Here is a 109,028-nt window from a genome sequence, read left to right on the forward strand (position 1 = left end):
CGTCGGGGTGGTGACGGCGCTCACCATGGCGCCGATCGTGCAGCACCCGCGGCCGCCGGTCGACGAGATGCTGCTCCACGTCGACCGCACGTTCTCGTTCCCCTCGGGCCACGTGCTCGGCGCCTGCGACTTCCTGCTCATCACCGCCTTCCTCGTCGCGTCGCGCGAGCGCCGCACGTGGGTGCGCGTCGCGCTCCTCGTGCTCGCCGTCGCGGGCATCGTCACGCAGATCTACAGCCGCCTGTACCTCGGCTACCACTGGCTCACCGACGTGCTCGGCTCGCTCGGCATCTCGCTCGTGATCCTGGGCCTCGTGATCGCGGTCGACACGTGGCGCACCGCGCGCGTCTCCGGCGAGCCGGTCACGGGCGAGCTCTCCTCGGTGCAGCGCGACGGCACCTGATCCGGCGCTCGCGGCAGCGCTCCCAGGCCGCGCACCGGCGGGCCTGCGAGGATGCCGGGGTTCGGGGTTCCGAGATCCGCCCTGCGACCGCCGCGCGACCCGCGCGCACCACGCGGGCCGTGCACAGCACTGGAGGACGCGATGCACGCACACGGGGCCCTGGAGCCGGGCACGCTGCTCGCCGAGCGCTACCGGGTGGACGCCCTGGTCGGCGCGGGCGGCATGGCCGCCGTGTACCGCGCGACCGACGAGGTGCTCGGCAGGCCCGTCGCCGTCAAGGTGCTCGCCGGCGGCCACGCCGATCCCGCCGCCGCGCAGCGCGAGCGCGCCGAGCTGCAGCTGCTCGCCTCGCTCGACCACCGCGCGCTCGTCACGCTCTTCGACGCCGCCGAGGCGCACGTCGACGCCGCCCCGGTCACGTGCCTCGTCATGGAGCTCGTCGACGGCCCCTCGCTCGCGACCCGGCTCGCGGAGGGACCGATCGAGGCCGACGAGGTCGCGGCGATGGCGCTCGACCTCTCGCAGGCGCTCGCCGTCGTGCACGAGCACGGCGTCGTGCACCGCGACGTCAAGCCCGCCAACATCCTGCTCGGCCCCTCCCCCGGCCCCGGCCGCGCCTTCGCCGCCAAGCTCGCCGACTTCGGCATCGCGGCGCTCGTCGATTCCACCCGCATCACCGCCACCGGCACCGTGCTCGGCAGCGCCGGCTACCTGAGCCCGGAGCAGACGAGCGGCCAACGCGTGGGCCCGCCGGCCGACGTGTACTCGCTCGGCCTCGTCCTGCTCGAGTCGCTCACCGGGCGCCAGGAGTTCGAGGGGCCGCTGCTCGAGGCGGTCTCGGCCCGGCTCGTGCGCGACCCCGTCATCCCCGTCTCCCTCGGCGCCCCCTGGACGGCGCTGCTGGCCGCCATGACGGCGCGCGACCCCGAGGCGCGGCCGACCGCCGCGGAGGTGGCGGCCCGGCTCGACGCCGCTCCCGCCTCCGGGCCGGACGCCGCGCTGCCGATCGCCGTCGAGACCGCGGCGATCGCGACGCCGACCGAGGTCGCGGGCATCGTCGCGGCGTCGACGGCGCCGCTGCCCACGGCGGCACGGTCCGACGCGTCGGACGAGGGCGAGGCGGCGACCCGTGCCGTGCCGATCGGGGCCGGGCTGCCGGCGGCCGCGACGGGGGCCGACGTCACAGCCCCCGCCGCACCGCTGCGCAAGCGCAGGAAGGCCGCGTGGATCGTCGCCGCGGGCGCGGTCGTGGCCGTCGCCGCAGGCGGCGCCGCCGTGGCGATGACGAGCCAGCAGGCGCCCGCGGAGGGCGAGGCGACGACGAGCCAGACGCCCGAGCCACCGGCCGCCACCGCCTCCGCGCCGCCCGGCGCGCCGACCGAGGATGCGCCCGACGCGCCCGCGCCCGACGAGCCCGCCGCGCCGACGGACGAGGCGCCGTCGCCGACGCCGACCCCCACCCCGACGCCCGACGCGCCCGCGCCGACGGCGCCCGCAGAGCCGACGCCGACCGAGCCAGCTCCCGTCGAGCCCGCGCCGACCGAGCCCGCACCGGTCGATCCGGCTCCGGTCGATCCCGCGCCGACGGAGCCCGCGCCGGAGGAGCCGGCGCCGGGCGGCGACACCGGCACGGCGCCCAGCGAGCCCGCCGGCTGAGCGCGCCAGGGCCCACCGCTGAGGCGCGCGCCCGATCGCGGCGGTCCGCGTCAGGCCACGAGGGTGCCCGCGGCGCGGAGCCGCTCGCGCGCGCCGCGCCAGGGCTCGTCCCAGCGCATCGCGGCGGGCTCGAGTCGCTCACGGGGCGGCACGAGTGCCCGGGCACGCTGCTCGAGAGCCTCAGCGCCCGGCTCGCCACCCCGCCGGCCCAGCCCTGTCGGCTCAGCTCCGAGCGCGCGCCTCGAGCACCGCGAGGTCGCGCTCGGCGTAGCGGTGGTGCTCCCACTCCTCCTCGAGGATCGTGTGGAGGCAGGAGCGGACCGTCTCGGGGAACTCCGGCGCCCACGTGTTCCGGCGCGGCTCGTCGAGCAGCTCGGGCGTCGCATCGCGCAGCAGCGCGTCGACCATTGCGACGCGCTCGGCGCGCACCTCGAGCACCCGCGCCCAGCTCGGCGACGCCTCCGAGAACACCGCGGGGTCGTTGCCGTCGGCGGCGTACTCCTCGTTGGGCTGGCCGATCGGGTGGAACGGCGCATCGATGCCCAGGATCCCGCGGCGCAGCCACGCATCCGTCGCCATCACGAGATGCCGCAGCGTCTGCGAGAACGACCACTCCCCCGCGACGCGCTCGTCGACGGCACCGTCCGGCAGCGCCTCGGCGCGCGCGATCGACGCGTGCCACGTGCGCTGCACCGCGTCCCAGCTCTCGCGGAGCCCGGCGAGCTCCTCGGCGCGTCGCAGCCCCCGGCCGGGGTAGCGCACGTCGAGCGCGGTGTCGACGAGCGGCGCGACATCGACGCCGTTCACGAGCAGCGTGCTGTGGCCGTCGAGCAGCCAGGGCGCGTCGATGTCGGCGCCCGCGAGCTCGACGCCGCGCATCACCGCGCCGGAGAGGTCGGTGCGCACGAATCGCGCGCCGCGCAGCCGCACGCCGACGAGCTCGGCGCCCGAGAGGTCGTCGCCCTCGAATCGCGTCATGGCTCGAACGATGCCACGCGCCGCCGACGCGCGCACCCGACGCGCGGTGCGGCGGCCGTCAGCCGGCGCGGACGGGGCCGTCGGCGTGCTCCGGCGGCCACACGACGACGAAGCGCTCGAAGACGATCTCGTCGTCCTCCGACCACGTCGCCCCGCGCGCGGCAGCGGTGCGCCGCCAGTACCGCGCGTGGCCCTCGCGCCACGCCTCGAGCGAGCCGTCGTCCTCCGCCTCGTCGGCCGCGAAGGCGGCGTCGGCGCTCGCGAACGGGCCGATGCGCAGCTCGGTGCTGCGGATGACGATGCGCGGCACGCCCGCGCCGTCGCACGCGATCCAGTGCGAGCCGATCGCGGGCAGCGCGTCGCCGCGCGCGAGGAACTCCGAGACGAGCTCGGCCGTGGCGCGCTTGCGGCCCGAGAGGACGAGGCCCAGCAGCTCGTCGGCGAGCGCTGCCGAGTCGCCGAAGCCCTCCACGGTGTGCCCGGGGGCCGCGGCGACCGCCTCCGGGTGCGCGGCGGCGTACGCCGCCCACATCGCCGTCGCGGCGGTGAGGTCGGGATCGGCGGCGGGGCGAGGGGATGCATCGGTCACCCGCCGATCCTCGCACCTCCCGCGCCGCCGCGACCTCCGTTGCTACAGTCGGGCCATCGATCCGGGGGCACTGCCCCGCACTCCCCAGGCACCGGAGCCGCCGATGGACGCAGACCGCATCCCGCACCGCACGCTGCTGCTCGGCGGCGCGCTGCTCGCGATCGCCGGCAGCGTCGCGCTGCTCCACGCCTCCGCCCCCGCGCTCGACGCCCCGGTCTGGCTGCAGCCCGCGCTCGCCGGCGCCCTCGTGCCGGCGGTCGCCGCGCTGCTGCTCTTCGCGGGCATGGCGGTGCTCGGCATCGGCATCGGCGCCGAGCGCGGGATCGCGGGCCGACGGCTCCCGGCGATCGCGCTCGTCGTCGCCTCGGGCGCCGCGTGGCTCGTGCCGAACCTGCTGTCCGTGCTGCCCCCGGAGGGTCCGCTCCCGCTGCCGGTCGGCACGCTGGTGCCGCTCGTGCTCCTCGGGCTCGCGCTCGCGGCCGCCGTCGCGGTGCTCGCGGCCGGGCGCGTGCCGGGACCGGCGCGCTGGGCGCTCGTGCTCGTCGCCCTGTGCCAGGCGGTGGCGGCGCTCGCGTCGATCGGGCCCACGGAGGAGCTGGCGATGCTCGGCCTCCGGCTCGCGCCGCTCTGGCCCGCCTCCATCGCCGTCGCCGGAGTCATGCTGCTGGCCGCGGGACGCATCCGCATGCCCCAGCGGCGCGTGCCGGAGCGGCGCGCCGCGTGACCGACGCCGACGCCGCGGCGCTCGAGGGCGCCCGCGCCGCGCTGCGCGACGCGGCCTCCCGGCTCGCGGCGGCCGGGGCCCGCGAGGAGGCGCTCGCCGAGCTCGTGGAGCCGCGCCCAGTGCTCGGCATCGCCCGCGCGCCCAGGATGCGACGGATCGGCCGTGCGTGGCGGCTCGGGGCGCTGCTCCTCGACGCCGACGGCCAGCTTTGGAGCACCGGCCTCTCGACCCGCGTCGCCGAGCCGGGCCGGCCGCAGCACCTCTCGAGCTCGGCCGAGCAGCGGCGCGCGTTCCGCGCCGCTGCGCTGCGCGGCGGCTTCCGCATGGGCGAGACCGTCAACCACGGCATCGTGCCGATCCCCCTCGACGAGTCGCTCATCGGCGGCGACGGCCCGCTGCGCATCCGCGACGGCGAGGCGACCGTGCGCTGGGGCACCGACGCCCCGGTGCCGCTCGAGCGCTACCTCGCCGATCTCGGCGACCTGCTATCGCACCCGCCCGAGGGGGCCTGAGGACGGATCCGGGCGGATCTGTCGACCGGGATGTGTCGATCGGCGCGGTGCTCGATCGTCATCCACCCAGATGCGTCCCGCATCCCAGACGGAGGAGATCGACATGAGCGACACCACCACGACCGATGCCAGGATCGCCGCAGAGGCCACGACCGGAGCGATCGACCGCGAGGAGTCGACGATGCGCTGCACGCTGCTGCTGCACTACCCCGAGATGCTCGGCGAGCTCGACGAGGCGTCGATGGAGGCGGGCCGCGCGGCCTTCGCCGACTACGCCGCGACGCTCCACGCCGCGGGCGTGCTCGTGAGCGGCGAGGTGCTCCAGCCCTCGCACGCGACCACGACGCTGCGCGAGGTCGACGGCGCGCTGCGCGTGCAGGACGGCCCGTTCGCGGACTCGAAGGAGCAGCTCGGCGGCACCTTCGTCATCGAGGTCGCCGACCTCGACGCGGCGATCGAGTGGGCGAAGCGGGCGCCGAGCGTCGGCTGGGGCGCCGTCGAGGTGCGGCCGAGCGCCACCCACGTCGTCGACGGGCGCTGGGTCGGCGCCCTGTGACGGGCCAGGTGACGGGCGCGCCGTGACCGGCGCCGCGACGGATGCGGCCGCGGTCGCCGCGAGGGTCGCCCGCGAGTCGCGTGCGCGGCTCGTCTCGATCCTCGCGGCGCCCTCGCGGCGCCCACGCGCTCGCCGAGGACGCGCTGCAGGCGGCGCTCGAGGAGGCGCTGCGACGCTGGCCGGACGACGGCGTGCCGGAGCGGCCGGAGGCGTGGATCCTCACCGTCGCCCGCAACCGGCAGCGCGATGCGCTGCGGGCGCCCGCCGCGCGATGCCGGAGCGCCTCGACGCCGTGCTCGAGGCGATCTACGGCTGCGCCGCGCTCACCTGGCGCGACGACGCGCGGTCGATGGCGGGCGAGGCGCGCCACGCGGCGATGGCGCTCGCGGCGGCGCTCGGCGACGAGCGGGAGGCCTGGGGCCTCGCGGCGGTCGTCTCGCTGTCGCTCGCGCGGCGGACGGCGTCGTTCGTGCCCCTCGACGAACAGGATCCGGCGGCGTGGGATGCGGCGCTGCTGGCCGAGGGCCGAGCGGCGCTGCGACGCGCGCAGGGCGCCGGCGCGCCGGGGCGCTTCGAGCTCGAGGCGGCCATCCAGGCCGTGCACTGCGCGCGGCGCGAGACGGGCGCGACCGACTGGGCGGCGCTGCGCACGCTCTACGACGCGCTCCTGCTCCGCGCTCCGACTGCGGGCGCCGCGATCGCGCGCGCCGCGGTCGTCGGCCGGCTCGACGGGCCGGAGACGGGCCTCGCCGCGCTCGGCGACGAGCGGCCGATGCAGGCCTGGTGGTCGGTGCGCGCGGCGCTGCTCGCCGCCGCGGGTCGGGCCGACGACGCGCGAGCGGCCGCGGCCCGCGCAGCGGCGATGACGGCCGACGAGGCGGTGCGAGTGCACCTGCTCGAGGCGGCCGGCGGCGGCTGACCGGATCACCGCGCGCGTTGGCGGCACTCGGTGTGTCATCATGTGCGCATGAACGCAACTACGCAGACAGAGGGCTCGCTGCGGTCGGTGCTCGCGAACCCGACGTACCGCCGGCTGTTCTCCGCGCAGGTCGTCGCGCTGCTCGGCACCGGCCTCCTCACCGTGGCGCTCGGCCTGCTCGCGTTCGACATCGCGGGCGACGACGCCGGCCTCGTGCTCGGCCTCGCCCTGACCATCAAGATGGTCGCCTACGTCGGCGCCGGCCCCGTGCTCGCCGCCCTCACGTGGCGGGTGCCCCGCAAGGCGCTGCTCATCGGCGCCGACGTCGTGCGCGGCGCCGTCGCGCTCCTGCTCCCGCTCGTCACCGAGGTGTGGCAGGTCTACGTCCTCATCCTCGTGCTGCAGTCCGCGTCGGCGACGTTCACGCCCGCGTTCCAGGCGCTCGTCCCCGAGGTGCTCCCCGACGAGCGGCAGTACACGCGGGCGCTCTCGCTCTCGCGCCTCGCGTACGACCTCGAGGCGCTCGTGAGCCCGGCCCTCGCGGCGGCGCTCCTGACCCTCATCACGTTCCACGAGCTCTTCCTCGGCACGGTGCTCGGCTTCGCGCTCTCGGCCGTGCTCGTCGGGGCGGCCCGCCTGCCCGTCGTCGAGCCCGCGCGCGCCGCGCCCTTCCTCGACCGCCTCACGCGCGGCGCCCGCATCTTCTGGCGCACGCCCGAGCTCCGGGCGCTGCTCGCGCTCGACCTCGTGGTCGCCGCACCGACGGCGCTCGTCATCGTCGACACGGTCGTGCTCGTGCAGGCCGAGCTCGGCCGCCCGCAGCCCGACGTCGCGCTGCTCCTCGCCGCCTACGGCGCCGGCTCGATGCTCGTCGCGCTGCTCCTCCCCCGCATCCTCGACCGGATCGACGACCGCCGCGTCATGCTCGCCGCATCCGGGCTCACGGTGCTCGGGATGGCGGCGGCCGCCGCGGCGATCCTGCTCGGCGCGGGCTGGGTCGCGCTCCTCGCGGCGTGGGCGGTGCTCGGCGCTGCGAACGCGGGCATCCTCACGACCGCACCGCGCCTGCTGCGGCGCGCCGCCGACTCCGAGACCCGCCCGGCGGTCTTCGCCGCGCAGTTCTCGCTCTCGCACGCGTGCTTCCTCATCACCTACCCGCTCGCGGGCGTGCTCGGCACGGCGATCGGCGTCGGCGCGACCGCGGCGGTGCTCGGCGGCGTGGCGCTCGTCGCGGCCCTCGTCGCGACGGCCGCGTGGCGGCCCGCGGTCGTCGGCGCGCCGCGCGGATGATCCAGCCCCGTGCGGTCGCGGCCGCGAGGATGGTCGGGTGCCGTTCACCCTCTCGCACCCGGCCGCGGTGCTGCCGCTGCTCCGACGTCCCTGGAGCGCGCCCGCCCTCGTCGCTGGCGCGATGGCGCCCGACGCGCCGTACTTCCTCGGCCGGCTCGGCATCCCCGTCAGCGCGCAGTCCTGGTACGAGCCCCTCCTCAACGCGACCACGAGCCACGCGCCGCTCGGCGCGCTGACCGTCTCGCTGCCGCTCGCGCTCCTCGCGACGGCCCTCCTGCTCGCGACGGCCGCGCCCGTGCGGGCCGCGCTCCCCGCCTCGACCGCGGGCCTCGTCCCGCCGCGTCGTCCGGTGCCCACCGCCCTCGGCTGGATCCTGCTGTCGTGCGCGGTCGGCATCGCGACGCACCTGGCGTGGGACGCCGTCACGCACGGCGACGGCTGGGTCGTGCAGGCGGTCCCCGTGCTGCAGGCGCCCACGGGGATCGGCGACCTCAGCTGGGCACGCCTGCTCCAGCACGCGAGCACCGCGCTCGGCCTCGTCGCGATCGCGTGGTGGCTGCACGCGCGCCGCTCGCGGCTGCCGCTGCGCGCGCATCCGGACGAGGCGCGCCGCGCGGCCGTCGCGGTCGTCGCGCTCGTCGTCGTCGCCGCCGTCGGCGCGGGGCTCGGGGCGCTGCCCGTCGCCGCCGACGGCGGCGGCCGGCTCGAGCTGCTGCTCTCGAGCGCCGCGAAGGGCGCCGGGCTCGCCGTGCTCATCGCCGCCGTGACGGCGGTCGCAGCGTGGTGGGCCGCCCGGGCCGCGCTCGCGATGCGGCGCTCGCGGCGCTGAGCGCGGCCATGGGCGGCGCACGGCTCCCGCCCGGCCCACCGTCAGGCTCGCCTGCCAGCGTGCCCGCATGACCGACACCGACCCGATCGACATCGTCGCCGCCATCATGCGCGACACCCGCATCGCCTCCCTCGCCTACCGCTCCGCGGAGGGCGACCTCGTGTCGACCCCGATGGGCACGCAGGACTTCGAGCACCCGGGGACCGTCTGGTTCCTCACCGAGCGCGGCACCGACAAGGTGGCCGCGATCGAGGCCGACCCGCGCGTCAACGTGCACTACGCGTCGAAGGAGGGCTGGGTGTCGCTCGCCGGCACCGCGCGCTGGAGCGACGACCGCGCGAAGCTGCGCGAGCTGTGGGACGCCTCGGCGAGCGCCTGGATGCAGGGCGGGCCCGATGACCCGCAGAACGGGCTGCTCGAGGTCACCGCGACGAGCGCCGAGTACTGGGACTCCCCGGGCGCCGTCGCGGTCGCGGTCCAGGTGGTCAAGGGCCTCGTCACGAAGGAGCAGCCCGAGCTCGGCGACAACGACGTGGTGCAGCTCTAGCGATGCCGCATCCGCTCACGGTCCGCGCCAGGGGCGCCCGCCCCGCCCGCGAGTCGTGGGAGCGCTTCGTGCGCCCCGCGATCTGGCCGCGGTGGGCGCCGCAGATCACCGCGACCCGGTGCCGCGACGAGCGCGTCCGCCGGGGCTCGCACGGCCTCGTGCGGGCCGTCGGCGGGATCGTCGCGCGCTTCCGCGTCGACGCCGTCGACGACCTCCGGATGGAGTGGGCCTGGACGGTGCGCGCCGGCCGGCTGCTCGTGCGGATGGAGCACGGGGTCGAGCGCGTCGGCGACGGCAGCGCCGCGTGGGCGCGCATCCACGCGCCGCTGCCGCTCGCTGCGCTCTACGCGCCGGTCGCGGCGCTGGCCCTCCGCCGGCTCGTCGCCCGCTAGCGGCGCCCGTCGTCGTCGGCCGCCGTGCCGTCCGCCGCAGGACCGTCAGCCGCCGCGCCGTCCGCCGCCGCGGGGACGTTTGCCGCGGTCGGCCCGGGCTCGCCCGGGATGCGCGGCCGCGGCGCGAGCACGGGCGCGAGCCCCGTGACGCCCTCGCGCGCCTGCGCCGCCGCGAGGATCCGCGGGCGCGCCGCGAACCAGCCGACGACGAGCGCCGGCACGAGCACGATCAGCGAGAGCAGCACCCAGCGCCCGGTCTCCGAGAAGCCCATCGTCACGAGCACGAACACCAGGAACGCGAGCGTGAGGTAGCTCGTGAAGGGCGCGCCCCACAGGCGGAACGAGGGCCGCTCGATCCGGCCCTGCTTCGCCCAGCGCACGAGCTGGATGTGGCAGAGCATGATCGTCGCCCAGCCGCCGATGATGCCGAGCGCCGCGACCTCGAGCACGATCTCGAACGCGTCCTCCGGCACGAGCGCGTTGAGGCCGACGCCCGCGAGCGTCAGGACGCCCGTGAGCAGGATGCCGCCGTAGGGCACGCCGTGCGACGACATCCGGCTCGTGAACGCCGGCGCCGATCCGTTGACGGCCATCGACCGCAGGATGCGCCCGGTCGAGTAGAGGCCGGCGTTGAGGCTCGAGAGCGCCGCCGTGAGCACGACGAAGTTCATGATCGCGGCGCTCGTCGCGCCCGCCTCGGGGTTGCCGATGCTCGCGAAGAACGTCACGAAGGGGCTCACGCCCGCCTCGTAGGCGGTGTACGGCAGCAGCAGCGAGAGCAGCAGCACCGAGCCGACGTAGAAGACCGCGATGCGCACGATGACGGTGTTGACCGCCCTCGGCATGACCGCCTTCGGGTCGGCCGTCTCGCCCGCGGCGGTGCCGACGAGCTCGATGGCCGCGTACGCGAAGACGACGCCCGAGATCGCGAGCACGGGTGCGATCGCGCCACCCGGGAACCAGCCGCCGTTGTCGGCGATGACGCCGAGACCCGTCGCGCCGTACTCCGTCTGCCCGCCGAGCAGCAGGAACCCCACGCCGATGACGAGGAAGAGCACGAGCGCCGCGACCTTGATGATCGCGAACCAGAACTCCATCTCGCCGAACACCCGCACGGAGACGAGGTTGAGCGAGAGCACGAGCACCAGCGCGACGAGGGCCGCGAGCCACTGCGGGGTGTCCTGCATCCATTCGACCTGGAAGAGGTCGCCGAAGGTGCGGAAGTAGAGGGCAGCGGCCGTGACGTCGACGATCGCCGTGAACGCCCAGTTGAGGAAGTACATCCAGCCGGCCGCGAACGCCATCTTCTCGCCGAAGAACTCGCGCGCGTACGAGACGAACGAGCCCGAGGAGGGGCGGTGCAGCACGAGCTCGCCGAGGGCCCGCAGGATGAGGAAGGCGAAGAGCCCGCAGACGAGGTAGACGAGGACGAGCGCCGGGCCCGACAGCGCCAGGCGGCCGCCCGCGCCGAGGAACAGGCCCGTGCCGATCGCGCCGCCGATCGCGATCATCTGGATCTGCCGCGGCCGCAGCGTCTTGTGGTAGCCGGACTCCTCGTCGGCGAAGTCCTGCACCGCCGACAGCTCGTCGCCGAGGTGCTCCCGGTCGTTCTCCAGCTCGCTCGCGAGGTGCTCCTCGCGGGGCTTGCGCACTCGTGCCATCGTCCTGCTCCGATCGTGCACGCGCCGTCGTCGACGCCGCTGCCGTCGACGCCCGTCCGGCGCCGACCCATGCACGCTAGTCCTCCCCGGGCGCCGACGGGAGCATCGATCCGGCCGGCGCCGTTCGATCAGGGCCGGATCAGGGCCCGGCGCCGAGCGCCGCGCAGCGCTCGACGGCCCACGTGAGCAGGGCGTCGCGCTGCGCGTCGGCCGACGCCAGCAGGAGGTCGGAGCGCTCGCCGTCGAGCTCGGCGACGATGCGGAGGATCGTGCCCTGCTTGTCCTCGGCGATGGCGTGCAGGTCGCAGCGGCCCGGCTCGAGCGGCACCTCGACGACGGATGGCGCTGCGCCCGCGACGACGTCGACCCCGAGCGGGAGCGCGTCGAGCCGGCGCCCGTCGCCGTCGACCGGCACGAGCAGCGGCGTCGGCTGCACCGCCTCGAGGCGTCCGAGCACGTCGCCGTCACCGCCGCCGCGCGGTGCCACCTCGAGGCGCAGGACCGCCGGCCCCGCGCCGTCCGCCGGGATGCTCGGCGCCAGCCAGCGCACGGCGCCGGCGCGCGCCGCGAACGCCCGGAGCGCGCACGCTGCGTCGTCGAGCCCCTCGAGCTGCCCCAGCGGGTCGGCGGGCACCTGCTCGACGCGCGCGCCGCCGGCGAGCTCGAGCACCGCGACCTGCGCGATCGGTCCCGCGTCGCAGGTCGGCTCGGGCAGCTGCAGCCGCAGGTTCCGTCGTGCGCCCGCCGGGACCGTCGCGGGCTCGTCGTGCACCATGGGCGCGCTCCAGCGGCTCGAGCGGTACTCGGCGCGCTCGACCTCGAGCGGGAGCTCGCCCTCGTTCGTCACGCGCAGCTGGACGTGGCCGTCGGCGACGTCGCCGCGCAGCTGCAGCACCTCGAGCAGGACCGTCGGCGCAGCGGGAGGCGACGACGGCTCGGGTGCAGGCGTCGCGCAGCCGCAGAGCAGCGCCGTCGCCGCCGCCGCGGCGGCCGCAGCGACGGCCCCGCCGACACCGGTCCGAGCCACGCGACCATCGTCGCATCCGGGCGTCGTGCGCCCTACCCATCCGAAGCGGGCACCGCCATGGGGAGTTCTCCCCATCGACGTCACCATGCCTGCAGGATTACCGTGAACGTGCTGGACGAGCGGCGATGCGTACACGTCGCTCGGGACTTCGCCCCCGGCGCCCGGACCTCCCCTCCGCGGTGCCGGGGGCGTCCTCTGTCTAGGGCGGGATCCGCGCGGTGCCGAGGCGCCCGCGACGGCTCCGGCTAGCCCGCGAGCGAGGCCTGCACGGCGGCCTCGAGGTCCTCGAGGCGCTCGAGCTGCACCTGCTCGCCGTCGAGGAAGAACGTGGGCGTCGACTGCACGCCGAGCGCGACGCCGGCGTTCGCGTCGAGCGCGATGCGCTCGAGGGTCGCGTCGTCCGCGACCGCGGCGTCGTACGCGGCGAGGTCGAGCCCGAGCTCCTCGGCGTAGCCGCGGAACGTGGCGTCGGCGTCGGGCGCACCCGACCAGTCCTGCTGGCGCTCGAACAGGAGGTCGTGCATCGGCGCGAAGGCGTCCTGCTGCGCCGCCGCCTCGGCGGCGAGCGCTGCGGGCACCGCGTTCGGGTGGCTCGGCAGCGGGAAGTAGCGCACCGCGATCGTCAGCTGGTCGCCGTAGCGCTCCTCGAGGTCGTCGACGATCGGGTGGAACGCGCCGCACGCGGGGCACTCGAAGTCGAGGAACTCGACGAGCACCGGCGCGTCCGGACCGGCGTCGTTGAGGAGGTGCGTCGACTCGTCGACGAGCGCGGGCGGCGGGCCTGAGGGCTCCGCGCTCGCGGCGGGCAGCGCGGGCGCGGCCGACTCCCACGGGCGGACGACGAGCAGGGCGACGCCGATGATGAGGACCATGGCCCCGACGACGGCGAACACGGACGCGAGCGCGGAGCGGGGCATGCAGCCAGGCTATCGGCGCCGCGCAGGCCCGCGGCCGCCGGCACGGGCCGGCGGTAGGGTGCCGCTCGTGGAGCTCGAGTTCGCCGCCATCGCCGTCGAGTGGCGCGGCCCCGCGCCGTTCGTGTTCGTGCCGCTGCCGCCCGACGAGGCGGAGGTCGTCGCGGAGTCCGCGCGCGAGCTGACGTACGGCTGGGGCGTCATCCCCGTGCGCGCCCGCATCGGCGCCACCGACTTCACCACCTCGCTGTTCCCGCGCGACGGCGGCTACCTGCTGCCCGTCAAGGTCGCGGTGCAGCGGGCGGAGGGCGTCGGCGTGGGCGACGAGGTGCACGTCGTGCTGCGGCTCGGCTGACGCCCGGCGGGCCGTCGGCGGTCGCGGGTAGCATCGGCTCCCCCGAGCGGACGGAGGCCGAGCATGGGCATCGCCGGACTGATGGGCGGCGTCGCCGCAGCCACCACGAGGCGCGCCGAGCGCGCGCTGCATCGGATGGCGAGGCCCGCCGCGATCGCGCTCGCGCCGCTGCTGCTGCGGCAGGCGAAGGCGCTGCAGGCCGGCCTCCTGTGGCTGCCGGAGCCGAAGGGAGCGCGACGCGGCACGATCGATCCCGTCGGCGTCGCGGCGCACGCGGCGCCGCTGCGGCTCCTCGCGATCGGCGACTCGACCGCGACCGGGGTCGGCGTCGACCGGCTCGAGGACGGCCTCGTGCTGCAGACCGCCGCGCGCCTCGCCGACGCGCACCGGCGTCCGGTCGCGTGGCGCATCGAGGGGCTCGAGGGGTCGACCTCCGCCCAGGTGCTCGAGCGGCACCTGCCCGCGGTCGACGGCGAGTTCGACGCGATCCTGCTGCTCGTCGGCGCCAACGACGCCCTCCAGCTCGTGCCGCGCGCCCGCTTCGAGCGCACGGTGCGCGCGCTCGTGGCGGGCCTGCGGCCGCACCTCGCACCCGGCGGCGCGATCGGGGTCGCCGGCGCGCCGCAGATCGACACCTTCGAGTGGCTGCCGCAGCCGCTCCGCTCGCTCATGGGCGGCCATGCCCGCAGCCTCGACGACGCCCTGCAGCGCATCGCCGGCTCCGAGCCCGGCGTCCTCCACCTCCCCACGCCGGCGATCGTCGACCCCGAGCACCACGCGGCCGACGGCTTCCATCCCTCGGCGGCAGGTTGCTCGCTGTGGTCGTCGGTCGTCGCACCGCGCATGGCGCAGGCGCTCCGGCACGAGGCCGCCGCGGTGCGCCACGGCATCGTGCCGCCCTTCCTGCTCGAGCGCCTCGCCGCCGCCGCGAGCCCCGCCGCGCTCGTCGCCGAGCGCACGCTCGGGCTCGATCGCGGCGTGCGCGCCGAGCGCGTCCGCGGCGCGGCCGGGCGCGCACCCGCGGGCCTGCGCGCTCCCGAGGGCCTGCGCGCCCAGGCCGCGCCGGAGCGCGTGCCGCGCGAGGCGCCCGTTCCCGAGCGCGTCATCAGCGATGCGCGGGGCACGACGACGCTGCCCGGCGAGGTCGTGCGGCGCGAGGGCGACGGCCCCACGGGCGACGCCGCCGCCGACGAGGCGCACGACGGCCTCGGCGCGTCGTGGCGCATGCTCTTCGAGGCCTTCGGGCGCGACTCCCTCGACGGCGCGGGTCAGCCGCTGCTCGCGACCGTGCACTACGGCGAGCGCTACGACAACGCCTTCTGGGACGGCGAGCGGATGGTGTTCGGCGACGGCGACGGCGAGGTGTTCGCCGGCTTCACGCGCGCGATCGACGTGATCGGCCACGAGCTCGGCCACGGCGTCATCTCGTCGACGGCGAACCTCGTCTATCGCGACCAGCCGGGCGCCCTCAACGAGTCGATCGCCGATGTGCTCGGCGCCCTCGTGAAGCAGCACGCGCTCGGCCAGGAGGCCGACGAGGCCGACTGGCTCATCGGCGCCGGCGTCTTCACCGACGCGGTGCAGGGCCGGGCGCTCCGCTCGATGGCCGAGCCCGGCACGGCCTACGACGACCCGGTGCTCGGCCGCGACCCGCAGCCGGGCCACATGCGCGACCTCGTCGTGACGACCGACGACCTCGGCGGCGTGCACATCAACTCAGGCATCCCGAACCGCGCCTTCCACCTCGTCGCGACGGCGATCGGCGGGCGCGCGTGGGAGGCGCCGGGCCGCATCTGGATGGATGCGCTCACGGGCGGGCTCTCCCCCACCGCCGACTTCGCCGCGTTCGCCGAGGCCACGAACGCCGCGGCGGCCGCCAGGTTCGGCGACGCGTCGGACGAGGCGGCGGCGGTGCGCGCCGCCTGGGCTGCGGTGGGGGTGACGCAGGGCGGCGCGACCGATGCCGCGCGGGACGTCGAGGCCGAGGCCGTGCGCGTCGCCCGCACGGGCGGGATGCTCGGTCGCACGCGGGCCGCGGTGCTCGCACCGGCCGCGATCCCCGGCGACGACCGGGAGCACCTCGAGCGGCTCGTCGACTCGGGCGAGCTCGCGGGGCTCGACGCCGAGGCGCCGCCGCCCGACGCGCCGCTCTGGCGCGTCACCATCGAGACGCGCTGCGACGTGACCGTCGCCGAGCCGCTGCTGCCGGAGGAGGTGCTGGCGCTGTTCCGCCGGCTGCTCGAGCTCGGCGACGAGGCCTGAGCTCCGAGCGCCGCGCGCCGCCGCCGGCGGCGTCAGCGGGCGGCGGCCCGCATCGCGGCCTCCCGGATCTCGACGATGTACGGTGCGACGACCTCCCGCGAGATGCGGCAGTCGGCGACGAAGACGCCCTCGGCGCCGGTCGCGAGCCACGCCTCGAGCGGCGCGAGGTCGTCGATCGTCTCGATGACGGCGCCCTCCGCGCCGAGCGCGCGGCCGAGCGCGGCGAAGTCGGCCTGCTCGATGAGCATCGGCGCCTCTGCGACGCCGCGGACCGCGTACTGGTGCACCTCGGCGCCGTAGGCGGCGTCGTTGCAGACCACGACCACGCCGCGCCGGACGGTGCGGATGACGGTGTCGAGGTCGGCGAGGCCCATGAGCGCCCCGCCGTCGCCGGTCACGAGCACCGTGGTCGCCTCGGGCCGCGCCACGGCCGCGCCGACGGCGCTCGGCAGGCCGAGCCCGATGGTCTGGAAGGCGGTGCCGACCATGATGAGGCGCGAGGGGTCGGCGACCGAGAGGTAGGTGGGCGCCCAGCCGATGAAGTGCCCGCCGTCCTGCACGACCACGCGGTCGCGCGGCAGGATGCGCTCGAGCACCCGGAACAGGCGGCGCGGGTCGATGCGTCCGTCGACCGCGGCGTCGTCGCCGTCCGGGCGCTCGTCGTGGATGCCCGTGACGTCGGCGAGCCCCGCCTCGGCCCAGCCTGCGCCCGGTCGCTCGTCCCCCGCTCGGACTCCCGCGTCCTCGAGCGCCGCGAGCAGCGCCTCGGCGACCGCGCGCGCGTCGCCGCGAACGAGCTCGTCGACGCGCGGGTGGGTCGCCGCCTCGGCGACGTCGACCTGCACGACGCGCGCCCGGGTCGAGAAGGCGTCGCCGAAGCGCGTCTGGAACGCGTTGAGCCCCGCGCCGACCACGACCACGAGGTCGGCCTCCTCGATGGCGTGCGCCGCCCGCTCGGAGGCGAAGCCGCCGCAGATGCCGAGGTGCGCGGCCGCGTCGTCGAAGATGCCGCTGCCGAGCGCGCTCGAGGCGGTGCGGGCGCCCGTGCGTGCCGCGACGGCGCGGAGCGGCTCGGCAGCACCGGCGAGGTGCGCGCCCCGACCGGCGAGCAGCAGCGGCCGCTCCGCTCGGGCGAGGTCGTCGGCGAGGCGGGCGATCGCCTCGGCGTCGGGCGCGGGCACGGCGGCGCCGACGGCGCGGCGGCCCGTCATCGGCTCGGGCGGCGCCACGGCGTGCGCCACGTCGTACGGGATGGCGAGCACGACGGGCCCGCGCTCGACCCGCGCGCGCTCGGCGGCGCGGTGCGCGGACGCGGCGGGCGCCGCGGGATCGACGACCACCGTCGGCGCGCCGACGGCCAGGGCGACGGCCTCCTGGTCGATGTCGAACGGCCGGGCGCCGGTCGTCGGCCGATCGCCGACGACGACGACGAGCGGCACGCGCGCCATCGCGGCCTCCGCGAGCGGCGTCACCGCGTTCGCGAAGCCGGCGCCGTACGTGACGGAGGCGAGCGCCATGCGGCCGCTCGCCCGATGGTGGGCGTCGGCGGCGGCGATCGCGCCGGCCTCGTGGCGCACTGCCGTGAGCCCGATGGACCCGCGGCGCACGACGGCGTCGAGGAACCAGGCGTTGCCGTTGCCCATGAGGGCGAAGCAGTGGTCGGCGTGCTGCTCGAGCTCGGCGGCGACGGCGGCGGAGACGGTCGGCGGCGGAGCAGGATCGTGCACAGCAGGATCGGGCACTGAAGGATCGGGCACAGGGCTCTCCTCGGTCGAGGGGCCCGGCACGACGACGCGGGACCCCTGGGATGCGGGTCCGTGTGTGTCGCGCGCTGCGGTGCGCGTCGGCCCCATTTCTCGAGGCCCGGCGCCCTGCGCCTGACGAGGCGATGCTAGCGGACGTCCTCGCCGCCCTGGAACGTGCGCCGGGCGGCGGTCGGGAGGCCCAGCTGGGCGTCGTGGGGATGCGCGCGCAAGTGCTCGCGCATGCGCGGGATCGCGAAGTCGACGGCGCCGCGCTCGGGCACGACGACGACGCCCGCGTCGAGCAGGCGCGCCCGGTGCCGGCCGGCGAGGCCGGTCGTCGCGCCCATGCGCCGGGCGACGTCGGCGGTGGCCGCGGGCACGTCGTCCTCGGCCATCGCGGCGAGGTAGTCGCGGTCGCGCGCCGAGAGCCCGCGGAGCGCCGGCACGATGACGCTCTCCCCCATCGCCTCGTGCGCGATCGCGACGGCGCGCCGCACGGCCGCGACGTCGATCGCGGTGCGCTCGGGGCGGTGCTCCCAGGCGCGAGCGCCGATCGACTGCACGAGGTAGGGGTAGCCCTCGCTCGCGCGAGCGGCGAGCTCGAGCGCGTCGTCGTCGATCGTGCGCCCGCGCGCCCGCACGGGCTCGGCGATGGCCGCGCGCGCCTCGGCGAGCGTGAGGGTGTCGAGCCGCACCTGCTGCGCGCGCCGCACGAAGGTGAGGCCGTCGGCCTCGAGCGCCGCCGCGACCGCCGCGGGCACGCCGGCGGCGACGAACGCGATCCGCCGGTCCTCGCGCATGAGGTGCTGGACGGCGACGGCGATGCGGCGCAGCTCGTCGAGCGAGTCGCGCGCGACCTCGTCGAGCGAGACGAGCACGCCGGCGCCGTCGCCCTCGGCGAGCTCGACGAGCCTCGCGAGCATGCTCTCGAGGCGGGGCTCGCGCGGGTAGCGCTGCACGACCTGCGTCGTGCCGCCCCCGAGCTGCGGGAGCGTGAGGCCCGTGAGCTCTCGCGTCACGGCCTCGGGGTCGCGCTCCTGGAGCAGCGCCGGCAGCCGGTCGTGCTCGAGCGCGTCGACGAGCCCGTCGTGGAGCGTGCCGTGCACCACCGTCCAGCCGCGGGCGCGCGCCTCATCCTCGACGGCGTTGAGGAGCACCGTCTTGCCGACGCCGCGCATGCCCGTCACGAGCGCGGCGCGGAACGGCGACCACGCGCCGAGGCCGAGCACCTCGCGCCACTCGTCGAGCAGCGCGTCCCTGCCCGCCAGCAGCGGCGGCGAGATGCCGAATCCGGGTCGGAAGGGGTTGTCGTGCACGGCCCCACTGTGCCAGCGGTCGCCCACGCGCGCCCGCGGCCGCGCGGCGTCCCGCGGGGATCGGTGCCAGGATGGGGGCCATGCAGCCGACCGGAGCACCGACGGGAGCGCCCTCCACGCTCGCCGAAGGCCCCGCACCGGCGGTCGCGCGGGGCGTGCCGAGGCCGCTCCGGATCGCGCTCGTCGTCGTCGCCGCGGCCCTCGGGGCCAACCTGCTGTGCGCGACCCTGATCGCCCTCGGCGCCGGCGACACCGCCTGGCTCGAGGTCGCGCGCCGGCTCCTCATGTGGGCCATCGTGCCGCCGATCGCCATCGCGCTCGTCGCCATGGGCGCGATGCGGCACACCGTGGGGCGGTGGCACGTCGTGGCGGCGCTGCTGTGCACGCTCGGCGACGGCCTGGGGGCGGCGACCGGCCAGACCCTCGTCCTGCTCGGCGCGTTCATCGTCGGCCACCTCGGCTACGCGATCGCGCTGTGGCCGACGCGGCGGCGATCGCTCGCGTGGGGCCCGGGCGTCATCGCCTACGGCATCGTCGGGCTCGTCGCGGCCGGCATCCTCGCCGCGGGCGCCGGCCCGCTCGCGATCCCGGTCGTGCTGTACGCGCTCGTGCTCGCGGGCGTCGCGGCGCTCGCCGCGATCGACACCGCGGGCTTCCTCGGCGGCCTGCTGTTCCTCGCGAGCGACCTCGTGCTCGGGCTCGGCCTCTTCGTCATCGACATCCCGGATCCGCTGCGGTCGATCGTCGTGCTCGTCGCGTACGCGTCGGCGCAGGCGCTGCTCGCGCTGAGCCTGCAGCAGCGGCTCGGGCTCGGTCGGGAGGCGCCGACGGCGCCGGCGGCGGCCGCTGCCCGCACCACCTCTCGGTGACAGCTCGATAATCTCAGCCTATGTGGCGGCCTGGCAACACAGGCTGGACTGATGCCCCGAGCGACGGTTCCATGGAGGACATGGAGCAGCAGCGCAGCGCCGACGGCACGGTCGTCGGCATCCTCGGCGGCATGAGCTGGCACTCGACCGCGCACTACTACCGCGCCGTGAACGAGCGCGTCGCGGCCGTGCGGGGCGGCCACGCCTCCGCCCGCATCCTCCTCTCGAGCCTCGACTTCGCCGCGGTGCGCCAGCTGCAGCTGCGCGAGGACTGGGTGGGCGCCGGCGCGATGCTCGCCCGGGAGGCGCGCGCGCTCGAGCGCGCGGGCGCCGGCTGCGTCGCGATCGCGACGAACCTCATGCACAAGGTCGCGCCCGACGTCGAGCGGAGCGTGGGCATCCCGCTCGTGCACATCGCCGACGCCGTCGCCGCCGAGGCGCGCGGGCTCGGCGCCCGCACGCTCGGCATCGTCGGCACCCGCTGGGTGATGGCGGAGCCGTTCTACGCCGACCGCCTCGCGATGCACGGGATCGGGGCGCGCGTGCCCGAGGCGGCCGCGCAGGCCGAGCTCGACCGCATCGTGTTCGACGAGCTCACCCAGGGCGCGTTCGTGCCCGCCTCCCGCGCGGCGTACCGCGAGGCGTTCGCCGCGCTCGCCGCCGCGGGCGCCGAGGCGATCGTGCTCGCGTGCACCGAGATCATGCTGCTCGTCGACGCGGACGACAGCCCCGTGCCGCTCATCGACTCGTGCGCGGCGCACGCCGGCGCGCTCGCGCGCATCGCGCTCGGCGAGCGGTCAGCCGATGCGCTCGTCCCAGACGCGGCGCAGGGCCTCGAGCACGGTGCTGATGGCGGGCACGCGCTCGGCGCCGTGCCGGTGCCGCAGGGACACCGCGCGGCCTGAGCCGTCGGCGAGCGGCGCCACGACGACGTCCTCGCGCGCGTGCACGCGCAGCGCCATGGTCGGCAGCAGCGCCACCGACCCCGTCGCCGCGACGAACGACTGCACGGCCACGAAGTCGTCGGTCTCGAACTGGATGCTGGGCGCGAAGCCCGCGTCGGCCGCGAGCGACTCGAGGTGGCGGCGGCAGCGCTCGCAGCCGGCCACCCAGTCCTCGCCGGCGAGCGCCTCGAGCGCGATCGGCGCACCGGAGGCGAGCTCGTGCTGCAGCGGCAGCACGATGCTCGACGGGTCGCTGCCGAGCGGGATGCGCGCGAGCTGCACGTCGTCGTGCAGCTCGTCGTACTCGAACGCCACCGCGATGTCGGCGTCGCCCGAGAGCACCGCCTCGATCGCCTCCGGCGGCTCGAGCTCGATGACCCGGGCGGTGAGCCCCGGCACCGCGGCGCGCGCCGCGGCGATCGAGCGCGGCACGAAGTCGGCGAGCGCGGAGGGGAACGCCGCGATCGTCACGCGCCCCGCGCCCTCCTGCAGCGACGCGAGCTCCGCCTCGGCCGAGCCGATGAGGCCCGCGATGCCGTCGGCGTGGCGCAGCAGCCGCTCGCCCGCCTCGGTGAGCGTCACGCCGGTCGAGGAGCGCAGCAGCAGCGCCTGGCCCACCTCGTCCTCGAGCAGCCGGATGTGCTGGCTGACGGCCGGCTGCGTCCAGCCGAGCGCGCGGGCACCGCCCGACACCGACCCCTCGCGGGCGACGGTGCGGAAGATGAGGATGCGACGCGGGTCGAGCTGCATGCCTCCAGCATGCCGCACCCAGCAGCGCGGGGTACCGTGCGGCCATGAGCGAGCAGATCGAGATCGTCGACGCGCCCGAGGCGCGCCGCTTCGAGGCGCGGGTCGACGGGGCGCTGGCCGGCTTCGCCGACTACCGCGACGGCGACGGCGTGCGCGCCTTCCCGCACACGGAGGTCGATCCGTCGTTCGGCGGGCGCGGCATCGGCTCGCGGCTCGTCGACGAGGCGCTCCGCGCCACCATCGCGGCCGGGATGCGCATCCGCCCCCAGTGCTCGTTCGTCCGCGCCCGCGTCGAGGCGGACGAGTTCGCCGCCCACGTGGTCTAGGCGCTCAGGGGCTAGGCGCCCTCGCCGAACCCCTCGGCGGCGAGCGCCTCGATCGCGGCGATCGCCTCGGTCGCCTGCGGTCCGGTCGAGACGAACGACGCCGTCGCGCCCTGGTGCAGCCCGAGCCCGAGCACGCGCAGCATGCTCGTCGCGTCGACGCCGTTGACGGTCGTGCGCGCGTCGAAGGAGGCCGCCGTGCGGACGAGCTCGGCGGTAGGCCGCGCGTGCAGCCCGTGCGGGTTCGCGAGCTCGACGTCGAGCCGCGCCTCCCCCGCCTCGCCGGCGTCCCGCGTCCCCGACGGCCCGACCGGCGCTCCGGCCGCGGGCGCCTCCGCCGCTGCACCGCCGCGCGCCGTCCCCGCCGCCGCGACGACCTCGTCGAGCGTCGCGCCGTGCGCCGCGGCGACGGCGGCCGCGACGGCGCCCTCGGCGATCGGCGCGTCGGCGATGCGGATGCGCTCGGGCGCGTCGGCGACCTCGATCGCCGTCTCGGCCGTCATGACGGCCGAGCCGAGGTCGCAGAGCACGACGACGCCGTCGCCGCCGTCCGCCTCCGCGAGCCCGGCGACCACGAGGTCGAAGCTCGTGCCGATCCCGCCGTCGTCGGTGCCGCCCGCCGCGACGAGCGCGACGCCCGGCGCCATCTGCGCGGCGAGCTCCACGACGCCCTCCGCGAGCAGCCGAGAGTGCGACACGACGAGCAGGCCGACGGTCATGCGACCGCCGCGGCCGCGCGCAGCATGAGCGCCGTCGACTCGCTGCCCGGGTCGCGGTGCCCCTGCGCCCGCTCCCCCAGGTACGACGCGCGGCCCTTGTGCGCGATGAGCGGCTCGGTCGCCGCGGCGCCCGCCTCGGCCGCGCTCGCGGCGGCGTCGAGCACGGCCTCCACGTCGTCGCCCGCCGCGGCCGCCGCGTCGACCGCGGGCGTCCAGGCGTCGACCATCGTCTTGTCGCCCAGCTCGGCCTTGCCCCGAGCGACGATGCCGTCGCGCGCCGCCGTGAGCACCTCGACGAGCGCGGCGGCGTCGAGCGACTCGCGCTCGCCCGCCGCGACCGAGGCCTTGAGGAACGCCGTGCCGTACAGGGGGCCGGACGCGCCGCCGACCGTCGAGATGAGCGTCGTCGCGACGAGCTTCAGCACCGCGCCGGGCGTCGCGCCCTCCTCGAGCGACTCGAGCTTGCCGAGCACCGCCTGGAACCCGCGGTCGAGGTTCTCGCCGTGGTCGCCGTCGCCGATCGCGCGGTCGAGCGCCGTGAGCTCCGCCTTGCGGTCGGCGACGCCCTCCGCGATCGCCTCGGCCCAGCGGCGCGCCCACGCGCCGTCGAGCCCGCCGCCGAGTCCGCTCATCGGCCCCACCGCAGCGCGGCGGTCTCGACCGGCGCGTCGTACAGGCCCAGCAGCTCGTCGTCGACCTGCAGCAGCGTCAGCGAGACGCCCTGCATCTCGAGGCTCGTCACGTACGACCCCACGAGCGATCGCGCGAGCTCGATGCCTCGCTCCTGCAGCACCTCGGCGGCGCGGCGGAAGACGATGTAGAGCTCCGACAGCGGCGTGCCGCCCATGCCGTTCACGAGCAGGATGACGCGGTCGCCCTGCTGGAACGGGAGGTCCTCGAGGATGGGCTCGATGAGGCGGTCGACCATGCGGTCGGCGGGCTCGAGGGCGATGCGCTCGCGGCCCGGCTCGCCGTGGATGCCGATGCCGATCTCGACCTCGTCCTCGCCGAGCTCGAAGCTGGGCTCGCCCGCGTGCGGCACCGTGCACGGCGAGAGCGCCATGCCCATCGAGCGGACCCGGCTGTTCACGGTCCGAGCGACCTCGGCGACCTGGTCGAGGGAGTCCCCGCGCTGCGCCGCCGCGCCCGCGATCTTCTCGACGAGCAGGGTCCCCGCGACACCGCGGCGGCCCGCGGTGTAGAGGGAGTCCTTGACGGCGACGTCGTCGTCGGTGATGACGGTCTGCACCTCGATGCCCTCGGCGAGCGCGAGGTCGGCGGCGGTCTCGAAGTTGAGCACGTCGCCCGTGTAGTTCTTCACGATGTGCAGGACGCCCGCGCCGGCATCGACCTGCTTCGTCGCCTCCAGGATCGGGTCGGGCGTGGGCGAGGTGAACATCGCGCCCGGCACGGCCGCGTCGAGCATGCCGTAGCCGACGTAGCCGGCGTGGAGCGGCTCGTGGCCGGAGCCGCCGCCCGAGACGATGCCGACCTTGCCCTGCACGGGCGCGTCCTTGCGCACCACGACGAAGGGCGGGTCGACGACGACGCGCACGAGGTCGGGATGGGCGGCCGCGAAGCCGGCGACGCCTTCGTCGACGGTCTTGGCGGGGTCGTTGATGAGCTTCTTCACGGTGCGCCTCTCGATCGGGCCGTCCGGATCGGGCGATCCGGGTGCGGCGTGCCGGGGTCTCGGTGGTCCGATGCCCACACGCTACGCCCGCGCTCCTGTGCACGACCACGGATCGTCGGGCGATCCTGAGCGTTTCTCCCCCGCTCTTGGACGATCGTCGTTATCGTGTGCTCAGCCGCCCGAGCGGGCGGTACGGGCGACGGAGCCCGTGGACCAGAAGGCAGGCACCCGTGGATCAGGACCTCGGACTCGTTTTCCTCTCGGAGCTCGTCGGCACGGCCATGCTCGTGCTCCTCGGCTGCGGCGTCGTCGCGAACGTCGTGCTGAAGGGCAACAAGGGCTTCGGCGGCGGCTTCCTCATGATCAACTTCGGATGGGGCCTCGCGGTGTTCGCGGGCGTCATCGTGTCCGCCTACTCGGGCGCGCACCTCAACCCCGCGGTCACCTTCGGCCTCCTCTCGCGCGACCTCGCGACGGGCGCCGAGGTCAACTGGGCGGCGATCCCGCTGTACCTCCTCGGCCAGTTCATCGGCGCCTTCCTCGGCGCCGTGCTCTGCTGGCTGGCCTACAAGCAGCACTTCGACATCGAGGAGGACCCGGGCGCGAAGCTCGGCACGTTCTCGACCGGCCCCGGCATCCGCTCGGCGGGCTGGAACCTCGTCACCGAGATCATCGGCACCTTCGTGCTCGTCTTCGTGGTCATCGGCTTCGCCGCGCAGAACGGCGACACCCAGGCCGCGGTCCCCGCGGGTCTCGCCTCGCTCGGCGCCCTGCCCGTCGCGCTGCTCGTCGTCGGCATCGGCGCCTCGCTCGGCGGCCCGACCGGCTACGCCATCAACCCCGCCCGCGACCTCGGCCCCCGCATCGCGCACGCGGTGCTGCCCATCCGGGGCAAGGGCTCGAGCGACTGGGGCTACGCGTGGGTCCCGGTCGCGGGCCCGATCATCGGCGGCGTGCTCGCGGGCCTGCTCGGCCCGGTGCTCATCGCCGGCGTCTCGGGCTTCGCGGCCTGACCGACGAGGAGGGGGTCCGGATGGGCCCCCTCCTCGCTCGTCCGGGTCCGGTGCGCACGCGGCGCACAGGCTCGGGCGGCACACTCTCCCCCACCCCTCCCCAGACCGCAGCACACCGACACGAAGGAGTTCCGGTGACCGACTACGTCATCGCCATCGACCAGGGCACGACCTCCACGAGGGCCATCCTGTTCGACCACTCGGGCAGCATCGTCTCGACCGGCCAGCTCGAGCACGAGCAGATCTTCCCCCAGGCCGGATGGGTCGAGCACGACCCCAAGGAGATCTGGAACAACACGCGCGAGGTCATCGGCCAGGCGCTCTCGAAGGCGAACGTCACGCGCCACAACGTCAAGGCCATCGGCATCACGAACCAGCGCGAGACCGCGGTGGTCTGGAACAAGAGGACCGGCGAGCCCGTCTACAACGCGATCGTGTGGCAGGACACGCGCACGCAGAAGATCGTCGACCGCCTCGCGGACGGCGACGTCGAGCGCTACAAGGCCAAGGTCGGCCTGCCGCTCGCCACGTACTTCTCGGGCACGAAGATCGTCTGGATCCTCGAGAACGTCGAGGGGGCGCGCGAGGCCGCCGAGGCCGGCGACCTGCTCTTCGGCACGACCGACTGCTGGGTGCTCTGGAACCTCACGGGCGGCGTCAACGGCGGCGTGCACGCGACCGACGTCACGAACGCGTCGCGCACGCTCTTCATGGACCTCGAGTCGCTCGAGTGGGACGACGCGATCCTCGCCGACTTCGGGGTGCCGCGCTCGATGCTCCCCGAGATCAAGTCGTCGTCGGGCGAGTTCGGCGTCGCGTCGAGCGAGTCGCTGCTGCGAGAGACGCCCATCTGCGGCATCCTCGGCGACCAGCAGGCGGCCACGTTCGGCCAGGCGGCGTTCGACACCGGCGAGGCGAAGAACACGTACGGCACGGGCAACTTCCTCATCTTCAACACGGGCGAGGAGATCGTCCACTCGAAGAACGGCCTGCTCACGACCGTCGGCTACAAGATCGGCGACGAGCCGACCCACTACGCGCTCGAGGGATCGATCGCCGTGACGGGCTCGCTCATCCAGTGGCTGCGCGACAACCTCGGGCTCATCAACGATGCGCCCTCGGTCGAGCAGCTCGCCACGACGGTCGACGACAACGGCGGCGCGTACTTCGTACCGGCGTTCTCGGGGCTGTTCGCGCCGTACTGGCGCCCGGACGCGCGCGGCGCGCTCGTCGGCCTCACGCGCTATGTGAACAAGGGCCACATCGCCCGCGCCGCGCTCGAGGCGACCGCGTTCCAGACGGCGGAGGTCGTCGACGCGGTGAACGCCGACTCGGGCGTCGACCTCACGGAGCTCAAGGTCGACGGCGGCATGATCGCCAACGACCTGCTCATGCAGTTCCAGGCCGACATCCTCCAGGTGCCCGTCGTGCGCCCCGTCGTCGCCGAGACGACGGCGCTCGGCGCCGCCTACGCGGCCGGCCTCGCGGTCGGCTTCTGGGGCTCGCTCGACGAGCTGCGCCAGCAGTGGCAGGAGGACCGCCGCTGGGAGCCGCAGATGGAGCAGGAGAAGCGCGACCGGACCTACCGCAACTGGAAGAAGGCCGTCCAGAAGACGCTCGACTGGGTGGACGACGACGTCGACTGATCGGCGGCACGACAGGAGGGGGCGGCGCGAGCCGCCCCCTCCTCGCGTGCGGGCTACAGCGTGGCGCGGAACTCGCCGTTCTGCACCCAGATCAGCAGCGCCGTGAGGCCGAGCACGACGAGCGTGAGCCGCGCGGTCGAGATCGCGAGCACGATCGAGGCCCACCAGTCGTCGTCGTCCGAGATGCGGCCGCGCGCGACCGGCTGCTTCGCCGAGACGGCGAGCGCGATCGCGATGACGTCGAGGCCGACGAGCATCATGACCACCGCGTAGCGCAGGCGCTGCCGCTCCCCCGTGCGCGAGGCGTGGCCGGAGCTGTGCGGCTCGGCGACGTTCGCGATCGGCAGCAGGGCGCGCATCCAGCCGTCGAGCCACCAGGCGAGCAGCACCAGCACGACAGCGAGGAGCATGAGCGCCCACCGCACGACTGCCTCGTCGGTCGCGCTCGCCTGCTCGGCCCACACGTCGGGCGCGAGCCGCTCGCGGAGCGCCGGGAGGAAGCGCGAGAAGAACGCGGCGCCGGCCATCGCGTAGCCGACCACGACGATGAGGATCGTGAGCGGGTGCCGCATCCGCACGAGCAGCCACGCGACGACGAGGGCGCCGAAGCTCGCGAACTCGAGCGCGTCGAGCGCCCCGTAGGTGGTCGGGCCGAAGAGCGGCGTGGCGACGAGGATGACCATCGCGGTCGTCCCGACCGCGTGCAGCACGACGCAGTATGCGGCGGCGGCGCGGTAGCTGCGGGACGCCGGCGCGACGAAGGCCGCGAGCAGCAGCAGCGCGACGCCGATCGCGCGGAGCGTGATGCCGGGGCCGAGCGACGGCGGCCGGTGCAGCAGCAGGGGCAGCAGGTAGGAGCAGGCGGTGCCGCCGATCGCGAGCGCGGCGAGCAGCAGCGAGCGCGCGGTGCGGTCGGCCCAGCGCAGCGGCCACGAGTGCCAGACCTCGTCGCCGGACCAGGTGGTCTGCCGGTCGACGCGAGGGTGGTGCCCGGTCGAGAGGCTCATCCCGCCGCTGCGCGCCAGGCGTCGAGCGTGCGCATCGCCGCCCCGGAGTCGACGGCCTCCGCCGCCGTCTCGAGGCCCTCCGCGAGGCGCTCGACGAGCGAGCGGTCCTGCTGGCGGGGGTCGGCGTCGAGGCGCCAGGCGACGAGCGCCGCGGCGGCGTTCAGCAGCACGATGTCGCGCACCGCGCCGGCCTCGCCCTGCAGGGTGCGGCGCAGCACCTCGGCGTTGTGCTCGGCCGAGCCGCCGCGGAGGTCCTCGAGGCGAGCCCGCGGGATGCCGAGCTCGCGCGGGTCGATGTCGTGCTCGACGACGTCGCCGCGCACGACCTCCCACAGCTCCGAGTGGCCGGTCGTGGTGAGCTCGTCGAGGCCGTCCTCGCCGCGCACCACGACCGCGGTGCCGCCGCGCGTGGCGACGACGCCCACGAACTGCTCGACGACCGGCTTGTGCGCGACGCCCATGAGCGACACCTCGGGGCGCGCCGGGTTCACGAGCGGGCCGAGGTGGTTGAACACGGTGGGCACGCCGAGCTGCTGGCGCACGGGACCGGCGTGGCGGAAGCCGGGGTGGAAGCGGGTCGCCCAGGCGAACGAGATGCCCGCCTCGGCGAGGATGCGGCGCACCGTCGCGGGGTCGTCGTCCTCCGGCACCACGCCGAGCACCGAGAGCACGTCCGACGCGCCCGACGAGGACGAGACGGCGCGGTTGCCGTGCTTGAGCACCGGCACGCCCGTCGCCGCCACGACGATGCTCGCCGTCGTCGAGACGTTCACCGTGTGCTGGCGGTCGCCGCCCGTGCCGACGATGTCGAGCACCTGCGTGTCGCCCGGCAGCGGCACCGCCGCCTCGAGCACCGCGTCGCGGAAGCCGATGAGCTCCTCGACCGCGGTGCCCTTGGCGCGCAGCGCCATGAGGAAGCCGCCGATCTGCGCCTCCGTGGCGCGCCCGGCGACGATCTCGGCCATCGCCCAGTCGGCCTGTCGGATCGCGAGATCCCGCCCTTCCAGCAGCGTCTCGAGCACGACTGGCCAGGTCAGGAGGCGATCCATGGCTCCAGCCTATCTTTCGCCGCCACGCTGGCCCGTCGGGTCCTCCCGAGCCCTCCCATCGGGACTAGGATGGAAGGCGTGTCCACTACTGCGCTCTCCACGTCGCCATCGGCGCCGATGATCAGGCGGCCGAACACCGTCGCCGTCGGCACCATCGTCTGGCTCGGCAGCGAGGTGATGTTCTTCGCCGGCCTGTTCGCGATCTACTTCACGCTCCGCTCCATGTCGGGCGACCTGTTCGCGACGGAGGCCGAGCGGCTGAACGTGCTGTTCGCCACGGTGAACACGATCATCCTGCTCGCGTCGAGCTTCACGTGCCAGGCGGGCGCGAACGCGGCGGAGCACCACCAGGCCTTCCGGAGCGGCTCGCGCTGGCAGCTCTCGAAGTGGGGCATGGTCGAGTGGTTCTACCTGACCTACGCCATGGGCTCGGTCTTCATCATCCTGCAGGTGTTCGAGTACGTCGTGCTCGTGCAGGAGGGCGTGACGCTGTCGTCGAACTCGTACGGCTCCGCCTTCTACATCACGACCGGCTTCCACGGACTCCACGTCACCGGCGGCCTGTTCGCGTTCCTCTTCGTCATCGGCCGCGCGTACGCGGTGAAGCGGTTCGCCCACAAGGAGGCGACGAGCGCGCACGTCATCTCGTACTACTGGCACTTCGTCGACGTGGTCTGGATCGGCCTGTACCTCGTCATCTACTGGCTCAAGTAAGCGTTAGGGACTGAGAACCTTGGCAGCACGCAAGAAGACCGGTCGCAGGCACCCGCTCGCGAGCGCGGCCCTGCTCATCATCGGACTCGTCGCCGCCGGCGGCGCGTCCGTCGCGGTGGGCTCGGTGGCGAACGCCGAGCCGGCGCCCGCGGCGCACACGCAGGCCACCGCGGCCGAGGGCGAGGCGCTGTTCCGCGCCAACTGCGCCTCGTGCCACGGCATCGACGCCGAGGGCACGCCGAACGGCGTGAGCCTCATCGGCGTGGGCGCGGCCTCCGTCGACTTCCAGGTCATGACGGGCCGCATGCCGATGGCCTTCCAGGGCCCGCAGGCCCTCCAGCGCGACCCGCAGTTCACGCAGGAGCAGTCGGACGCCATGGGCGCCTACATCGCCTCGCTCGCCCCCGGGCCGGCCGTGCCGTCCGAGGAGCAGCTCGACACCTCCGTCGTCGACGAGGAGGGCGTCGCGAACGGCGCCGAGCTCTTCCGCATCAACTGCGCCATGTGCCACAACGTGGCCGGCGCCGGAGGCGCGCTCACCGAGGGCAAGTTCGCCCCGCACCTGCGCGACATCGACGCCGCGCACATCTACGAGGCCATGCTCACGGGCCCGCAGAACATGCCCGTGTTCAACGACCAGAACATCTCGCCGGACGAGAAGCGCGAGATCATCGCGTACCTCCACTACCTGGACGAGAACCCGTCGGTCGGCGGCTTCGACCTGGGCTCGCTCGGCCCGGTCTCCGAGGGCCTGTTCATCTGGATCTTCGGCCTCGGCGGCATCGTCGCGGTCACGGTCTGGCTCACCTCGAAGCCGAACTGAGCATGGCGCAGGACACAGAGAGGACCAGCATGTCGGCTGACCAGTCGGCTCACCAGGAGTCGCACGAGGTGGTCGTGCACGACCGCGGCGCTGCCATCGTGCAGTCGGACGCGTTCGAGAACCCGGGCCTGCCCCCGCACCGCCCGCGCCAGACCGACCTCCACCCGGAGAAGGCGGACCGCGCCGAGCGCACCGTCGTCTGGTGGTTCATCGCGTCGATGCTCGGCGCCGTCATCGCGATCGCGGCCTACATCATGGTCCCGATCGAGCAGGGCGACATGGCCTCGGTCAGGTTCAACAACCTGTTCCTCGGCCTCGGCATCGCGCTCTCGCTGCTCGGCATCGGCCTCGGCGGCATGCACTGGGCACGCCAGCTCATGAGCGACCACGAGCTCGTCGAGGAGCGCCACCTGACGCGCGGCTCGGAGCCGAACCGCACGCGCGCCGTCGAGATCTTCAAGCTCGGCGACGAGGAGTCCGGCTTCAGCCGCCGCTCGCTCATCCGCAACACGCTCATCGGCGCGGTCGCGCTCATGCCGCTCCCCGCCGTCGTGCTCTTCCGCGACCTCGCTCCCGCGGGCAACGCGGTCGACGTGCTCACGCACACCATGTGGAAGGCGGGATCGCGCCTCGCGCTCGACCCCTCCGGCACGCCCATCAAGGCCGACGACGTCACGATCGGCTCGGCCTTCCACGTCATCCCCGCGGAGCTGGCGGAGATGACGCACGACGAGGGCTACCTCGACCAGAAGGCGCTCGCATCCGTGCTCCTCGTGCGCCTGCCGCTCGACCGGCTCAACGAGCAGCCGGACCGCGCGGGATGGTCGTACGACGGCATCGTCGCGTACTCGAAGATCTGCACGCACGTCGGCTGCCCCGTGGCGCTGTACGAGCAGCAGACGCACCACCTCCTCTGCCCGTGCCACCAGTCGACGTTCGACGTGACGAACCACGCCAAGGTCGTCTTCGGTCCTGCCAAGCGCCCGCTGCCGCAGCTGCCGATCACGGTGGACGACGAGGGCTACCTGGTCGCCCAGCACGACTTCACCGAGCCCATCGGTCCGTCGTTCTTCGAGCGGCTGCACTACGTCGACGAGGAGAAGCACATCCCCCTCTCGTCGGCTGAGACGGAGACCCGCGCATGACCACCGCCACCCCGCAGCGCCCCACGCTGACGTCGAAGGCATCGAACTACCTCGACGAGCGCACCAGCATCTCGACCATGGTGTCGATGCTCGGTCGCAAGATCTTCCCCGACCACTGGTCGTTCATGCTCGGCGAGGTCGCGCTCTACTCGTTCGTCGTGATCCTGCTCTCGGGCACGTTCCTGACGTTCTTCTTCGAGCCGTCCATGGCCGAGGTCCACTACGAGGGCTCGTACGTGCCCCTCAAGGGCATCGAGATGTCGGCGGCGTACGCCTCGGCGCTCGACATCTCGTTCGACATCCGCGGCGGCCTCCTGATGCGCCAGATCCACCACTGGGCGGCCCTGCTGTTCGTGGCGGCCATCGGCCTGCACATGCTGCGCGTGTTCTTCACGGGCGCCTTCCGCAAGCCCCGCGAGCTCAACTGGGTGATCGGCTTCATCCTCTTCATCCTCGCGATGGCCGAGGGCTTCACGGGCTACTCGCTCCCCGACGACCTGCTCTCGGGCAACGGCCTCGCGATCATCAACGGCATGATCAAGGGCATCCCGATCGTCGGCACGTGGATCTCGTACCTGCTCTTCGGCGGGCACTTCCCGGGCCACGACATCGTGCCGAGGCTCTTCGTGCTGCACATCATGCTGCTCCCGGCGATCCTCATCGTCATGATCGGCCTGCACATGGTGCTCATGGTCGTGAACAAGCACACGCAGTTCGCCGGCCCCGGCCGCACGAACGACAACGTCGTGGGCGTCCCGGTCATGCCGATGTTCGCGGCGAAGGCGGGCTCGTTCTTCTTCATCGTCTTCGGCGTGATCGCGCTCATCTCGGCGACCTTCACGATCAACCCGATCTGGAACTACGGCCCCTACGACCCGTCACCGGTGTCGGCGGGCACGCAGCCCGACTGGTACATCGGCTTCGCCGACGGCGCCCTGCGCCTCGCACCGGGCCTCGAGTCCGAGATCCTCGGGCTGACGCTGTCGTGGAACATCCTGCTGCCGATGGCGGTGCTGGGCCTGTTCATCGTGCTCGTCATGTTCTACCCCTTCATCGAGGCGTGGATCACCGGCGACAAGCGAGAGCACCACATCGCCGAGCGTCCCCGCAACAACCCGACGCGCACCGCGATCGGCGCGGCCGGCGTCTGGTTCTACGCGATCATGTGGGCCGCCGCCTCGTCGGACCTCATCGCGACGCACTTCCACCTCAACGTGTTCCAGGTCACCTGGGCGCTGCAGGCGATGCTCGTGCTCGGCCCGTTCCTCGTGTTCTGGCTCACGAAGCGCATCGCGATCGGCCTGCAGAAGAAGGACCGCGAGATCCTGCTGCACGGCTACGAGTCGGGCAACATCCGCCGGCTCCCCGGCGGCGCGTACATCGAGGTGCACGAGCCGGTCGGCGAGTACGAGTCGTGGAGGCTCAAGTCGTTCGAGGCGTACGAGCCGGTCATGGTGCGCCCGAACGAGCAGGGCCGCATCACGGCGGGCGTCCGCGCCCGCGCCGCGCTGACGCGCTGGTTCTTCGAGGACCGCATCGCGCCGGTCACGCGGGGCGAGCTCGAGGCCGCCAAGCACGACGACCACTGACGTCAGTCGTCGAAGGGCCCGGGAGCGATCCCGGGCCCTTCCTCGTGCGCGCGGAATGCCCGCCGGTCGTGCACGGTTGGCCCAGGCGGAGAGGAGCCCCATGACCACGCAGCTCGAGGTCGGCGTCCACACGTTCGCATCGATCCCGGTCGTCGACGGCCGACCGGTCCCCCACGCGCAGGTGCTGCGCGACGTCGTCGCGGAGGGCGTCGCGTCCGACCGCGCGGGCCTGGCGTTCTTCGGCGTCGGCGAGCACCACCGCGAGGACTTCGCGGCGAGCGCGCCCGAGATCGTGCTGGGTGGCCTCGCGACCGCGACCGAGCGCATCCGGCTCGGCACGGCCGTCACGGTGCTCTCGTCGAACGACCCCGTGCGGGTGTTCGAGCAGTTCTCGACGCTCGACGGCATCTCGTCGGGCCGCGCCGAGATGATCGTCGGCCGCGGCTCGTTCGTGGAGTCGTTCCCGCTGTTCGGCTACCGCCTCGAGGACTACCAGGCGCTCTTCGACGAGCGGCTCGAGCTGCTCGCGGCGCTCGTGCGCGAGGAGCCCGTGACGTGGCAGGGGCGGCTGCGCACGCCGCTCCAGGACCAGGCCGTGCACCCGCGCTCGCACGCGGCGGAGCAGGGCGGGCGGATGCCCGTCTGGGTCGGCGTCGGCGGCACCCCGGAGTCGGTCATCCGCACGGCGCGGCACGGCTTCGACCTCATGCTCGCGATCATCGGCGGCAGCCCGGCGCAGTTCGCGCCGTTCTCGGGGCTCTACCGGCAGGCGATGCAGGAGCTGGGCCACGGCACGGGCCGCATCGGCATGCACGCGCCGGGCCTCATCGCCGAGACGGACGAGGAGGCGCGCCGCCTCCTGCAGCCGCAGTGGATGCGCTACCGCAACCGCATCGGGCGCGAGCGCGGCTGGGGCGATGCGACGCCGCGCGAGTTCGAGGCGGCGGCCGCCGAGCACGGCGCGCTGTTCGTCGGCAGCCCCGAAACGGTCGCGCAGAAGATGGCGTGGGCGGTCGAGACGCTCGGCGTCGAGCGCTTCGACCTGAAGTACGACTCCGGCACGACCCACGAGGACAACCTGCGCACGATCGAGCTGCTCGGCAGCGAGGTCGTGCCGCGGGTGCGGCAGCTGCTGGGTCAGCCGGCCGCGGCCGTCGCGCCGACGATCGGCGCCTAGGCGAGCACCGCGGCGGCGCGGTCGAGCAGCTGCTGCGCGACCGCGGCGCCGCGCTCGTCGCCGCGCCCGGCGTTGGCGAGCGCGTGGCCGAGCAGGTGGGTCGCGGCGATCGCCGCGGTGCGCTGGTCGCCCGCCCAGCCGAGCTGGAGCTCGTCGGCGAAGGCGGCGAGCGCCTCGGACGCGGCGGGCGAGCCGGTGCGCTCGACAGCCGAGACGACCACGTGGCCGAAGAGCGCGCCCGCGTCGTCGGCGGGGTCGCCGAGGCCCGCGGTGTCGATGTCGAGGATGCCGGTGATGCGCGAGGGGTCGGCGTGGTCGACGAAGACCTGGCCGAGGTGCAGGTCGCCGTGGATCGTCACGGGCGGCGGCACGGCGGTGGCGGCGTAGCGCCGGTGCACGAGCTCGGCGAGCTGCGAGGTCTGGCGCGCGAAGAGCGGCGAGGTCTCCTCCATGCGCTCGGCGTACCACTCCACCCGGCGCGCGAGCGACTCGCGCGCGCCGACCGCGACCGGCACGCGCGCGATGTGCTGCGCGAGCTCGTCGAGGCCGCGTGCGAAGCGCGCGCGGTCGATGCGGTCGAAGACGTCGATGGCGGGCAGGCCCGGCAGCTCCTCGAGCAGCACGAGGCCGGCCTCCGAGAAGCCCAGCGAACGCGGCACCGGCACCCCCGCGGCGCGGAAGCGCTCGTGGAGGTCGTGGATGGTGGCGGCGAGCGAGGGGTGCACGACCTTCGCGAACCAGCTCCGCTCCCCCGTGTCGACGCGCAGCACGGCGCGCTTGCCGGGGCGGTACGCCTCCATCCGCAGGCGCGCGCCCTCCGCCTCGATGCCGAACTTGCCGAGCACGACGCCGGCGGCCTCCGGGTACGACACGGCCGGCAGCGACGGCAGCGCCGGGTCCTGCGGGTAGGCCCACGCGGTGAGGCGCCGGCCGGAGGCGTCGACGAGCTCGACCGTGTGCTCGTCGACCGGGGCGCTCGGCGACGTGTTCACGTAGATCGTGACGCGCTCGATCTGATCGTCGCGCGTGCGCACGCTGCACGCGAAGCCGACGATGAAGCCCTCGTTCACGGGCTCGACGTCCTTCTGCGCGAAGTCGACCAGCTCGCGCCCGCTCGCCGCGACGAGTCGCATGAGCACTGCGGCTGCGTTGTCGAGCATGGTCACATCCTGCACGCTCGCGCCTGGGAGCGGGGACGGCGCGCACGGGCTCGCCGCACATCAGGTCGTCGCGCATAGGCTGGCGGCATGCGATGGCTGGGGCTGCTCCTCACCGAGCAGCAGGCGTCCTGGCTGCAGGTGCTGAAGACGAGCGTGGCGATCGTGGTCGCGTGGTTCGCCTCGCAGCTGCTGCTCGGCGTGCCGATGCCGATCTTCGCTGCGATCGCCGCGCTGCTCGTCGTGGCGCCGAGCGTGAACCAGTCGGTGGGCAAGGGCCTCGAGCGCTCGGCCGGGGTGCTGGGCGGCGTCGTGCTCGCGTGGCTGGCCGGGCTCGTGGAGGCGCCGCTCGGCCTCCAGGGCGGCGAGCTCGTCGTGCTCGTGGTGGTCGTCGCGGCCGTCGTGCTGGCTCGGCTCCTGCGGCTCGCGCCGATGGCGGCGAACCAGGTGCCGATCAGCGCCATGATCATGCTGGCGCTCGGCGCGGGCGCCGGCCCCGAGTACGGCCTCGAGCGGATCGTGGAGACGCTCATCGGCGCGCTCTGCGCGCTCGCCGTCAACGTGGCGATCGTGCCGCCCGTGCACCACGAGCCCGCCGAGCGGCGGCTGCGCGAGCTCGCGCACGCGATCGCCGACGCGTTCGACCGCGTCGCCGGCGCGCTCGCGGGCGAGACGGGCGACGCCGCGCGGCTGCTCGCCGACGCTCGAGCGCTGCGCGGTCGCATCGCGGCCACCCGCGCCGCGATGGACGCGCTCGAGGACTCCCTGCGCCTCAACCCCCGCCGCCGCGGCCTCGGCGAGCGCATCGAGCGCGACGAGCGGCTGCTGCTGGCGCTCACGATCCTCACGAACCGCGTCATCGGCATGTCGCGCACGATCGCCGACCGCGCGGGCGCGCTCACCGTCGACTCGCTCGCGGGCGAGCCGATCGTCGAGCGCATCGGCGAGGAGTCGCGCCGCATCGCCCACGAGGTGCGCGCGCTCGTGGATCGGCACGCGCACGCCGACGGCCGCACGACGACGATGCCGGCGCTCGACGGCCCGCTGCTCACGAGCCCGATCGTCGTGCCCGCCCCGCATCCCGAGCACTGGGTGCTCGTCGGAGCGCTCCTGGAGGACCTGCGTCAGGCGCGCGAGTCGCTCGAGGCCGGCGACGAGGGCGTGTAGGGCGCGAGCCACTGCAGCTGCCAGAACTCGTCGGCCGAGAGCTCGAACGAGTGCGTGTCGATCGAGACCGCGCGGCGCACGTCGTCCGGGTCGAGGTGCGGCCGCGCGAGGATCGACACCGCGCTCTGGCGCAGCAGCGCGGAGCGCCCGTAGTGGATCGCGACGATGTCGGCGGTCGCGGGCGTGTCGGAGACGACGTAGGCGCTCGAGAGCAGGCGGGAGCGGCCGAGCATCCGCCACGAGAAGTGGCGCCCCGCCCAGGTCGCCTCGGCGATCACCTCGCGGTCGCCCTTGTCGGGCCGGTGGTACTCGTACACCTCGCGCAGCTGCAGCGGCGACGGGCGGACGAGCTCGAACGTGACGCGCGGGTTCTTGCGGTCGGTGCTCATCCAGTACGGGAACGTCGTCGCGCGGATCGACCAGGTGCCTCGCAGGACGCGAGCGAGCTCGGCGGGATCGGCGACGCGTGACATGCGCCCAGGATAGCCACCGGCTACGCTCGCGTCATGGCGGACGACCACCTCGATCGCGCCGTCGAGCTCGCCGCGCGGGCCTACGACGGCCGCACCGACCGGCAGGGCGACCCCTACGTCGCCCACGCGATCCGCGTGATGCTGGCGATGCGCACCGACGACGAGCGGGCGGTCGCCATCCTCCACGACGTCTTCGAGTGGGGCCGCATCTCGCTGCGCGAGTTCGTGGCGGCGAAGCTGCCGAAGCGGATCGTCGACGCGGTCGACGCGATGACGAAGCGCGAGGGCGAGAGCCTCGCGGAGCACGTCGAGCGCATCCTCGCGAGCGAGCTCGCGGTCGCCGTGAAGCGCGCCGACCTCGTCGACAACGCCCTCGAGCACCGGCTCGAGCGGCTCCCGAAGCAGCAGCGCGAGCGGCTCGTGGCGATGTACCGCGAGACCGCGACGCTGCTCGGCGAGGACCTCGACGAGCTGTGCGGGCGGCCGGTGCGCTGAGCGGGCGCTGCGCCGCTACCAGATGCCCCACGGGCGACGGCGGACGCGGCGCTCGATGGGCAGCAGCAGCCGCAGGAAGATCGCGTAGCGGCGCTGATCGAGCACGAGGTCGTGGCTCGGCAGGTGGTCGACGATCGGGCCGAAGAGCCGCTTGAAGATGCCCGGGCCGTGCATGCGGTGGGTCTCGTCGTCGGCGCGCCACGAGGGCGGCGTCGCGTACGTGTCGTAGACCTCGCGGCCGTCGTGCTCCTTGAACCACTGCATCGCGGTCCAGCGGATGAGGTGGGCGCCGCCGCGGATGGCGCGGTCGGGCACGCTGCCGCCGTCCTTCGCGAGCGCGTAGCGGCCGAAGCCGATCATGAACGCCGAGGCCTGCGGCCCGTCGTGGGCGCCGTCGTAGCCGAACCAGAAGTGCCCCTGCCCGCGCTCGCACAGCTCCGACCACAGCTGGTGGTAGTACGCGTACGGCTTCATCGTGTCGACGCCCTTGCCGCCGGCGACGGTCTGCATGAGCGCGTACATCTGCTCGTAGGTGGCCTCGGAGTGCTCGACCTTCTCGACCCGGTAGCCGTGCTTCTCGGCGTTGCGGATGTGGTTGCGCAGCTTCTTGTGGAAGCCCGCGAAGATGTCCTCGACCGCCGGCGCGAGGTCGACGAGCACGGTGTGCACGTTCTGCTGGATGGTGTTCGCGGCGCGGAAGCCCGCCGCGGCGAGCGCGGCGCGGCGCTCCTCGGTGTCGAGCTCGTACGGCTCGACCTTCACGGCGTACACGCCGCGCGCGACGTCGCCGCGCGCGCCGCGGATCGCCTCGGCGATGCCGCCCAGGTCGTCGAAGGCGGCGCCGGGGCCGAGCGGCAGGTACCAGAAGCGGCCGGCGAGGCTGCGGTGCTCGAGCGCGAGCACGTAGACGCGCTCGACGGGCTCCCCCTCCTCCGGCTCCCCCTCGGGCGGCTCCTCGACGCCGCGCTCCAGCACGAGGAAGCGCGGGATGAGCCGCTCGGTGGCCTTGAGGCGGGCGTAGGCGACGCCCTGCGTCCACTGGCCGCCGTCGGGGTTGTGCTGGACGAGCTCGTCCCACTCCCCGAGCTCGTGCTGCGCGGCGCGGCGGAGGGTCCATGGACGGTCGGCGGTCGTCTGGTCGGTCATCGCTCCCCTATCGCAGCGCGTCGGTGCCGGGCTTCAGGCGCCACTCGATCCGTCGGACGGCGCGCTCCCACAGGACGTGGCGGAGCGGCCGGAGGACGACGTCGAACGACGGCAGGTAGCTCACCACCGGGCCGAACTTCTTCTTGAACTGGCCGACGCCGTGGTACCAGTGGGTCGTGTCGTCCATGAGCTCGGGCCGGGGCGTGCCGCACAGGTCGAAGGCGGCCTTGCCGTCGGCGGCGGCGTCCTGCATCGCGCGCCACAGCAGCAGCGCGGCGCCGCCGGCGATGCTGCGGGTCGGCCGCGAGCCGCCGTCCTTGTAGACGGCCGTGCGGCCGGCGAGCGTCACGAAGATCGCGGCCTGCGCCTCGCCCGAGTCGTCGTCGTAGCCGAAGTAGAAGCGGCCGTTGCGGGTCTTCGCGAACTCCGTCCAGAACAGCCGGTAGTAGGCGTACTCGCGCATCGCGGCGACGCCCTTGCCGCCGTTGATGGTCTTCAGCAGCTCGTAGAAGCGCTCCATGTCGGCCTCGGTGGCGTCGTGCGCCTCGATCCGCTCGATCCGGTAGCCCTTGGTCTCGGCCCCGCGGATCGACGAGCGGAGCTTCTTCTGGAAGTCCATGATGAGCTCGTCGCCGCGCGTGAGGTCGAGCACGACCGTGTGCGTGAGCAGCTGCATGTCGCGGCTGCGCACCGCGCCCGTCGCGGCCATCCGGGCGATGAGCTCGGGGGTGCGCAGCAGGTGCGGCTCGACCTTGATCGCGAGGAGCCCGCGCTGCTGCCGGCCGAACGCGCGGATCGCGGCGACCATCCCCTCGAGGTCGGCGCAGGTGGGGCCGAGCGGCACGTACCAGTAGCGGCCGAGCCACACGGTGCCCTCGTGGGCGAGCGCGTAGACCGTCTCGGCGCCCTCGACGACGAGGAAGCGCGGCTCGAGCCGGTCGTAGCGCTTGATCGCGGCCATGGCGCGCGCGCCGGTCATGATCCCGCCGTCGGGGTTCGTCTCGATGAGCGCGTCCCAGCGCTCGATCTCGTCGTCGGTGGCGAAGCGGACGGTCGTTGCGGTCATCGGAGCGTGTCCGGTCCCTTGCGGATGCGCCACTCGACGCGGCGGACGAGCCCCTCCCACACGCGGTGGCGCAGCGGCCGCAGCACGAGGTCGAACGAGGGCAGGAAGTCGGTGATCGGGCCGAAGCGCAGCTTGAACTGGGCGAGGCCGTGGAAGGGGTGCGTCTCGTCGTCGGCACGGTCGCTCGGCGGCGTGCCGGCGAGGTCGAAGGCGAGCTTGCCCTCGGCGATCGCGTCCTGCATCGCCGTCCACAGCAGCAGCGCCGAGCCGCCGTTGATGGTGCGGTCGGGGCGCGAGCCGCCGTCCTTGTAGACGACCGTGCGGCCGGCGGTGGTGACGAAGATGCCAGCCTGCGGGCGGCCCGTGTCGTCGTCGTAGCCGAAGTAGAAGCGGCCCGCGCCAGCGCGGGTGAAGGCGCCCCAGAACGCGTCGTAGTAGGCCCGCTCGCGCATGCCCGCCATGCCCTTGCCGCCGGCGACGGTGAGCATCATCGCGTGCATCGCGTCGAAGGTCTCCTGCGTGGGCTCGGGGCGCTCGACGCGGTAGCCCTTCTTCGTCGCGCCGCGCACCTGGCGGCGGATCATCTGCGAGAAGGACGCGAAGAGCGCCTCCTCGCCCTGCTCGAGGTCGAGCACCACCGTGTGCGTCATGACCTGCATGTCGCGGCTGCGCTCGAGCCCGAGCGCGACGAGCTCGTCGATCCGCTCGGGGGTCGACTCGAGGTGCGGCTCGACCTTGACGACCAGCACGTCGCCCTCCGCGGCCGCGAAGGCGCGGAGGCCCTCGATCACCGGCGCCATGTCGGTGGCCGTCGGCCCCATCGGCAGGTACCAGTAGCGGCCGAGCGAGACGCGGCCCTCGAGCACGAGGCAGTGGATGCGCTCGGCGCCGTCGGCCGTCGGGGCGTCGATGACGAGGAAGACCGGCTCGAGCCCGTCGAAGCGCTTCGTCTCGGCGAACGCGCGCGACTGGACCATGTGGCCGCCGTCGGGGTTCGCCTCGATGAGCGCGTCCCAGCGCTCGACCTCGTCGGGCGTGGCGCGGCGCACCTGTGCAGCGTGGGGCATGGTTCCTTCGAGCGGGAGGGGTCTGGAGGGCGCGACCAGCCTACGCGGCGCGCTCGGGGGCGGTCGTCGCCTCGCCGCGCAGGTCGCGCACGAGGAGCGTGGCGCCGACGATCGCGGCCGGCGTCGCGACGACGGCGAGCCCGGGCACGAGCAGCACGAGGTAGGCGGCGATGCCGAAGCCGAGGGAGCGCCAGGGGCGCGAGGCGAGCAGCGCGCGGCGCTCGGCGAGCGCGAGGCCGCGGGCCTCCCCCGCGAGGCCCGTGAGCTCGCGCGAGAGCGCGCGGCCGCCGAGGACGGCGCCGAGCACGAGGCCGAGCGCCGTGCCGATGAGCGGCACGAGCCCGGCGACGAGCACGACGAGCGCCGTGCCGGCGGCCATGAGCAGCAGCACGAGCGCGTCGCGGAGGCCGGAGCCGAGGCCCGCCCAGAAGCCGCGCTCGGGGCCCTCGGGGGCCGCGCCGAGCCGCTCGTCGACGCGCTGCCGGATGCGCTCGTAGAAGGGCTCGCCGACGGCGAGCGTGATGGCGGCGAAGCTCAGCACGCACAGCACGACCGTGCCGACGAGGATGCCGAGCGCGATCGCGAACCGCACGGCCCCCGACCACAGGTCGTCCCAGCCGGCGGCCCAGGGCGAGAGCGCGGCGGCCCAGCCCTCGACGTTGACGGCGACGACCACGACGAGCGCGAGCATGGCGGCGCCCACGATGAGCGCGGGCACCGCGCCGAGCGCCATGAGGCCGGGATCCCGAGCCCAGGTGCCGAAGCCCCGCAGGAGGAGGCGGGCGCCGGCGAGGAGGTCGGCGAGGCGTGCGCGCATGCGGCCATGCTGGCACCCGCCGCTGGACGGGCGCCGCTCGTCCGGGCCACGGCAGGCTTGCGCGACCGCGCACCCATGTGTCAAGGTCGCTTGACACGTCAAGCACGCTTGACACGAACGGCAGCGACGGAGGACGACATGGATGCAGCGACGACGGACCGGCGGACGCGATGGGGCCGGGTGCGGGGCACGGCCGGCACGCCCGCGATGGCGATCGCGATCCCCGCGGGGCTCCTGCTGGCCGCCGCGGCGGGCGCCGTCTCGGCCGCGATGATCGCGGCGCCCTCGCCGCTGCTCGTCGGCCTCGCGATCGGCGGCTCGACCGTCGCGCCCTTCGTCGCGCTCGTCTGGGCGCTGCTGGTCGACCGCGACAGCCTGCGCGGCGCCGTCGACCGGCCGGAGGACTCCGTCGAGGGCGCCTGGTACGACCGCGCGGCGCAGGGCGCCTTCTCGGACACGATCCTGGTGGTCGGCCTCGCGACCGCCGCGCTCGCCATCACCGGCCTCCGGATCGACGTCGTCGTCGCGCTCGTCGGCGTGCTGCTCGTCGCGATGGGCAGCTGCGGCGTCCGGTACCTCGTCGCGCGCCGGCGGGGCTGACGTGGAGAACGCCCTGCCGACGCTGCGCCAGGAGCGCGGCTGGTCGCAGCAGCGGCTCGCCGAGGAGCTCGGCGTCTCGCGCCAGACCGTCATCTCGATCGAGCGCGGCCGCTTCGACCCGAGCCTCCCGCTCGCCTTCCGCATCGCGCGGCTGTTCGGCACCTCGATCGAGGCGGTCTTCCAGCCCGAGGACGAGGCATAGCCGACGCGACCTAGGATCGGAGGCGTGCCGCCCGCCGCCTCCGCCCCGCCCGCGACGGCGCAGCCGATGCACGCGGCGGCCGTGCTGCTCGCCGCGGTGCTGTGGGGCACGACCGGCACGGTCGCGCACTTCGCGCCCGAGGGCTCGTCGCCGCTCGCGATCGGCCTCGCGACCTTCGGCGTCGGCGGCGTCGTGCTCGCCGCCCTCTCCGCGCGGCGGGTGCTCGCGGTGCTGCGGCGCCGCGACCAGCTCGGCTGGGTGCTCGCCGGCGCCGTGGGCGTCGTGCTCTACCCGGCGTTCTACTACCCGTCGATGGCGCTCGCGGGCGTCGCCGTCGGCAACGTCGTCGCGCTCGGCTCCGGCCCGATCTTCGCGGCCCTCCTCGAGTGGGCGGTGGAGCGCCGACGGCCGGGCCTGCGCTGGACGATCGCGACGGGCATCGCCGTCGTCGGCATCGCGCTGCTCACGATCGGCGGCCACGGCGGCGCGGCCGAGGATCCGGGCGCCGCGCCGCTCGGCGTCCTCCTCGCGCTCGTCGCGGGCTTCGGCTACGCCCTCTACTCCTTCGCAGGCGCCCGCCTCATCCGCCGCGGCTCGACCGCGAGCGGCTCGATGGGGGCGCTGTTCCTCGTGGGCGCCGTCGTGTGCCTCGTGGGCCTCGCCGTCGTCGGCGTCGGCCCGCTCGCCTCCCCTACGGGCGTCCTCACGATCGCCTACCTGGGACTCGTGCCCATGGCGCTCTCGTACCTGCTCTTCGGCTACGCCCTGCGCGCGCTGCCCTCGACGAGCGCGACCACGATCGCCCTCGCCGAGCCGGTCGTCGCGACGCTGCTCGCGGTCGCGATCGTCGGCGAGCGGCCGAGCGCCGTCGGGTGGCTGGGCCTCGTGGTCGTCGCCGTCGGCATCACCGTCCTCGCAGTCCGCTCCCCTGCCGCGTCCAGGCGCCCGCGCGTAGCGTCGGGGTACAAGCCGCAGACCGAAGGAGACGAGCATGACCACGCAGGATCCGACGACGAAGCACCACGCTGACGAGTTCCCGACCCAGCAGCAGCCGGAGCAACCGGGGCTCACCGCCCCCATGGAGCCGCAGCCCGACCACGGCGAGTCGAGCTGGACCGGCCGCGGGCGCCTCGAGGGCCGCCGCGCCCTCATCACCGGCGGCGACAGCGGCATCGGCCGCGCCGTCGCCGTCGCCTACGCGCGCGAGGGCGCCGACGTCGCCATCGTGCACCTGCCCGAGGAGGCCGAGGACGCCGCCGAGACGCAGCGGCTCGTCGAGGCCGAGGGCCGCGCCTTCCACGCGATGGCGCTCGACCTGCGCGAGGAGCAGGGCTGCGTGGACGCGGTCGCGGGCGCCGTCGAGGCGCTCGGCGGCCTCGACGTCGTCGTCAGCAACGCCGCGTACCAGAAGCAGCGCGGCGGCATCGAGACCTTCGACGTCGCCGAGGTCGAGCGGGTCTTCCGCACGAACCTCATCGCCGCCATCGTCATCGCCCGCGAGGCGCTCCCGCACCTCGGCGCGGGCTCGTCGTTCATCACGACGACGTCCATCCAGGCGCAGGACCCCAACCCGGGCCTCCTCGACTACGCGATGACGAAGGCCGCGCAGGTCGCCATGACCGAGGCGCTCGCGAAGGAGCTCGGCCCCAAGGGCATCCGCGTGAACGCCGTGGCGCCGGGGCCGATCTGGACCCCGCTCATCCCCGCGACCGGCTTCCCCGACGAGAAGGTCGAGCAGTTCGGCCAGGACACGCCCCTCGGCCGCGCCGGCCAGCCCGCCGAGCTCGCAGGCGCCTACGTCTATCTCGCGAGCGAGGAGTCGTCGTACGTCTCGGGCGCCGTCGTGCCCGTGACCGGAGGGAGGGGGTTCTGATGCCGAACCCAAGAATCAAGGACGAGGAGCTGTACCGGAAGCTGCGCGACGAGGGGAGCTCGGCCGAGAAGGCAGCCCGCATCGCGAACGCCGCCGCCCGCGACGGGCGCGAGGCGCTCGGCGAGCGGGGCGGCGACGCCGAGCGGTACGAGGACCGCACGGTCGAGGAGCTCAAGGAGCGGGCGAAGGAGCTCGGCCTGGAGGGCTACTCCGACCTGAGGAAGGACGAGCTCATCGACCGGCTCAGGAACCACTGAGGCGGGTCTCGGCGACCGTCGAGCCCGCAATCAGCGGCGCCGTCCCCCATCGGGGTCGGCGCCGTGCCATGATCGCGCCATGGACGACGACCGCGGACGCGACGAGACCCCCGAGGAGCGGGCCGACCGCAACTTCGAGGACATCCTGCAGGAGCTGCGCGTCGTGCTCACCGGCACGCAGCTCATCTCCGGCTTCCTGCTCGCCGTCGCCTTCCAATCGCGCTTCGAGGACCTCGACGCCGACGAGATCGTCCACTACCTCGTGCTCGTCGGCCTCTCGGCGCTCGCGACGCTCCTGGGCCTCACGCCCGTCGCCGTGCACCGGCTCCACTTCGCGAAGCGGCGCAAGGGGATGATCGTGCGGCTCGCGAACGCGTTCCTCATCGCGACGCTCGCCGTGGTCTCGGTCCTCGTCGTCGGCGTCACGAGCTTCATCTTCGAGGTGGTCGTGTCGAGCGCCGCGGGCCTCTGGGCGGCGGTCGGCACGGGCGCCGTCGTGGTCGCGCTGTGGGGCACGGCGCTCCTCGCGCATCGCGGTCGATCGTCCGTCGAGCCGTAGCCTCCGGCCGCGCCCCGGACCGTGCGTTGCGAAGTGTGACCGGCCCGCTGTCGGGCCGGCGCATCCCGCTGTCATCCTGGCTCGCACCGGCGCCGAGCGGCGTCGTCGGAAGGGATGCGCATGACGGGCCGATGTCGCGAGCAGCACGCGTTCGACGCGATCCGGCGGAGCGACCTCGAGCGGCCGTCGAGCCGCAAGTGGAGCCTCCACCCGGGCACGATCGGGGCGTGGGTCGCCGAGATGGACTTCGGCACGGCGCCCGCCGTGCGGGAGGCCCTGCAGCGCGCCGTCGTCGACGACGTGCTCGGCTACCTCTCCCCCGCGACCGCCGCCGACCTCGCCGAGGCGACCGCGCTCCACCAGGCCCGCGAGCACGGCTGGGCGATCGACCCCGACCGCGTGCACGCCGTCTCCGACGTGATGGCGGCGCTGGGCGTCGCCGTCGAGGAGTACTCCCCGAAGGGCTCGGCCGTCATCGTGCCGACCCCGGCGTACATGCCCTTCCTCACCTACCTCGAGCGGCTCGGCCGCCCGGTCGTGCAGGTGCCGGGCGTCGTCGTCGACGGCCGCTGGCGGCACGACCTCGACGGCATCGACCGCGCCTTCGCCGCGGGCGCCCGCACGCTCGTGCTCTGCAACCCGCACAACCCCACCGGCACCGTGCTGCCGCGCGAGGAGCTGCTCGCGATCAGCGAGCTCGTCGAGCGCCACGGCGGCCGCGTCTTCGCCGACGAGATCCACGCCGCGATCCGCTACGACGGCCGCGTGCACGTGCCCTACGCCTCGGTCTCCGAGGCGGCGGCCGGCCACACGATCACGGGCACGAGCGCCTCGAAGGCGTGGAACATCCCGGGCCTCAAGGCCGCGCAGCTCATCACGTCGAACGAGGCCGACGAGGCCGTCTACCGGCGCTTCGGCTTCGCCGTCGTGCACGGCGCCTCGACGCTCGGCGTCATCGCCTCGGCCGCCGCCTACCGCGACGGCGACGCCTGGCTCGCCGAGACCGTGCGCTACCTGCAGGGCAGCCGCGACCTGCTCGCCGACCTCGTGGCCGAGCGCCTCCCGCAGGTGCGCTGGCGCCCGCCCGAGGCCACCTATCTTGCGTGGCTCGACGTCGCGGCGCTGCGCCTGGGCGAGAGCCCGGCCGAGGCGCTCCGCGAGCGCGCGGGCGTCACCCTCACCGACGGCGCGCTGTGCGGCGCCGGCTCGGAGCAGCACGTGCGGCTCGTCTTCGCGACGCCCGCGCCCGTGCTCGAGGAGACCGTCGACCGGATCGCCGCCGCGCTCGCCCCCGCGGGAGCAGCACGATGACCGCCCTGGACGCGCGCGTGCGCGACGAGCAGGCGGTCGCCGAGCCGGAGCTCGGCTTCGAGACCCGCCAGGTGCACGCCGGCGCGATCATCGACGCCGAGGCCGGCGCCCGCATCACGCCCATCTACCAGAGCGCCGGCTACGTCTTCGAGTCGTTCGACGACGGCGTCGAGCGCTTCGCCGGCCGCTCCGCGCGCCGCGCCTACTCGCGCAACGACAACCCCACGAACGTCGTCGCCGCCCGACGCATCGCCGACCTCGAGGGCGGCCTCGACGGCGTGCTCGTGGCGAGCGGCCAGGCGGCGATCGCCGCGGCGCTCGGCGCGCTCGCCGAGGCGGGCGACCACATCCTCGCCGCCGACCGCCTCTACGAGGGCACGCGCGAGATGGTGCGCGGCCTCCTGCGCCGCCAGGGCCTCGAGTTCGAGACGCTGCCGATCGACAGCGACGAGGAGGCGTGGGTGCGCGCCGTGCGCCCCACGACCCGCGCGATCTACGCCGAGTCGATCGCCAACCCGCTCGGCGAGGTCGCCGACCTCGACCTGCTCGGCCGCGTCTCGGCGCGCACCGGCGTGCCCCTCGTCGTCGACAACACCGTGGCGACGCCGTACCTGAACCGGCCGATCGAGCACGGCGCCGCGATCGTCATCCACTCCACCTCGAAGTGGCTCGGCGGCCACGGCTCCGCGATCGGCGGCGCGATCGTCGACGGCGGCTTCGACTGGGACCCGGAGCGCTTCCCGCACCTGCACGCAGCGCGTCCGCACGGCGCGCCGTCCTGGGCCGAGCGCTTCGGCCGCGGCGCGTACGGCGCGTACCTCCGCTCGGTCGTCGTGCTCGAGCAGGGCCCCACGCTGCCGCCGCAGAGCGCCTTCCTGCTCCTCCACGGCATCGAGACGCTCTCGCTGCGCATGGAGCGCCACGTCGAGAACGCCCACGCCGTCATCGACGCGCTGCGGGGGCACCCCGCGATCGCGCGCATCCACCACCCCTCGCTCGACGCCGACCGCGCCGAGGTCGTGGCGCGGATGCTGCCGCGCGGCGCCGGATCCGTCGTCTCCCTGGACCTCGCCGGCGGCCGCGAGGCCGCCCGCGCCTTCCTCGACCGGCTGGAGCTCGTGAGCCAGATGACCCACATCGGCGACGTGCGGACGCTCGCGATCCACACCGGCAGCACCATCCACGGCAAGCTCGACGAGGCGGAGCGGCTCGCGCTCGGCGTGACGCCCGGCCTCGTGCGGCTCTCGATCGGCATCGAGCGGGCCGACGACATCGTCGCCGACCTGCGGCAGGCGCTCGAGGGGCTGGAGCGATGAGCGTGCGCTACTCGTTCGAGCTCTTCCCGCCCCGCGACGCCGCATCCTCGGGCCGCGTCGAGTCCGCGGTCGACGCGTTCATCGCGCTCGACCCCGAGTTCGTGTCGGTGACGTTCGGCGCCGGCGGCTCCTCGACGCACCACTCGCTCGCCGTGCTGCAGCGCCTGCTCGACGGCGGGCAGAGCCCCATGGCGCACCTCACGTGCGTCGGGCTCGAGGTGCACGAGACCGCGCGGCTCGTGCGGCAGTTCCTCGACGCCGGCATCACGAAGTTCCTGGCCCTCCGCGGCGACGAGCCGCGCGACCCCGCCCAGCGGCCGCGCACGACGCTGTCGTCGGCCGCCGAGCTCGTGCAGCTCATCGAGCGCGTCGAGTCGGAGCGGGTGCCGTACGCCGAGACGCCGCTGCCGGGCCTTCGCGCCTCGTCGATCGGCGAGCGGCGGGCCTCGGCCGAGATCGCGGTGGCCGCCTTCCCGAACGGGCACCCGGGCTCGGGCATCCACCGCAGCGACGTCGACGCGCTGCTCGCGAAGCAGTCGGCCGGCGCGACGATGGCGATCACGCAGCTCTTCTTCGACCCGTACGACTACGTGCGGTTCGTCGAGCTCGCCCGCGCCAAGGGCGTCACGATCCCGATCGTGCCAGGCGTCGTCATCCCGACGACGCTCCGCAGGCTCGTCCGCTCGGCCGAGCTCGCCGGCGAGCGCGTGCCGCGCGTGCTCGCCGACCGGCTCGAGGCCGCCGCGACGCCCGCCGACGCCGTCCGCATCGGCGTCGACGCGACGATCGCGCAGATCAGCGCGCTCGAGGAGCACGACGTCGACGCCGTGCACCTCTACACGTTCAACGACCACCGACCCGCCGTCGACGTCCTCGCGGGCGTCGGCGCGATCCCCGCCCACGCCGGCTGAGCCGGCAGCAGCACCACCACGGAGGACCCCCATGACCACCACGACCGGCCCGTTCCCCGGCGGCACGATCCTCGGCTACCCGCGCATCGGGCGACGCCGCGAGCTCAAGCGCGCCCTCGAGTCGCACTGGCGCGGCGCGATCGACGACGCCGCCTTCCACGAGGCCGCCCGCGCGAACCGCGTCGCCGACCTCGAGCGGCTCGTCGCGCTCGGGCTGCGCGCCGACGACGCCTCGATCCCCGTCGAGGCCGCCCACTACGACCACGTGCTCGACGCGACGCTCACCTTCGGCGCCGTGCCGCCGCGCCTGCGCGGCCGCGTGCCCGCCGGGCTCGCCGGCGAGTGGCTGCTCGCCCGCGGCGAGGGCGACGACGCCCCGCTCGAGATGACGAAGTGGCTCGACTCGAACTACCACTACCTCGTGCCCGAACTCGACGCCGACACCGCGTTCTCGCTCGCCGACACCCGGATCGTCGACCGCTTCGTCGAGGCCGGCCGCGCCGGCGTGCACGGCCGCCCCGTGATCGTCGGCCCCGCGACGTACCTCGCGCTCGCGAAGGCCGAGGGCATCCGCCCCATCGACCTCGCCGATCGCCTCGTGCCCGCCTACGGCGCGCTCGCCGAGGCGCTCGCCGCCGCCGGCGCCAGCTGGGTGCAGCTCGACGAGCCCGCGCTCGTCGCCGACCTCGACGGCGCGACCCTCGAGGAGCTCCAGGCCGTCGCGCGCGCCGGCGCCGAGGCCGTGCGCGCCGCGGGCCTGCAGGTGCTCCTGCACGTCGGCCACGGCGACGCCGCCGGCCGCGTCGAGCCGCTCGCCGACGCCGTCGACGCGATCGCCGTCGACCTCGTGCGCGGCAGCGCGCCGGCCGGCGACGGCCCGCTCGTGGCCGGCGTCGTGCACGGCCGCAACGTGTGGCGCACCGACCTCGACGCCGCGCTCGACACGCTCCGCTGGCTCTCGGAGCGCCGCCCCACCTCGGTCGGCACCTCCACGAGCCTCCAGCACGTGCCGCACGACCTCGCCGCCGAGACCTCGCTCGACGAGCGCCTCGTGTCGTGGCTCGCCTTCGCCGACCAGAAGGTCGAGGAGGTCGTGGCGCTCGCCGCCGCGGTCGCCGGCGACGTCGACGAGGCACGCTTCGCCGCATCCCGCGCCGCCGTCGCCGACCGCGCCGCCGCCCCGGGCGTGCGCGACGGCGCCGTGCGCGAGCGCCTCGCCGCGCTCCCGGCCGGCGCCCGCGACCGCGCGCCCTACGCCGAGCGCGACGAGCAGCAGCGCGCGGCGCTCGACCTGCCGCCGCTGCCGACCACCACGATCGGCTCGTTCCCGCAGACGGGCGACATCCGCGTCGCCCGCGCCCGCAACGCGCGCGGCGAGCTCGACGACGCCGGCTACCGCGAGGTGCTGCGCGCCGAGGTGCGCCGCGTCGTCGAGCTGCAGGAGGAGCTGGGCCTCGACGTGCTCGTGCACGGCGAGCCCGAGCGCAACGACATGGTGCAGTACTTCGCCGAGCACTTCGACGGCTTCGCCGCCACCGAGCACGGCTGGGTGCAGTCCTACGGCTCCCGCGCCACGCGACCGTCGATCCTGTGGGGCGACGTCTCGCGGCCGGAGGCCTTCACCGTCGAGTGGATCGCGTACGCGCAGTCGCTCACGTCGAAGGTCGTGAAGGGCATGCTCACCGGCCCCGTGACGATCCTCGCGTGGTCGTTCGTGCGCGACGACCAGCCGCTCGGCGACACCGCCGACCAGGTCGCGCTCGCCCTCGCCGACGAGATCGCCGACCTCGAGGCCGCCGGCATCCGCATCGTGCAGGTCGATGAGCCGGCGCTGCGCGAGCTGCTGCCGCTCCGCGTCGAGGCGCGCCCGGCGTACCTCGCGTGGTCGGTCGGTGCGTTCCGGCTCGCGACGGCGGGCGCCGCGCCCGCGACGCAGATCCACACGCACCTCTGCTACTCGGAGTTCAACACGGTCGTCGACGCCATCGACGGCCTCGACGCCGACGTGACGAGCATCGAGGCGGCGCGCTCGAAGATGGAGATCGTCGAGCCGCTGCAGGCGCACGGCTACGGCCGCGGCATCGGCCCGGGCGTGTACGACATCCACTCCCCCCGCGTCCCGGCCGCCGACGAGCTCGACGCGCTCCTCGCGACGGCGACCGGGGCGATCCCGGACCGCCTGCTGTGGGTGAACCCCGACTGCGGCCTGAAGACGCGCGGCTACGACGAGACGGTCGCGAGCCTGCGGAACCTCGTGGAGGCGGCCGCCCGCGCCCGCGAGGCGGTGGCGGTGCGCTGACGCGGCCCGCTCCGCTCGACGGCGCGCATCGGCTCCGGCCGGTGCGCGCCGTCGGCGTTCGTGCGGAGCGGCGGTGGTCTCGAGACGCGTGCCGCCTGCGGCGGCGCGCTCCTCGACCAGCGAAGGGCGAAGTGTGACGCCGCGTTGCAGCGGTGCGTGCAAGCGGCGCCGGGATCGGCTCTACTTGGGTCTGCACCAAGCACTGCTTATGGAGGTCCATCATGGTCCGAATCCCCTCCCGTTCCCGGGTCGCCGTCGCCGGCGCCGTCGTCGCCGCCCTGGCGCTCTCGGCCTGCTCGGCGAGCGAGGCCACGTCGCCCGCCGCGAGCGGCAGCGGCGAGCCCGTCGTCGGCGGCACGCTCACCTACCTCGAGCACCAGGCCTACAGCTCGCTCTACCCGCCGGCCGCCGGCTTCTACCCGAACGGCGCGCTCGTCAACAACCTCACCTCGCGCCTCCTCTACCAGGACCCCGAGACCCTCGAGCTCGAGCCCTGGATCGCCACGGCCCTGCCCGAGGTGAACGAGGACGCGACCGAGTACACGTTCGACATCCGCACCGACGTCACCTACTCCGACGGCACGCCGCTCACGGCCGAGAACGTCGTCGCGAACATCGAGCTCTTCGGCACCGGCGACACCGACCGCGCGCTCATCGTCTCGGAGGCGGTCAACGACTTCGAGGCCGGCGAGGTGGTCGACGAGGACACCGTGCGCTTCACCTTCAGCGCCCCGGCGCCGGGCTTCGCGCAGGCCGTCTCGACCATCAACTCCGGCCTCCTCGCCGACGCGACGCTCGAGCGCGACTCCGAGGGCTTCGGCCCCGGCAACGCGACCGAGATCATCGGCGCCGGCCCGTTCGTGGTCGAGGCCGAGGAGGTCGGCACGTCGATCCGCCTCGCCGCCCGCGACGACTACGCCTGGGCGCCGGCGTCGTTCCCGAACCAGGGCCGCCCGTACGTCGACGCCGTCGACATCGTCATCGCCCCCGAGGACAGCGTCCGCATCGGCGCCCTGACGGCCGGCCAGGCCGACATCGCGCGCCAGGTCGAGCCGCAGCACGAGGAGGAGGTCGCCTCGGCGGGCCTCGAGATCGTCTCGGCGCAGACGAACGGCGTGAACAACGGCCTGAGCTTCCGCTTCGACCACCCGCTGCTCGAGGACATCCGCGTGCGGCAGGCGCTCATCGCCGGCATCGACCGCGAGGCGATCGTCTCGTCGATCTTCTCGGAGCACTACCCGCTCGCCACCTCGTCGCTGTCGCAGACCGCGCTCGGCTACCAGGACCAGGGCGACGCCTACGCGTTCGATCCGGAGCGCGCCGCGCAGCTGCTCGACGAGGCCGGCTGGGAGCCGGGCGCCGACGGCATCCGCACCCGCGACGGCGAGCGCCTGCACCTCGTCGTGAACGAGGCGCTGCCGCAGCCCCGCTCCCGCGACGTCATCACGCTCGTCGCGCAGCAGCTGCGCGAGATCGGCGTGGAGCTCGAGCTCTTCCAGGGCGACCAGGCGGCGCAGACCGCGGCATCGGCCGACATCGACCAGATCCAGATCTACCACTCGATGGTCGGCCGGGCGGACTTCGACGTCATCAAGAGCCAGTACTCGATCGAGAACCGCAACACGCTGCAGAACGCCGACGCCGACGGCAACCCGGTCGACCCGCAGCTCGAGGACCTGCTCCAGCAGGTCGCGGCGGCGCCGACGACCGAGGGCCGCGAGGAGGCCGACGCGGCCGTGCAGGCCTACCTCACCGAGCAGGCGTACGTGCTGCCGTTCTTCGAGGAGCCGCAGGTCTACGGCGTCCAGCCGCGCGTGCACGGGTTCCTCACCGAGTCGGTGGGCCGCCCCTCGCTCGCGAACGTCTGGCTCGAGGGCTGAGCGGGAGGCGGGCATGAGCATCGCAGTCCGACGTCCGCAGCAGGGCGGCCAGCAGGCGGGAGGCCCCGCGGGCCGCCGACCGGCGGCACCGCGATCCGGCACGCGCGCCCGCGCGCTGCGCCGCATCGGGCAGGCGGCGCTCGTCGTGGCGGCGACGTTCGTGCTCGCCTTCCTCCTCCTCCACGCGCTGCCGGGCGACGCGATCGTCGCCCGGTACGCGAGCCCCGAGCTCGGCCTCTCGCCCGAGCAGCTCGCCGACCTGCGCGCCGCCTACGGCGCCGACCAGCCGGTCTGGGTGCAGCTGGGCCTCTCGGCCTGGGGCTTCCTCACCGGCGACCTCGGCACCTCGCTGCAGACCGGCGCGGAGGTGTCGACCCTCATCGCGGCGGCGCTGCCGCCGACGCTCGCGCTCGCCGGGCTCGGCTTCCTGCTCGCGGCGGTGCTCGCGGTCGGCATCGCCGCCCTGGCGACCTTCGGTCGCTGGGAGCCGCTGCGCCGCGCGTTCCGCTCGCTGCCGCCGCTGTTCGTCTCGATCCCCGTGTTCTGGATCGGCATCGTGCTGCTGCAGGTGGTGTCGTTCCGGCTCGGGCTCATCCCCGTGATCGGCGCGAACGCGGCCGAGCAGCTCGTGCTGCCGGTCGTGACCATCGCGATCCCCATCGCGGCGCCGCTCGCGCAGGTGCTCATCCGCGCGATCGACGACACCCTCGCGGAGCCCTACGTGGCCGTCGCCCGCTCCCGCGGCGCCTCGGCCGGGTGGCTGCTGCAGCGGGAGGTGGCGCGGAACGCGCTGCTGCCGACCCTGACGATCGCGGGCGTGCTGTTCGGCGAGCTCATCGCCGGCGCCGTCGTCACCGAGACGGTCTTCGCGCGCTCCGGCCTCGGGCGCCTCACGGCCGACGCGGTCGCGACGCGCGACATCCCCGTGCTCCAGGCGGTCGTCGTCATCTCGGCCGTCGCCTTCGTCGTCATCAACCTCGTGGTCGACCTCGTCGCGCCGGCGATCGACCCCCGGCTCCGGAAGGAGGTGCGCGCATGAGCGCCCTCACCCTGCTCCCCGCGGGCGCAGCCGAGGCTCCGGCCCGCGCCGCCCGGCCCAAGCCCCGCGCGACCCTCGTCGTCGCCGTGCTCGTGCTCGCCGTCGCCCTCGCGTGGGCGTTCCTGCCCTGGCTCTTCACGAGCCAGGACCCCATCGCGGGCGTCGCGGCGGAGGCGCTGCAGGCGCCGAGCGCCGCGCATCCCTTCGGCACCGACGCGACGGGCCGCGACCTGCTCGCGCGCGTCATCTTCGGTGCCGGCAACTCGCTCGCGGGCGCCGCGATCGCCGTGCTCGTCGGCCTCGTCGTCGGCACCGCGCTCGGCGTGCTCGCCGGCTCGGTCGGCGGCCTCGTCGAGGACGCCGTGATGCGCGTCGTCGACGTGCTGCTCGCCATCCCCGGCCTGCTGCTCGCGCTCAGCGTCATCGTGCTGCTCGGCTTCGGCGTCACGAACGCCGCGATCGCCGTCGGTGTCACCTCGATCGCCGTCTTCGCGCGGCTCTCCCGCTCGCAGGTGGTGCGCGTGCGCCGCAGCGACTACGTGGAGGCCGCGTTCGGCTCGGGCGGCACGTTCCTCGCCGTGCTCGGCCGCCACGTGCTGCCGAACTCCCTCGGCGCCGTGCTCGCGCTCGCCGCCCTGCAGTTCGGCAGCGCCATCCTCGCCATCTCGACGCTCGGCTTCCTCGGCTACGGCGCCCCGCCGCCCACGCCCGAGTGGGGCCTGCTCATCGCCGAGAGCCGCGACTACGTCGCCACCAGCTGGTGGCTCACCACCCTGCCCGGCGTCGTCGTGGCAGCCGTCGTCCTCGCCGCGAACCGCGTCGCGGCAGCCATCAGGGAGGCAACCGCATGACCGAGCCGCTCCTCCGCGTCGACGGCCTCGCCGTCTCGTACCGCACCCGCCAGGGCTCCGGCCACGTCCGCCGCACCGCCGTCGAGGGCGTCTCGCTCGAGCTCGGCCGCGGCGAGGTGCTCGCGCTCGTCGGCGAGTCGGGCTCCGGCAAGACCACCATCGGGCAGTCGATCATCGGGCTGCTGCCCGAGGGCGGCCGCGTCGAGGCGGGCTCCATCGAGCTGCACCTCGCCGGGCGGCCCGTCGACCTCGCGAAGCTGCCCGCCCGCGCGGTGCAGGAGCTGCGCGGCCGCCGCATCGCGCTCGTGCCGCAGGACCCGGGCTCCTCGCTCAACCCCGTGCAGACGATCGGGGCGTCGGTCGCGGCGCCGCTGCGCATCCACCGGGAGGACGCGCGCTGGCGGGACCGCGACAGCATCCGCCGCCGCGTCGTCGAGCTGCTCGACCGCGTCGGCCTCGACGACCCCGAGCGCCGCGCCGGGCAGTACCCCCACGAGCTCTCGGGCGGCATGCGGCAGCGCGCGCTCATCGCCGCGGCGATCGCGCTCGAGCCCGACCTCATCGTCGCCGACGAGCCGACGAGCGCCCTCGACGTCACCGTGCAGCGCCGCATCCTCGACCTGCTCGACGAGCTGCGGGGCGAGCTCGGCTCGAGCGTGCTGCTCATCACCCACGACCTCGCCGTCGCGGCCGAGCGCGCCGACCGGATCGCCGTGCTGCGGCAGGGCGCGCTCGAGGAGGCCGGCCCCGCCCGCGAGGTGCTGCGGGCGCCCGCGACCGCGTACACGCGCACCCTGCTCGCGGACGCCCCCGCGCTGCAGGACGTCGCGCCGCGGCCCGCGCGCGCCGCCGGCCCGAATGCGGCTGCGCCGCTCGTCCGGGTCGAGGGGCTCGTGCACGAGTACGGGCACGGGCGGGATGCGTTCCGCGCCGTCGACGACGTCGCCTTCGCGATCGAGCGGGGCACGACGCACGCGCTCGTCGGCGAGTCCGGCTCCGGCAAGACGACGATCGGCCGGGCCGTCGCCGCGCTCCACGCGCCGACCGCGGGCAGCATCCGGATCGGCGACCGCGACGTGCTCGCCGCGGGCGGCAGCCCGTGGCGGCGCGACCGCTCGATCCGCCGGCTCGTGCAGCTCGTGTCGCAGAACCCGTACGCCTCGCTCGACCCGCGCCGCACGATCGCGCAGGCGATCGGCGAGCCGCTGCGCAACTGGGGACCTGCGGAGGGCGGCGTGCGCGACCGCGCCGCGCTGGCCCGGCGGGTCGCGACCGCGCTCGACCAGGTGGCGCTGCCCGCCGACGTCGCGCACCGGCTCCCGCGGGAGCTCTCGGGCGGCCAGCGGCAGCGCGTCGCGATCGCCCGGGCGCTCATCATCGAGCCCGAGGTCGTCGTGCTGGACGAGGCCGTCTCGGCCCTCGACGTCACGGTGCAGTCGCAGATCCTCGAGCTGCTCGAGTCGCTGCAGCGCGACCTCGGCCTCACCTACCTGTTCATCACGCACGACCTCGCGGTCGTGCGCCGGATCGCCGACTCCGTGACCGTCCTGCGGCGCGGCGCGGCGGTCGAGACCGGTGCCGCCGAGCGTGTCCTGCTCGCGCCCGAGCACGAGTACACGCGCGCGTTGCTCGACGCGGTGCCCGCCCCCGAGTGGCTGCGGCCCACGCCCGCCGACGACCGACGCTCGGTCGACGACCGCCGAGCCGCGCACGACGACCTGCGACTGGAGGTGGCCTGATGGCTCCCACGATCGGCTTCTTCACCCGGCTGCTCGACGACGCGTCGGCGGCGGAGCGCTACCGCACCGCGCTCGAGCACGTCGAGCTCGCCGAGCGGCTCGGCTTCCGCTCCGCGTGGGTGGCGCAGCACCACCTGGACGGCCGGGAGGGCGGCCTGCCCTCGCCGTTCGTGCTGCTCGCCGCCGCGGCCGCGCGCACCGAGCGCATTCGCCTCGGCACCGCCATCGTCACGCTCGCGCACGAGCAGGCCGCGCGCGTCGCCGAGGACGCCGCGGTGCTCGACACGATCGCGGGCGGGCGCGTGGAGCTGGGCCTCGGCACCGGCGGCAGCCCGCGCACGCTCAGCGCCTTCGGCGAGGATCCCGCCCAGCGGCGCGCCATCTACGACGCGAAGCTGCACCGGCTGCGCACGCTGCTCGACGGCTCGGCCGACGAGGTGCTGTACCCGGCCGCGCCCGGCCTCGCCGACCGCCTCTGGCAGGCGACCTTCTCGGCCGAGGGCGCCGGGCTCATCGGCGCGCAGGGCGACGGGCTCATGCTCTCGCGCGTGCAGCCGCCGCCCCCGGGGCTCGCGGAGGGCGCGACGCCGCCGCGCGTCTGGGAGGTGCAGCGGCCTGCCGTCGAGGCGTACCGGGCGGCGCTCCCCGGCGGCGCGGCGCCGCGCATCCTCGCCTCACGCACGGTCGTCGTCGTCGACGACGCCGAGACGGGGCGCGAGCTCGCCTCGCGCGCGGCCCGAGCCATCGACGCCCAGCTCGCTGCGCTGCACGGCGGCGTCCCGGAGGGGCTGCCGCTCGAGGCCCTGCTCGAGCGCAGCGAGACGATCATCGGCACGCCCGGCCAGGTGGTCGCGGCGCTCCGGCGCGACGCGGTCGCGAACGCCGCGAGCGAGGTCAGCATCCAGGTCCACTCGATCGATCCGCCGGCGCACCTCGTCGCGCGGTCGCTCGAGCTGTTCGCGCGCGAGGTCGCGCCAGCGCTCGGCTGGAGGGTCGGGCACCACGAGGAGGAGGAACGCCATGTCGCATGACGACGTCATCGACCATCTCGCCGAGATCGAGCCGGGATCCGCGCTCGACCGGATCCGCCGCGCGAGGCCCGATGCGCGCGAGCACGCGCAGCAGAGCTTCCTCGCGCTGCTCGAGCCGGCCGAGCCCGGCCAGCTGACGCTCGCGGAGCGGTACGCGGTCGCCGCGTACGTCGCGGTGCTCCACGACGCCGACGAGGACCGCTCGCGCAGCGCCGCGTTCTACCTCGAGCTGCTCGCCGACGAGGCCGACGCCGCGCTCGTCGCGGCGGTGCGCGACGCCGCCGACGCGGGCCGCGCGCACGGGCCGTACGGCGACTACCGCGAGCCGGCGCTCGCGGGCGAGGCGGTGGCAGGCCCCGAGGCCCGCATCGACGCGCCCGTCGTGCCCGAGCGGCTGCGCGCCGCGCTCGAGCACGCGCACCTGCTCGTGCTGCACCCGCGCGACGCGAGGGCCGAGACGCTCCGGGCGCTCGTCGACGCCGGCTGGGGCGCGGACGCGATCGTCTCGCTCAGCCAGCTCGTCGCGTTCCTCGCCTTCCAGCTGCGGCTCGTGCACGGCCTCCGCGCCGTCGCCGCAGCGCCCGCATCCGCCGCATCCAGATCCGACGCCGACCTCGAGGGGGCCGTCGCATGACCGAGATCCGCGACTACCCGGCGCTGCGCCGGCCCGACCGCTTCACGCAGGAGGGGCTCGGCTGGGTGCCGTGGGCGCCGCCCGTGCCCGAGGATGCGCTGACCGACGTGCAGCGGCACGCGCTCGTCGAGGCGTCGCGCTCCGCGAGCCCCTACTTCCGGCTGCTCGCGCGCGACCCGGAGGCGCTGCGCGCGCGCACGCTCACCGACCTCGACATCTTCGGCAACGAGGACGGCGGGCTGCCGCGCTGGGAGCGGGAGCTCGCAGCCGCCGCGTCGTCGCGCACGACCGGCTGCGTGTTCTGCGCCTCGGTGCACGCGCGTGCCGCGTCGCGGCTCTCGGGCCGCACCGACGACGTGCAGCGGCTGCTCGACGAGGGCGTCGGCGTGCGGGTCGACGAGCGCTTCGACGCGATCGTCGACGCCTCGGCGGCGCTCGCCGCCACGCCTGCCGCGTTCGACGCCGAGCACGTGGAGCGACTGCGCGCCGCGGGGCTCGACGACGCCGCGATCGTCGACGCGATCGCCGGGGCGGCGTTCTTCAACTGGGCGAACCGGCTCATGCTCTCGCTCGGCGAGCCGGAGGTCGTGGGATGACCGGCGTCGAGACGCAGGTGGCCGCAGCGATCGACCACGTCGTGCTCGCCGGCCCCGACCTCGCGGCCGCGGTCGCCCACGTCGAGGCCGTCACGGGCGTGCGCGCCGCGCCCGGCGGCCGCCACCCGCGCGGCACCGCGAACGCGCTCATCGCCTTCACGCGCGGCGGCCGTCGCGTGCGGCAGTACCTCGAGGTGATCGGCCCGGATGCGGAGGCCGGCTGGAGCGCCGACCGCGTCGACACCTTCGGCATCGACCGGCTCGACGGGCCGCGGGTCGTCACGTTCTCGGCGCGGCCGGACGACATCGAGGCGGCCGTCGCGGCCGCCCGCGCGTCGGGGGTGCCGTTCCAGGACGTCGAGCCGCTCTCGCGCCGGACGCCCGACGGGCGCGAGCTCGCGTGGCGGCTCGCGCGGCCGGAGCAGGGCGAGGCGCATCCGCCGTTCCTCATCGACTGGGGCGCGACGGCCCATCCGGGCCTCGACGGGCTGCCGACGCTCGAGCTCGTGGCGCTGCGCCGGCTGACGCCCGACGTCGCCGGCGAGACCGCGCGCCTGCGGGCGCTCGGGGTCATCGTCGGCGAGGCGGGCGAGGAGGCGGTCGAGGTCGTCGAGGCCGGCGCCGACGGCTTCGAGCTCGAGGTGGCGGTCGACGGGCGGCGCGTCCTGCTGCGCTGAACGGGCCTCCCGAGCGACCGGAGCGCGGATCCGCCCCTACCGCAGGGGACGGATCCGCGCTTCGCTGTGTGCGTGCGGGGAGATCCCCCGCCGTGTGCCCTCGGGCACAGGACGAGGAGGTCCGCATGGCATCCGTGGCCAGGGTCACCACCATCACATCGCGCTCGGAGCAGAGCTTCGAGGACGCGATCCGGCAGGGCGTGCAGCGCGTCAACGAGACGCTGCGCGGCGTCGAGGGCGCGTGGGTGAAGGATCAGGTCGTGAACATCGCCGACGGGGCGATCACCTCGTGGCAGGTGACGCTGGAGGTGACGTTCGTGCTCGACGGCGCGCACGGCGACGCTTCGAGCGACTAGCTCCTCCGACGCCGCCTCCCCCCGCTGGTCGAGGAGCGTGCGGCGCAGCCGCACGCGTCTCGAGACCACAGCCCGTCGAGCGGTCGCGGTGGTCTCGAGACGGCCGCGGCTCCGCCGCGGCCTCCTCGACCAGCGAAGGAGCTCAGACGAGCGTCGCAGCGCCCAGCCGCTGCTCCGCCAAGCGTGCGCCCTCGCCGAGCGCCTCGAGCTTCGCCACCGCGATCGAGGGGTGGATGCGGCCGCCGAGGCCGCAGTCGGTCGAGGCGATGACGCGCTCGGGGCCGACGATGCGGGCGAAGCGCTCGATGCGGTCGGCGACGAGCTCGGGGTGCTCGACGACGTTCGTCGCGTGACCGATCACGCCCGGGGCGATGCGCGCGCCCTCGGGCAGGGCGATGTCCTCCCAGACGCGCCACTCGTGCTCGTGGCGCGCGTTCGCGGCCTCGAACGAGAAGCTGCCGGCCTCGACCTCGAGCACGAGCGGCGCGATCTCGCGCAGCCCGATGTCGGTCGTGTGCGGGCCGTGCCACGAGCCCCAGCACAGGTGCAGGCGCACCTGCTCCTTCGGCAGGCCGCGGATGGCGTGGTTGAGCGCCTCGACGCGGATGCGCGTGAACGCGAGGTAGTCCTCGATACTCGGCTCGGGGTTGATCTGGTCCCAGTTCTCGGCGAGCGAGGGGTCGTCGATCTGCACGACGAGGCCGGCGTCGACGATGGCGCGGTACTCCTCGCGGAGCACGTCGGCCCAGGCCCAGATGTGCTCCTCTTCGCTCGCGTAGTGGCGGTTCGCGATGCGCGAGGCGGAGCCGGGCGACAGCGCCGTGAGGAAGCCCTGCTCGGCGCCCGAGGCGTCGAGGCCCGCGCGGAGGTTGCGCACGTCGGCGGCGATCGCCTCCTGCCCGATGTAGCGGAGGGCGCCGGTGGTGGCGGGGAACGCGGTGGCGGGCGTCGACTCGAGGAGCGGGTGCTCGGGGTCGAGGTACGCGTCGGCGAAGCGCTGCCAGTCGCGGCGGTCGGGGAACGACGTGAGGCGCACGTTGCCGGGCTCTGACCGCACGGGCTCCTGCGTGAAGATGTCCTCGCCGGTGACCTCGAGGCCCTCGACGCGCTGGAAGACGTAGCTCCACCACGCGCCGTAGTCGAGGGCGCTCGACATCGCCTTGCCGTACTCGCCGTCGCCGACGATCGTGATGCCGAGGCGCTGCTGGCGCTCGACGAGGTCGGCGACCGCGGCGGTGAGCAGGCCCTCGAACTCCGGCGTGCGCTCGAGCGTGAGGCCGTCGTCGGCGACGCGGCGGGCGGCGTTGGCGGCGAGGAGCTCGGGCGTGCGCGGCAGGCTGCCGGCGTGCGAGACGTCGATGCGGGGCATGGTGGACCTTCCGGAGGCTTGCGGGGGCACTCGCACGCTATCCGCGCGGTTCGACGGTGGCCCAGGCGACCGGTCACGCTTCGTCACACGGCAGCGGCGGGGCTCTCGGCGGATCCCCGGCGGAGGGGCGCATCCTCGTGGCATGCCCACCGCCTCGCTCCGCCGCTCCCGCGCGGTGGCGATGCGTGCGGTCGTCGTCGCGTGCGGCACGCTCCTGCTCGCCGCCTGCGGAGCCGTCACGGCCGAGGCGGAGCCGGAGGTCGGCTCGGGCGGGGCGTGCGCCGCCCCGACCGCCGCGCTCGCGGAGGGGCAGGATGCACGCGTCGAGCCGGGCGACGTCGTCGTGGTGGAGCTCGTGCACTTCGAGGCCGACTGCGACGACATGGTGCAGAACGGCACGCCGCTGCCCGGCCGCCCGGACTTCCCCGTGCCGATCCGCTGGATCCAGGGCGACTCCGCGCTGCACGTCGACGACGCCTGGACGAGCGACGCGGGCCTGCAGGTGGTGGAGGTCGAGGTGCCGCCCGAGGCGAGCCCGGGGCAGGCGATCATCGAGATCCAGCTCATGCGCGTGACGGTCGACGTCGAGGGCTGAAGCGAGGGCTGCAGCCCCGTGCCGCCGGCGCCGCGGTCGCAGAGGTCCGCGGGTGCGCCAGCCGGGCGCGCTGTGCCGCTGCGCGTTATGCCGCTGAGCGCTATGCCGCGGCTCGCTCGCGCTGCAGATGCCGTCGCGGTGGCAGCGCGAGCGATCGATGCACCCGCCAGCGCCAGCCCCTCCCCCGTCCGGTTCCTCGCTCCGTCGCCTGCCGACTCACACGCAGCCGGCCGCGATGCACGTCGTGGTGGCAGCGGGAGCACAGGAGCAGGCCGTTGTCGACGTCGGTGGCGCCGCCGGTCTGCCACGACTGCACGTGGTGCGCCTCGCACCAGCCGGGCGGCGCTGAGCAGCCGGGCCCGCGGCAGCCGCCGTCGCGGAGCGCGATCGCGCGGCGCTGGGCGGCGGTGAAGAGGCGCGACGCCCGACCGAGCTCGAGCACGTGGCCGTCGGGATCGATCGCGGCGGCCGGCACGTGCCCGTCGCAGAGGATGCGCGCGGCGAGGGCCGCGGGCACGACGTCGCCCGTGCCCTCGATGCGCGCCCACGCGGCCGGGTCGCCTGCGGCGGCGCGCTCGAGCTGCTCGGCGGGCACCGTGACGACGAGCGTGGGCGCGGCGCCGCCGATGCGGGGCGCATCGCCGGAGCGCGCGTGCGCCTCGACGATGCCGAGCAGCGCGTCGCACTGCGCCTGTGGGCGGGTGCGGTCGTCGGCCTCCTCGGCGTCGTCCTGAGCGTCGGCGAACGAGGGCGTGCGCGGCGCCGTATGGGCGTCGAGCACGGCCTGGAGCGCGGCGCCCTGCTCGGGCGTGCACACCAGCCGGCCGATCGCCATGCCGTCGGCGCGCCGGCCGAGCCGGAACGACCGCTCGGCGCGCTGTGCGTCGTCGCGCGGCTCGAGCCCGTCGGGGTCGAGGGCCGCGAGCCAGGCGCGTGCCTGCACGCCGAGCTCTTCGGGCGGAGTGGGCCCCGCGTCCTGCGCCGGTGCATCGTCGAGGTCGCTGCCGTCGGGACCGATGCCCGTCGCGGCGTCGACGAGGTGCCGCTCAGCGACTGCGCGCGCGTCGGGCGCGATGCGGTCGTCGCCCTGCTCGAGCACCGCGACGATCGTGCGCGCCTGGGCGAGCGAGACGAGCGCGCCGGCGAGCGCCGCGCCGACCACCGGGAACCGCGCGGGCACCTCCGCTCCCGAGAGCGCGACCGCGGGCCGCGTCGCGGCGGCGACGGCCTCGAGGTCGCGCGCGTGGCGGGCGGTGACGCCGAGCTCGTGCCGCAGCGCCTCCGCCGTCGACCGGTAGCCGATCGAGCGCGGCAGCGAGGTGCCCGCCGTGCGCGGCGGCGTGCTGGCGAGCAGGCCGGCGACGCCGACCGCGGCGGCGTCGGCAGCGCGGGTGAGCTCGCCGATCGCGGCGACCACGGCCCAGCGCTCGGCATCGGGCAGCGCCGAGAACGCGTCGAGACCCTCCGAGACCTCCGCTCGGATGCCCTCGGCGACCGACCGGATGCGGGCCGCGGCATCCTGCGGCATCGCGGCTCCCGCCGCCTCCCGCACCGCCGTCTCGACCACTCGCATCCCCCTTCGGATGCCTCGAACCTATGCGGTGCCACTGACATGCCGACGCGGCCCGTTGACGTCCGGATCGCAGCCCGATCGCGCTCCGTGCCAGCCCCCGCAGCAGCCTGGGGCCGCCGGACCCGGCCGACCCGATCCCAGCGCCCGGCAACCCGCAGGCTGCCGCAGGACCCGCGGATCCGACCACTCGGAGGCGCGCATGCTCCCCGACCTCGATGCCCTCGCATCCTTCGCCCTCGTCGTGGCCCTGCTCACCATCACGCCCGGCGTCGACACCGCGATCGTGCTGCGCGCCGGCGCGACGCGCGACCGCGCCCATGCCTGGGGCGTCGTGCTCGGCGTGCAGCTGGGCGTGCTCACATGGGGCGCGCTCGCCGCGCTCGGCGTGAGCGCCGTGCTCGCCGCTCGCAGCTCGCCTACGACGTCGTGCGCTACGCCGGCGCCGCCTACCTGGTGTGGATCGGAGCACGGCTCCTGTGGGGCGCGATGCGCGGCCGAGCGCACGACGCGCCGACGGAGGGCGCCCGCCGCCCGGGTCTGCTCGCCGGCCTCCGCCGCGGCCTCGTCACGAACCTCCTCAACCCCAAGGTCGGCGCCTTCTCCGTCGCCCTCCTGCCGCAGCTCATCCCGGTCGGCGCGCCGCACCTCCCCTGGGGCCTCGCCCTCGCGGGCACGCACGCGCTGCTCGGCGGCCTCTGGCTCGGCACGCTCGTGCTCCTCGCCCGCAGCGTGCGCGGCTGGCTGCAGCGGCCGCTCGTCGCGCGCTGGGTCGACGGCGTGGCCGGCACGGCCATCGCGGGCTTCGGCGTGCGCCTCGCCGTCGTGCGCTGAGGGCGACCTCCGCCGTGGGGCTCGCGGCACCGTCGACGAGGGTCCGGAACGCGCTCTGCGCCCGCGCGCGCAGGCGCCGGGCGCCGGGCGGCTACCCCGCGAACGCCTCGCGGAACGGCTTCGGCGCCCGGCCCGCCGGCTGCTGCGGCCGCGGCCCCGGATCCGGCAGCGGCGGCGTCGGCATGGACCGCGGCGCGCCTGCCTCGAGCTCGACGCGCTCGCCGAAGTGCCGGAGCGCGATCGGCGGGCCGTCCGCGAGGCGGTACTCGGTGCGCTCGGGCCGCACGTCCACGCGCAGCTCCTGCCCCCGCACCCGGATGCCGAACCGCAGACGGGTGAGCTGCTCCGGCAGGCGCGGCGAGAACGAGAGCCCGGCCGTGCCGTCGCGCATGCCGCCGAAGCCCGCGACGAGCGCCGTCCAGATGCCGGCGAGCGAGGCGAGGTGCAGCCCCTCGTCGGTGTTGCGATGGAGGTCGTCGAGGTCGAGCGTCGCCGCCTCCGCGAGGTAGTCGGCCGCGAGGTCGAGGTGCCCCACCGCCGCCGCGACGACCGCCTGCGGCGCGGCGGAGAGCGAGGAGTCGCGCACGGTGATCGCCTCCGACCAGCGGAACGCGGCCGCCGCCTCCTCGGGCGAGAACGCCTCGTGCGCGACGTGCAGCGCGAGCACGAGGTCGGCCTGCTTGCCGACCTCCCTGCGGTACAGCTCGACGTAGGGGTGGTGGTCGTGGAGCGGGTAGCGGTCGCGGGAGGCGGCGAAGTCCCAGCGCTCGCGCTCGGTCGAGCCGGCCGAGTGCTCGTGCACGCCGTGCCGCTCGCTGAACGGCACGACGAGCGCACGGGCGATCACGACCCAGCCGCCGATCTCGCCGTCGCTGGCGCCGAGGTCCCGGGCGCGGTCCGGATGCCGTCCCGCGGCCTCGGCGGCCGCGAGCAGGTTCCCGCGCGCGACGAGGTTCGTGTACGCGTTGTCGTCGACGATCGCCGAGTACTCGTCCGGTCCCGTCACGCCGTCGATGTGGCAGCGCCCCTCGGCGTCGCGCCGCACGAGCGTCGCCCACAGCCGCGCCGTCTCGACGAGGATCTCCAGGCCCACCTCGCGCTCGAACCGCTCGTCGCCCGTCGCGCGCACGTGCTGCGCGGCGCCGAGCGCGACAGCCGCGTTGACGTGGAAGGCCGCCGTGCTCGCCGGCCAGTAGCCGGAGCTCTCGCGGCCGTCGATCGTGCGCCACGCGAAGCTCGCGCCGGCGAGGCGCAGCGTCCGGGCACGCTCCCGCGCCCGGTCGAGGGTCGCGTGCCGCCACCGCAGCGCCTGCTCGGCGGCGTCCGGCGCCGTCGCGGTGAGCACGGGCAGCACGAAGGCCTCGAAGTCCCAGAACACGTGGCCCGCGTAGCCGGCCCCCGTGAGCCCCTTGCCGGGCACCGAGCGCGCGTCGAGCCGCGCGCTCGCCTGGAAGAGCTGGAAGAGCGCGAACCGCACCGCCTGCTGCAGCCGCGGCTCGCCCTCCACCTCGACGTCGGCGCACGCCCAGAACGCGTCGAGCCGCGCGCGCTGCGCCCGCACGAGCGCCTCCCAGCCGTCCTCGCGCGCGGCCGCGAGCTGCGCCTCCGCCCGGTCGCGCAGGGCGTGCGCCTCGAGGTCGGGCGACCAGGCGTGCCCGACGAGCTTCTCGAGCTCGACCCGCTCTCCCGCCGCGAGCCGCACGACGACGGTCGTGCGCGCCACGTCGGCCTCGGCCTCGGTGCGGATGCTCGGCTCCACGCCGGCGGGGGCCGTGACCCGGTGGTCCATCGCGACGGCGACGCCGATGCGGCTGCGCCGCGTGCGGTGCACCAGCGTGGCCGCGGCGCCCAGCGCGTGCGCGGTCAGCGGCTCGAAGGGATGCGCGAGGATGTCGCGCACGCGGGGGTCCGGATGCTGGTCGGGCACGGGCTCGTCGGCGACGAGCTCGGACTGCAGCGTGATCGTGACGGGCCCGTCGACCGCCTCGACCGCGTAGCGGATCGCGGCGACGCCGCGGTGCTCGAACGAGACGAGCCGCTCGCTGCGCACCCGCACGACCCGGCCCGCGGGCGAGGTCCAGTCGACCGCACGGCGCACGAGCCCGTCGCGCAGCTCGAGCCGCTGCTCGTGCCGCTCGAGCGCACCGGTGCGCACGTCGAGCGGCTCGTCGTCCACGAGCAGCCGCACGACCTGCCCGTCGGCCACGCGCACGACCGCCTGGCCGTGCTCCGGGTAGCCGTACCCCTCCTCGGCGTAGGGCATCGGATGCTCCTCGAACACGCCGTTCAGGAAGGCGCCGGCGACGCCGTGCGGCTCGCCCTCGTCGAGCACGCCGCGCCAGCCGAGGTTGCCGTTCGAGAGCGCGAGCACCGACTCGCGGTGCGCGAGCCGCTCGGGCTCGAGGTCGGCGATGCCGCAGCTCGCGACGCCGATGCTCCAGGGCTCGCAGTCGTAGGCGACGCTCACCGCTCGCCGCCCTGCGGCCGCGCGGCGCGCTCGCCGCGCTCCGGCTCGACGCCCGCGAGCTCGGGGTGCCCGCCGAGCCGCTGCACCGCGGCGGTCGCGGCGGCCGCGCCGAGCCCGCCGACCTCCTCGAGCGCGTCGCCGCGGACGAGCCCGACGGCGATGCCCGCGACGAAGGCGTCGCCCGCGCCGGTGGGGTCGACCACGGGCGCGTCGCCGTGCGGGAACCAGCGCGCGCCGCCGTGCCACGCCACGACGTCGCCGTCCTCGGCCGCGAGCGCGACGAGCCGCGGCCCCCGCTCGAGGAGCGAGGCGGCCGCCGCCTCCGCATCCAGGCGCGACTCGATCGGACGGCCGAGGAGCAGCTCGGCCTCGGCAGCATCGGCGCGCACCGCGGCCGCCATCCCGACGAGCGCGTCGCGCGCATCCCCCTCGACGGCGCCGTCGAGCAGCACCGGCACGCCGGCGTCGGCGGCGATGCGGGCCGCGGCGAGGAGGGCGCCGACCGGCTGCTGCAGCTGCAGCACGAGCAGGTCGGCGGCGCGGATGTCGCCGGCCGCCACCTCGACGTCGGCCACGGTCACGAGCGAGGCATCCGTCACGTCCTCCAGCAGGCGCCGCTCGCCGTCGTCGACGACGTCGACGAGCAGCGCCGTCGTGCCGCGCCGCGCGAGCCGGGCCGTGCCGACGCCGAGCGCTCGGGCCTCCTCGACCGCGCGCGCCCCCGCGTCGTCGTCGCCGAGCGCGGCGACGAGCACGACCTCGGCCTCCGGCGCGAGCTGTCGCAGCCCGACCGCGATCGACGCGCCCTTGCCGCCGAGCCGCTCGATGCGGCGGCGCACCTCCGTGCTGCCGCCCGCCTCCGGGAGGCCTCCGACCTCGAGCACGAGGTCGCGTCCCGCGTGGCCGACCACCACGAACCGCGCCCGATCGTCGTCCGCACCGCGCATGCCGCCCCCTCCGCCCCGGGCGCCGGATGCACCCGGATGTCCCCCGATCGTAGGAGCGGCGGCGGCGCGCAGCCTGGGCGCGCGCCGCGCTCGACGCACTCGCGACCGTCAGCCCCGCCGGTCGAGCAGCCCGCCCAGCATCGCGTGGAGGCCCGGCAGCGCCGACGCCGCCATGAGCCACCCGCCGAGCACCGGATCCGGCTCCCGCAGCACGGCGCCACCCACGAGCAGCCCCACGAACAGCACCGCCGAGACCACCCTGCCGAGCATCCGCTCGACGCGGCCGAGCCGTCGCTCGACCTCCGGGCTGCGGGTCGCGATGCGGCCGTCCTCGAGCCGCGCGAGCGCGCGGTCGATGCGCCGCGGCAGCCGGGCGAGCACCGACGCGGTCTCGACGACCTCGTCGATCGCGGCGCGCGCGATGCCGCCGCGCTCGTCGCGCAGCAGCCGCCCCGCGTAGGGCTCCACCGCATCCCACAGGTTGAACGCCGGGTCGAGCGCGCTGCACACGCCCGAGGTGAGGCCCATCGCGCGGATGACGAGCAGCAGGTCCTCCGGCAGCTGGAACGGCATCGTGCGCATGAGGTCGCCGAACTCGGCCGCGAACTGCCGGAACTGGCGCGGGTCGACCTCTCGCAGCTCGGCGAAGCCCATGCCGCCGAAGCGCGCGAACGCGAGCGTCATCGCGCGCTCGAGCTCGTTCGTGTCGGCGGTCGGCAGCAGGCCGCCGAGCTCGCGCATCGCGGCGACGAGCCCCGCGCCGTCGCGCGCGGCCGCGGCGATGAGCAGCGACCGCAGGCCCGCGCGCGTGCCCGCCGGCACCTCGCCCATCATCCCGAAGTCGATGAACGTGAGGCGCCACGGCGGGGCGCCCGCCGCGACCGCCTCCGAGTCGGAGGGCGTCACGAAGAGGTTGCCGGGATGCGGATCGGCGTGGAAACGGCCGTGCACGAAGAGCTGGTCGAACATGACGGCGGCGAACGCGTGCGCGACCTCCGCCGGGTCGATGCCGGCGGCGCGGAGCGCGGCGACGTCGGTGATCTTGATCGCGGCGACGTCGGCGAGCGTCAGCACGCGCCGGGTGGTGCGCTCCCAGACCACCTCGGGCGACTCGACCCGGGCGTCGCCGGCGAAGTCGGCGGCGAAGCGCTCGGCGCTCGCCGCCTCGTGCAGGTAGTCGATCTCCTCGAGGCTCGTGCCGGCGAACTCCTCGACGAGCGCGGGCACGTCGACGCGGTCGGCGACGAGGCGCACGCGCCGGAGCCAGCCGCCGACGCGGCGGAGCGCCGCGAGGTCGACGTCGACGACGTCGCCGATGCCCGGGCGCTGCACCTTCACGACGGCCTGCGCGATCCCCGTCTCGGCCGCATCCCGCTCATGGAGCAGCGCGCGGTGCGCCTGCCCGAGCGACGCGGCGGCGATGGGGGTCTCCTCGATCCAGGCGTACGCGCGCTCGAGCGGCATCCCGAGCTCCGCCTCGGCGAGGGCGCGCAGCTCGCCGAAGGGCACGGCGGGGACCTCGTCCTGCAGGCCCTCGAGCTCCTTCGTGATCTCCGGCGGCAGCACGTCGAGCCGCGACGACAGGAACTGGCCCACCTTGATCATGAGGCCGCCGAGCTCGACGGCGAGCGCGTGGAAGCCGCGCGCGAGTCGCGTCAGCCGCGCGGTGCGGCCACGCGCGCCGAGGCTCGCGAGGCCCACCCGGGGCAGCGCGAGCTCGAACCACCAGAGCACGACGAGGTGGCGGGCGGCGAAGCGCAGGATGCGTCGGTAGCGGGCGCGCAGGGCGGGGCTGCGACGCGCCGGATCGCCCGCGGGCGCCCCCGCTGCCGCGGCGTCCTCGGCCATCGCGCCTCCCCGCCCCCGCGCGGGCGCCGGCGGCACCGGGTCAGTCCTGCGCGAGGATCGCGTAGAGCCTACGGCGCGCCGCTTCGAGCACCTCGACCGCCTCCTGCACCTGCGCCGGGCTGCCCGTGCGGCCCACCTGCGCGGCGGCCTGGGCGAGCTCCAGGCCCGCCTTCGGGAGCGCCGGCAGCCGCGACGGCGGGCGCTCGCCCTCCGCCTGGCCGAGCCACGGCGCGTGGCGGTCGGCGGCCGCGTCGGCCTCCGCGCGCCCGCCCTCGCTGAGCGCGTAGGTCTTGCGGCCGTCGGCCTCCGATGCCGTGATGAGGCCCTCGTCGGCGAGCAGCTGGAGCGTCGGGTACACCGAGCCGGGGCTCGGCTTCCACGCGCCGCCGCTGCGCTCCTCGATCTCCTGGATGATCTGGTAGCCGTGCATGGGCCGCTCAGCGAGCAGCGCGAGCACGGCGGCGCGCACGTCGCCGCGCCCCATGCGCGAGCCGCCGCGGCGCTCGAAGGGGCCGCCGCGCTCGAAGGCGGTGCGCAGGTGGTCCATCGCGTCCCACATGTGCGCGCCGGGGCCGCCGAAGCCCCTGCCGAAGCCCGGGCCGAAGCCCTGTCCGGCGCCGGCGCCGAAGCCCTGGCCGAAGTCGTCCTGGGTGCCGTGCATCTCGATGCCTCCCTCGCTCGCCGACTGTCGGCGATGCTCGACGATATATCGCTCGCGTGCCTCGCGGAAGCCCTCGCGGCTAGGGATCGCCGATGGGTCCGCACCCATCCGCCTGCGCGAGGATGGCCGCATGCCCACGCGCCTGCTGCTGCTCAGCGACACCCACCTGCCCGTGCGCGCGAAGGCGCTGCAGGCGCAGGTGTGGCGGATGGTCGACGAGGCCGACGTCGTCGTCCACGCGGGCGACTGGGTCGAGCCGGCGCTGCTCGACGAGCTCGAGGCGCGCGCGGCACGGCTCGTCGGCGTCGCGGGCAACAACGACGGGGCGGAGCTCTGGGCGCGGCTCGGCGAGGTCGCGCGCATCGAGGTCGACGGCGTGCGCATCGCGGCGATCCACGAGACCGGCGCGAAGGCGGGCCGGGAGGCGCGCTGCGACGCGCGCTTCGGCCCCGCGTCGGACGATCCGGCCGACGTGCTCGTCTTCGGCCACTCCCACATCCCGTGGGACTCGACCACGCCGCAGGGCCTGCGCCTGCTCAACCCCGGCTCCCCCACCGACCGCCGCCGCCAGCCGGTCGGCACGGTCATGACCGCGGTCGCCGACGCCGGCGCGCTGCGCGACGTCGCGCTCGTGCCGACCCCGCGCTGAGCGGCGGGCGCCAGCACGGTGTCACCCGCGGCTACGGCGCGAGGTCGGCGAGGATCTCGGCGATCGGCGCCTCGCGCGCCTCGCGCCACCCCTCGCCCGCCCACAGGTGCAGGCGCGACGCCTCGCCCGCCGCGGCGGCCGCGGCGCGCATCGGCCGCGTGAGGTGGTGGATGGCGGGGTAGCCGGCGGGCGCGTGGGCGTCGTGGCGCTCGAGGAACGCGTTGACGAGCGCCCGCGCGGGCCGACCCGTGAAAGCGCGGGTGAGCGCGGTGCGCTCGAAGGCCGGGTCGGCGAGGGCGGCGCGATGCGTGGCGCCGGTGCCGGCCTCGCGGGCGCGCAGCACCGCGGTGCCCACGGCGACGGCGTCGGCGCCCGCCGCGAGCAGCGCCCGCACCTGCTCGCGGCGCACCACGCCGCCGGCGGCGACGATCGGCAGCGAGGAGGCGGCGCGCACCGCCGCGACGAGCTCGGCGAGCGGCCGCTCCTCGGGCAGTGCACCCTGCGCCCACACGCCCGAGTGCCCGCCGGCGCCCCAGCCCTGCACGACGAGGGCGTCGACGCCCGCCGCCTCCGCGGCCCGCGCCTCCGCGACCGACGTGACGGTCTGCAGCACGGCGATCCCCGCGTCCGCGAGCGCCGCGAGCGAGGCCGCATCCGGGAGGCCGAAGGTCCACGAGACGACGGGCACGCGCGCCTCGATGACGAGCGCGAGCTTCGCACCCCACGCGTCGTCGTCCTCCCGCAGCGGGGGCAGGTCGTCGCCGGCCTCCGCGCGGATCCGATCGGCGTACGCGGCGTAGTCGGCGACGGCGATCGGATGCGGGTTCGGCACGAACAGGTTCACGCCGAACGCCTCCACGCCGGCGGCGCGCACCTCGTCGATCTGCGCGCGGAGGGCATCGGCCGTCAGGTAGCCGCCCGCGAGCTGCGCGAAGGCGCCCGCGCGGGCGGCGGCGACGACGAGCGCCGGGGTGCTCGGGCCGCCGGCCATCGGCGCGACGAGCACCGGGCCGAGCGCGGCGATCGGGTCGGGCAGCTGGGGCATCGGACCTCCCTCTCCGCCGCCCACGCTAGCGGCGGGCATGGCGCCGGTGGCGCGCGGCGGCCAGCATGATCGGGGCAGGGGCCCGCCTGCGACCTCCCTCGCCCATCCCCGCCGCCGACCCCGCCGCCGACCCCCAGGAGCCGCCGTGACCGATCCGCTCGCCGCCTTCGCCGACCTCTCGACCCCGCACGTCGCCGACGCGTGCATGCGGCTCGGCATCGCCGTGCGCTGCGCGCCCGCGGGCACCCGCCCGGTCGTGCCCGGCTCGCGCGCCGTCGGCCGCGCGCTGCCCGCCCAGCACGCGGGCAGCGTCGACGTGTTCCTCGAAGCGCTCGAGGGCGCCGAGGCGGGCGACGTGCTCGTCGTCGACGACGGCGGCCGCACCGACCGCGCGTGCGTCGGCGACCTCGTCGCGCTCGAGGCGGCCGCGGCGGGCATCGCGGGGATCGTCATCTGGGGCCTCCATCGCGACACGCCGGAGCTGCGCGAGATCGGCCTGCCCGTGCTCAGCCTCGGTGCCTCCCCCACCGGCCCGGCCTCGGTCGAGCCGCAGGCGGCCGACGCGCTCGCGCGGGCTCGGCTCGGCGAGCACGCGGCGACCCTCGACGACCTCGTGCTCGCCGACGACGACGGCGCGATCCTCGTGCCCCTCGGTCGCGCGCAGGAGGTGGCGGTCGCGGCCGCCGCGATCCGCGACGCGGAGCGCTCGCAGGCCGCCCGGATGCGGGCCGGCGAGCGGCTGCGCGACCAGGTGCGGTTCGGCGACTACCTCGTCGCGCGGCGGGAGCGCGGCATCGGCTTCCGCGAGCACCTGCGCGCCGTCGGCGGCGCGATCGAGGAGTAGCGCGGCCGCACCTCAGGGACATCCCTGATGCCGTTGCCTGCGGATGGGCGCAGACTCGGAGGCCGGGGCCCGGGGAGGGGCCGCCCCGGGGACGCGTGCACGGCCGACGCCTCCCGCGATGCACGGCCGATGGAGGAACCATGGTCGCGCACGTCGACACGATGGTCGAGAGCCTGGGCGCCATCGGGCGCTCGCTCCTGGAGGAGGGCGCCGAGGCACCCGCGATGACGCACGTCCGCGGCGAGCACCGGCAGCTGCAGCAGACGGTGATCGCGCTCGCCGCGGGCCAGTCGCGCAGCTTCGAGGGCGGCGCCGCCGAGGCGACGCTGCTCGTGCTGCGCGGCGCGGTCGAGGTGGCCAGCAGCGTGGCGCAGGCGGAGGCGACCGCCTTCGACCTCGTGCACCTGCCCGCAGGCGAGTGGAGCGTGACCGCGTTCCCCGACACGATCGCCGTCGTCTCCTGGCTGGACCCCGCGGCGACCGGCGCCTGAGCGAGGCTGGGCCTTCCAGCGCACGCCGTCGCGGCGCGATAGCCTGGATGCGGTGTGCCGGGAAGCCTGGTCGGCGTCCCGCTGAGCGACTCGGCTCGGCGGGTGCCGAGAGGAGACCCGTGGAGCCCACCCGCACCCCCACCGGCGCGCGCCGCGCGCGCATCGCCCAGCTGCTCCGGCTCGAGACCACGAGCGGCGCCCTGCTGCTCGCCGCCGCGGCCGCCGCGCTCATCTGGGCGAACTCGCCCTGGCAGGAGTCGTACGCGTCGCTCATGGCGCTCGAGGTCGGCCCGGCCGCGCTGCACCTCGACCTGAGCGTCGCCGCCTGGGCGGCCGACGGCCTCCTCGCGGTGTTCTTCTACGTCGTCGGCGTCGAGCTCAAGCACGAGATCGTCGCGGGCAGCCTCCGCGATCCTCGCCGTGCGGCCGTGCCGGTGCTCGCCGCGATCGGCGGGATGGCGCTGCCGGCAGCCGTCTTCGTCGGCATCGTCCTCGCCGGCGACGACGCCGACGCGCTCACCGGCTGGGCGATCCCCGCCGCCACGGACATCGCCTTCGCGCTCGCCGTGCTCGCGATCTTCGGCCGCGGCCTTCCCGTGGGCCTCCGCACCTTCCTGCTCACGCTCGCCGTGGTCGACGACCTGCTGGCGATCGTCGTGATCGCGCTCTTCTACACGGCGGGCGTGCAGCTGTTCGCGCTCGTGGGCGCCCTCGTCGCGGTGACGGCCTTCGCCCTCCTCGTGCGCTCGCGCTTCGCCGCCTGGTGGCTGCTCATCCCGGTCGCGCTCGTCGCGTGGTGGCTCATGCACGAGTCGGGCGTGCACGCGACGATCGCCGGCGTCCTGCTCGGCGCGGTCGTGTCCGCGCGGCCGGTGCACGGCGAGCAGGAGCCGCGCACCCACCGGCACGAGGCCGCCGTCCGGCCCTGGTCGACCGCGATCGCACTGCCGGTGTTCGCCTTCTGCTCTGCGGGCGTCTCGGTCGTCGACGGCGGCGGCTTCGGCGAGCTCGCGGCGCAGCCGGTGCTGCTCGCGGTCGCCGCAGGCCTCGTGCTCGGCAAGCTGCTCGGCGTCCTGGGCGTGACGGCGCTCGTCACCCGCCTCACGCCGCTGCGCCTGCCCGACGGGATCGGGATCCGCGACCTGCTGCCGGTCGCGCTCCTCACTGGGATCGGCTTCACGGTGTCGCTGCTCATCGCCGAGCTCTCGTTCGACGACGCGGCGCGCACCGATGCCGCGAAGCTCGCGGTGCTCCTCGGCTCGGGCGTCGCGGCGCTGCTCGCCGCACCGCTGCTGCGGTGGGACGCCCGGCGGGCGCGGAGCCGCGACGAGAACCTCGACGGCGTGCCCGACGCGCCGCAGGCGCGGATCGGCGACTGAGGCCGAGCGGGCGCCGGCGCCGGCCGGCCGGGTCAGCCCTCGGCGCCCAGCCTGCCGGCGAGCCGCTCGCGCATCCCGGCGCTCGCGACGTTGAGGCCGCGCAGCTCGACGGCGGTGCCGAGGCGCGCGTACTTCGTCTCGATCGCGTCGAGCGCGGCGACGGTGGAGGCGTCCCAGATGTGGGAGCGGCCGAGGTCGATGACGACGCGCGCGGGGTCGTCGGCGTACGCGAACTGCGTCGTGAGGTCGTTCGACGAGGCGAAGAAGAGCTCGCCCTCGACGGCGTAGCGCGCGACCGGCGCGCCGTCCTCCTCGCCGAGCTCGCGCGTGACGCTCGCGAAGCGCGCCACGCGACGCGCGAAGGCGACCATCGCGGTGAGCACGCCCACGATCACCCCGATCGCGAGGTTGTGCGTCGCGACGACGACCGTGACGGTGACGACCATCACGACGGTCTCGCTCACGGGCATCCGCCGCAGCGTCGACGGGGCGACGCTGTGCCAGTCGAAGGTCGCGACCGAGACCATGATCATGACCGCGACGAGCGCGGCCATCGGGATGATCGCGACGACGTCGCCGAGCACCACGACGAGCACCAGCAGGAGCGCGCCGGCGAGGAAGGTCGAGACGCGCGAGCGGGCACCCGAGGCCTTCACGTTGATCATCGTCTGTCCGATCATCGCGCAGCCGCCCATGCCGCCGAAGAGGCCCGAGAGCACGTTCGCGACGCCCTGGCCCCACGACTCGCGCGTCTTCGACGACCCCGTGTCGGTGATGTCGTCGACGAGCTTCGCCGTCATGAGCGACTCGAGCAGCCCGACGAGCGCCATGGCGAGCGCCGTCGGCCCGATGATCGCGAGCGTCTCGAGCGTGAGCGGCACGCTCGGGAGGAAGAGCTCCGGCAGGCTGCGCGGCAGCTCGCCCTCGTCGCCGACGTCCGGGATGCCGTCGAGGCCGAGCGCGAGCACGGCGCCCGTGAGGAGCACGATCGCGACGAGCGGGGCCGGCACCGCCCTCGTCAGCCGCGGCATGACCACCATGATGAGGATGCCGACGGCGACGAGCGGGTAGACGAGCCACGGGACGCCGAGCAGGTGCGGCACCTGCGCCGTGAAGATCAGGATCGCGAGCGCGTTGACGAAGCCGACCATGACGCTGCGCGGGATGAAGCGCATGAGCCTGGCGACGCCGAGGAGCGCGAGCACCACCTGCAGGAGGCCCGCCAGCAGCACGGTCGCGATGAGGTGGTCGTAGCCGTGGTCGCGCATGATCGGCGCGATGACGAGCGCGACGGCGCCGGTGGCGGCGGAGATCATCGCGGGGCGCCCGCCGAGGAAGGCGATCGACACCGCCATCACGAACGACGAGAAGAGCCCGACCCGCGGGTCGACGCCCGCGATGATCGAGAACGAGATCGCCTCCGGGATGAGCGCGAGCGCCACGACGAGGCCCGCGAGCGACTCGCGCGCGAGCAGGCGCGGCGTGCGGAGGACGGTGCGGACGGCGGCCTCGTCGCGCGCGGGCGCGGATGCGGGGGCCGGTGCGGGGGCGGCGGACATGGTGCTCCTGGGGACGGCGCGGATGCGCGGCGGACGACGGGCGCGCCTCGTCGCGCAGCCTCCCGCGGCGCGATGCGCGCCGGATCGGGGAGGATGGTGGGGGCGTCGGATGCGACGCCACGACGAGCAACCCTACCCTCACGTGAGAGTAATGATGGAGGCGAGATGCCCGAGGACCCCGCGCAGGCGTCGATGACGATGCACATCGGCGAGCTCGCCGAGCGCACCGGCATGTCGCTGCGCAGCCTCCGCCACTGGGACGAGGTGGGCCTCGTGCCGCCGTCGGGCCGGACCGACGGCGGCTTCCGCCTCTACACCGACGCCGACGAGGCGCGCGTGCGCCTGCTCATGCGCATGAAGCCGCTGCGGTTCACGCTCGAGGAGATGGCCGAGCTCGCCCGCGCGCTCGACGACTCCCCCGCCGACCCGCTCGCGGCGATGGCGCCGGAGCGTGCCGCCTGGTTCCGCGCCGAGGCCGCGGAGCGCCGCGACCGCATCGAGCGGCAGCTCGCCGACGCCGACGCCGTGCTGGCACTCCTCGGCGAGCGCTCCTAGCCCAGCTCGGCGGGCCGCGGCGGCTCGGCGAGCGCCGCCCGGGCGACGAGCCCGACGATCGCCGTGTACGTCGGGTACGCGAAGCGCACGCCCGCGAGCGTCGCGACGTCGACCCCGGCCGCCATCGCGGTCGTCACCGACGAGACCACCTCGATCGCGTTCTCCCCCACCGCGTGCGCGCCGAGCACGATCGACCGCCGACGGTCGACGACGAGCTTGAGGAAGCCGGTGGTGCGGTCGTCGATCACGGCTCGGTCGAGCGCGTCGTAGCGCACGGTCGCGACGACGCATCCGGGATCGCGCTCGCGCGCCTCCGCCTCCGTCATGCCGACGCCCGCGTAGTCGGGGTCCGTGAACCCGCCCGCGGGGAGGAGCAGGTGCCCCGTGCGGCGCCCGACGCCCGCGACCGCGTGCTCGGCGGCGGCCTCGCCCTCGGACTGCGCGGCTTGCACGAGCATGTCGCGCCCGTTCGCGTCGCCGATCGCGTAGACGTGCGGCGCGGCGCTGCGGAGGTGCTCGTCGACGGGGATCGCCCCGCGCTCCGGCTCGATGCCGGCGCGGTCGAGCCCGAGCCCCTCCAGGTCGGGCGGCCACCCGGTCGCCATGATCACCGCGTCGAAGGCCTCCCGCCGCTCGCCGCCGGCATCGCGCCAGGCGAGCTCGATCGCGCCGTCGGCGGCGCGCGAGAGCCCGTCGACGCCCGCGATGCCGGTCGAGACGGTCGCGCCCGCGCGCCGGAAGGCCGCGGTCACCTCCTCGGCGATCGACGCGTCGGAGGGCATGAGGATGCGCGGCGCGACGTCGAGGAGCGTCACGGCCGAGCCGAACGCGCTCAGCACCGTCGTGAGCTGCGCGCCGGTGTTGCCGCCGCCGATGATCGCGACGCGGCGCGGCAGCGCGGGCAGGTGCAGCACCTCATCGGGCATCGTCGCGAGCTCGGCGCCCGGCACGGGCAGGCGCCGGGCGCGGCCGCCGACCGCGAGCATGATCGTCGCGGCGCGGATGCGGCGGCCGCTCTCGAGCACGAGCACGTGCGGCTCCTCGAAGCGCGCCCGCCCCTCCTCGACGAGGTCGATGCCGGCCTCGGCGAACCGGGCGACCTCGCGCTTCGCGGCGCGCACCTCGTCGACGCGGCCGTGCACGCGCTCGACGACCACCGGCCAGTCGACGCCCACGCCCGAGACGTCGACGCCGTGCTCGTGGGCCGTCCGCGCGTCGCGCACGAGCCTCGCCGCCTTCGCGAGCACGCGCGTGGGCACGCAGCCGCTGTTGACGCACGTGCCGCCGAGGTGCCGCGCCTCGAGCACGACCACCGAGGCGCCGAGCTCGCGCGCCCGCAGCGCCGCGGCCGTGCCCGCCGGCCCCGCGCCGATCACCGCGACGTCGTACTGCTCCCGTGGCTCGCCCATCCGGTCCTCCGCCCGCTCCCGCCGCGACCGCGGCCGCACAGCATCCAACGCGACCCCGATCGGCGCGCGCTCGGAGCGCCCTGGACGCGGCCCGCGACCCCGGCGTCAGCGGCCGCTCCTACCGTGGGGCGCATGACGATCCGGCCCGCCGAGTGGGATGTGCTGCACCCGCTCGACGGGCGACCGGTGGCGGTCGTGCGGCTCGTGCTGCTCGGGCCCACCCGCGAGCCGTACTACCGGGCGGTCACCCCCGAGGACGACCGCTCGCAGCGCCGGCTCATCGGCTACTGGTCGAGCGTCGACCACGCGCACGACGGCGTGCTCGCCCTCTTCGAGCGCGCCTCGGGCCGCTCCACCTCGGGCGGCGGGCGCGAGCCGGCCAGGCCGCTCGTGCCGCAGAAGCCGCCGCCGTGCGCGCCGACGGCCGCGCCTGCACGAGCGGGCGCCGCGACGGCGCGAGCGGGCGCGGCGACCGTGCGCGCGCCGCAGCGGCAGGGCTACGCGGCCAGGCCAGCTCTCCACGCCTCGCGCGCCTGAGCGTCGATCGGCGTCGATCGGCCCGAGCGTCGATCGGCCTGGGCGTCGATCGGCCTGAGCGTCGATGCCGTCGATCGGCGCGGCGCCTGGGAGGCTCGATCCATGACGGATGCCGTGCTCGACCTCGACGGCGTGCTGTCGACCCGCGACACGTTCGCGACGCTGCTCGTCGAGGCGGCGAGGCAGGCGCCCGTGCGCGGCCTCCGCAGCAGCCGCGAGCTCGTGCGGTGGGTGCGCGCCGGCCAGGACCTGCCGCGCCACGCCGCGGCCTCGCGCGAGGTCGCCGCGGCGATCCTGCGGGGGATGCGCGAGGACGAGTACGACGCGCTCGCGCTCCGGGTGGGCACGCGGCTCGGGCGCACGGCCGCGCGCGCCTCGATGCTCGCCGTCGCGGGCGAGCTGCGTGCATCCGGCGCCCACGTCGTCGTCGCCACCGGCTCCGAGGAGCGGGTGGCGGTCGCCTTCCTCGCCGCGGCGGGCGTCGAGCACGACCTCCTGCTCGCCTCGACCCTCCGGTGGACGCCCGCCGGCCCCGTCTTCGACCGGCACATCCGCGGGCCGGGGAAGCTCGCCGCGCTCCGCGACGCGGGCATCGATGTCGAGCGGCGGCGGTTCTGGACCGACTCCTTCGACGACGCGTCGACGGCCGCGGCGGCCGCCTCGACCGTGCTCGTCGCGCCCACGCGGCGGTCCGCGGCTGCCTTCCGCGCCTCCGGCATCCCGGTCGAGCCGCTGCCCGGGCGTCGGCGATGACGGAGGCGGTGTGCTGATCGCGACCGCCGCCCTGCTCGGCGGCTGACGCGCGTCAGAGGACGGCCGCGAGCCCGTCGAGGAGCCGGTCGACCTCGGCGTCGTCGGTGTAGGCGGCGATGCCGATGCGCAGGCCCCCGTCGGCGCCGGTCGCGAGCGCGCGGAACGGCACGTGGGCGTAGAACGAGCCCGCCGGCACGAGCAGGTCGCGCTCGAGGAGCGCCCGGTACGCGTCGTCGGCGGCCACGCGGTGCGGCGTGAGGAACAGCGTGGGCGTGCGCCGCGCGGCGACCGAGTGCAGGGTCAGCCGATCGCCGAGCTCGGCGAGGCCGGCCTCGATCCGGCTGCGGAGGCGCAGCTCGTGCTCGTGCACGAGCGCGTGCGCCGCGACGATGCGCTCGCGGCGCGAGGCGTCGGGGGCGACCTCGCCGTCGGCGATCGCGGCGAGGAAGTCGACGGAGGCGGTGACGCCCGCGAGCAGCTCGTACGGCAGCGTGCCGAGCTCGAACCGCTCGGGCACCCGGTCGGTGGAGGGCAGCAGCTTGTCGGGCCGGATCGTCTCGAGCAGCGCCGGGTCGGCGACGAGCGCCGCGCAGTGCGGCCCGAACAGCTTGTACGGCGAGAGCACGAGCAGGTCGGCGCCGAGCGCCCGCACGTCGACGGCCTCGTGCGCGGCGAGGTGCACCGCGTCGACGTGCACGAGCGCGCCGACCGCGTGGGCGCGCGCCGCGATCCGCGAGACCTCGGGGATCGTCCCGAGCAGGTTGGAGGCGCCGGCGACGGCGACGAGGCGCGTGCGCTCGGTGACGACCGCCTCGAGGTCGGCGAGGTCGAGGTCGGCGGTCGCCGGGTCGAGCCGCAGCCATCGCACCGTCGCCCCCACGGCCTCCGCCGCCTGGATCCACGGGCGCACGTTGGCGTCGTGGTCGAGCTCGCTCACGACCACCTCGTCGCCGGGCCTCCATCCCTTCGCGAGGGCGCGCGAGAGGTCGTACGTCAGCTGCGTCGCCGAGCGGCCGTGCACGACCCCGCCCGGCTCGCCGCCGACCAGGTCGGCGACCGCGGCGCGGTAGGCGGCGACGGCGTCGTCGGCGTTGCGCTCGCTGCGGGCGCCCGTGCCGCGGTTCGACAGCGGTCCCGTGAGGGTGCGCGCGATGGCTTCGCCGACGACCGCTGGGGTCTGCGTGCCGCCGGGCCCGTCGAAGTGGGCGATGCCCGAGGACAGGGAGGGGAAGGCGGCTCGGACGGCGGCGACGTCGTAGGGCATGGGGTCCTCTCGGGTCGGCCCGGGCGGCCCGGGTCGGGGGGGCTGCGCGACGGCCGGCGCCGCCCGCTCCTCGGACGCTACTCCCCCGGATGCTCCCCCGGCTCCCGATGCTGAGCCTCCTGCGCGCGGTCGACGGCGCCGATGAGCGTCGTCATGAGCACGTGCAGCTGCTCGAGCTGCGCGAGGTCGAGCCCGAGGCGCTCGGCCATCGTGCCGGGCACGGCGAGCGCGCGCTCGCGGAGCGCCGCGCCGTCGGCCGTGAGCGCGATGTCGAGCGTGCGCTCGTCGGCCGCGCGCCGGCCGCGCGTGACGAGGCCGGCGGCCTCGAGCCGCTTGACGAGCGGCGAGAGCGTGGCCGGATCGGCGCGCAGCGAGCGGCTGAGCTCGGTGAGCGACAGCGGCGACGATCCCCACAGCGCGAGCATGACGAGGTACTGCGGATGCGAGAGGCCGAGCGGCTCGAGCACCGGCCGGTACGCCTGCACGACGCCGCGCGACGCGACCGTGAGCGCGAAGCACACCTGCCGCTCGAGCGCGAGGGCGTCGGGCTCGTCGGCGAGCTCGATGGCGGATGGGGCGTGCGCGGCGCTCGGGATCGGCATATGCTTAGTGTACGAACCATCCGCCTACGATGCATCCGACCGAGGAGCTCGCCATGCCGCACCGCACGAAGCCCGCCGCCGCGGCCCGACCCCCGCGCGACCCGCAGAGCTTCACGCCGGGCGACCGCCGCGCGCTCACGATCCTCATCTCGATCGGCGGCGCGATCGTCCTGGGGCTCCTCGGCCTGTTCGTCGCGGTCATCGTCCTGCCGGCGCTCTGACCGGCACGGATGTGCACCGAAGCACCCTAGGCCGCGCTCGGCAGCGGCCGCTCGGTGCACGCCGGTCGCGAGAGGCTCCGCCTGGCATGCTTGCCGCATGACGACGCCTCAAGACCTGCTCGCCGTGCTCGTCGACGCCGACAACGTCGCGCCCTCGCGGATCGGCGCCGTGCTCACCGAGGTCGCGCGCGTGGGCACCGCCTCCGTAAAGCGCGTCTACGGCGACTGGACCTCGCCGAGGCTCTCGAGCTGGAAGTCGGCCGCGAGCGAGCACGTGATCCAGCCGATCCAGCAGTTCGCGAACACCGCCGGCAAGAACGCCACCGACAGCGCGCTCATCATCGACGCGATGGACCTGCTGCACGCTGGCCGCTTCGACGGGTTCTGCATCGTCTCGTCCGACAGCGACTTCACCCGGCTCGCCTCCCGCATCCGCGAGGAGGGCGTGACGGTCTACGGCTTCGGTGAGCGGAAGACGCCCGAGTCGTTCCGCAACGCCTGCGACTCGTTCACCTACCTCGAGGTGCTCGAGGCGCCCGTCGCGGACGACGCCGGCCGCGAGCCGGCCGCCGTGCCCGGCCGCGTGCCGACGAGCCGGCTGCGCAGCGACACGAGGCTCGTCGCCCGGCTGCGCGCTGCGGTCGAGACGGCGTCCGGCGAGGACGGCTTCGGCGACCTCGCGGCGGTCGGGTCGCTCATGCGGAAGCAGCATCCCGACTTCGACTCGCGCAACTGGGGCTACGCGAAGCTCTCCGACCTCGTCCGCGCGACCGAGCTCTTCGAGGTGGGCGCGCGGCCCGGCGGCGGCGTGCAGGTGCGCGACCGGCGCCGGGCCGGCTGAGCTGCAGCGGCGCTCGCTGCGACGCTCAGCCCACCGGCACCCGCAGGATCCGGTCGTCGCCGTCGCGGGGCGCCCCGCGGCCGTCGGTGTTGTTCGTGAGCACCCAGAGCGAGCCGTCGGGCGCCACGACGGCGTCGCGCAGCCGGCCCTGGCCCGCCAGCGGCTCGCTGGCGGCGCCGAGGTCGTCGAGCGGCACGGCGCGCAGCCGCGCGCCGCGCAGGTTCGCGATCACCACCTCGCCGCCCGCGACCGCGATGCCGCTCGGGCTCGCCTCCGAGGTCGCCCACTGCTGCACGGGATCGACGAAGCCCTCGCGGCCCTCCGCGCCCTCGACCTCGGGCCAGCCGTAGTTCGCGCCGGGCTCGATCACGTTGAGCTCGTCCCACGTGTCCTGCCCGAACTCCGCGGCGTACATCGTGTCGTCGTCGTCCCAGGCGATGCCCTGCGGGTTGCGGTGGCCGAGGCTCCAGACGGGCGAACCCGCGATGGGGTTGTCCGCGGGCACGGAGCCGTCGGGCTCGAGCCGCAGGATCTTGCCCGCGAGGGATCCAGGGTCCTGCGCAAGCGCCGGTTGCGCGGCGTCGCCGGTCGTGACGTAGAGCATCCCGTCGGGCCCGAACGCGATGCGGCCGCCGTTGTGGTTGCCGGCCGACGGGACGCCGTCGAGGATCGTCTCGCCGTCCGCCAGCGCGAGCGCGCCGCGCTCCCCCGTCAGCGCGTAGCGCTCAACGCGATTGCCGTCCGCCGTCGTCGAGTACGCGTACAGCCAGCCGTCCCGCACGGCGATGCCGAGCAGCCCGCCCTCGCCGCGCGCGAGCACGCCCTCGATCACGGCCACCTCGCGGAGCGCGCCGTCGTCGGCGACCTCCAGGATGCGCGCGGAGTCGCGCTCGCTCACGAGCGGCGCGCCCTCGTGGAACGCGATCGACCAGGGCGCCGCGAGTCCCTCGGCGACCGTCGTGACCGTCTCGGGCGCCGCCGAGGTCAGGGCCTCGGACGGCCCGGAGGTGCTGGCCGGCCCCGTCGCGCGCGGCGGCGGCGCATCGCTCGGCGTGCCGCACCCCGCGAGCACGAGGAGCGCGACGCCCAGGGCGGGCAGCGCAGCGATCCGTCGCACGCCCATCACCTCCCGCCCGAGCCGTGCTCCGATCCTGCCGCGCCGCGGTCGCCCGCGTCGAGCAGCAGCGTGAAGCCCACGTGCGACCCCTCGTATCCGAGCCGCTCGTAGAAGCGCTGCGCGTCCTCGCGTCGCCGGTCGGTGGTGAGCTGGACGATCGAGGCGCCGAGCGCAGGCGCGGCGTGCTCGGCGATCCAACCGAAGAGCGCCGACCCGAGCCCCGCCGACCGGTGCGCGGCGCCGACCCGCACGGCCTCGACGATGAGGCGCGTGGCGCCGCGGCGCGCCATGCACGGCATCCTCGTGAGCTGCGCGGTCGCGGCGACGGCGCCGTCGACCTCGACCACGATCAGCTCGTCGTCGGGGCTCGCGAGCACCGCCTCCATCGCCCGCGCGTACGCCGGGTCCTCGGGCAGGTCGGCGTCGCCGCGCCCGGCGGCGATCGCGTCGTCGGCGAGCGGCGCCACGAGCGACGCGAGGTCGTCGCGGGTCGCCCGCCGCACCTCGGCGGCCGCCGGCGGACCGGTGAGCGGATGCGGCAGGGCGAGGTCCGTCAGCATGCATCGATCCTGCCAGCCGCGATCCTGCCAGCCACGATCCCGCCGGCCGACGGCTCCGAGACCGCGGCGTCCGGCCGGGTGACGGGGCCACGGACGCGACGAGGGGCCCGGCGCAGGCGCCGGACCCCTCGTTCGCAGACGGAGTGGCTACTGGTGCTCGGCGCGCCCCGCGGCGCGCTGCTCCTCCTCATCGACCTCCGCGGCCGCCCGCAGCGGGCCCGCCTCGGCCGCGGCCGGCGCCCCGGCGAGCGCCGGGTCGGCGGCATCGCCGTCGCGGATGCCCGCGGCCTTGAGGTTGCGGCGCACGATCGGCCAGAACAGCACGAGCGCGCCGGCGGCGATGAAGCTCGTGAGCACCTGCGTGCGGCCGCCCTCCGTGGTGAGCATGATGCCCACGATGCCGATGGCGCCGAGGATCACGAGCACGTTGAGCCACGGGAAGAGCCACACCTTGAGCGTGAGCGCATCCTTCTCCTCCTGCGTCATCCGCGATCGCAGGCGCCACTGCGTGACGGCGATGAAGACGTAGACGAAGAGCGCCACGAGGCCGGTGGAGTTCATGATGAACTCGTAGATGCCCGAGCTCGGCGCGAGGAAGTTCACGACCGTCGCGACGAGGCCGCCGATCGTCGAGGCGATGACCGCGAGCACCGGCACGCCCCGCTTGCTGCGCTTCGCGACCGCGCGGGGTGCGAGCCGCTGCTCGGCGAGGGCCGCGAACATGCGTGAGGCCGAGTAGGTGCCCGAGTTCAGCACCGAGATGACCGCGGTGAAGATGACGATGCTCATGATCGTCTCCGCGCCCGGCACGCCGAAGAGGTCGAAGACGTAGCTGAACGGCGCGATCACGTCGGGCGAGGGCAGCTCGTCCCACGGCACGATCGTGACGATCACGAGGACGGCGCCCACGTAGAAGAGCATGACGCGCCAGATGACCGTGTGCGCGGCCTGGCGGATGCCCTTGGCCGGGTTCTCCGACTCGGCAGCGGCCATCACGGCGATCTCGGTGCCGAAGTACGAGAACAGCACGAGCGCGACGCTCGAGATGACGACGCCGAAGCCGTTGGGCATGAAGCCATCGTTCACCCAGAGGTTGTCGATCGAGATGGTCGCGTTCGGCCACAGGCCGAAGGCGAAGAGGGCGCCCACCACGAGGAAGACGACGATCGCGACGACCTTGATGCTCGCGAGCCAGAACTCCGTCTCGCCGAACGAGCGGAGCGAGATGAGGTTCGTCGTGACGAAGATCGCCAGCAGGATGAGCGAGCCGGCCCAGGCGGGCAGCGCCGGGAACCAGGCGTTCAGCATGCCGCCGCCGACGACGGCCTCGTAGGCGATGACGCCGACCCAGAAGTACCAGTAGAGCCAGCCGACGATGTAGGCGGCCCAATTGCCGAGACCGACGCGGGCGTACTCCATGAACGAGCCGACCGCGGGGCGCGCGGCCGCCATCTCGCCGAGCATCCGCATGGCGAGGAAGACGAGCAGGCCGCCGATGAGGTACGAGAGCGTCGCGGCCGGGCCGACCGACTTGATGATGTTCGCCGAGCCGACGAACAGGCTCGCGCCGATGATGCCGCCGAGCGTGATCATCGTCACGTGCCGCGAGCGGAGCTTCTTGCTCGGGCCGGGCTCCTGCAGGACGAGGCCTGACGAGGTCTCCGGCGAGACGGGGTGGTCGTAGCGGGATCGGCGCCCGCCGGTGCCCGGGATGCGTGCCATCGCAGCGCTCCTTCGTGCTGTGGTGAGGCCGTGCGGGGCGTCGCGCGGCGGTTGCTGACACTACGCCCAGCGCCATGCGCCCGATAGCGCTCCGATCCCGCGGCTCGCGACCGATCCTCGTCGGGGATCGTGACGGATCGCGCTCCGCCCTACTGTTGGGCTGACGGAACGGTGCTGACCGAACGGAGGGGCGCGATGCTCGACCTGCATCGGCTGACGCTGCTGCGCGAGGTGTGGCTGCACGGCGGCATCACCGCGGCGGCCCGCGCCCTCTCGTACAGCCACTCGGCGATCTCGCAGCAGCTCGCGCAGCTCGAGCGCGAGACGGGCACGCAGCTGCTCGAACGGGTCGGCCGCACGGCGCGCCTCACCCCCGTCGGCATCGAGCTCGTGCGCAACACGGAGGCGATCCTCGCCGCGGTGGAGCGGGCGGAGGCCGACCTCGCGACCGCGCACGAGCGCGCGCAGGGCGTCGTGACGCTCGCCGCCTTCGCGTCGATCAGCCGGGTCGCGCTGCCGCGCGTGCTCGTGCGGCTGCGAGAGGAGTACCCGGGACTCGACGTGCGCATCCGCCTCTCCACCCCCGAGGAGGCGGCGGCGCAGCTCGTGAGCCACCAGGTCGACGCCGTGCTGACCGACACCTTCCCCGGCACCGCCGACCGCCTCGGCTCCGGCGTGCGCTCGTGGCTGCTCGCGCGCGACCCGATCCGCTGCTACCTGCCGGAGGGCGTCGACGCCGCCGACCTCGAGCAGCTGCGCGCCGTGCCGTGGGTGATGGAGCCGCCGACCGCCGCGTCGACCCAGTGGGCGCTCCGCGTGTGCCGCGAGCTCGGCATCGAGCCGCGCATCGCGCACGAGTCGTCGGACGTGCTGTTCCACCTCCGGATGGTGGAGGCCGGGCTCGCCGCGGCGTTCCTGCCGGACATCGTGGTGCGGGAGGCGGGCGCGTCGCTGCGGCCGAGCGACCTGCTCCCCGCGGACCAGCACCGCAGCATCCTCTTCGTCGCCCGCGCCGGCGCGCACCGCCACCCGGCGCTCGAGGCGCTCCGGCACGCCGTCGAGCGCGAGCTCTGACCGGCGCTCGCACCGCTTCGGCCATCAGTCAGGGTCCGTCAGCGGATCCGACGAGCAACGGTCACGAAGCGTCGCTTCCTCCGACGCATGGCAACCCCTAGCGTGACCGGGAGCGGCGCCACCCCGCCGCGCGCATCGCACGCATCGTCGACACCGACCTCGACACCGCGCAGCGACACAGAGCATCGACACGAATCATCGACACGAAGGAGTCTCCGATGACCGTCACCGACACCGTCGCCACCGCGACCGGGCGCATCCTCGACGCCCCCGCCCTGTGGCCGGCGCAGGCGCACACGCCCACCGTCATCGGCCGGCAGCTCGTCATCGAGCGCGGCGAGGGCGCCTACGTGCACACGACCGACGGGCGTCGCCTCTTCGACGGCACCGCGGGGCTGTGGCACGCGAACGTCGGCCACGCGCACCGCGACCTCGCCCGCGTCGCGCACGAGCAGATGCTCAGGCTCGAGACGTACCACCAGTTCGCGCGCTATTCGAACGACCGCGCCCTCGCGCTCGGCGAGCGCCTCGCCGCGATCTCCCCCATCGAGCGGCCGAAGGTGCTGCTGAACTCCGGCGGCTCCGACGCGATCGACCTCGCCTGCAAGCTCGCGCGGCGCCACTGGCAGCGCGAGGGCCGCCCCGAGAAGACGATCATCCTCAGCCGCGAGTTCTCGTACCACGGCCTCCACGCCTACGGCACGAGCATCGCGGGCCTCGACTTCAACCGCGAGGGCTACGGCACCGACTCCCTCGTGCCCGAGACCTCTCGAGTCCCGCAGCACGACCTCGACGCGCTCGAGGCTCGCATCGCCGAGCTCGGCGCCCACCGCATCGCCGCCTTCGTCACCGAGCCCGTGCAGGGCACCGGCGGCGTGCACCCGCCGCACGACGGCTACTTCGAGCGCCTCCAGCGCATCTGCCGCGAGCACGACATCCTGCTCGTCATCGACGAGGTCATCACGGGCTTCGGCCGCACCGGCACGATGTTCGCCGCCGAGCGCTACGGCATCGAGCCCGACCTGCTCACCTTCGCGAAGGGCGTGACCTCGGGCTACGCGCCGCTCGGCGGCGTGCTCGCGGCCCCGCGCATCTGGGAGCCGTTCTTCGTCGACAGCCCCGAGACGCCGATCTTCCGCTGGGGCGCCACCTACTCGGGGCACGCCACCGCCGCCGCGGTCGCCCTCGAGCACCTCGACATCCTCGAGCGCGACGGCCTGCTGCCGCGCGTCGCCGAGCTCGAGCAGGTGCTCGCGCGCGAGCTCGCAGGCCTCGCGGAGCGCCGCCCCGAGGTCGTCGACGTGCGCGTCGCGGGCCTCCTCGGCGGCATCTCGCTCGCCGAGCACCTCGTCGCGGAGCGCGTGACGGACGCGCTCGTCGAGCTCGGCTTCATCTCGCGGCCGCTGCGCGGCAACACGCTGCAGATCAGCCCGCCCTTCATCATCGACGACGCGGAGCTCGTCTCCTTCGTCGCCGCCATCGAGCACGCGATCACCGAGGAAGGCTCCCGATGACCCTCACCGCCCAGCAGTTGCCGCTCATCGCGGCCGACCCCGCCCGCCTGCGGACCGCCGACCGCGTCATCGCGGGCCTCGGCCTCCCCGCCGACGGCATCGCCGTCCACGATCCCGCGACGGGCGAGCGCATCGCCTCGATCGCCGACGTCGACGTCGCGGGCTCGCTCGACGCCGTCGCCCGCGCCGACGCCGCCGGCCGCTCCTGGGCCCGCACGACGCCGCGCCAGCGCGCCGACGTGCTCCACGCCTGGTACGCGCTGCTCGTCGAGCACGCCGACGACCTCGCGCACCTCATCACGCGCGAGATGGGCAAGCCGCTCGCCGAGGCGCGCGGCGAGGTGCAGTACGGCGCCGACTTCGTGCGCTGGTACGCCGAGGAGGCCGTGCGGCCGCGCGGCGACTGGCGGGAGTCGCCCTCGGGCGGCTCGCAGATCGTCACGCGACGCTCCCCCGTGGGCCTGTCGGTGCTCATCACGCCGTGGAACTTCCCGCTCGCGATGGCCACCCGCAAGATCGCGCCCGCGCTCGCCGCCGGCAACGCCGCGATCGTGAAGCCCGCCACCCTCACGCCGCTCACGACGATCCTCGCCGTCGAGCTCGGCCGCCGCGCCGGCATCCCCGAGGACCTCGTGCAGGTCGTCACGACCTCGAGCTCGTCGGCGTTCAGCGAGGCCGTGCTGCGCGACGAGCGGGTGCGGAAGGTCTCGTTCACCGGCTCGACGCCCGTGGGCCGCACGCTGCTCGAGCTCGCCTCCGCCAACGTGCTGCGCACCTCGATGGAGCTCGGCGGCAACGCGCCGCTCATCGTCTTCGACGACGCCGACCTCGAGCGCGCCGTCGAGGGCACCCTCGCGGCGAAGCTCCGCAACGGCGGGCAGTCGTGCATCGGCGCCAACCGCATCTACGTGCAGGACGGCATCGCCGACGCGTTCGTCGAGGCGCTCGCCGAGCGGCTCGCGGCCGTGCGGCTCGGCTCCGGCCTCGGCGAGGACACGACCCTCGGCCCCGTCATCGACGACCGCGCCGTGCGATCGATGCAGGCGCTCACGGAGGACGCGGTCGCGCACGGCGCGGAGCTGCGCGTCGGCGGCACGGCGGTCGACGGCCCCGGCCACTTCTTCGCCGCGACGCTGCTCGACCGCGTCTCGCCCGAGTCGCAGATCGCGCAGACCGAGATCTTCGGCCCCATCGCCGCGGTGCAGCGCTTCTCGACGCAGGAGGAGGCGATCGCGCGCGCCAACAACACCGAGTTCGGCCTCGCCGGCTACGTCTTCTCCGAGAGCCTCGACCGCGCGCTCAACGTGGCGGATGCGCTCGAGACCGGCATCGTCGGCATCAACCAGGGCGTGCCCTCGAACGCCGCGGCACCGTTCGGCGGCGTGAAGCAGTCGGGCGTGGGCCGCGAGGGCAGCGCGGAGGGGCTCGAGGAGTACGAGAGCATCCGCTACTTCAGCATCGCGCGGCGCGAGACGCGCTGACGGCTGCTGCCGCTCGAAGGCCCCGGAGGTCCTGCCTCCGGGGCCTTCGGCGTGTCGGGGTGGTCTCGAGACGCGCGCCGCCTGCGGCGGCGCGCTCCTCGACCAGCGGTGGGCGGCTACTGGGCCAGGTAGCCGCCGTCGACGGGGATGGAGACGCCCGTCACGTAGGCGGCCTCCGGGCTGGCGAGGTAGGCGACCGCCGCCGCGACGTCGGTCGGATCGGCGATGCGGCCGAGCGGGATCGCCGCGGCCACGCGCCGCTCGGTCGCCGCCGGGTCGTCCTGCGCCGCCACCCACTCCTCGTAGAGCGGCGTGCGCGTCATGCCCGGCGCGACCGCGTTGACGCGGATGCCGAGCGGCGCGAGCTCGACCGCCGCCGCGGTGGTCAGCGCGAGCAGCGCGCCCTTCGACGCGCTGTAGACACCCATGGTGGGCACGCCGATGCTCGCGAGGCGCGAGGTGACGTTCACGATCGCCCCGCCGCGGGCGGCGTCGCGCATCGCGCGTCCGGCCGCCTGCAGCACCGCGATGGCGGCGAGCGCGTTCGTCTCGAAGGTCGCCCGCACCTCCGCCGCCGGCACGTCGAGCAGCGGGCCGGTGTGGTCGATGGCGGCGTTGTTCACGAGCACGTCGATGCCGCCCGTGAGCGCCACCGCGCTCGCGACGACCGCCTCGGCCGCCCCCTCCTCGGTCAGGTCGGCCTGCACGAAGCGGGCGAGCGGCGCGAGCTCGCGCTCGACCGCTCGGCCGCGCTCCTCCGAGCGCCCCGTGACGACGACGAGGTAGCCGTCGGCGACGAGCCGGCGCGCGATCTCGACGCCGATGCCCGAGGTGCCGCCCGTGACGAGCGCGACCCGGCGCCGCTCGTCGGGCGTCACTGCGCTCCCTGGCCCTGGTCGACCTCGTCGAGCCGCCGCAGCACGTCGTCGACGCACTCCTGCGTCGAGGCGGTGCCGCCCAGGTCGCGCGTCGAGACGCCCGAGGCGAGGCTCGAGAAGCACGCGTCGAGCAGCACGGCGGCGGCCTCCTCCTCGCCGAGGTGGTCGAGCATCATCGACGCCGCCCAGATCGCGGCGGTCGGGTTCGCGAGCCCCTTCCCGGCGATGTCGGGCGCCGAGCCGTGCACCGGCTCGAACAGCGACGGCGCGGAGCGGTCGGGGTTGAGGTTGGCGCTCGGGGCGATGCCGATCGAGCCCGCGACGGCGGCCGCGAGGTCGGAGAGGATGTCGCCGAACAGGTTGGAGGCGACCACGACGTCGAGCGAGCCCGGCGCAAGCACGAAGCGGGCCGCGAGCGCGTCGATGAGCACGCTGTCGACCTCCACGCCCTCCGCATCCGCCACCTCGCGCACGACCTCGTCCCAGAACGGCATCGTGTGGATGATGCCGTTCGACTTCGTCGCCGAGATGAGGGTCCCGGTGCGCTCCTTCGAGAGCGAGGCCGCGTAGCGCGTGATGCGCTCGATGCCGCGGCGCGTGAAGATCGCCTCCTGCACGGCGAGCTCGTCGGGCGTGCCGCGGCCGTAGCGGCCGCCGATCTCGCTGTACTCGCCCTCGACGTTCTCGCGCACGATGAGCACGTCGATCTCGGTGGCGCCCTCGCGCCCCGGCACGGTGCGCACGGGGCGGAGGTTCACGTACTGCTGGAAGGCGCGGCGGATCGGGATGAGGAGGCCCCAGAGGGTCACGTCGTCCGGGATGCCGGGGTCGCCGACGGCGCCGAGGAAGATCGCGTCGCCGGTGCGCAGCTGGTCGAGGCCGTCCTCCGGCATCATCGAGCCGTGGGCGCGGTAGTGGTCGGAGCCCCAGTCGCGGTGGCGCCACTCGACCTCGAAGCCGAAGCGCCGCGCCACCGCGTCGACGCAGGCGAGCGCGGCGGGCACGACCTCCTGGCCGATGCCGTCGCCGGCGATGACGTCGACGACGTGCCGGCGGCTCATGCGCGCACCGCCTCGGCGTCGGTGGCCGCGCCGTGGTCGGCATCGGCGCTGCTCTCATCGGCACTGCTCTCATCGGCACCGGCTCCGGCCTCCAGCGAGGCGACGATCGAGCGCTCCGCGTCGTCGAGGTGCGCCGCCCACACGGCGACGGCGCGGTCGGCGTCGGTGCCGCGCAGCGCCTCGAGGCGCGACTCGTGCTCGTGCGCGAGATCGGCGGGGGTCGCGTAGCTCGCGCGCAGCAGCGCGACGACGAGCCGCGACTCGGCGGCGACCGCGGCGAAGAGGCGGCTCAGGCGCGGCGAGCCCGCCGCGTCGACGACCGCCGCGTGGAACGCGAGGTCGGCGTCGGGGCCGTCGCCCCACGCGTCGCCGACGGCGCGGAATGCGCCCATCGCGCGCTCGATGCCGACGGTGTCGAGGCGCTGCTCGACCACCGCGCGCACGGCCTCGCACTCGATGAGGCGGCGCATCCGGTACAGGTCGGCGACGTCGGCGGCCGAGAACGTGCGCACCCGCGCGCTCTGGCCGGGCTCGCGCTCGAGCAGGCCCTCGGCGACGAGCCGCTGGACGGCGATGCGGACGGTGGGGCGCGCGATGCGCAGCTGCTGGGCGAGCACGGTGTCGCGCAGCTCCTGCCCGGCCTCGAGCGCGCCCGAGAAGAGGAGGCCGCGGAGGTGCTCGGCGGCGGCGTCCGCGACGGAGACGGCGGTGAGGCTCGCGCCGGCGGCGAGGCCGGCGGGCGCGCTCGGCGCGATGGTGGGGGCGGGCATGGGGCTCCTGACGTCGGAGGCGGGATGGCCCTGCCTGTATAACAGGCAACCAGGCTCACCGCCAAGGCGGATCGCCGCATCCCGGTGCATGGGTCCGCGCTCTGGGACCATGGAGGCGAGCCACGATGACCCAGACCCACGCCACGCACGCCCTGCCCTCCGCCGCCGACCTCCGCCTCGTCGTCTCCGACATGGACGGCACCTTCCTCGACGGCACGGGCGCGCCGCCGCCCGGCTGGGCCGACCTCGCGGCCGAGCTCGCCCGCCGCGGCGTCGCGTTCGCACCCGCGAGCGGGCGGCAGCACGCCGCGATCGTCGGCGTGCTGGAGCCCGGCGCCGAGACGGTCGTCATCGCCGAGAACGGCGCGCACGTCCGCCGCGGCGACGAGCTGGTCGCGGCGGCACCGCTCCCCCTCGGCCGTGCGGACGCCGCGCTCGCCGCGGTGCGCGCGATGCCGGCACCCGACCACGACGTGGGCGCGGTGCTCTGCGGCGTGCGCTCGGCGTACGTGGAGCGCGACGACGAGGCGTTCCTCGAGCACGTCCACCGCTACTTCCGGGCGCTCGAGATCGTCGACGACCTCGCCGACGTCGACGACGAGATCGTGAAGGTCTCGGTGCTCGACCTGCGCGCCCCCGACTCCGACGTCGCCGAGCGGCTCGCCGCGGCGCTGCCCGACCTCACCGTGCGCTCGGGCTCGCGACACTGGATCGACGTGCAGCGGCCGGACGTCGACAAGGGCACCGCGGTGCGCGCCCTGCAGGAGCGGCTCGGCATCACCGCCGAGCAGACGCTCGTCTTCGGCGACTACCTCAACGACCTCCCGATGTTCGAGGCCGCCGCGCACACCGTCGCGATGGCGAACGCGCACGACGCCGTGCTCGCAAGCGCCCGCCACGTCGCGCCCTCGAACGACGAGCAGGGCGTCGTGCGCACCCTCCGGGCGATCCTCGGCTGAGGCCATCCCCGCTGGTCGAGGAGGCCCCGCCCGCAGGGCGCTGCCGTCTCGAGACCTCGACGCCTGTCCCCCGATCTGCGACGATCGGCAGATGAGCCGCCACACGACGAAGCAGGAGGCCGAGGCGCACGTGCGCGAGCGCCTGCAGGCCCTCGACCCCGAGCAGACGCTCGCCTGGGCCGCCATCGAGCGGCTGGCGGTGCGCCACGACCCGCGGGCGACGCTCGCCGAGAGCTACGAGGCGGCCGAAGGCGAAGACCTCGAGCGCGTCGTCGCGCAGGTGCGCGACAACCGCCTCCGCTGACGGCGGGCCGCAGCGACCGCCTCGACCGTCGACAGCGCGCGGCGCTGCGCAGGCTCAGCCCTTCGCGACCGCGCCGCGCCGCTTGGTGGCCGCGGTGGGATCCGCCCTCGCGAGGACTCCCTCGCTCGCCGCCCACGACGCGAGCAGCCGCAGCGCATCCGCGCTCGCCGAGCCCGGCACCGCCGGGTACGTCGTGAGCGTCATGCCGCGATCCCCGTGCAGCGGCACCGAGAGGTAGTGCAGCTCGAGCTCGCCCACCACCGGATGCACGAAGCGCTTCATGCCGGCGTAGTGGCGCCGCACGTCGTGCGCCGCCCACAGCGTGCGGAACTCCTCGCTCCGCATCGACAGCTCGCCGATGAGCGATGCGAGCCCCGCGTCGTGCGGGTTCCGGCCCGCCTCGCCGCGCAGGATCGCGACATTCGTGTCGGCGCTGCGCTGCCAGTCCGAGAAGAAGTCCTTCGCGCGCGGGTCGAGGAAGATGAAACGCGAGATGTTGACCGGCCGCTCGGCCCCGGCGTACATCGGCGAGTGCAGCGCGTGGCCGAGCTCGTTGCCCGCGACGAGGTCCATGCGGTGGTTGAGCACGATCGCCGGCGCCTCGGTGATGGCGTCGAGCAGGTAGCGCACCTCGGGCCGCACCTCGGTTGCCAGCGGCCTCCGCTGCGCGCGCGGGGACGCCTGCGACGCTCGGGCGAGGTCGAACAGGTGCTCGCGCTCGGCGTCGTCCAGCTGCAGCGCGCGGGCGATCGCGTCGAGCACCTCGTCGGAGACGCCGCCGAGGTTGCCGCGCTCGAGCCGCGTGAAGTAGTCGACGCTGACGCCGGCGAGGCGCGCGACCTCCTCGCGCCGCAGGCCGGTCACGCGCCGGCGGTCGCCGAAGGTCTCGACGCCGGCCTGCTCCGGCGTGATCCGGGCGCGGCGGCTGACGAGGAACTCCCTGACCTCGGCACGGTTGTCCATGGCCTCGACGGTAGCCCTCGCACATCGGCCCGAGGGAGGGTCTGCCGGAACCCGTCACGGCAGGGCTCTCCCTCGATCCCCCGCGACGCGGTGAGGTGGATGCATCCCGTCCGACGACCGAGGAGGCACCATGCAGCTCCATCGCCACCCCACGACGAAGAACCCGCCCGAGCAGTTCACGGGCGACGTCTGGCTCGACCCCGTCGCGACGCCCGGCGTCGACGGCCAGCAGGCGAGCGCCGGCATCGTGCGCTTCGCGCCCGGCGCCCGCACCGCCTGGCACTCGCACCCCGGCGGCCAGACCCTCCACGTCGTCGAGGGCATCGCCTTCGTGCAGGCCCGCGGCGGCGAGCGCGTCGCCGTTCGCGCCGGCGAGACCGTCATCTGCCCGCCGGACGAGGAGCACTGGCACGGCGCGGCGCACGACTCCTTCATGACGCACGTCGCGGTCTGGGACACCCTGCCCGGCCAGCCTGCCGCCGTCTGGGGCGAGCACGTCACCGACGCCGAGTACGGCGCCTGACCGCCCCGATCCCCACACCCGATCCATCCCACCGCCCGTCCACCGGACGGGCCCAGAGAGGAGCGCTCATGCGAGCCACCCTGATGTACGGCGCGGGCGACGTCCGCGTCGCCGAGGTCGCCGATCCGACGATCGTCGAGCCCACCGACGCCATCATCCGCGTCACCCACGCGTGCGTCTGCGGATCCGACCTGCACCCGTACCACGACCTGGAGGCGACGCCCGAGGGCCGGCCGATGGGCCACGAGGCCATCGGCGTCGTCGAGGAGCTCGGCGCCGACGTCACCACCCTGTCGGTGGGCGACACCGTCATCGTCCCGTTCGCGTTCTCGGACGGCACCTGCGCCTTCTGCCGCGACGGCATCACCACCTCGTGCGTGCACGGCGGCTTCTTCGACGCGCTCGAGACGGGCGCGACGCAGGCGGAGCGCCTCCGCGTGCCGCAGGCCGACGGCACGGCCGTCGTCATCCCCGCAGGCACCGACGAGTCGCTCATGCCCTCGCTGCTCACGCTCTCGGACGTCTACCTCACCGGCCACCACGCGGCCGTGCGCGGCGGCGTCGAGGCGGGGAGGAGCGTCGTCGTGATCGGCGACGGTGCCGTCGGCCTCTCGGCCGTGCTCGCCGCGAAGCAGCTCGGCGCCGAGACGATCATCCTCATGGGCCGCCACGCCTCGCGCACCGACCTCGGCCGCGAGTTCGGCGCCACCCACGTCGTCGCCGAGCGCGGCGAGGAGGGCATCGCGAAGGTGCTCGAGCTCACCGGCGGCGAGGGCGCGCACGTCGTGCTCGAGGCCGTCGGTCACATGCCGGCCTACGAGCAGGCCTACGGCGTCGTCCGCCCCGGCGGCACGATCTCGCGCGTCGGCGTGCCGCAGTACGAGGAGGCGCCGGTCGGCTTCGCGTCGCTGTTCGGCAAGAACGCCACCCTCACGGGCGGCCCCGCCACGGTGCGCGCCTACCTCGAGCAGGCGCTCCCGCTCGTGCTCGACGGCACGATCGAGCCCGGCCGCGTCTTCGACCGCGAGCTGCCGCTCGACGAGATCGCCGAGGCCTACCGGCTCATGGATTCGCGCGAGGCGCTCAAGGTGCTCATCCGGCCGTAGCGCGACGCGACGACGAGGGCCCCGCCGAGCAGCGGGGCCCTCGTCGTCGTGCGCGTGGGTCAGCGGATGCGGTGGCCCGTCGTCGGCTCGAACGCGAGCACCGCGTCGCCCCGAACCGCGAAGGCGAGCTCGTCGCCGATCGCGGGGCGCGCGCCCTTCGGCAGGCGCGCCGTCCAGCGGGCGCCGTGGCCGGTGCCGTAGACGAACGTGTCGGAGCCGAGCTCCTCCACGAGATCGACGACGAGCCGGATGGCCGCGGCGTCCTCGGCCGGCGCGGCCACGAGCTCGAGGTCCTCGGGCCGGATGCCGTAGGTGAGCGCCGTGCCGGAGTGCGGCGCGGACGCGCGGAACGGCAGCGCGAGGTCGCCCACGCGCGCGCCCTCCGCATCCGACCACGAGCCCTCGACGAGGTTCATCTGCGGCGAGCCGATGAAGCCCGCGACGAACAGCGTCTCGGGCTCGTCGTAGAGCTCGCGGGGCGTGCCGACCTGCTCGATGCGGCCGTGGTTCATGACGACGACGCGGTCGCCCATCGTCATCGCCTCCGTCTGGTCGTGCGTGACGTAGACGGTCGTGACGTCGAGGGTGCGCTGCAGGGCCGCGATCTGGCCGCGGGTCTGCACGCGCAGCTTGGCGTCGAGGTTCGACAGCGGCTCGTCCATGAGGAACACGGCCGGCCGGCGCACGATCGCCCGCCCCATGGCGACGCGCTGCCGCTGGCCACCCGAGAGCTCGCGCGGCTTGCGCTCGAGCAGGCCGTCGAGCTCGAGCAGCGCCGCCGCGTCGGCCACGAGGCGCTGCCGCTCGGCGGCCGGCACCTTGGTGTTCTTCAGCGAGAACTCCATGTTGCCGGCCACCGTCATGTGCGGGTAGAGCGCGTAGCTCTGGAACACCATGGCCACGTCGCGCTCGCTGCCGTCGAGGCCCGTCACGTCGCGGTCGCCGAAGGCGATGCTGCCCGACTCGGGGAACTCGAGCCCCGCGAGGGCCCGCAGCGTCGTCGACTTGCCGCATCCGGACGGCCCGACGAGCACCAGGAGCTCGCCGTGCTCGATCTCGAGGTCGATCGCGTCGATCGAGGGCCTCGAGGCGCCCGGGTACGTGAGGGTGAGGCCTGCCAGCGAGACGTTGACCATGGTGGTCCTGCTTCCTTCAGAGGTGGTCGTCAGCCCTCGAGCTGCGGCCGGAGGTCGTTCTCGTACAGGCCCTCGAGCTCCGTCTGGAGCGACGCGAGCGACTCGGCGACGTCCGCATCCGTGGTGAGGATCCGCTGCAGCGCGGTCGCGAGCGCCAGGTCGCCGCCCGGGAGGAACACGCGCAGGTAGTCCTGGGTGCGCGTGCGGGTCTCGAGCTGCTCGACCGCGACCCGGAAGTTCGGGTTCTCGGCGTAGAGCGCGCTGGCGTCGGCGTCGGAGCGGACCGGCACGTAGCCCGTCTGCGACGAGAACGTCACCGTGTGCTCGGCCGACGTGAGGTGGTCGGCGAGCATCGCCGCTGCGAGCTGCTCCTCGGGGGTCGAGGCCGACGAGATGGCGATGCCGGCGCCGCCCGTGGGCACGACGAGCTCCTGCTCGACCGGGCCGCCGGGGAGCATCGCGACGCCCACCTCGAACCCGGCCGTCTCGGTGACGCCGCCGAGCGAGCCCGTGGAGCCGATGAACTGGCTCGTGGCACCCGCGGCGAAGTCGTCGGCCGGCGAGCCGCTCGAGACGTTGGCCCAGCCGTCCTGCACCGCGTCCTGCGCGAACTGCACGGCCGCGACGGTCTCGTCGCTCGTGACGGCGCTCGCGTCCCACTCGTCCGACCAGCCGCCGCCGTAGCCCCAGACGATGTTGTTCATCATCCAGGCGGGGTAGTCCTCGGCGGGCGGGAAGCTGAAGGCGGTCTCGGTCACGCCGGCGTCGATGAGCGCCTGCGAGTTCTCGGCGACCTCCTCCCACGTGGTGGGCGCCTCGGCGATGCCGGCCTCGGCGTAGTGGTCGGCGTTGTAGTAGTAGATCGTCGTCGAGCGCGCGTACGGCACGGCGTAGTGCGCGTCCTCGTAGAGGTAGTCGTCGAAGAGCGTCGTGTTGTACGTCGACGAGTCGCCGCCGGCGGCCGCGAACACGTCGTCGACGGGCAGCAGCGAGCCGTTGACGTGGTTCGTGAACCACGTGGCGTCCGACATGACGACGAGGTCGCCGACGTCGCCCGAGGTCTGCGCGGTCTGGAAGCGCTGCGAGACCTCCTCGTAGTTGGCGCCGGCGGTCACGATCTCGACCTCGATGCCGGTCTCCTCGGTGAACGAGTCGACGAGCTCCTGCTCGATGGCCTGCGAGCCGCCGGGGTGGTTGGTCCAGAAGCTGATCGACTCGGCGGGCTCGACGGCCGACCAGTCGGTCTCGGCGGCGGCGTCCGCGCCGGTCGAGCCGACGGCGGGGCCGCAGGCGGTGAGGGTGACCGCGGCGATGCCGAGCGCGGCCATCGCGGTCGTGGCGCGCGCGGCGCGCTGGGGGGTGCGGGACATGGATGCTCCTCGTGGGTGCGGTGGGTGATGGTTGGTCGGTCGGTCGGTGGGGTCGGATGCGCCGCGGCTACTTGACGGCGCCCTGCGTGAGCCCGCTCACGATGAAGCGCTGCAGGGCGGCGAAGACGACGAGCACGGGCACGATGACGAGCACGGCGCCGGCCATGAGGTAGCCGTAGCTGCCGGTCTGGCCCTCGATCGACTGCAGGAGGTTGAGGCCGACGGGCAGGGTCATCATGTGGACGGAGTCGGTGATGATGAGCGGCCACATGAAGCTGTTCCACTCCCCCACGATCGTCACGAGCGCGACGGTGGCGATGGTGGGCGCCGAGACGGGCGCGACGATGCGCCACAGCCGCTTCGCGTGCCCCGCGCCGTCGAGCGCCGCCGCCTCCAGGAGGTCCTTCGGGAGGGTCTTGAACTGCTGGCGCAGCAGGAAGGTGCCGAACGCGGTGCCGAGCCCGGGGAGGATGATGCCCCACAGGGTGTTGCGCCCGCCGAGCGCCGAGATGGTCATGTAGTTGGGCAGCAGCGCGGCCTCCGGCGGCACCATGAGCGCCACGAGGATCGCGAGGAACACCGCGTTCTTGAACCGGAAGTCGATGAACACGAGCGCGTACGCGGTCGTGACCGCGAGCACGACCTTGATGACCGATCCGACGATCGTGACGATGAGGCTGTTGCCGAGCACCGTGAGCAGCGGCACCGTGCCCGCCACGTGCCGGTAGTTGTCGAGCGTCGGCTCCTGCGGCAGGAACGTGGGCTGCATCGTGATGATCTCGCCCGCGGGCTTGAACGACGCGACCGCCATCCAGAGGAGCGGCAGCACGATGATCGCCATCGCGATGAGGATCGGCAGGTAGCCGCCGGCGACGGTCGCGGCGAGGTTGCGGCGCGAGAAGGCCTGGCGCCACTCGGAGACGTGGATCGCGCTCATGCGTAGTGCACCCGCTTCTCGACGTACCGCATCTGGAACGCGGTGATGGCGAACAGCACGACGAAGAGCACGACCGAGATCGCTGCGGCGTAGCCGGCGTTCTGGTACGGCCCGAAGCCCTGCAGGTACAGCTCGAACACGATCGTGTTCGTGCCGTTGCCCGACGGCGTCATGATCTTGAGGATGTCGAACGCCTGCATCGAGCTGAGGATCGTCGTCACGGTCAGGAAGAAGACGGTGGGCGACAGCAGCGGCAGCGTCACGCGGAAGAAGCGGCGGAGCGCCCCGGCGCGGTCGATGCGCGCCGCCTCCATGAGGTCCTTCGGGATCGACTGAAGGCCCGCGAGGAAGACGACGGCGCAGAAGCCGAGGTTCTTCCAGACGTAGACGATCATCACCATGACGAGCGCGAGGTCGCCGTCGAGGTACCACTCGGGCGAGCGCGCGCCGAGGGTGCGCAGCACGTGGCCGAGCACGCCGAGCTGCGGGTCGAAGATGAAGTTCCACACCATCCCGACGCCCACGCCCGAGAGCACGTAGGGCGCGAAGATCGCGGTGCGGCCGGCGGTGACGCCCGGGACGCGGTGGTTGAGCGCCAGCGCCACCAGCAGCCCCAGCACCATCGACGCGAGCACCGTGACGACCGTGAACGTGATGGTGACGCGCCACATCTCGGCGCCCGCGGGCGAGGTGAACAGGCGCACGTAGTTGTCGAACCCCGCGTTCGTGGCCCGGGTCGAGCCCATCCGCCAGTTGAGCGTCGAGTAGAACAGGTTGCTCAGCAGCGGGTAGTAGATGAACGCGGCGATGAGCAGCAGGTTCGGCCCCGCGAAGGCGAGGAAGACCAGCGCGTCGCGGCGCCGCCGGCGCGAGCGATGCGGGTTGGTGGTGGGCACCCGCAGAGGCTGTCGAGCCGGTCTGAACCGGACTCGTCCGGCGGGCGGCCTGCGGGTGTGCGGGAGGTGAACCGGGGGTTATCTGACCGGCACGTCAGCGCAGCTGGTTCATCTCCTCGACCCGCACGCGCGGCCGATCCGATTCAGAGACCAACTGCCGCAGGCGGTCCAGATCCGCTCGAGCCCATCGACGCGCTGTCGTCGCGAGCACAATGCGATCAGCGCGGAGGTCAGTAGCGATTCGCATGAGTTTGCCAAGTTGAGCGTCGCGACGCTTCCGAGACCCGAACGAGCCGTCAGTCTTCGCCTCGACAACAACGATCTCATCATCCACGTTGCCGACAAGGTCGATTTCGGCTACTGGCTTTCCGGTATCACGGCTAACAAACTCGAGTTCAGGACAGTCGGAGTACTTCCGGGCCTCGGCACCCAGCCGAGCAGACGCAAGCAGTGGGACGTGCCCATTGCGCGCGAGCAACTCCCTGAACGCAACTGAAAGATCATAGAACCATCGAGGTTCGTTTCCCTTTCGCCAGCGAGCTGAACTCAGCGCATTGCTGGCCGAGCATCGTCCGCACGAGTAGACCTGCGCGAGCTTCCCGATCTCGATGAATGAGGGCCGCTCACACTCAATGCAATTGACAATGATGCCACGCCGCAGCAATCCGGCTTCAGAAAGCGTGTCAACCAGTGCGACTGTGGAGTCCGCGCCCTGCTTGCCCGCCTGCAGCATTGCGTCGAACGTCAAAAAATACTCTCCAAACAACTCAACCCTCTGCTCCGGTTCAATCAGACAGTCTGTCCGGACAACGAAAGGCGAGAGCGCGTCTAGTGACTGTCCACTGACGAGACTGACAAGTGCCGCGCGCGATCCTAGGCGATTGGCAACGAGATCCGCGTGGCGGCCCGGAAGCGAGAGTCGCACCTCGAGACCGGCCGCGCTCGCCATCCCTTCAACCCAACCCCGCATCGCCAGACGCCTAACCCTCGGGCGCCCGATCCTGCCGGGTAGCAGAGATCCGCCCGAAACCCACCCAAGCGAGCTCGGATCGTAGGAAATACCGGCAGAACTCGACCGAATATCGACTTCGGGAATCGCGGGCACTCCGTCGGCGAGCAATACGCTGGCTGGTATATCTCGGCCAGAGGGCGACTCATCCCCTTCGATACTGGCGTCAACGTACCAAAATGGAAGGTGGCTCAAGTCGCCTGGGTACAGGTGCATGCTCGGGACCGGAGTGACAAGTCCATTGACTGACGAGCTGCCAGTCGGGCCGTCGGCCGTCATCGGCAGAAGAACCGATGTTCCAAGATGCTCCTCGATGATGTAACGCCCAGAGTTTGCCTCTACCTGGACATTCCGCACTTGCACGGTTGCTTCATCAGGGTCAGACTCATTCATGCCCTCGATCAGCACGCGATAAGACGCAGTGCGCACGCTGTCGGCCAGTTCCGATAGGGTCTCGTCGTCGAATGATAATGAGGTGATGACGAGGAACCCGGCCTGGTGCTCCAGATCGTCGGCGAGCCTAGCCAACGATTGCACAATCCGGTTCCGTAATGGACCCCTATCATCAATCGCGGCTGCGGGCAGCCAACTACTGTGCCCGAGTAGGCGTCCGTATGCCAGCGCGAGAGCAAAATCCGCAGCTGTGTCGCCAACTACGATCGCGACACGATCTCGCGAATACTGACTTGTCACCCACCGTAGGTTGAGGTCGGATTCCGTCCACGTCCTCGTCTGCTCTGCTCCTAGTTCCGCGTCGTCCTGCCCAAGACGAGCAATGAGTTCGGCTGGAGCCGGACGTGAGCCGCCCGAAAGCAGCCACTCGAACACATCACCGGAGGGCTCCTGCCTGGGCGAGTCCTCGCCGAGCGCAACCCCACAGCGCGCTGCGACCGCCAATCCTGCATCTGAGGACCACCGTTCGTGCGCAGCAACGAACCTGCCTTGCGCCGGCGGGCGTCGTGCGAATGGACGGTGGCGACGTTTCTCGTCCGCTTCCGCGAGCGACGTAACGGCCTCCCGCGCGCGCCCCGCACTCGCCCGGCGGAGTAGATCGCGTCGCATGGGCGAACACCACTCGGCGACGCGACTCCGTGCCTCAAGCGCGGCAGGATCTTGAGTGATGCCGACTACATGACTCAAACGTCGCTGCTTCTCTGCCTTGTCCAGTTGCTCCCCAAAGTTCACAGAGCCGGGGATCAGTTCCTCTAGTTGGCCTACGGTAAGGCTGAGCACGACGACGTGATCAGGGTCGTACGCCCGGACGATGCCTTCGAATTCGCTCCGCGGAGCCGACGTGTTGCGGTCGAACGGAACCAGGATGTAGCCGCCGCCGCCCCAGTAACCGGAGGCCACCCTTAACGCCATCGCCGCCCATTGACGCCACTCCGGGTCTTCCGGGATAAGGATCGCCACTCGCGGAGGGCGCAGCGCAAGGCTCGCAGTCGTGACGGATAGGTCGAGACGATCCACGCCCTCATCTAATTGCACCCGTGCCGGTTATCGAGCGAGCGACATAGCAAACGACTGGTCCTACTGCAATCAGCAGCGACTTCATCGAGTTACTCACTGACGTTTCAGAGTGGTGGCAAGGTTCTTGCGACTCGGCTGGCGCCGCGAGTTCGTCGGCCCTATGCGGCCACGCGCCACGGCGGGCGCGTCAGCGCGCAGATTGCTGCGTCCGCGGAGCAGCATGCACGAGGATGTCGCCATGACCGACTCCCATGCAGCGCAGCACGACTTCGACCTCATCGTCATCGGCGGCGGCGCCGTCGGCGAGAACGTCGCGGACTTCGCGACGAGGCGCGGCATCCGCGTCGCGCTCGTCGAGGAGGCGCTCGTCGGCGGCGAGTGCTCCTACTGGGCGTGCATGCCCTCGAAGGCGCTGCTGCGCTCCGGCCACGCGCTCCGCGCCGCCCGGCGCGTGCCCGGCGCGCGCGAGGCGATCACCGGATCGCTCGACGCCGCGGCGGTGCTCGAGCGCCGCACGGCCTTCACGCACGGATGGGACGACAGCAGCCAGGTCGAGTGGGTGCGCACGACCGGCATCGAGCTCATCCGCGGTCGCGCACGGCTCGTCGGCCGCGGCCGCGTGGAGGTCGACGGGCGCACCTGGACGGCGCGCGCCGTCGCGCTCGCGACCGGCTCGGTGCCGCAGCTGCCCGACATCCCCGGCCTCGCCGACGCAGCGCCGTGGGGCACCCGCGAGGCGACCGCCGCCGTCGACGTGCCGGCGCGGCTCGTCGTCATCGGCGGCGGCGTCGCCGGAGTCGAGCTCGCCCTCGCCCACGCCTCGCTCGGGGCGCAGGTCACGCTGCTCGCGCGCGGCGGCCTGCTCGGCCGCGAAGAGCCCTTCGCGGGCGAGCTCGTGGCCTCCGCGCTCGCCGAGGAGGGCATCGACGTGCGCACCGGCACCTCCCCGACCCGCGTCGATCGCGCCGACGACGGGATCGTCTCGGTCGAGCTCGAGGACGGATCGGTGCTGAGGGCCGAGGAGCTCCTCGTGGCCGCCGGCCGCACGCCCGCGCTCCACGACCTCGGGCTCGAGGCCGTCGGTGTCGACGCCGACGAGCTCGTCGTCGACGACACGATGCTCGTCGCGGGCACCGACTGGCTCTCCGCCGTCGGCGACGCGAGCGGGCGCATGCAGCTCACCCACCAGGGCAAGTACCAGGCGCGCGCGGCGGGCGAGGCGATCGCGGCGCGGCTGCAGGGACGCCCGGTGCACGACGATTCCTGGGGCCAGCACGTGGCGACCGCCGACCACGCGGCGGTGCCGCGCGTGGTGTTCTCGGATCCCGAGGTCGCCGCCGTCGGCCTCACGGAGGCGGAGGCTCGCGAGGCCGGCCTCGACGTGCGCACGGTCGAGGAGGGCCTCGGCGCCGTCGCCGGTGCGAGCCTCCAGGCCGACGGCTACGAGGGCCGCGCGAAGCTCGTGGTCGACGAGGCGCGCGGCGTGCTCGTCGGCGCCACGTTCGTGGGGCAGGACGTCGCGGAGCTCGTGCACGCCGCGACGATCGCGATCGTCGGCGAGGTGCCGATCGCGCGGCTGTGGCATGCGGTGCCCGCGTACCCGACGATGAGCGAGGTCTGGCTGCGCCTGCTGGAGGCCTACGGCCGGCCCGACTGAGCGGCGCGGAGCGCGCCCTGGCTGCGCCGCTCCGATACCCTGAGGAACCCTCGTGCGATCGCCGATGGGGTCCAGCACAGCACCTGGAGCAGCCGATGACGCCGGTCGAGCCCGCCGCCACGCGCACGCCGCGCCGCGGCCGCCTCGCGCCTCGCGCCGCGATCGCCGCCGCCTGCGCCGTCGCTGCCGCGCTCGCGCTCTCGGCCTGCACCGGGCTCCCCCACCTGCCGCTGCCCGACGCGCAGGGCCCGGCGCCCGCCGTCACTCCCCCGCCCGCTGTTGTCCCGTTGCCGGAGGCCGACCCGGAGGCGATCGCGCTCGCCGACCGCATGTTCCTCACCGAGGAGGGCCGCACGCTCTTCCTCTCGACCCTGCCGGAGCTCGCGGACGCCGAGCGGATCGAGGAGGCGTGCGCCGGCGCGGGCGACACGGACGCGGACGGCGTCTTCACCGGCGGATGCTTCGTCGGGTCGCAGCACCGCGTCGACGATCGCATCCACATCTTCCGCCCGGGCGACGAGCGGCTCGCGGAGTCGATGGTCACCGTGGCGGCGCACGAGCTCCTCCACGCCGCGTACGCGCGCCTCAGCCCGATGGAGCGGGCGACGGTCGACCCGCTCCTCGCGGAGGCCACCGCCGGCGTGCCCGCCGATGACCCGGTGCACGAGCAGATCGCCTGGTCGACCGACGGCGACGACGCGAAGCTCGCCACGGAGCGGTTCTCGTACCTGGGCTCGCAGATCCACCCGCCGGGCGGCTTCGCGGCCGAGCTCGAGCGCCTCTACGCGCGCTGGTTCACCGACCGCGCGGCGCTCGTCGACACCCATCACCGCGCCTCGAGCGTGGTCCAGGACTCGATCGCGGCCGCCGACGCGGCGTTCTCGACCGCTGCGGCGCAGGAGTCGCAGAACGCGCAGGCCCGCGCCCAGCTCGACGCCGACCGACGCGCCTACGACAGCGCGCTCGCCGCCTACAGCGCCGACCTCGCGCAGTTCGAGGCGACGCCGGTCGAGGAGCGCGGACGCTGGGAGGTGACCCTCCGGCCCGTCGGTGCCGAGCCCGTCACGATGAGCTGGGAGGCGTCGCTGACGTACCGGCACGACGAGCTCGAGGGCTTCCGCGCCGACCTCGCCGCACGCGACGCGGCGCTGACCCAGGCCGAGGCGTCCGCCGCGGCGCTGCGCGCCGACGCGGAGCAGCAGCGCGCCGACGCCATCGCCCTCGTGCGCGCCGCCAACCCGAACGCCGAGATCGAGGACTGACCCGCGCGGCGCGGAACGCCGGGCGGGGGCCGCGGCGCCTCGTATCCGTCGCGTTGCCGCTGGGTGAACATCCGCTGAGATCCGTTGCGGCGTCCCCCATCCGACCCTCACCATCGGTCCATGGACGCGATGATGCGGCCGCGCGGCCCGGCGGGGCGCTCGGCATCGCTGCACCCGACGCGGCACGACGCCGTGGAGCACCTCTACTGGCTGCTCGCCGCGCTCGATCCGGAGCGCACCGTCCGCTGGGGCCGGCTCGAGTCGCTCGCCGTCCACGAGGAGCCGCGATCGGACAGCAGCTGGCGCGTGATCGACCGGGATGCCCTCGCGACGCTCATCGAGCTCCTGCGGCTCGAGGGGGTCGCTCACGACCGATCCGGCGGTTGAGCGGGCGAGCCGGTCCCCGCCGCAGCGTCGGATCGCGACGCGCCGCCCGGGGTGCACCGTCGCGCGGTCCGCGAGCATCGGCCGGTGCGAGCCGTGGCGTCGACGCGTCCGCGGCGCCGATCGCCCAGCCGGCGCACGGGAGCACCGTGGCCGCGCGTGCCAGGATCGCCGGATGAGCGAACCGGCCTGGGTGGAGCACGCGATCTGGTGGCACGTCTATCCGCTCGGCGCGGCCGGCGCCGTGCCCGGCCCGCCGCAGCACGCCGAGCCGCACGGCCTCGACCGGCTGGAGCCGTGGCTCGACCACGTCATCGGGCTCGGCCTCTCGGGCGTCGCGCTCGGCCCCATCTTCCGGTCGGCGAACCACGGCTACGACACGCTCGACCACCGCGTCGTCGACGAGCGGCTCGGCGGCGACGCCGCGTTCGACCGCTTCGTCGCCGCCGCGAAGGACCGCGGCCTCCGCATCGCCCTCGACGGGGTCTTCAACCACGTCGCCGCCGAGCACGAGCAGCAGGATCGGCTGCTGCGCGACGAGCGCGGCGAGCCCGTCCCCTTCGAGGGCCACGGCGCCCTCCTCACGCTCGACCACGCGCGCGACGACGTGCGCGCCGACACGATCGACGTCATGCGCTCGTGGCTCGACCGGGGCGCCGACGCGTGGCGGCTCGACGCCGCCTACGCCACGCCCGCCGAGTTCTGGGCCGCGGTGCTGCCCGAGGTGCGCCGCACGCATCCGGACGCGTGGATCTTCGGCGAGGTCATCCACGGCGACTACGCCGCCATCGTCGAGGCGTCGACCATGGACTCGGTGACGCAGTACGAGCTGTGGAAGGCGATCTGGAGCAGCCTGGCCGACGGCAACCCGCACGAGCTCGCGTGGACGCTCGAGCGGCACGCGGCGCTCGCGGAGCGGTTCGCACCGGTCACCTTCCTCGGCAACCACGACGTGACGCGCATCGCGTCGCAGCTGCGCGATCCCGGCCTCGTGGCGCTCGCGATCGTGGCGCACCTCACGCTCCCGGGCACCCCGATGGTCTACGCGGGCGACGAGCTCGGCCTCACGGGCATCAAGGAGGAGCGGTTCGGCGGCGACGACGCCATCCGCCCCGAGCTGCCGCCCTCCCCCGCGGGCATCCGCGGCGACGACGGCATCCTCGGAACCCTGCACCACCTCGTGAGCGTGCGACGGCAGCATCCGTGGCTGCACCGCGCCGCCCTCGAGGTGCTCGAGACCACGCACGAACGGATCGAGTACCGGGTGTCGAGCGGATCCGCCGCGCTGCGCGTCGTGCTCGACCTGCGGCGCCGGTCCTGGGAGGTCCTGCCGCAGTGAGCGAGCCGGTGCCCGGCCGGAGGCGAACCGGGCGCGTGGAGCGCGTCTCCTGGCTGCTCACCGCGCTCGATCCCGAGCGCACGGTCCTCTGGAGCAGGCTCGAGGTGCTCGCCGTGTGCGACCAATCACGCTCGGATCGCAGCCGGCGCGTGATCGACCAGGATTCGCTCGCCACGCTCATCCAGCTGCTGAGACTGGAGGGGCAGCGCGAGCCGGCGCGGTGCCTAGCGGCGCTTGAGCCGTCGCTTCGTGGCGCGCTCCGTCAGGACGAGCAGGAAGTCCTGCACGGGGCTGTCGGCGATGGCGGCGAGCTCCTCGCGCGCGACGCGCTCGATCTCCGCGGCGTCCCACTCTGGGTGCGAGGCGGCGAGCGTGGAGGTCGCCTGGGCGATGATCTCGTCGCGGTCGATGTTGGTGGTCACCGCCACAGCGTGCCACGTCGCGCGGGGCCCGCTCCTCGGAACTCCGTGAACAGCACCTCAGGCGCCGGGCGACCCGACCCGCCCGAGCTTGCGCGGATCCCGCAGGCCGATAGCGTGGTCGTACCCCATTGCCGCGGTGCTCCCCAGGTTGCGTCCGTCCTCCGTGCGAGGCGCAGCGCCGCCGCTCCATGCGGAAGCAGAACGGAGCGAAGCATGACCGACACGCTCCCCACCGTCCGATCCGACCGGGCCCGCCTTCGCGGCGCATCCCACCACCGCCCCATCGACGTGCCCTTCGAGCTCCGGCTCCTCGCGGCACCGCGCCTGGCCGTGCTGCGGCACGCCGCCCGCTCCCCGCTCGTGTCGACCTCGCTGCTCGAGGCGATGTTCATCCTGCACGAGGCGCCGCGCCTGCGTCGCCGCATCGCCGCCAACGCGCGCTCGCCGCTGTGGGTGGTCGCCCTCGGGCTGCACCGCCACGCCAGCGTCCGCGATCGCGAGCGCTTCGCGCACCGGATGGAGCGCGACGACCTCGCGCCCGCGTTCGCTGAGGCGGCGCCCGACCGTGACGCCACCCTGGGATCGCGGTGGCGCGAGCTCGGCGGCGGTGCGCCCCCCGCGCGCGAGCGTCGCTCGGAGGTGCCGGTCTAGCGCTGCGGGTCGGCGGCGCCGGCGGCGGGCTCGCCGACGTGCGCGCTCCCCCACCGCGCGAGCGCGTCGATCGCCCCGCGCAGCGCCAGGCCTCGCTCGGTGAGCGCGTACGCGCGGGTGTTGTGCTTGAGCGGCAGCCGGCGCAGCACCCCGGCCGTCTCGAGCTCGCGCAGGCGCGTGGCGAGCATGTTCGTCGGCACGCCGAGGTCGCGCTGGAGGTCGCCGTACCGCTGCGGCCCGTCGAGCAGCTGCTCGACGATGCGCAGCGCCCACCGCGCCCCGACGACCTCGAGCGCCGCGGCGAGGCCGCTCACGCGGTCGACGCGTCGGGCTTCATCCAGAACGGCGACCAGTGGTAGCCATCCGGGTCGTCGAACTGCCGCTGGTACATGAACGGGTAGTCGTCGGTGTCGCCGATCCGACCGCCC

General features: G+C 74.6%; 110 protein-coding genes and 2 pseudogenes (2 of these 112 running past the window's edge). 67 read left to right on the top strand and 45 right to left on the bottom strand.

The window, feature by feature from the left end; all coding sequences use genetic code 11:
• On the top strand, window positions 1–403 hold the 3' portion of the coding sequence (locus IEW90_RS08130) for a phosphatase PAP2 family protein (protein ID WP_229679551.1). 380 nt of this gene lie to the left of the window's left edge; only the last 403 of its 783 coding nucleotides appear in the window; its start codon lies beyond the left edge, outside the window; the stop codon is at window positions 401–403.
• Window positions 404–544: 141 nt separating this feature from the next.
• Window positions 545–2,059, top strand: coding sequence for a serine/threonine-protein kinase (locus IEW90_RS08135; protein ID WP_188717651.1), 1,515 nt, complete (start codon window positions 545–547; stop codon window positions 2,057–2,059).
• A 222-nt stretch (window positions 2,060–2,281) separates the two neighbouring features.
• Here IEW90_RS08135 and IEW90_RS08140 read toward each other — a convergent pair whose 3' ends face one another.
• Together IEW90_RS08140 and IEW90_RS08145 are read right to left on the bottom strand one after the other, a co-directional pair.
• Window positions 2,282–3,037, bottom strand: a complete 756-nt coding sequence (locus IEW90_RS08140) for a DinB family protein (protein WP_188717652.1) — start codon at window positions 3,035–3,037, stop codon at window positions 2,282–2,284.
• Window positions 3,038–3,095: 58 nt separating this feature from the next.
• Window positions 3,096–3,569 (bottom strand): ASCH domain-containing protein, encoded by a 474-nt coding sequence (locus IEW90_RS08145; protein ID WP_188718089.1) that lies wholly within the window; start codon window positions 3,567–3,569, stop codon window positions 3,096–3,098.
• A gap of 160 nt (window positions 3,570–3,729) precedes the next feature.
• On the opposite strand from IEW90_RS08145, the gene IEW90_RS08150 reads away from it, so the two are divergent.
• The 9 genes and pseudogenes from IEW90_RS08150 (at window position 3,730) to IEW90_RS08185 (ending at window position 9,395) form a co-directional block, all read left to right on the top strand.
• Window positions 3,730–4,350 (top strand): hypothetical protein, encoded by a 621-nt coding sequence (locus tag IEW90_RS08150; protein WP_188717653.1) that lies wholly within the window; start codon window positions 3,730–3,732, stop codon window positions 4,348–4,350.
• Window positions 4,347–4,862, top strand: a complete 516-nt coding sequence (locus tag IEW90_RS08155) for a hypothetical protein (protein WP_188717654.1) — start codon at window positions 4,347–4,349, stop codon at window positions 4,860–4,862. Before IEW90_RS08150 ends, IEW90_RS08155 begins: the two co-directional genes overlap by 4 nt.
• A 103-nt stretch (window positions 4,863–4,965) precedes the next feature.
• A complete protein-coding gene (locus tag IEW90_RS08160) occupies window positions 4,966–5,418 on the top strand; it encodes a YciI family protein (protein ID WP_308421870.1) in 453 nt (150 codons plus the stop codon).
• Between the two features lie 41 nt (window positions 5,419–5,459).
• Window positions 5,460–5,618 (top strand): annotated as a pseudogene (locus IEW90_RS13835) (RNA polymerase subunit sigma-70); the annotation flags it as partial.
• Window positions 5,619–5,689: 71 nt separating this feature from the next.
• Window positions 5,690–6,337 (top strand): DUF6596 domain-containing protein, encoded by a 648-nt coding sequence (locus IEW90_RS08165; RefSeq protein WP_229679553.1) that lies wholly within the window; start codon window positions 5,690–5,692, stop codon window positions 6,335–6,337.
• Between the two features lie 48 nt (window positions 6,338–6,385).
• On the top strand, window positions 6,386–7,627 hold the full coding sequence (locus IEW90_RS08170) for an MFS transporter (protein ID WP_188717655.1): 1,242 nt from the start codon (window positions 6,386–6,388) through the stop codon (window positions 7,625–7,627).
• A gap of 37 nt (window positions 7,628–7,664) precedes the next feature.
• The gene (locus IEW90_RS08175; protein ID WP_188717656.1) at window positions 7,665–8,456 is read left to right on the top strand and encodes a DUF4184 family protein; all 792 of its coding nucleotides are present in this window, start codon (window positions 7,665–7,667) and stop codon (window positions 8,454–8,456) included.
• 67 nt (window positions 8,457–8,523) lie between these two features.
• The gene (locus IEW90_RS08180; RefSeq protein ID WP_188717657.1) at window positions 8,524–9,003 is read left to right on the top strand and encodes a pyridoxamine 5'-phosphate oxidase family protein; all 480 of its coding nucleotides are present in this window, start codon (window positions 8,524–8,526) and stop codon (window positions 9,001–9,003) included.
• Window positions 9,004–9,005: 2 nt separating this feature from the next.
• Window positions 9,006–9,395, top strand: coding sequence for an SRPBCC family protein (locus tag IEW90_RS08185; RefSeq protein ID WP_188717658.1), 390 nt, complete (start codon window positions 9,006–9,008; stop codon window positions 9,393–9,395).
• Here IEW90_RS08185 and IEW90_RS08190 read toward each other — a convergent pair.
• The 3 genes from IEW90_RS08190 to IEW90_RS08200 form a co-directional block, all read right to left on the bottom strand.
• On the bottom strand, window positions 9,392–11,056 hold the full coding sequence (locus IEW90_RS08190) for an amino acid permease (RefSeq protein WP_188717659.1): 1,665 nt from the start codon (window positions 11,054–11,056) through the stop codon (window positions 9,392–9,394). The genes IEW90_RS08185 and IEW90_RS08190 overlap by 4 nt on opposite strands.
• Before the next feature lie 139 nt (window positions 11,057–11,195).
• Window positions 11,196–12,083, bottom strand: coding sequence for a hypothetical protein (locus IEW90_RS08195; protein WP_188717660.1), 888 nt, complete (start codon window positions 12,081–12,083; stop codon window positions 11,196–11,198).
• Between the two features lie 245 nt (window positions 12,084–12,328).
• Window positions 12,329–13,000: a DsbA family protein gene (locus IEW90_RS08200; RefSeq protein WP_188717661.1), complete on the bottom strand. Its 672-nt coding sequence runs from the start codon at window positions 12,998–13,000 to the stop codon at window positions 12,329–12,331.
• A 67-nt stretch (window positions 13,001–13,067) separates the two neighbouring features.
• On the opposite strand from IEW90_RS08200, the gene IEW90_RS08205 reads away from it, so the two are divergent.
• Window positions 13,068–13,352, top strand: a complete 285-nt coding sequence (locus tag IEW90_RS08205; RefSeq protein WP_229679554.1) for a DUF1905 domain-containing protein — start codon at window positions 13,068–13,070, stop codon at window positions 13,350–13,352.
• Between the two features lie 63 nt (window positions 13,353–13,415).
• Window positions 13,416–15,614, top strand: a complete 2,199-nt coding sequence (locus IEW90_RS13945) for a protealysin inhibitor emfourin (RefSeq protein WP_188717663.1) — start codon at window positions 13,416–13,418, stop codon at window positions 15,612–15,614.
• 32 nt (window positions 15,615–15,646) lie between these two features.
• On the opposite strand, the gene IEW90_RS08215 is transcribed toward IEW90_RS13945, so the two are convergent.
• Window positions 15,647–17,341 (bottom strand): thiamine pyrophosphate-binding protein, encoded by a 1,695-nt coding sequence (locus tag IEW90_RS08215; protein ID WP_229679555.1) that lies wholly within the window; start codon window positions 17,339–17,341, stop codon window positions 15,647–15,649.
• A gap of 164 nt (window positions 17,342–17,505) precedes the next feature.
• The gene (locus IEW90_RS08220; protein ID WP_188717665.1) at window positions 17,506–18,675 is read right to left on the bottom strand and encodes a DUF8462 domain-containing protein; all 1,170 of its coding nucleotides are present in this window, start codon (window positions 18,673–18,675) and stop codon (window positions 17,506–17,508) included.
• 80 nt (window positions 18,676–18,755) lie between these two features.
• Here IEW90_RS08220 and IEW90_RS08225 point away from each other — a divergent pair, with 80 nt between their 5' ends.
• Both IEW90_RS08225 and IEW90_RS08230 read left to right on the top strand, forming a co-directional pair.
• Window positions 18,756–19,544: a lysoplasmalogenase family protein gene (locus tag IEW90_RS08225; RefSeq protein ID WP_188717666.1), complete on the top strand. Its 789-nt coding sequence runs from the start codon at window positions 18,756–18,758 to the stop codon at window positions 19,542–19,544.
• A gap of 80 nt (window positions 19,545–19,624) precedes the next feature.
• Window positions 19,625–20,449 carry an aspartate/glutamate racemase family protein gene (locus IEW90_RS08230; protein ID WP_188717667.1) on the top strand — a complete coding sequence of 275 codons (825 nt, stop codon included), beginning with the start codon at window positions 19,625–19,627 and terminating at the stop codon, window positions 20,447–20,449.
• Here IEW90_RS08230 and IEW90_RS08235 read toward each other — a convergent pair.
• Window positions 20,342–21,238 (bottom strand): LysR family transcriptional regulator, encoded by an 897-nt coding sequence (locus IEW90_RS08235; protein ID WP_188717668.1) that lies wholly within the window; start codon window positions 21,236–21,238, stop codon window positions 20,342–20,344. The two genes, IEW90_RS08230 and IEW90_RS08235, sit on opposite strands and share 108 nt — an antisense overlap.
• A gap of 44 nt (window positions 21,239–21,282) precedes the next feature.
• Here IEW90_RS08235 and IEW90_RS08240 point away from each other — a divergent pair, with 44 nt between their 5' ends.
• On the top strand, window positions 21,283–21,564 hold the full coding sequence (locus IEW90_RS08240; protein ID WP_188717669.1) for a GNAT family N-acetyltransferase: 282 nt from the start codon (window positions 21,283–21,285) through the stop codon (window positions 21,562–21,564).
• Window positions 21,565–21,575: 11 nt separating this feature from the next.
• On the opposite strand, the gene dhaM is transcribed toward IEW90_RS08240, so the two are convergent.
• Genes dhaM through dhaK form a run of 3 tightly spaced genes read right to left on the bottom strand, consistent with a single transcriptional unit; the run spans window position 21,576 to window position 23,913 of the window.
• Window positions 21,576–22,280 (bottom strand): dihydroxyacetone kinase phosphoryl donor subunit DhaM, encoded by a 705-nt coding sequence (gene dhaM / locus IEW90_RS08245; protein ID WP_188717670.1) that lies wholly within the window; start codon window positions 22,278–22,280, stop codon window positions 21,576–21,578.
• Window positions 22,277–22,912, bottom strand: a complete 636-nt coding sequence (gene dhaL / locus IEW90_RS08250; protein ID WP_188717671.1) for a dihydroxyacetone kinase subunit DhaL — start codon at window positions 22,910–22,912, stop codon at window positions 22,277–22,279. Before dhaL ends, dhaM begins: the two co-directional genes overlap by 4 nt.
• Window positions 22,909–23,913: a dihydroxyacetone kinase subunit DhaK gene (gene dhaK, locus IEW90_RS08255; RefSeq protein WP_188717672.1), complete on the bottom strand. Its 1,005-nt coding sequence runs from the start codon at window positions 23,911–23,913 to the stop codon at window positions 22,909–22,911. The genes dhaL and dhaK overlap by 4 nt, the downstream gene beginning before the upstream one ends.
• 281 nt (window positions 23,914–24,194) lie before the next feature.
• On the opposite strand from dhaK, the gene IEW90_RS08260 reads away from it, so the two are divergent.
• Both IEW90_RS08260 and glpK read left to right on the top strand, forming a co-directional pair.
• Entirely contained in the window at window positions 24,195–24,926 is a 732-nt protein-coding gene (locus tag IEW90_RS08260; RefSeq protein ID WP_229679618.1) for an MIP/aquaporin family protein, read from the top strand.
• 134 nt (window positions 24,927–25,060) lie between these two features.
• Complete coding sequence (gene glpK / locus IEW90_RS08265) at window positions 25,061–26,572, top strand: glycerol kinase GlpK (RefSeq protein ID WP_188717674.1); 1,512 nt, start codon at window positions 25,061–25,063, stop codon at window positions 26,570–26,572.
• Between the two features lie 53 nt (window positions 26,573–26,625).
• On the opposite strand, the gene IEW90_RS08270 is transcribed toward glpK, so the two are convergent.
• Together IEW90_RS08270 and trpD are read right to left on the bottom strand one after the other, a co-directional pair.
• Window positions 26,626–27,579: a hypothetical protein gene (locus IEW90_RS08270; RefSeq protein WP_188717675.1), complete on the bottom strand. Its 954-nt coding sequence runs from the start codon at window positions 27,577–27,579 to the stop codon at window positions 26,626–26,628.
• Entirely contained in the window at window positions 27,576–28,628 is a 1,053-nt protein-coding gene (trpD, locus tag IEW90_RS08275; protein WP_188717676.1) for an anthranilate phosphoribosyltransferase, read from the bottom strand. Before trpD ends, IEW90_RS08270 begins: the two co-directional genes overlap by 4 nt.
• 69 nt (window positions 28,629–28,697) lie before the next feature.
• On the opposite strand from trpD, the gene ctaE reads away from it, so the two are divergent.
• From ctaE to IEW90_RS08300, 5 genes are all read left to right on the top strand, one after another.
• Complete coding sequence (gene ctaE / locus IEW90_RS08280; RefSeq protein WP_188717677.1) at window positions 28,698–29,342, top strand: aa3-type cytochrome oxidase subunit III; 645 nt, start codon at window positions 28,698–28,700, stop codon at window positions 29,340–29,342.
• Between the two features lie 10 nt (window positions 29,343–29,352).
• A complete protein-coding gene (gene qcrC, locus IEW90_RS08285) occupies window positions 29,353–30,165 on the top strand; it encodes a cytochrome bc1 complex diheme cytochrome c subunit (RefSeq protein WP_188718091.1) in 813 nt (270 codons plus the stop codon).
• Between the two features lie 29 nt (window positions 30,166–30,194).
• Window positions 30,195–31,310 carry a cytochrome bc1 complex Rieske iron-sulfur subunit gene (gene qcrA / locus IEW90_RS08290; RefSeq protein WP_229679556.1) on the top strand — a complete coding sequence of 372 codons (1,116 nt, stop codon included), beginning with the start codon at window positions 30,195–30,197 and terminating at the stop codon, window positions 31,308–31,310.
• Entirely contained in the window at window positions 31,307–32,899 is a 1,593-nt protein-coding gene (qcrB, locus tag IEW90_RS08295) for a cytochrome bc1 complex cytochrome b subunit (RefSeq protein WP_188717679.1), read from the top strand. The genes qcrA and qcrB overlap by 4 nt, the downstream gene beginning before the upstream one ends.
• Window positions 32,900–32,999: 100 nt before the next feature.
• Window positions 33,000–34,076, top strand: coding sequence for an LLM class flavin-dependent oxidoreductase (locus IEW90_RS08300; protein ID WP_188717680.1), 1,077 nt, complete (start codon window positions 33,000–33,002; stop codon window positions 34,074–34,076).
• Here IEW90_RS08300 and IEW90_RS08305 read toward each other — a convergent pair.
• Entirely contained in the window at window positions 34,073–35,236 is a 1,164-nt protein-coding gene (locus IEW90_RS08305) for a phosphotransferase family protein (RefSeq protein WP_188717681.1), read from the bottom strand. The two genes, IEW90_RS08300 and IEW90_RS08305, sit on opposite strands and share 4 nt — an antisense overlap.
• 87 nt (window positions 35,237–35,323) lie before the next feature.
• Here IEW90_RS08305 and IEW90_RS08310 point away from each other — a divergent pair, with 87 nt between their 5' ends.
• Window positions 35,324–36,400 (top strand): FUSC family protein, encoded by a 1,077-nt coding sequence (locus tag IEW90_RS08310; RefSeq protein ID WP_188717682.1) that lies wholly within the window; start codon window positions 35,324–35,326, stop codon window positions 36,398–36,400.
• Here the strand turns inward: IEW90_RS08310 and IEW90_RS08315 are convergent.
• Window positions 36,358–36,873, bottom strand: a complete 516-nt coding sequence (locus IEW90_RS08315) for a hypothetical protein (protein WP_188717683.1) — start codon at window positions 36,871–36,873, stop codon at window positions 36,358–36,360. The two genes, IEW90_RS08310 and IEW90_RS08315, sit on opposite strands and share 43 nt — an antisense overlap.
• 33 nt (window positions 36,874–36,906) lie before the next feature.
• Between IEW90_RS08315 and IEW90_RS08320 the strand changes: the two genes are divergently transcribed.
• Entirely contained in the window at window positions 36,907–37,368 is a 462-nt protein-coding gene (locus tag IEW90_RS08320; RefSeq protein ID WP_188717684.1) for a hypothetical protein, read from the top strand.
• A gap of 15 nt (window positions 37,369–37,383) precedes the next feature.
• Here IEW90_RS08320 and IEW90_RS08325 read toward each other — a convergent pair whose 3' ends face one another.
• From IEW90_RS08325 to IEW90_RS08340, 4 genes are read right to left on the bottom strand one after another with little or no spacing between them, the layout of a single operon-like run.
• Entirely contained in the window at window positions 37,384–38,514 is a 1,131-nt protein-coding gene (locus IEW90_RS08325; RefSeq protein ID WP_188717685.1) for a lipid II:glycine glycyltransferase FemX, read from the bottom strand.
• A gap of 7 nt (window positions 38,515–38,521) precedes the next feature.
• Window positions 38,522–39,580: a lipid II:glycine glycyltransferase FemX gene (locus IEW90_RS08330; RefSeq protein ID WP_188717686.1), complete on the bottom strand. Its 1,059-nt coding sequence runs from the start codon at window positions 39,578–39,580 to the stop codon at window positions 38,522–38,524.
• Window positions 39,577–40,647, bottom strand: a complete 1,071-nt coding sequence (locus IEW90_RS08335) for a lipid II:glycine glycyltransferase FemX (RefSeq protein WP_188717687.1) — start codon at window positions 40,645–40,647, stop codon at window positions 39,577–39,579. Before IEW90_RS08335 ends, IEW90_RS08330 begins: the two co-directional genes overlap by 4 nt.
• Window positions 40,648–40,687: 40 nt before the next feature.
• Window positions 40,688–41,464 carry an EI24 domain-containing protein gene (locus tag IEW90_RS08340; RefSeq protein ID WP_188717688.1) on the bottom strand — a complete coding sequence of 259 codons (777 nt, stop codon included), beginning with the start codon at window positions 41,462–41,464 and terminating at the stop codon, window positions 40,688–40,690.
• A gap of 138 nt (window positions 41,465–41,602) precedes the next feature.
• Here IEW90_RS08340 and IEW90_RS08345 point away from each other — a divergent pair, with 138 nt between their 5' ends.
• From IEW90_RS08345 to IEW90_RS08435, 19 genes are all read left to right on the top strand, one after another.
• Window positions 41,603–42,064 (top strand): hypothetical protein, encoded by a 462-nt coding sequence (locus IEW90_RS08345; protein ID WP_188717689.1) that lies wholly within the window; start codon window positions 41,603–41,605, stop codon window positions 42,062–42,064.
• 1 nt (window position 42,065) lies between these two features.
• Window positions 42,066–42,266, top strand: a complete 201-nt coding sequence (locus IEW90_RS08350; protein WP_188717690.1) for a helix-turn-helix transcriptional regulator — start codon at window positions 42,066–42,068, stop codon at window positions 42,264–42,266.
• A gap of 24 nt (window positions 42,267–42,290) precedes the next feature.
• Window positions 42,291–43,295 carry a DMT family transporter gene (locus IEW90_RS08355; RefSeq protein ID WP_229679557.1) on the top strand — a complete coding sequence of 335 codons (1,005 nt, stop codon included), beginning with the start codon at window positions 42,291–42,293 and terminating at the stop codon, window positions 43,293–43,295.
• Window positions 43,258–44,139: an SDR family oxidoreductase gene (locus IEW90_RS08360; protein WP_188717691.1), complete on the top strand. Its 882-nt coding sequence runs from the start codon at window positions 43,258–43,260 to the stop codon at window positions 44,137–44,139. Before IEW90_RS08355 ends, IEW90_RS08360 begins: the two co-directional genes overlap by 38 nt.
• A complete protein-coding gene (locus tag IEW90_RS08365; RefSeq protein ID WP_188717692.1) occupies window positions 44,139–44,396 on the top strand; it encodes a DUF7218 family protein in 258 nt (85 codons plus the stop codon). The genes IEW90_RS08360 and IEW90_RS08365 overlap by 1 nt, the downstream gene beginning before the upstream one ends.
• Before the next feature lie 79 nt (window positions 44,397–44,475).
• The gene (locus IEW90_RS08370; RefSeq protein WP_188717693.1) at window positions 44,476–44,955 is read left to right on the top strand and encodes a DUF6328 family protein; all 480 of its coding nucleotides are present in this window, start codon (window positions 44,476–44,478) and stop codon (window positions 44,953–44,955) included.
• Window positions 44,956–45,075: 120 nt separating this feature from the next.
• Complete coding sequence (locus IEW90_RS08375) at window positions 45,076–46,266, top strand: MalY/PatB family protein (RefSeq protein ID WP_188717694.1); 1,191 nt, start codon at window positions 45,076–45,078, stop codon at window positions 46,264–46,266.
• Window positions 46,263–47,582, top strand: a complete 1,320-nt coding sequence (locus tag IEW90_RS08380) for an O-acetylhomoserine aminocarboxypropyltransferase/cysteine synthase family protein (RefSeq protein ID WP_188717695.1) — start codon at window positions 46,263–46,265, stop codon at window positions 47,580–47,582. The genes IEW90_RS08375 and IEW90_RS08380 overlap by 4 nt, the downstream gene beginning before the upstream one ends.
• Window positions 47,579–48,493: a methylenetetrahydrofolate reductase gene (locus IEW90_RS08385; RefSeq protein WP_188717696.1), complete on the top strand. Its 915-nt coding sequence runs from the start codon at window positions 47,579–47,581 to the stop codon at window positions 48,491–48,493. Before IEW90_RS08380 ends, IEW90_RS08385 begins: the two co-directional genes overlap by 4 nt.
• 31 nt (window positions 48,494–48,524) lie before the next feature.
• Entirely contained in the window at window positions 48,525–50,792 is a 2,268-nt protein-coding gene (metE, locus tag IEW90_RS08390) for a 5-methyltetrahydropteroyltriglutamate--homocysteine S-methyltransferase (protein WP_188717697.1), read from the top strand.
• A 221-nt stretch (window positions 50,793–51,013) separates the two neighbouring features.
• Window positions 51,014–52,672: a TIGR04028 family ABC transporter substrate-binding protein gene (locus IEW90_RS08395; protein WP_188717698.1), complete on the top strand. Its 1,659-nt coding sequence runs from the start codon at window positions 51,014–51,016 to the stop codon at window positions 52,670–52,672.
• Between the two features lie 13 nt (window positions 52,673–52,685).
• A complete protein-coding gene (locus IEW90_RS08400; RefSeq protein WP_188717699.1) occupies window positions 52,686–53,711 on the top strand; it encodes an ABC transporter permease in 1,026 nt (341 codons plus the stop codon).
• Window positions 53,708–54,562: an ABC transporter permease gene (locus tag IEW90_RS08405; RefSeq protein WP_188717700.1), complete on the top strand. Its 855-nt coding sequence runs from the start codon at window positions 53,708–53,710 to the stop codon at window positions 54,560–54,562. Before IEW90_RS08400 ends, IEW90_RS08405 begins: the two co-directional genes overlap by 4 nt.
• Window positions 54,559–56,301 (top strand): dipeptide ABC transporter ATP-binding protein, encoded by a 1,743-nt coding sequence (locus IEW90_RS08410; RefSeq protein WP_188717701.1) that lies wholly within the window; start codon window positions 54,559–54,561, stop codon window positions 56,299–56,301. Before IEW90_RS08405 ends, IEW90_RS08410 begins: the two co-directional genes overlap by 4 nt.
• Window positions 56,301–57,332, top strand: a complete 1,032-nt coding sequence (locus IEW90_RS08415) for an LLM class flavin-dependent oxidoreductase (protein ID WP_188717702.1) — start codon at window positions 56,301–56,303, stop codon at window positions 57,330–57,332. Before IEW90_RS08410 ends, IEW90_RS08415 begins: the two co-directional genes overlap by 1 nt.
• Window positions 57,322–57,966, top strand: coding sequence for a CMD domain protein (locus IEW90_RS08420; RefSeq protein WP_188717703.1), 645 nt, complete (start codon window positions 57,322–57,324; stop codon window positions 57,964–57,966). The genes IEW90_RS08415 and IEW90_RS08420 overlap by 11 nt, the downstream gene beginning before the upstream one ends.
• Complete coding sequence (locus IEW90_RS08425; protein WP_188717704.1) at window positions 57,963–58,562, top strand: alkylhydroperoxidase domain protein; 600 nt, start codon at window positions 57,963–57,965, stop codon at window positions 58,560–58,562. Before IEW90_RS08420 ends, IEW90_RS08425 begins: the two co-directional genes overlap by 4 nt.
• Window positions 58,559–59,239, top strand: coding sequence for a VOC family protein (locus tag IEW90_RS08430; RefSeq protein ID WP_188717705.1), 681 nt, complete (start codon window positions 58,559–58,561; stop codon window positions 59,237–59,239). The genes IEW90_RS08425 and IEW90_RS08430 overlap by 4 nt, the downstream gene beginning before the upstream one ends.
• Window positions 59,240–59,364: 125 nt before the next feature.
• The gene (locus IEW90_RS08435) at window positions 59,365–59,595 is read left to right on the top strand and encodes a dodecin family protein (RefSeq protein ID WP_188717706.1); all 231 of its coding nucleotides are present in this window, start codon (window positions 59,365–59,367) and stop codon (window positions 59,593–59,595) included.
• A gap of 142 nt (window positions 59,596–59,737) precedes the next feature.
• Here IEW90_RS08435 and IEW90_RS08440 read toward each other — a convergent pair whose 3' ends face one another.
• A complete protein-coding gene (locus IEW90_RS08440; RefSeq protein ID WP_188717707.1) occupies window positions 59,738–60,964 on the bottom strand; it encodes a cobalamin-independent methionine synthase II family protein in 1,227 nt (408 codons plus the stop codon).
• A 142-nt stretch (window positions 60,965–61,106) separates the two neighbouring features.
• On the opposite strand from IEW90_RS08440, the gene IEW90_RS08445 reads away from it, so the two are divergent.
• The gene (locus tag IEW90_RS08445; RefSeq protein WP_188717708.1) at window positions 61,107–61,559 is read left to right on the top strand and encodes a hypothetical protein; all 453 of its coding nucleotides are present in this window, start codon (window positions 61,107–61,109) and stop codon (window positions 61,557–61,559) included.
• A 100-nt stretch (window positions 61,560–61,659) separates the two neighbouring features.
• Here the strand turns inward: IEW90_RS08445 and IEW90_RS08450 are convergent, their stop codons facing one another.
• Window positions 61,660–63,132 carry an HNH endonuclease signature motif containing protein gene (locus IEW90_RS08450; RefSeq protein ID WP_188717709.1) on the bottom strand — a complete coding sequence of 491 codons (1,473 nt, stop codon included), beginning with the start codon at window positions 63,130–63,132 and terminating at the stop codon, window positions 61,660–61,662.
• Between the two features lie 199 nt (window positions 63,133–63,331).
• On the opposite strand from IEW90_RS08450, the pseudogene IEW90_RS08455 reads away from it, so the two are divergent.
• A pseudogene (locus IEW90_RS08455) lies at window positions 63,332–63,963 on the top strand (LysE family translocator).
• Window positions 63,964–64,054: 91 nt separating this feature from the next.
• Here the strand turns inward: IEW90_RS08455 and IEW90_RS08460 are convergent.
• From IEW90_RS08460 to IEW90_RS08475, 4 genes are all read right to left on the bottom strand, one after another.
• Window positions 64,055–66,430: a glycoside hydrolase family 65 protein gene (locus IEW90_RS08460; protein ID WP_188717710.1), complete on the bottom strand. Its 2,376-nt coding sequence runs from the start codon at window positions 66,428–66,430 to the stop codon at window positions 64,055–64,057.
• Entirely contained in the window at window positions 66,427–67,377 is a 951-nt protein-coding gene (locus IEW90_RS08465; RefSeq protein WP_188717711.1) for a PfkB family carbohydrate kinase, read from the bottom strand. The genes IEW90_RS08460 and IEW90_RS08465 overlap by 4 nt, the downstream gene beginning before the upstream one ends.
• 108 nt (window positions 67,378–67,485) lie before the next feature.
• The gene (locus tag IEW90_RS08470; RefSeq protein WP_188717712.1) at window positions 67,486–69,225 is read right to left on the bottom strand and encodes an ABC1 kinase family protein; all 1,740 of its coding nucleotides are present in this window, start codon (window positions 69,223–69,225) and stop codon (window positions 67,486–67,488) included.
• Window positions 69,226–69,265: 40 nt separating this feature from the next.
• Window positions 69,266–69,886, bottom strand: coding sequence for a PadR family transcriptional regulator (locus IEW90_RS08475; RefSeq protein ID WP_188717713.1), 621 nt, complete (start codon window positions 69,884–69,886; stop codon window positions 69,266–69,268).
• A 130-nt stretch (window positions 69,887–70,016) separates the two neighbouring features.
• On the opposite strand from IEW90_RS08475, the gene IEW90_RS08480 reads away from it, so the two are divergent.
• On the top strand, window positions 70,017–70,535 hold the full coding sequence (locus tag IEW90_RS08480; protein WP_188717714.1) for a metallophosphoesterase family protein: 519 nt from the start codon (window positions 70,017–70,019) through the stop codon (window positions 70,533–70,535).
• A gap of 31 nt (window positions 70,536–70,566) precedes the next feature.
• Here IEW90_RS08480 and IEW90_RS08485 read toward each other — a convergent pair whose 3' ends face one another.
• Window positions 70,567–71,580 (bottom strand): nitronate monooxygenase, encoded by a 1,014-nt coding sequence (locus IEW90_RS08485; protein WP_188717715.1) that lies wholly within the window; start codon window positions 71,578–71,580, stop codon window positions 70,567–70,569.
• A gap of 145 nt (window positions 71,581–71,725) precedes the next feature.
• Here IEW90_RS08485 and IEW90_RS08490 point away from each other — a divergent pair, with 145 nt between their 5' ends.
• The 3 genes from IEW90_RS08490 (at window position 71,726) to nhaA (ending at window position 74,294) form a co-directional block, all read left to right on the top strand.
• Window positions 71,726–72,424 (top strand): RraA family protein, encoded by a 699-nt coding sequence (locus tag IEW90_RS08490; protein WP_229679559.1) that lies wholly within the window; start codon window positions 71,726–71,728, stop codon window positions 72,422–72,424.
• 140 nt (window positions 72,425–72,564) lie between these two features.
• Window positions 72,565–72,915: a cupin domain-containing protein gene (locus IEW90_RS08495; RefSeq protein WP_188717717.1), complete on the top strand. Its 351-nt coding sequence runs from the start codon at window positions 72,565–72,567 to the stop codon at window positions 72,913–72,915.
• Between the two features lie 119 nt (window positions 72,916–73,034).
• Window positions 73,035–74,294 (top strand): Na+/H+ antiporter NhaA, encoded by a 1,260-nt coding sequence (gene nhaA, locus IEW90_RS08500; protein WP_229679560.1) that lies wholly within the window; start codon window positions 73,035–73,037, stop codon window positions 74,292–74,294.
• Between the two features lie 32 nt (window positions 74,295–74,326).
• On the opposite strand, the gene IEW90_RS08505 is transcribed toward nhaA, so the two are convergent.
• Complete coding sequence (locus IEW90_RS08505) at window positions 74,327–75,853, bottom strand: SulP family inorganic anion transporter (protein ID WP_188717719.1); 1,527 nt, start codon at window positions 75,851–75,853, stop codon at window positions 74,327–74,329.
• A gap of 165 nt (window positions 75,854–76,018) precedes the next feature.
• On the opposite strand from IEW90_RS08505, the gene IEW90_RS08510 reads away from it, so the two are divergent.
• The gene (locus IEW90_RS08510; RefSeq protein WP_229679561.1) at window positions 76,019–76,408 is read left to right on the top strand and encodes a helix-turn-helix domain-containing protein; all 390 of its coding nucleotides are present in this window, start codon (window positions 76,019–76,021) and stop codon (window positions 76,406–76,408) included.
• Here IEW90_RS08510 and IEW90_RS08515 read toward each other — a convergent pair.
• A complete protein-coding gene (locus IEW90_RS08515; RefSeq protein WP_188717720.1) occupies window positions 76,405–77,817 on the bottom strand; it encodes a dihydrolipoyl dehydrogenase family protein in 1,413 nt (470 codons plus the stop codon). The two genes, IEW90_RS08510 and IEW90_RS08515, sit on opposite strands and share 4 nt — an antisense overlap.
• Window positions 77,818–77,949: 132 nt before the next feature.
• Here IEW90_RS08515 and IEW90_RS08520 point away from each other — a divergent pair, with 132 nt between their 5' ends.
• Window positions 77,950–78,354 (top strand): hypothetical protein, encoded by a 405-nt coding sequence (locus tag IEW90_RS08520; protein ID WP_188717721.1) that lies wholly within the window; start codon window positions 77,950–77,952, stop codon window positions 78,352–78,354.
• 102 nt (window positions 78,355–78,456) lie between these two features.
• Entirely contained in the window at window positions 78,457–79,107 is a 651-nt protein-coding gene (locus IEW90_RS08525) for an HAD family hydrolase (protein WP_188717722.1), read from the top strand.
• A gap of 52 nt (window positions 79,108–79,159) precedes the next feature.
• On the opposite strand, the gene IEW90_RS08530 is transcribed toward IEW90_RS08525, so the two are convergent.
• Entirely contained in the window at window positions 79,160–80,371 is a 1,212-nt protein-coding gene (locus tag IEW90_RS08530) for a cysteine desulfurase-like protein (RefSeq protein ID WP_188717723.1), read from the bottom strand.
• 77 nt (window positions 80,372–80,448) lie between these two features.
• On the bottom strand, window positions 80,449–80,973 hold the full coding sequence (locus IEW90_RS08535) for a MarR family winged helix-turn-helix transcriptional regulator (RefSeq protein ID WP_188717724.1): 525 nt from the start codon (window positions 80,971–80,973) through the stop codon (window positions 80,449–80,451).
• 53 nt (window positions 80,974–81,026) lie between these two features.
• Here IEW90_RS08535 and IEW90_RS08540 point away from each other — a divergent pair, with 53 nt between their 5' ends.
• Window positions 81,027–81,194, top strand: a complete 168-nt coding sequence (locus tag IEW90_RS08540) for a hypothetical protein (protein ID WP_188717725.1) — start codon at window positions 81,027–81,029, stop codon at window positions 81,192–81,194.
• A gap of 97 nt (window positions 81,195–81,291) precedes the next feature.
• Window positions 81,292–82,035 (top strand): NYN domain-containing protein, encoded by a 744-nt coding sequence (locus tag IEW90_RS08545; RefSeq protein WP_188717726.1) that lies wholly within the window; start codon window positions 81,292–81,294, stop codon window positions 82,033–82,035.
• A 25-nt stretch (window positions 82,036–82,060) separates the two neighbouring features.
• On the opposite strand, the gene IEW90_RS08550 is transcribed toward IEW90_RS08545, so the two are convergent.
• The 3 genes from IEW90_RS08550 to IEW90_RS08560 form a co-directional block, all read right to left on the bottom strand.
• The gene (locus tag IEW90_RS08550) at window positions 82,061–83,158 is read right to left on the bottom strand and encodes a PQQ-dependent sugar dehydrogenase (protein WP_188717727.1); all 1,098 of its coding nucleotides are present in this window, start codon (window positions 83,156–83,158) and stop codon (window positions 82,061–82,063) included.
• Window positions 83,158–83,712 (bottom strand): GNAT family N-acetyltransferase, encoded by a 555-nt coding sequence (locus IEW90_RS08555; RefSeq protein WP_188717728.1) that lies wholly within the window; start codon window positions 83,710–83,712, stop codon window positions 83,158–83,160. The genes IEW90_RS08550 and IEW90_RS08555 overlap by 1 nt, the downstream gene beginning before the upstream one ends.
• 147 nt (window positions 83,713–83,859) lie before the next feature.
• The gene (locus IEW90_RS08560; RefSeq protein ID WP_229679562.1) at window positions 83,860–85,434 is read right to left on the bottom strand and encodes an amino acid permease; all 1,575 of its coding nucleotides are present in this window, start codon (window positions 85,432–85,434) and stop codon (window positions 83,860–83,862) included.
• Window positions 85,435–85,629: 195 nt separating this feature from the next.
• Between IEW90_RS08560 and IEW90_RS08565 the strand changes: the two genes are divergently transcribed.
• From IEW90_RS08565 to IEW90_RS08575, 3 genes are all read left to right on the top strand, one after another.
• Window positions 85,630–86,508, top strand: coding sequence for a LysR family transcriptional regulator (locus IEW90_RS08565; protein ID WP_188717729.1), 879 nt, complete (start codon window positions 85,630–85,632; stop codon window positions 86,506–86,508).
• A 218-nt stretch (window positions 86,509–86,726) separates the two neighbouring features.
• Window positions 86,727–88,022 (top strand): aminotransferase family protein, encoded by a 1,296-nt coding sequence (locus IEW90_RS08570; protein ID WP_188717730.1) that lies wholly within the window; start codon window positions 86,727–86,729, stop codon window positions 88,020–88,022.
• Window positions 88,019–89,503, top strand: a complete 1,485-nt coding sequence (locus IEW90_RS08575) for an NAD-dependent succinate-semialdehyde dehydrogenase (protein ID WP_188717731.1) — start codon at window positions 88,019–88,021, stop codon at window positions 89,501–89,503. The genes IEW90_RS08570 and IEW90_RS08575 overlap by 4 nt, the downstream gene beginning before the upstream one ends.
• Window positions 89,504–89,619: 116 nt before the next feature.
• Here the strand turns inward: IEW90_RS08575 and IEW90_RS08580 are convergent, their stop codons facing one another.
• Genes IEW90_RS08580 through IEW90_RS08590 form a run of 3 tightly spaced genes read right to left on the bottom strand, consistent with a single transcriptional unit; the run spans window position 89,620 to window position 92,212 of the window.
• On the bottom strand, window positions 89,620–90,381 hold the full coding sequence (locus IEW90_RS08580; protein WP_188717732.1) for an SDR family NAD(P)-dependent oxidoreductase: 762 nt from the start codon (window positions 90,379–90,381) through the stop codon (window positions 89,620–89,622).
• On the bottom strand, window positions 90,378–91,442 hold the full coding sequence (locus IEW90_RS08585; RefSeq protein WP_188717733.1) for a tartrate dehydrogenase: 1,065 nt from the start codon (window positions 91,440–91,442) through the stop codon (window positions 90,378–90,380). The genes IEW90_RS08580 and IEW90_RS08585 overlap by 4 nt, the downstream gene beginning before the upstream one ends.
• Window positions 91,439–92,212 (bottom strand): GntR family transcriptional regulator, encoded by a 774-nt coding sequence (locus IEW90_RS08590; protein ID WP_188717734.1) that lies wholly within the window; start codon window positions 92,210–92,212, stop codon window positions 91,439–91,441. Before IEW90_RS08590 ends, IEW90_RS08585 begins: the two co-directional genes overlap by 4 nt.
• Window positions 92,213–92,337: 125 nt before the next feature.
• Here IEW90_RS08590 and IEW90_RS08595 point away from each other — a divergent pair, with 125 nt between their 5' ends.
• Complete coding sequence (locus tag IEW90_RS08595; RefSeq protein WP_188717735.1) at window positions 92,338–93,171, top strand: HAD family hydrolase; 834 nt, start codon at window positions 92,338–92,340, stop codon at window positions 93,169–93,171.
• Between the two features lie 91 nt (window positions 93,172–93,262).
• Window positions 93,263–93,475, top strand: a complete 213-nt coding sequence (locus IEW90_RS08600) for a hypothetical protein (protein ID WP_188717736.1) — start codon at window positions 93,263–93,265, stop codon at window positions 93,473–93,475.
• 54 nt (window positions 93,476–93,529) lie between these two features.
• Here the strand turns inward: IEW90_RS08600 and IEW90_RS08605 are convergent, their stop codons facing one another.
• A complete protein-coding gene (locus IEW90_RS08605) occupies window positions 93,530–94,438 on the bottom strand; it encodes a helix-turn-helix transcriptional regulator (protein ID WP_188717737.1) in 909 nt (302 codons plus the stop codon).
• A 130-nt stretch (window positions 94,439–94,568) separates the two neighbouring features.
• Here IEW90_RS08605 and IEW90_RS08610 point away from each other — a divergent pair, with 130 nt between their 5' ends.
• Both IEW90_RS08610 and IEW90_RS08615 read left to right on the top strand, forming a co-directional pair.
• The gene (locus IEW90_RS08610; protein WP_188717738.1) at window positions 94,569–94,961 is read left to right on the top strand and encodes a (R)-mandelonitrile lyase; all 393 of its coding nucleotides are present in this window, start codon (window positions 94,569–94,571) and stop codon (window positions 94,959–94,961) included.
• A gap of 68 nt (window positions 94,962–95,029) precedes the next feature.
• Window positions 95,030–96,067 carry a zinc-binding dehydrogenase gene (locus IEW90_RS08615; RefSeq protein ID WP_188717739.1) on the top strand — a complete coding sequence of 346 codons (1,038 nt, stop codon included), beginning with the start codon at window positions 95,030–95,032 and terminating at the stop codon, window positions 96,065–96,067.
• Window positions 96,068–96,126: 59 nt separating this feature from the next.
• Here the strand turns inward: IEW90_RS08615 and IEW90_RS08620 are convergent, their stop codons facing one another.
• From IEW90_RS08620 to IEW90_RS08640, 5 genes are all read right to left on the bottom strand, one after another.
• Window positions 96,127–97,203 carry an ABC transporter ATP-binding protein gene (locus tag IEW90_RS08620; RefSeq protein ID WP_188717740.1) on the bottom strand — a complete coding sequence of 359 codons (1,077 nt, stop codon included), beginning with the start codon at window positions 97,201–97,203 and terminating at the stop codon, window positions 96,127–96,129.
• A 29-nt stretch (window positions 97,204–97,232) separates the two neighbouring features.
• Window positions 97,233–98,573: an ABC transporter substrate-binding protein gene (locus IEW90_RS08625; protein WP_188717741.1), complete on the bottom strand. Its 1,341-nt coding sequence runs from the start codon at window positions 98,571–98,573 to the stop codon at window positions 97,233–97,235.
• 67 nt (window positions 98,574–98,640) lie between these two features.
• Window positions 98,641–99,510, bottom strand: a complete 870-nt coding sequence (locus IEW90_RS08630) for a carbohydrate ABC transporter permease (RefSeq protein ID WP_188717742.1) — start codon at window positions 99,508–99,510, stop codon at window positions 98,641–98,643.
• Entirely contained in the window at window positions 99,507–100,412 is a 906-nt protein-coding gene (locus tag IEW90_RS08635) for a carbohydrate ABC transporter permease (RefSeq protein WP_188718095.1), read from the bottom strand. Before IEW90_RS08635 ends, IEW90_RS08630 begins: the two co-directional genes overlap by 4 nt.
• Before the next feature lie 88 nt (window positions 100,413–100,500).
• A complete protein-coding gene (locus IEW90_RS08640) occupies window positions 100,501–102,828 on the bottom strand; it encodes a hypothetical protein (protein WP_188717743.1) in 2,328 nt (775 codons plus the stop codon).
• 295 nt (window positions 102,829–103,123) lie between these two features.
• Here IEW90_RS08640 and IEW90_RS08645 point away from each other — a divergent pair, with 295 nt between their 5' ends.
• The 4 genes from IEW90_RS08645 (at window position 103,124) to IEW90_RS08660 (ending at window position 107,527) form a co-directional block, all read left to right on the top strand.
• The gene (locus tag IEW90_RS08645) at window positions 103,124–104,542 is read left to right on the top strand and encodes a dihydrolipoyl dehydrogenase family protein (protein WP_188717744.1); all 1,419 of its coding nucleotides are present in this window, start codon (window positions 103,124–103,126) and stop codon (window positions 104,540–104,542) included.
• A 95-nt stretch (window positions 104,543–104,637) separates the two neighbouring features.
• Window positions 104,638–105,804 carry a hypothetical protein gene (locus IEW90_RS08650; protein ID WP_188717745.1) on the top strand — a complete coding sequence of 389 codons (1,167 nt, stop codon included), beginning with the start codon at window positions 104,638–104,640 and terminating at the stop codon, window positions 105,802–105,804.
• Between the two features lie 120 nt (window positions 105,805–105,924).
• Entirely contained in the window at window positions 105,925–106,191 is a 267-nt protein-coding gene (locus IEW90_RS08655) for a hypothetical protein (RefSeq protein ID WP_188717746.1), read from the top strand.
• Window positions 106,192–106,363: 172 nt separating this feature from the next.
• The gene (locus tag IEW90_RS08660) at window positions 106,364–107,527 is read left to right on the top strand and encodes an alpha-amylase family glycosyl hydrolase (RefSeq protein ID WP_188717747.1); all 1,164 of its coding nucleotides are present in this window, start codon (window positions 106,364–106,366) and stop codon (window positions 107,525–107,527) included.
• A 224-nt stretch (window positions 107,528–107,751) separates the two neighbouring features.
• Here IEW90_RS08660 and IEW90_RS08665 read toward each other — a convergent pair whose 3' ends face one another.
• Window positions 107,752–107,949 carry a three-helix bundle dimerization domain-containing protein gene (locus IEW90_RS08665; protein ID WP_188717748.1) on the bottom strand — a complete coding sequence of 66 codons (198 nt, stop codon included), beginning with the start codon at window positions 107,947–107,949 and terminating at the stop codon, window positions 107,752–107,754.
• 213 nt (window positions 107,950–108,162) lie between these two features.
• On the opposite strand from IEW90_RS08665, the gene IEW90_RS08670 reads away from it, so the two are divergent.
• Window positions 108,163–108,600, top strand: coding sequence for a hypothetical protein (locus IEW90_RS08670; protein WP_188717749.1), 438 nt, complete (start codon window positions 108,163–108,165; stop codon window positions 108,598–108,600).
• On the opposite strand, the gene IEW90_RS08675 is transcribed toward IEW90_RS08670, so the two are convergent.
• Both IEW90_RS08675 and IEW90_RS08680 read right to left on the bottom strand, forming a co-directional pair.
• Window positions 108,597–108,914 carry a winged helix-turn-helix transcriptional regulator gene (locus IEW90_RS08675; RefSeq protein ID WP_188717750.1) on the bottom strand — a complete coding sequence of 106 codons (318 nt, stop codon included), beginning with the start codon at window positions 108,912–108,914 and terminating at the stop codon, window positions 108,597–108,599. The two genes, IEW90_RS08670 and IEW90_RS08675, sit on opposite strands and share 4 nt — an antisense overlap.
• Window positions 108,911–109,028: the final stretch of a VOC family protein gene (locus IEW90_RS08680; RefSeq protein ID WP_188717751.1), read on the bottom strand. The gene runs 284 nt beyond the window's last position; the window shows 118 of its 402 coding nt (coding positions 285–402); its start codon lies beyond the right edge, outside the window — the gene reads right to left on this strand; the stop codon is at window positions 108,911–108,913. The genes IEW90_RS08675 and IEW90_RS08680 overlap by 4 nt, the downstream gene beginning before the upstream one ends.

The sequence above is a fragment of the Agrococcus terreus genome, assembly GCF_014645235.1.
Classification (GTDB): domain Bacteria; phylum Actinomycetota; class Actinomycetes; order Actinomycetales; family Microbacteriaceae; genus Agrococcus; species Agrococcus terreus.

Coding starts and splice junctions, on each gene's coding strand:
- IEW90_RS08135 (WP_188717651.1), top strand. CDS start 545: ATGCACGCACACGGGGCCCTGGAGCCGGGCACGCTGCTCGCCGAGCGC.
- IEW90_RS08140 (WP_188717652.1), bottom strand. CDS start 3,037: ATGACGCGATTCGAGGGCGACGACCTCTCGGGCGCCGAGCTCGTCGGC.
- IEW90_RS08145 (WP_188718089.1), bottom strand. CDS start 3,569: ATGTGGGCGGCGTACGCCGCCGCGCACCCGGAGGCGGTCGCCGCGGCC.
- IEW90_RS08150 (WP_188717653.1), top strand. CDS start 3,730: ATGGACGCAGACCGCATCCCGCACCGCACGCTGCTGCTCGGCGGCGCG.
- IEW90_RS08160 (WP_308421870.1), top strand. CDS start 4,966: ATGAGCGACACCACCACGACCGATGCCAGGATCGCCGCAGAGGCCACG.
- IEW90_RS08165 (WP_229679553.1), top strand. CDS start 5,690: ATGCCGGAGCGCCTCGACGCCGTGCTCGAGGCGATCTACGGCTGCGCC.
- IEW90_RS08170 (WP_188717655.1), top strand. CDS start 6,386: ATGAACGCAACTACGCAGACAGAGGGCTCGCTGCGGTCGGTGCTCGCG.
- IEW90_RS08180 (WP_188717657.1), top strand. CDS start 8,524: ATGACCGACACCGACCCGATCGACATCGTCGCCGCCATCATGCGCGAC.
- IEW90_RS08185 (WP_188717658.1), top strand. CDS start 9,006: ATGCCGCATCCGCTCACGGTCCGCGCCAGGGGCGCCCGCCCCGCCCGC.
- IEW90_RS08190 (WP_188717659.1), bottom strand. CDS start 11,056: ATGGCACGAGTGCGCAAGCCCCGCGAGGAGCACCTCGCGAGCGAGCTG.
- IEW90_RS08200 (WP_188717661.1), bottom strand. CDS start 13,000: ATGCCCCGCTCCGCGCTCGCGTCCGTGTTCGCCGTCGTCGGGGCCATG.
- IEW90_RS13945 (WP_188717663.1), top strand. CDS start 13,416: ATGGGCATCGCCGGACTGATGGGCGGCGTCGCCGCAGCCACCACGAGG.
- IEW90_RS08225 (WP_188717666.1), top strand. CDS start 18,756: ATGCAGCCGACCGGAGCACCGACGGGAGCGCCCTCCACGCTCGCCGAA.
- IEW90_RS08230 (WP_188717667.1), top strand. CDS start 19,625: ATGGAGCAGCAGCGCAGCGCCGACGGCACGGTCGTCGGCATCCTCGGC.
- IEW90_RS08235 (WP_188717668.1), bottom strand. CDS start 21,238: ATGCAGCTCGACCCGCGTCGCATCCTCATCTTCCGCACCGTCGCCCGC.
- IEW90_RS08240 (WP_188717669.1), top strand. CDS start 21,283: ATGAGCGAGCAGATCGAGATCGTCGACGCGCCCGAGGCGCGCCGCTTC.
- dhaM (WP_188717670.1), bottom strand. CDS start 22,280: ATGACCGTCGGCCTGCTCGTCGTGTCGCACTCTCGGCTGCTCGCGGAG.
- dhaL (WP_188717671.1), bottom strand. CDS start 22,912: ATGAGCGGACTCGGCGGCGGGCTCGACGGCGCGTGGGCGCGCCGCTGG.
- IEW90_RS08260 (WP_229679618.1), top strand. CDS start 24,195: ATGCTCGTGCTCCTCGGCTGCGGCGTCGTCGCGAACGTCGTGCTGAAG.
- IEW90_RS08270 (WP_188717675.1), bottom strand. CDS start 27,579: ATGAGCCTCTCGACCGGGCACCACCCTCGCGTCGACCGGCAGACCACC.
- trpD (WP_188717676.1), bottom strand. CDS start 28,628: ATGGATCGCCTCCTGACCTGGCCAGTCGTGCTCGAGACGCTGCTGGAA.
- ctaE (WP_188717677.1), top strand. CDS start 28,698: ATGGAAGGCGTGTCCACTACTGCGCTCTCCACGTCGCCATCGGCGCCG.
- qcrA (WP_229679556.1), top strand. CDS start 30,195: ATGTCGGCTGACCAGTCGGCTCACCAGGAGTCGCACGAGGTGGTCGTG.
- qcrB (WP_188717679.1), top strand. CDS start 31,307: ATGACCACCGCCACCCCGCAGCGCCCCACGCTGACGTCGAAGGCATCG.
- IEW90_RS08300 (WP_188717680.1), top strand. CDS start 33,000: ATGACCACGCAGCTCGAGGTCGGCGTCCACACGTTCGCATCGATCCCG.
- IEW90_RS08305 (WP_188717681.1), bottom strand. CDS start 35,236: ATGCTCGACAACGCAGCCGCAGTGCTCATGCGACTCGTCGCGGCGAGC.
- IEW90_RS08310 (WP_188717682.1), top strand. CDS start 35,324: ATGCGATGGCTGGGGCTGCTCCTCACCGAGCAGCAGGCGTCCTGGCTG.
- IEW90_RS08315 (WP_188717683.1), bottom strand. CDS start 36,873: ATGTCACGCGTCGCCGATCCCGCCGAGCTCGCTCGCGTCCTGCGAGGC.
- IEW90_RS08320 (WP_188717684.1), top strand. CDS start 36,907: ATGGCGGACGACCACCTCGATCGCGCCGTCGAGCTCGCCGCGCGGGCC.
- IEW90_RS08325 (WP_188717685.1), bottom strand. CDS start 38,514: ATGACCGACCAGACGACCGCCGACCGTCCATGGACCCTCCGCCGCGCC.
- IEW90_RS08330 (WP_188717686.1), bottom strand. CDS start 39,580: ATGACCGCAACGACCGTCCGCTTCGCCACCGACGACGAGATCGAGCGC.
- IEW90_RS08335 (WP_188717687.1), bottom strand. CDS start 40,647: ATGCCCCACGCTGCACAGGTGCGCCGCGCCACGCCCGACGAGGTCGAG.
- IEW90_RS08340 (WP_188717688.1), bottom strand. CDS start 41,464: ATGCGCGCACGCCTCGCCGACCTCCTCGCCGGCGCCCGCCTCCTCCTG.
- IEW90_RS08345 (WP_188717689.1), top strand. CDS start 41,603: ATGGATGCAGCGACGACGGACCGGCGGACGCGATGGGGCCGGGTGCGG.
- IEW90_RS08360 (WP_188717691.1), top strand. CDS start 43,258: ATGACCACGCAGGATCCGACGACGAAGCACCACGCTGACGAGTTCCCG.
- IEW90_RS08365 (WP_188717692.1), top strand. CDS start 44,139: ATGCCGAACCCAAGAATCAAGGACGAGGAGCTGTACCGGAAGCTGCGC.
- IEW90_RS08370 (WP_188717693.1), top strand. CDS start 44,476: ATGGACGACGACCGCGGACGCGACGAGACCCCCGAGGAGCGGGCCGAC.
- IEW90_RS08375 (WP_188717694.1), top strand. CDS start 45,076: ATGACGGGCCGATGTCGCGAGCAGCACGCGTTCGACGCGATCCGGCGG.
- IEW90_RS08380 (WP_188717695.1), top strand. CDS start 46,263: ATGACCGCCCTGGACGCGCGCGTGCGCGACGAGCAGGCGGTCGCCGAG.
- IEW90_RS08385 (WP_188717696.1), top strand. CDS start 47,579: ATGAGCGTGCGCTACTCGTTCGAGCTCTTCCCGCCCCGCGACGCCGCA.
- metE (WP_188717697.1), top strand. CDS start 48,525: ATGACCACCACGACCGGCCCGTTCCCCGGCGGCACGATCCTCGGCTAC.
- IEW90_RS08395 (WP_188717698.1), top strand. CDS start 51,014: ATGGTCCGAATCCCCTCCCGTTCCCGGGTCGCCGTCGCCGGCGCCGTC.
- IEW90_RS08400 (WP_188717699.1), top strand. CDS start 52,686: ATGAGCATCGCAGTCCGACGTCCGCAGCAGGGCGGCCAGCAGGCGGGA.
- IEW90_RS08405 (WP_188717700.1), top strand. CDS start 53,708: ATGAGCGCCCTCACCCTGCTCCCCGCGGGCGCAGCCGAGGCTCCGGCC.
- IEW90_RS08410 (WP_188717701.1), top strand. CDS start 54,559: ATGACCGAGCCGCTCCTCCGCGTCGACGGCCTCGCCGTCTCGTACCGC.
- IEW90_RS08415 (WP_188717702.1), top strand. CDS start 56,301: ATGGCTCCCACGATCGGCTTCTTCACCCGGCTGCTCGACGACGCGTCG.
- IEW90_RS08420 (WP_188717703.1), top strand. CDS start 57,322: ATGTCGCATGACGACGTCATCGACCATCTCGCCGAGATCGAGCCGGGA.
- IEW90_RS08425 (WP_188717704.1), top strand. CDS start 57,963: ATGACCGAGATCCGCGACTACCCGGCGCTGCGCCGGCCCGACCGCTTC.
- IEW90_RS08430 (WP_188717705.1), top strand. CDS start 58,559: ATGACCGGCGTCGAGACGCAGGTGGCCGCAGCGATCGACCACGTCGTG.
- IEW90_RS08435 (WP_188717706.1), top strand. CDS start 59,365: ATGGCATCCGTGGCCAGGGTCACCACCATCACATCGCGCTCGGAGCAG.
- IEW90_RS08440 (WP_188717707.1), bottom strand. CDS start 60,964: ATGCCCCGCATCGACGTCTCGCACGCCGGCAGCCTGCCGCGCACGCCC.
- IEW90_RS08445 (WP_188717708.1), top strand. CDS start 61,107: ATGCCCACCGCCTCGCTCCGCCGCTCCCGCGCGGTGGCGATGCGTGCG.
- IEW90_RS08450 (WP_188717709.1), bottom strand. CDS start 63,132: ATGCGAGTGGTCGAGACGGCGGTGCGGGAGGCGGCGGGAGCCGCGATG.
- IEW90_RS08465 (WP_188717711.1), bottom strand. CDS start 67,377: ATGCGCGGTGCGGACGACGATCGGGCGCGGTTCGTGGTGGTCGGCCAC.
- IEW90_RS08470 (WP_188717712.1), bottom strand. CDS start 69,225: ATGGCCGAGGACGCCGCGGCAGCGGGGGCGCCCGCGGGCGATCCGGCG.
- IEW90_RS08475 (WP_188717713.1), bottom strand. CDS start 69,886: ATGCACGGCACCCAGGACGACTTCGGCCAGGGCTTCGGCGCCGGCGCC.
- IEW90_RS08480 (WP_188717714.1), top strand. CDS start 70,017: ATGCCCACGCGCCTGCTGCTGCTCAGCGACACCCACCTGCCCGTGCGC.
- IEW90_RS08485 (WP_188717715.1), bottom strand. CDS start 71,580: ATGCCCCAGCTGCCCGACCCGATCGCCGCGCTCGGCCCGGTGCTCGTC.
- IEW90_RS08495 (WP_188717717.1), top strand. CDS start 72,565: ATGGTCGCGCACGTCGACACGATGGTCGAGAGCCTGGGCGCCATCGGG.
- IEW90_RS08505 (WP_188717719.1), bottom strand. CDS start 75,853: ATGTCCGCCGCCCCCGCACCGGCCCCCGCATCCGCGCCCGCGCGCGAC.
- IEW90_RS08510 (WP_229679561.1), top strand. CDS start 76,019: ATGCCCGAGGACCCCGCGCAGGCGTCGATGACGATGCACATCGGCGAG.
- IEW90_RS08515 (WP_188717720.1), bottom strand. CDS start 77,817: ATGGGCGAGCCACGGGAGCAGTACGACGTCGCGGTGATCGGCGCGGGG.
- IEW90_RS08520 (WP_188717721.1), top strand. CDS start 77,950: ATGACGATCCGGCCCGCCGAGTGGGATGTGCTGCACCCGCTCGACGGG.
- IEW90_RS08525 (WP_188717722.1), top strand. CDS start 78,457: ATGACGGATGCCGTGCTCGACCTCGACGGCGTGCTGTCGACCCGCGAC.
- IEW90_RS08530 (WP_188717723.1), bottom strand. CDS start 80,371: ATGCCCTACGACGTCGCCGCCGTCCGAGCCGCCTTCCCCTCCCTGTCC.
- IEW90_RS08535 (WP_188717724.1), bottom strand. CDS start 80,973: ATGCCGATCCCGAGCGCCGCGCACGCCCCATCCGCCATCGAGCTCGCC.
- IEW90_RS08540 (WP_188717725.1), top strand. CDS start 81,027: ATGCCGCACCGCACGAAGCCCGCCGCCGCGGCCCGACCCCCGCGCGAC.
- IEW90_RS08545 (WP_188717726.1), top strand. CDS start 81,292: ATGACGACGCCTCAAGACCTGCTCGCCGTGCTCGTCGACGCCGACAAC.
- IEW90_RS08550 (WP_188717727.1), bottom strand. CDS start 83,158: ATGGGCGTGCGACGGATCGCTGCGCTGCCCGCCCTGGGCGTCGCGCTC.
- IEW90_RS08555 (WP_188717728.1), bottom strand. CDS start 83,712: ATGCTGACGGACCTCGCCCTGCCGCATCCGCTCACCGGTCCGCCGGCG.
- IEW90_RS08560 (WP_229679562.1), bottom strand. CDS start 85,434: ATGGCACGCATCCCGGGCACCGGCGGGCGCCGATCCCGCTACGACCAC.
- IEW90_RS08565 (WP_188717729.1), top strand. CDS start 85,630: ATGCTCGACCTGCATCGGCTGACGCTGCTGCGCGAGGTGTGGCTGCAC.
- IEW90_RS08570 (WP_188717730.1), top strand. CDS start 86,727: ATGACCGTCACCGACACCGTCGCCACCGCGACCGGGCGCATCCTCGAC.
- IEW90_RS08575 (WP_188717731.1), top strand. CDS start 88,019: ATGACCCTCACCGCCCAGCAGTTGCCGCTCATCGCGGCCGACCCCGCC.
- IEW90_RS08585 (WP_188717733.1), bottom strand. CDS start 91,442: ATGAGCCGCCGGCACGTCGTCGACGTCATCGCCGGCGACGGCATCGGC.
- IEW90_RS08590 (WP_188717734.1), bottom strand. CDS start 92,212: ATGCCCGCCCCCACCATCGCGCCGAGCGCGCCCGCCGGCCTCGCCGCC.
- IEW90_RS08595 (WP_188717735.1), top strand. CDS start 92,338: ATGACCCAGACCCACGCCACGCACGCCCTGCCCTCCGCCGCCGACCTC.
- IEW90_RS08600 (WP_188717736.1), top strand. CDS start 93,263: ATGAGCCGCCACACGACGAAGCAGGAGGCCGAGGCGCACGTGCGCGAG.
- IEW90_RS08605 (WP_188717737.1), bottom strand. CDS start 94,438: ATGGACAACCGTGCCGAGGTCAGGGAGTTCCTCGTCAGCCGCCGCGCC.
- IEW90_RS08610 (WP_188717738.1), top strand. CDS start 94,569: ATGCAGCTCCATCGCCACCCCACGACGAAGAACCCGCCCGAGCAGTTC.
- IEW90_RS08615 (WP_188717739.1), top strand. CDS start 95,030: ATGCGAGCCACCCTGATGTACGGCGCGGGCGACGTCCGCGTCGCCGAG.
- IEW90_RS08620 (WP_188717740.1), bottom strand. CDS start 97,203: ATGGTCAACGTCTCGCTGGCAGGCCTCACCCTCACGTACCCGGGCGCC.
- IEW90_RS08625 (WP_188717741.1), bottom strand. CDS start 98,573: ATGTCCCGCACCCCCCAGCGCGCCGCGCGCGCCACGACCGCGATGGCC.
- IEW90_RS08630 (WP_188717742.1), bottom strand. CDS start 99,510: ATGAGCGCGATCCACGTCTCCGAGTGGCGCCAGGCCTTCTCGCGCCGC.
- IEW90_RS08645 (WP_188717744.1), top strand. CDS start 103,124: ATGACCGACTCCCATGCAGCGCAGCACGACTTCGACCTCATCGTCATC.
- IEW90_RS08650 (WP_188717745.1), top strand. CDS start 104,638: ATGACGCCGGTCGAGCCCGCCGCCACGCGCACGCCGCGCCGCGGCCGC.
- IEW90_RS08655 (WP_188717746.1), top strand. CDS start 105,925: ATGGACGCGATGATGCGGCCGCGCGGCCCGGCGGGGCGCTCGGCATCG.
- IEW90_RS08660 (WP_188717747.1), top strand. CDS start 106,364: ATGAGCGAACCGGCCTGGGTGGAGCACGCGATCTGGTGGCACGTCTAT.
- IEW90_RS08670 (WP_188717749.1), top strand. CDS start 108,163: ATGACCGACACGCTCCCCACCGTCCGATCCGACCGGGCCCGCCTTCGC.